The sequence below is a fragment of the Peribacillus glennii genome (assembly GCF_003429105.1).
Classification (GTDB): domain Bacteria; phylum Bacillota; class Bacilli; order Bacillales; family DSM-1321; genus Peribacillus; species Peribacillus glennii.
The window spans coordinates 1-115343 of the sequence record NZ_QVTD01000005.1; the positions used below are offsets into that span (position 1 = coordinate 1).

116 protein-coding genes, 1 tRNA gene and 3 pseudogenes (1 of these 120 running past the window's edge) are annotated in these 115343 nt (G+C 43.0%); 43 read left to right on the forward strand and 77 right to left on the reverse strand.

What is annotated here, in order from left to right; all coding sequences use genetic code 11:
* Positions 1 to 419: 419 nt before the first annotated feature.
* Positions 420 to 602 (forward strand): hypothetical protein, encoded by a 183-nt coding sequence (locus tag D0466_RS09485; protein WP_117322339.1) that lies wholly within the window; start codon positions 420 to 422, stop codon positions 600 to 602.
* Between the two features lie 114 nt (positions 603 to 716).
* Here the strand turns inward: D0466_RS09485 and D0466_RS09490 are convergent.
* The 3 genes and pseudogenes from D0466_RS09490 to D0466_RS09500 all read right to left on the reverse strand — a co-directional run.
* A pseudogene (locus tag D0466_RS09490) lies at positions 717 to 962 on the reverse strand (IS3 family transposase); the annotation flags it as partial.
* A 148-nt stretch (positions 963 to 1110) separates the two neighbouring features.
* Positions 1111 to 1449: a helix-turn-helix domain-containing protein gene (locus D0466_RS09495; protein ID WP_117322341.1), complete on the reverse strand. Its 339-nt coding sequence runs from the start codon at positions 1447 to 1449 to the stop codon at positions 1111 to 1113.
* A gap of 87 nt (positions 1450 to 1536) precedes the next feature.
* The gene (locus tag D0466_RS09500) at positions 1537 to 2457 is read right to left on the reverse strand and encodes a DMT family transporter (protein WP_117322342.1); all 921 of its coding nucleotides are present in this window, start codon (positions 2455 to 2457) and stop codon (positions 1537 to 1539) included.
* Positions 2458 to 2632: 175 nt separating this feature from the next.
* Between D0466_RS09500 and D0466_RS09505 the strand changes: the two genes are divergently transcribed.
* From D0466_RS09505 to D0466_RS22180, 4 genes are all read left to right on the forward strand, one after another.
* Positions 2633 to 3340: an MgtC/SapB family protein gene (locus D0466_RS09505; protein WP_117322628.1), complete on the forward strand. Its 708-nt coding sequence runs from the start codon at positions 2633 to 2635 to the stop codon at positions 3338 to 3340.
* A 93-nt stretch (positions 3341 to 3433) separates the two neighbouring features.
* A tRNA-Ala gene (locus D0466_RS09510) sits at positions 3434 to 3506 on the forward strand.
* 754 nt (positions 3507 to 4260) lie between these two features.
* Positions 4261 to 5049 (forward strand): enoyl-CoA hydratase/isomerase family protein, encoded by a 789-nt coding sequence (locus tag D0466_RS09515; protein ID WP_117322343.1) that lies wholly within the window; start codon positions 4261 to 4263, stop codon positions 5047 to 5049.
* 1327 nt (positions 5050 to 6376) lie between these two features.
* Positions 6377 to 6529 (forward strand): hypothetical protein, encoded by a 153-nt coding sequence (locus D0466_RS22180; protein ID WP_158555878.1) that lies wholly within the window; start codon positions 6377 to 6379, stop codon positions 6527 to 6529.
* Between the two features lie 296 nt (positions 6530 to 6825).
* On the opposite strand, the gene D0466_RS09525 is transcribed toward D0466_RS22180, so the two are convergent.
* Entirely contained in the window at positions 6826 to 7545 is a 720-nt protein-coding gene (locus D0466_RS09525) for a YebC/PmpR family DNA-binding transcriptional regulator (RefSeq protein WP_117322345.1), read from the reverse strand.
* Positions 7546 to 7775: 230 nt separating this feature from the next.
* Between D0466_RS09525 and D0466_RS09530 the strand changes: the two genes are divergently transcribed.
* The 3 genes from D0466_RS09530 (at position 7776) to D0466_RS09540 (ending at position 10718) form a co-directional block, all read left to right on the forward strand.
* Complete coding sequence (locus D0466_RS09530; RefSeq protein ID WP_117322346.1) at positions 7776 to 8810, forward strand: fatty acid desaturase; 1035 nt, start codon at positions 7776 to 7778, stop codon at positions 8808 to 8810.
* A gap of 175 nt (positions 8811 to 8985) precedes the next feature.
* Complete coding sequence (locus D0466_RS09535) at positions 8986 to 10122, forward strand: sensor histidine kinase (protein WP_117322347.1); 1137 nt, start codon at positions 8986 to 8988, stop codon at positions 10120 to 10122.
* On the forward strand, positions 10119 to 10718 hold the full coding sequence (locus D0466_RS09540) for a response regulator transcription factor (RefSeq protein ID WP_117322348.1): 600 nt from the start codon (positions 10119 to 10121) through the stop codon (positions 10716 to 10718). Before D0466_RS09535 ends, D0466_RS09540 begins: the two co-directional genes overlap by 4 nt.
* Positions 10719 to 10846: 128 nt before the next feature.
* On the opposite strand, the gene D0466_RS09545 is transcribed toward D0466_RS09540, so the two are convergent.
* The 6 genes from D0466_RS09545 to D0466_RS21890 all read right to left on the reverse strand — a co-directional run bounded on the left by D0466_RS09545 (position 10847) and on the right by D0466_RS21890 (position 15981).
* The gene (locus tag D0466_RS09545) at positions 10847 to 11587 is read right to left on the reverse strand and encodes a GGDEF domain-containing protein (protein ID WP_117322349.1); all 741 of its coding nucleotides are present in this window, start codon (positions 11585 to 11587) and stop codon (positions 10847 to 10849) included.
* A gap of 91 nt (positions 11588 to 11678) precedes the next feature.
* A complete protein-coding gene (locus tag D0466_RS09550; protein ID WP_117322350.1) occupies positions 11679 to 11882 on the reverse strand; it encodes a hypothetical protein in 204 nt (67 codons plus the stop codon).
* Positions 11883 to 12150: 268 nt separating this feature from the next.
* A complete protein-coding gene (locus D0466_RS09555) occupies positions 12151 to 13257 on the reverse strand; it encodes a Ger(x)C family spore germination protein (protein ID WP_117322351.1) in 1107 nt (368 codons plus the stop codon).
* Entirely contained in the window at positions 13254 to 14330 is a 1077-nt protein-coding gene (locus D0466_RS09560; RefSeq protein WP_117322352.1) for a GerAB/ArcD/ProY family transporter, read from the reverse strand. The genes D0466_RS09555 and D0466_RS09560 overlap by 4 nt, the downstream gene beginning before the upstream one ends.
* A gap of 9 nt (positions 14331 to 14339) precedes the next feature.
* Positions 14340 to 15695, reverse strand: coding sequence for a spore germination protein (locus tag D0466_RS09565; RefSeq protein ID WP_158555880.1), 1356 nt, complete (start codon positions 15693 to 15695; stop codon positions 14340 to 14342).
* A 103-nt stretch (positions 15696 to 15798) separates the two neighbouring features.
* Positions 15799 to 15981 carry a DUF945 domain-containing protein gene (locus D0466_RS21890; protein ID WP_142919919.1) on the reverse strand — a complete coding sequence of 61 codons (183 nt, stop codon included), beginning with the start codon at positions 15979 to 15981 and terminating at the stop codon, positions 15799 to 15801.
* 717 nt (positions 15982 to 16698) lie between these two features.
* Here D0466_RS21890 and D0466_RS09570 point away from each other — a divergent pair.
* The gene (locus tag D0466_RS09570; protein WP_267897386.1) at positions 16699 to 16926 is read left to right on the forward strand and encodes an SCO family protein; all 228 of its coding nucleotides are present in this window, start codon (positions 16699 to 16701) and stop codon (positions 16924 to 16926) included.
* Positions 16927 to 17092: 166 nt separating this feature from the next.
* Here the strand turns inward: D0466_RS09570 and D0466_RS09575 are convergent, their stop codons facing one another.
* The gene (locus D0466_RS09575; RefSeq protein ID WP_117322355.1) at positions 17093 to 19354 is read right to left on the reverse strand and encodes a hybrid sensor histidine kinase/response regulator; all 2262 of its coding nucleotides are present in this window, start codon (positions 19352 to 19354) and stop codon (positions 17093 to 17095) included.
* Positions 19355 to 19543: 189 nt separating this feature from the next.
* The gene (locus D0466_RS09580; protein ID WP_117322356.1) at positions 19544 to 19972 is read right to left on the reverse strand and encodes a cell wall hydrolase; all 429 of its coding nucleotides are present in this window, start codon (positions 19970 to 19972) and stop codon (positions 19544 to 19546) included.
* A gap of 251 nt (positions 19973 to 20223) precedes the next feature.
* On the opposite strand from D0466_RS09580, the gene D0466_RS09585 reads away from it, so the two are divergent.
* On the forward strand, positions 20224 to 21594 hold the full coding sequence (locus tag D0466_RS09585) for an amino acid permease (RefSeq protein ID WP_117322357.1): 1371 nt from the start codon (positions 20224 to 20226) through the stop codon (positions 21592 to 21594).
* 110 nt (positions 21595 to 21704) lie between these two features.
* Here the strand turns inward: D0466_RS09585 and D0466_RS09590 are convergent, their stop codons facing one another.
* From D0466_RS09590 to D0466_RS09610, 5 genes are all read right to left on the reverse strand, one after another.
* Complete coding sequence (locus tag D0466_RS09590; protein WP_117322358.1) at positions 21705 to 22604, reverse strand: DUF4349 domain-containing protein; 900 nt, start codon at positions 22602 to 22604, stop codon at positions 21705 to 21707.
* A 216-nt stretch (positions 22605 to 22820) separates the two neighbouring features.
* Entirely contained in the window at positions 22821 to 26357 is a 3537-nt protein-coding gene (locus tag D0466_RS09595) for a bifunctional 2',3'-cyclic-nucleotide 2'-phosphodiesterase/3'-nucleotidase (protein ID WP_117322359.1), read from the reverse strand.
* 286 nt (positions 26358 to 26643) lie between these two features.
* A complete protein-coding gene (locus tag D0466_RS09600; protein WP_117322360.1) occupies positions 26644 to 27372 on the reverse strand; it encodes a ZIP family metal transporter in 729 nt (242 codons plus the stop codon).
* 144 nt (positions 27373 to 27516) lie between these two features.
* Positions 27517 to 29235: an assimilatory sulfite reductase (NADPH) hemoprotein subunit gene (cysI, locus tag D0466_RS09605; RefSeq protein ID WP_117322361.1), complete on the reverse strand. Its 1719-nt coding sequence runs from the start codon at positions 29233 to 29235 to the stop codon at positions 27517 to 27519.
* A 23-nt stretch (positions 29236 to 29258) separates the two neighbouring features.
* Positions 29259 to 31076, reverse strand: a complete 1818-nt coding sequence (locus tag D0466_RS09610) for an assimilatory sulfite reductase (NADPH) flavoprotein subunit (RefSeq protein ID WP_117322362.1) — start codon at positions 31074 to 31076, stop codon at positions 29259 to 29261.
* A 287-nt stretch (positions 31077 to 31363) separates the two neighbouring features.
* Between D0466_RS09610 and D0466_RS09615 the strand changes: the two genes are divergently transcribed.
* From D0466_RS09615 to D0466_RS09625, 3 genes are all read left to right on the forward strand, one after another.
* Positions 31364 to 32269 (forward strand): LysR family transcriptional regulator, encoded by a 906-nt coding sequence (locus D0466_RS09615; protein ID WP_117322363.1) that lies wholly within the window; start codon positions 31364 to 31366, stop codon positions 32267 to 32269.
* 53 nt (positions 32270 to 32322) lie between these two features.
* Positions 32323 to 32730, forward strand: coding sequence for an Rrf2 family transcriptional regulator (locus D0466_RS09620; RefSeq protein WP_117322364.1), 408 nt, complete (start codon positions 32323 to 32325; stop codon positions 32728 to 32730).
* 73 nt (positions 32731 to 32803) lie between these two features.
* Positions 32804 to 33442, forward strand: a complete 639-nt coding sequence (locus D0466_RS09625) for an NAD(P)-dependent oxidoreductase (RefSeq protein WP_117322365.1) — start codon at positions 32804 to 32806, stop codon at positions 33440 to 33442.
* A gap of 210 nt (positions 33443 to 33652) precedes the next feature.
* Here D0466_RS09625 and D0466_RS09630 read toward each other — a convergent pair whose 3' ends face one another.
* The 3 genes from D0466_RS09630 to D0466_RS09640 form a co-directional block, all read right to left on the reverse strand.
* Positions 33653 to 35479: a hypothetical protein gene (locus D0466_RS09630; protein ID WP_117322366.1), complete on the reverse strand. Its 1827-nt coding sequence runs from the start codon at positions 35477 to 35479 to the stop codon at positions 33653 to 33655.
* A gap of 438 nt (positions 35480 to 35917) precedes the next feature.
* Positions 35918 to 37885: a hypothetical protein gene (locus D0466_RS09635; protein ID WP_117322367.1), complete on the reverse strand. Its 1968-nt coding sequence runs from the start codon at positions 37883 to 37885 to the stop codon at positions 35918 to 35920.
* 15 nt (positions 37886 to 37900) lie between these two features.
* On the reverse strand, positions 37901 to 39130 hold the full coding sequence (locus D0466_RS09640; RefSeq protein WP_117322629.1) for an ATP-grasp domain-containing protein: 1230 nt from the start codon (positions 39128 to 39130) through the stop codon (positions 37901 to 37903).
* A gap of 165 nt (positions 39131 to 39295) precedes the next feature.
* On the opposite strand from D0466_RS09640, the gene D0466_RS09645 reads away from it, so the two are divergent.
* The 3 genes from D0466_RS09645 to D0466_RS22185 all read left to right on the forward strand — a co-directional run bounded on the left by D0466_RS09645 (position 39296) and on the right by D0466_RS22185 (position 40342).
* On the forward strand, positions 39296 to 39862 hold the full coding sequence (locus D0466_RS09645) for a GNAT family N-acetyltransferase (protein WP_117322368.1): 567 nt from the start codon (positions 39296 to 39298) through the stop codon (positions 39860 to 39862).
* Positions 39863 to 39960: 98 nt separating this feature from the next.
* Positions 39961 to 40179: a DUF3006 domain-containing protein gene (locus D0466_RS09650; protein WP_233522601.1), complete on the forward strand. Its 219-nt coding sequence runs from the start codon at positions 39961 to 39963 to the stop codon at positions 40177 to 40179.
* 1 nt (position 40180) lies between these two features.
* Positions 40181 to 40342: a hypothetical protein gene (locus D0466_RS22185; RefSeq protein WP_158555881.1), complete on the forward strand. Its 162-nt coding sequence runs from the start codon at positions 40181 to 40183 to the stop codon at positions 40340 to 40342.
* 44 nt (positions 40343 to 40386) lie between these two features.
* On the opposite strand, the gene D0466_RS09655 is transcribed toward D0466_RS22185, so the two are convergent.
* The 4 genes and pseudogenes from D0466_RS09655 to D0466_RS09670 form a co-directional block, all read right to left on the reverse strand.
* Positions 40387 to 41640: a methyl-accepting chemotaxis protein gene (locus D0466_RS09655; RefSeq protein WP_117322369.1), complete on the reverse strand. Its 1254-nt coding sequence runs from the start codon at positions 41638 to 41640 to the stop codon at positions 40387 to 40389.
* 249 nt (positions 41641 to 41889) lie between these two features.
* Positions 41890 to 42434 (reverse strand): annotated as a pseudogene (locus D0466_RS09660) (APC family permease); the annotation flags it as partial.
* A gap of 42 nt (positions 42435 to 42476) precedes the next feature.
* The gene (locus D0466_RS09665; RefSeq protein ID WP_117322631.1) at positions 42477 to 43862 is read right to left on the reverse strand and encodes an amino acid permease; all 1386 of its coding nucleotides are present in this window, start codon (positions 43860 to 43862) and stop codon (positions 42477 to 42479) included.
* Between the two features lie 307 nt (positions 43863 to 44169).
* The gene (locus D0466_RS09670) at positions 44170 to 45000 is read right to left on the reverse strand and encodes an undecaprenyl-diphosphate phosphatase (protein ID WP_325048710.1); all 831 of its coding nucleotides are present in this window, start codon (positions 44998 to 45000) and stop codon (positions 44170 to 44172) included.
* A 205-nt stretch (positions 45001 to 45205) separates the two neighbouring features.
* On the opposite strand from D0466_RS09670, the gene D0466_RS09675 reads away from it, so the two are divergent.
* Both D0466_RS09675 and D0466_RS09680 read left to right on the forward strand, forming a co-directional pair.
* Positions 45206 to 45916 carry a DUF421 domain-containing protein gene (locus D0466_RS09675; RefSeq protein WP_158555882.1) on the forward strand — a complete coding sequence of 237 codons (711 nt, stop codon included), beginning with the start codon at positions 45206 to 45208 and terminating at the stop codon, positions 45914 to 45916.
* A 300-nt stretch (positions 45917 to 46216) separates the two neighbouring features.
* A complete protein-coding gene (locus D0466_RS09680; RefSeq protein ID WP_117322372.1) occupies positions 46217 to 47503 on the forward strand; it encodes a LysM peptidoglycan-binding domain-containing protein in 1287 nt (428 codons plus the stop codon).
* A 233-nt stretch (positions 47504 to 47736) separates the two neighbouring features.
* On the opposite strand, the gene D0466_RS09685 is transcribed toward D0466_RS09680, so the two are convergent.
* The 3 genes from D0466_RS09685 to D0466_RS09695 all read right to left on the reverse strand — a co-directional run bounded on the left by D0466_RS09685 (position 47737) and on the right by D0466_RS09695 (position 51317).
* Positions 47737 to 48147, reverse strand: coding sequence for a YugN-like family protein (locus D0466_RS09685; protein ID WP_117322373.1), 411 nt, complete (start codon positions 48145 to 48147; stop codon positions 47737 to 47739).
* 425 nt (positions 48148 to 48572) lie between these two features.
* On the reverse strand, positions 48573 to 49925 hold the full coding sequence (locus tag D0466_RS09690) for a glucose-6-phosphate isomerase (RefSeq protein WP_117322374.1): 1353 nt from the start codon (positions 49923 to 49925) through the stop codon (positions 48573 to 48575).
* Positions 49926 to 50153: 228 nt separating this feature from the next.
* Complete coding sequence (locus D0466_RS09695) at positions 50154 to 51317, reverse strand: iron-containing alcohol dehydrogenase (protein ID WP_117322375.1); 1164 nt, start codon at positions 51315 to 51317, stop codon at positions 50154 to 50156.
* A 262-nt stretch (positions 51318 to 51579) separates the two neighbouring features.
* Between D0466_RS09695 and D0466_RS09700 the strand changes: the two genes are divergently transcribed.
* Entirely contained in the window at positions 51580 to 51813 is a 234-nt protein-coding gene (locus D0466_RS09700; RefSeq protein WP_117322376.1) for a DUF378 domain-containing protein, read from the forward strand.
* Between the two features lie 51 nt (positions 51814 to 51864).
* Here D0466_RS09700 and D0466_RS09705 read toward each other — a convergent pair whose 3' ends face one another.
* The 6 genes from D0466_RS09705 to D0466_RS09730 all read right to left on the reverse strand — a co-directional run bounded on the left by D0466_RS09705 (position 51865) and on the right by D0466_RS09730 (position 56555).
* A complete protein-coding gene (locus D0466_RS09705) occupies positions 51865 to 53064 on the reverse strand; it encodes an ornithine--oxo-acid transaminase (RefSeq protein ID WP_117322377.1) in 1200 nt (399 codons plus the stop codon).
* A gap of 240 nt (positions 53065 to 53304) precedes the next feature.
* Positions 53305 to 53520, reverse strand: coding sequence for an alpha/beta fold hydrolase (locus D0466_RS09710; protein ID WP_142919920.1), 216 nt, complete (start codon positions 53518 to 53520; stop codon positions 53305 to 53307).
* 134 nt (positions 53521 to 53654) lie between these two features.
* Positions 53655 to 54059, reverse strand: a complete 405-nt coding sequence (yugI, locus tag D0466_RS09715) for a S1 domain-containing post-transcriptional regulator GSP13 (RefSeq protein ID WP_117322379.1) — start codon at positions 54057 to 54059, stop codon at positions 53655 to 53657.
* A 225-nt stretch (positions 54060 to 54284) separates the two neighbouring features.
* A complete protein-coding gene (locus tag D0466_RS21895; RefSeq protein ID WP_142919921.1) occupies positions 54285 to 54503 on the reverse strand; it encodes a hypothetical protein in 219 nt (72 codons plus the stop codon).
* A gap of 394 nt (positions 54504 to 54897) precedes the next feature.
* Entirely contained in the window at positions 54898 to 56058 is a 1161-nt protein-coding gene (locus D0466_RS09725) for an aminotransferase (protein ID WP_117322381.1), read from the reverse strand.
* On the reverse strand, positions 56055 to 56555 hold the full coding sequence (locus D0466_RS09730; RefSeq protein WP_117322382.1) for an Lrp/AsnC family transcriptional regulator: 501 nt from the start codon (positions 56553 to 56555) through the stop codon (positions 56055 to 56057). Before D0466_RS09730 ends, D0466_RS09725 begins: the two co-directional genes overlap by 4 nt.
* Positions 56556 to 56756: 201 nt before the next feature.
* Here D0466_RS09730 and D0466_RS09735 point away from each other — a divergent pair, with 201 nt between their 5' ends.
* A complete protein-coding gene (locus D0466_RS09735; protein WP_233522602.1) occupies positions 56757 to 57659 on the forward strand; it encodes an alpha/beta fold hydrolase in 903 nt (300 codons plus the stop codon).
* A gap of 110 nt (positions 57660 to 57769) precedes the next feature.
* On the opposite strand, the gene D0466_RS09740 is transcribed toward D0466_RS09735, so the two are convergent.
* A complete protein-coding gene (locus D0466_RS09740) occupies positions 57770 to 58030 on the reverse strand; it encodes a DUF1871 family protein (protein WP_117322384.1) in 261 nt (86 codons plus the stop codon).
* Between the two features lie 88 nt (positions 58031 to 58118).
* On the opposite strand from D0466_RS09740, the gene D0466_RS09745 reads away from it, so the two are divergent.
* The gene (locus tag D0466_RS09745) at positions 58119 to 59288 is read left to right on the forward strand and encodes a MalY/PatB family protein (protein ID WP_117322385.1); all 1170 of its coding nucleotides are present in this window, start codon (positions 58119 to 58121) and stop codon (positions 59286 to 59288) included.
* Between the two features lie 141 nt (positions 59289 to 59429).
* On the opposite strand, the gene D0466_RS09750 is transcribed toward D0466_RS09745, so the two are convergent.
* Both D0466_RS09750 and D0466_RS09755 read right to left on the reverse strand, forming a co-directional pair.
* Positions 59430 to 60179, reverse strand: a complete 750-nt coding sequence (locus D0466_RS09750; protein WP_117322632.1) for a TraR/DksA C4-type zinc finger protein — start codon at positions 60177 to 60179, stop codon at positions 59430 to 59432.
* Between the two features lie 346 nt (positions 60180 to 60525).
* Positions 60526 to 61140 carry a PH domain-containing protein gene (locus D0466_RS09755; RefSeq protein WP_117322386.1) on the reverse strand — a complete coding sequence of 205 codons (615 nt, stop codon included), beginning with the start codon at positions 61138 to 61140 and terminating at the stop codon, positions 60526 to 60528.
* 226 nt (positions 61141 to 61366) lie between these two features.
* Between D0466_RS09755 and D0466_RS09760 the strand changes: the two are divergent.
* Positions 61367 to 61588, forward strand: a pseudogene (locus D0466_RS09760) (DUF817 family protein); the annotation flags it as partial.
* A 65-nt stretch (positions 61589 to 61653) separates the two neighbouring features.
* On the opposite strand, the gene D0466_RS09765 reads toward D0466_RS09760, so the two are convergent.
* Complete coding sequence (locus D0466_RS09765; RefSeq protein ID WP_117322387.1) at positions 61654 to 61884, reverse strand: hypothetical protein; 231 nt, start codon at positions 61882 to 61884, stop codon at positions 61654 to 61656.
* A 193-nt stretch (positions 61885 to 62077) separates the two neighbouring features.
* Positions 62078 to 62668, reverse strand: coding sequence for a peptidylprolyl isomerase (locus D0466_RS09770; RefSeq protein WP_117322388.1), 591 nt, complete (start codon positions 62666 to 62668; stop codon positions 62078 to 62080).
* Between the two features lie 223 nt (positions 62669 to 62891).
* On the opposite strand from D0466_RS09770, the gene D0466_RS09775 reads away from it, so the two are divergent.
* A complete protein-coding gene (locus D0466_RS09775) occupies positions 62892 to 63278 on the forward strand; it encodes a kinase-associated lipoprotein B (protein ID WP_117322389.1) in 387 nt (128 codons plus the stop codon).
* A gap of 44 nt (positions 63279 to 63322) precedes the next feature.
* Here the strand turns inward: D0466_RS09775 and kapD are convergent, their stop codons facing one another.
* Positions 63323 to 63946, reverse strand: coding sequence for a 3'-5' exonuclease KapD (kapD, locus tag D0466_RS09780; RefSeq protein WP_117322390.1), 624 nt, complete (start codon positions 63944 to 63946; stop codon positions 63323 to 63325).
* A gap of 293 nt (positions 63947 to 64239) precedes the next feature.
* On the opposite strand from kapD, the gene D0466_RS09785 reads away from it, so the two are divergent.
* Positions 64240 to 66090: a transglycosylase domain-containing protein gene (locus D0466_RS09785; protein WP_117322391.1), complete on the forward strand. Its 1851-nt coding sequence runs from the start codon at positions 64240 to 64242 to the stop codon at positions 66088 to 66090.
* 564 nt (positions 66091 to 66654) lie between these two features.
* Here D0466_RS09785 and D0466_RS09790 read toward each other — a convergent pair.
* The 7 genes from D0466_RS09790 to D0466_RS09820 all read right to left on the reverse strand — a co-directional run bounded on the left by D0466_RS09790 (position 66655) and on the right by D0466_RS09820 (position 71967).
* A complete protein-coding gene (locus D0466_RS09790; RefSeq protein WP_117322392.1) occupies positions 66655 to 67191 on the reverse strand; it encodes a PCYCGC motif-containing (lipo)protein in 537 nt (178 codons plus the stop codon).
* 128 nt (positions 67192 to 67319) lie between these two features.
* Entirely contained in the window at positions 67320 to 69161 is a 1842-nt protein-coding gene (locus D0466_RS09795) for a diguanylate cyclase (protein WP_117322393.1), read from the reverse strand.
* 28 nt (positions 69162 to 69189) lie between these two features.
* Positions 69190 to 69588 carry a hypothetical protein gene (locus D0466_RS09800; protein WP_117322394.1) on the reverse strand — a complete coding sequence of 133 codons (399 nt, stop codon included), beginning with the start codon at positions 69586 to 69588 and terminating at the stop codon, positions 69190 to 69192.
* 163 nt (positions 69589 to 69751) lie between these two features.
* Positions 69752 to 70093: a hypothetical protein gene (locus D0466_RS09805; protein WP_117322395.1), complete on the reverse strand. Its 342-nt coding sequence runs from the start codon at positions 70091 to 70093 to the stop codon at positions 69752 to 69754.
* A 183-nt stretch (positions 70094 to 70276) separates the two neighbouring features.
* Complete coding sequence (locus D0466_RS09810; protein WP_199484535.1) at positions 70277 to 70927, reverse strand: DUF421 domain-containing protein; 651 nt, start codon at positions 70925 to 70927, stop codon at positions 70277 to 70279.
* Positions 70928 to 71051: 124 nt separating this feature from the next.
* On the reverse strand, positions 71052 to 71609 hold the full coding sequence (locus D0466_RS09815; RefSeq protein ID WP_117322396.1) for a DUF5366 family protein: 558 nt from the start codon (positions 71607 to 71609) through the stop codon (positions 71052 to 71054).
* Between the two features lie 115 nt (positions 71610 to 71724).
* Positions 71725 to 71967: a hypothetical protein gene (locus D0466_RS09820; RefSeq protein WP_117322397.1), complete on the reverse strand. Its 243-nt coding sequence runs from the start codon at positions 71965 to 71967 to the stop codon at positions 71725 to 71727.
* A 325-nt stretch (positions 71968 to 72292) separates the two neighbouring features.
* Here D0466_RS09820 and D0466_RS09825 point away from each other — a divergent pair, with 325 nt between their 5' ends.
* The 7 genes from D0466_RS09825 to mnhG are packed head-to-tail and all read left to right on the forward strand — an operon-like array spanning position 72293 to position 78050.
* Positions 72293 to 74707, forward strand: coding sequence for a Na+/H+ antiporter subunit A (locus D0466_RS09825; protein ID WP_117322634.1), 2415 nt, complete (start codon positions 72293 to 72295; stop codon positions 74705 to 74707).
* Entirely contained in the window at positions 74694 to 75116 is a 423-nt protein-coding gene (locus D0466_RS09830) for a Na(+)/H(+) antiporter subunit B (protein WP_117322398.1), read from the forward strand. Before D0466_RS09825 ends, D0466_RS09830 begins: the two co-directional genes overlap by 14 nt.
* Positions 75116 to 75457, forward strand: coding sequence for a Na(+)/H(+) antiporter subunit C (locus D0466_RS09835; protein ID WP_117322399.1), 342 nt, complete (start codon positions 75116 to 75118; stop codon positions 75455 to 75457). The genes D0466_RS09830 and D0466_RS09835 overlap by 1 nt, the downstream gene beginning before the upstream one ends.
* A complete protein-coding gene (locus tag D0466_RS09840) occupies positions 75450 to 76931 on the forward strand; it encodes a Na+/H+ antiporter subunit D (RefSeq protein WP_117322400.1) in 1482 nt (493 codons plus the stop codon). Before D0466_RS09835 ends, D0466_RS09840 begins: the two co-directional genes overlap by 8 nt.
* 6 nt (positions 76932 to 76937) lie before the next feature.
* Positions 76938 to 77414: a Na+/H+ antiporter subunit E gene (locus D0466_RS09845; RefSeq protein WP_117322401.1), complete on the forward strand. Its 477-nt coding sequence runs from the start codon at positions 76938 to 76940 to the stop codon at positions 77412 to 77414.
* Between the two features lie 47 nt (positions 77415 to 77461).
* Positions 77462 to 77698 (forward strand): Na(+)/H(+) antiporter subunit F1, encoded by a 237-nt coding sequence (locus D0466_RS09850; RefSeq protein ID WP_407675630.1) that lies wholly within the window; start codon positions 77462 to 77464, stop codon positions 77696 to 77698.
* Complete coding sequence (gene mnhG, locus D0466_RS09855) at positions 77682 to 78050, forward strand: monovalent cation/H(+) antiporter subunit G (RefSeq protein WP_117322403.1); 369 nt, start codon at positions 77682 to 77684, stop codon at positions 78048 to 78050. Before D0466_RS09850 ends, mnhG begins: the two co-directional genes overlap by 17 nt.
* Positions 78051 to 78136: 86 nt before the next feature.
* Here mnhG and D0466_RS09860 read toward each other — a convergent pair whose 3' ends face one another.
* Both D0466_RS09860 and D0466_RS09865 read right to left on the reverse strand, forming a co-directional pair.
* The gene (locus tag D0466_RS09860) at positions 78137 to 78535 is read right to left on the reverse strand and encodes a hotdog fold thioesterase (RefSeq protein ID WP_117322404.1); all 399 of its coding nucleotides are present in this window, start codon (positions 78533 to 78535) and stop codon (positions 78137 to 78139) included.
* A 325-nt stretch (positions 78536 to 78860) separates the two neighbouring features.
* Positions 78861 to 80363, reverse strand: coding sequence for a leucyl aminopeptidase (locus tag D0466_RS09865; protein ID WP_117322405.1), 1503 nt, complete (start codon positions 80361 to 80363; stop codon positions 78861 to 78863).
* 269 nt (positions 80364 to 80632) lie between these two features.
* Between D0466_RS09865 and D0466_RS09870 the strand changes: the two genes are divergently transcribed.
* Together D0466_RS09870 and D0466_RS09875 are read left to right on the forward strand one after the other, a co-directional pair.
* Positions 80633 to 81109 carry a divergent PAP2 family protein gene (locus D0466_RS09870; RefSeq protein WP_117322406.1) on the forward strand — a complete coding sequence of 159 codons (477 nt, stop codon included), beginning with the start codon at positions 80633 to 80635 and terminating at the stop codon, positions 81107 to 81109.
* Between the two features lie 15 nt (positions 81110 to 81124).
* A complete protein-coding gene (locus D0466_RS09875; protein ID WP_117322635.1) occupies positions 81125 to 81928 on the forward strand; it encodes a cobalamin-binding protein in 804 nt (267 codons plus the stop codon).
* Between the two features lie 141 nt (positions 81929 to 82069).
* Here the strand turns inward: D0466_RS09875 and D0466_RS09880 are convergent, their stop codons facing one another.
* From D0466_RS09880 to D0466_RS09895, 5 genes are all read right to left on the reverse strand, one after another.
* Positions 82070 to 82759, reverse strand: coding sequence for a 3D domain-containing protein (locus D0466_RS09880; RefSeq protein WP_117322407.1), 690 nt, complete (start codon positions 82757 to 82759; stop codon positions 82070 to 82072).
* Between the two features lie 148 nt (positions 82760 to 82907).
* Positions 82908 to 83231: a YuiB family protein gene (locus D0466_RS09885; RefSeq protein WP_117322408.1), complete on the reverse strand. Its 324-nt coding sequence runs from the start codon at positions 83229 to 83231 to the stop codon at positions 82908 to 82910.
* 139 nt (positions 83232 to 83370) lie between these two features.
* Entirely contained in the window at positions 83371 to 83490 is a 120-nt protein-coding gene (locus D0466_RS22190; RefSeq protein ID WP_158555883.1) for a YuiA family protein, read from the reverse strand.
* 154 nt (positions 83491 to 83644) lie between these two features.
* The gene (locus D0466_RS09890; protein WP_117322409.1) at positions 83645 to 84130 is read right to left on the reverse strand and encodes an NUDIX domain-containing protein; all 486 of its coding nucleotides are present in this window, start codon (positions 84128 to 84130) and stop codon (positions 83645 to 83647) included.
* Positions 84131 to 84255: 125 nt separating this feature from the next.
* Positions 84256 to 85473: an NAD(P)/FAD-dependent oxidoreductase gene (locus D0466_RS09895; RefSeq protein ID WP_117322410.1), complete on the reverse strand. Its 1218-nt coding sequence runs from the start codon at positions 85471 to 85473 to the stop codon at positions 84256 to 84258.
* Between the two features lie 483 nt (positions 85474 to 85956).
* On the opposite strand from D0466_RS09895, the gene D0466_RS09900 reads away from it, so the two are divergent.
* Positions 85957 to 86952: an NAD(P)/FAD-dependent oxidoreductase gene (locus D0466_RS09900; protein ID WP_117322411.1), complete on the forward strand. Its 996-nt coding sequence runs from the start codon at positions 85957 to 85959 to the stop codon at positions 86950 to 86952.
* Positions 86953 to 87125: 173 nt separating this feature from the next.
* Positions 87126 to 87764 (forward strand): SDR family oxidoreductase, encoded by a 639-nt coding sequence (locus tag D0466_RS09905; protein WP_117322412.1) that lies wholly within the window; start codon positions 87126 to 87128, stop codon positions 87762 to 87764.
* Between the two features lie 55 nt (positions 87765 to 87819).
* On the opposite strand, the gene D0466_RS09910 is transcribed toward D0466_RS09905, so the two are convergent.
* A complete protein-coding gene (locus tag D0466_RS09910; RefSeq protein WP_117322413.1) occupies positions 87820 to 88182 on the reverse strand; it encodes a HesB/IscA family protein in 363 nt (120 codons plus the stop codon).
* 233 nt (positions 88183 to 88415) lie between these two features.
* On the opposite strand from D0466_RS09910, the gene D0466_RS09915 reads away from it, so the two are divergent.
* Entirely contained in the window at positions 88416 to 89102 is a 687-nt protein-coding gene (locus D0466_RS09915) for a DUF2225 domain-containing protein (protein WP_117322414.1), read from the forward strand.
* 102 nt (positions 89103 to 89204) lie between these two features.
* On the opposite strand, the gene D0466_RS09920 is transcribed toward D0466_RS09915, so the two are convergent.
* Positions 89205 to 89441 carry a YuzB family protein gene (locus D0466_RS09920; protein WP_117322415.1) on the reverse strand — a complete coding sequence of 79 codons (237 nt, stop codon included), beginning with the start codon at positions 89439 to 89441 and terminating at the stop codon, positions 89205 to 89207.
* A 312-nt stretch (positions 89442 to 89753) separates the two neighbouring features.
* Between D0466_RS09920 and D0466_RS09925 the strand changes: the two genes are divergently transcribed.
* The gene (locus D0466_RS09925) at positions 89754 to 90821 is read left to right on the forward strand and encodes an NAD(P)/FAD-dependent oxidoreductase (RefSeq protein ID WP_117322416.1); all 1068 of its coding nucleotides are present in this window, start codon (positions 89754 to 89756) and stop codon (positions 90819 to 90821) included.
* Between the two features lie 179 nt (positions 90822 to 91000).
* Here D0466_RS09925 and D0466_RS09930 read toward each other — a convergent pair whose 3' ends face one another.
* From D0466_RS09930 to D0466_RS09945, 4 genes are all read right to left on the reverse strand, one after another.
* Entirely contained in the window at positions 91001 to 92137 is a 1137-nt protein-coding gene (locus D0466_RS09930) for a zinc-dependent alcohol dehydrogenase (RefSeq protein ID WP_117322417.1), read from the reverse strand.
* An 18-nt stretch (positions 92138 to 92155) separates the two neighbouring features.
* Positions 92156 to 92524, reverse strand: coding sequence for a spore coat protein (locus D0466_RS09935; protein ID WP_117322418.1), 369 nt, complete (start codon positions 92522 to 92524; stop codon positions 92156 to 92158).
* On the reverse strand, positions 92521 to 92745 hold the full coding sequence (locus D0466_RS09940) for a spore coat protein (RefSeq protein ID WP_101633546.1): 225 nt from the start codon (positions 92743 to 92745) through the stop codon (positions 92521 to 92523). Before D0466_RS09940 ends, D0466_RS09935 begins: the two co-directional genes overlap by 4 nt.
* Before the next feature lie 656 nt (positions 92746 to 93401).
* Positions 93402 to 93740 (reverse strand): YuzD family protein, encoded by a 339-nt coding sequence (locus D0466_RS09945; protein WP_117322419.1) that lies wholly within the window; start codon positions 93738 to 93740, stop codon positions 93402 to 93404.
* 192 nt (positions 93741 to 93932) lie between these two features.
* On the opposite strand from D0466_RS09945, the gene D0466_RS09950 reads away from it, so the two are divergent.
* The gene (locus D0466_RS09950) at positions 93933 to 94169 is read left to right on the forward strand and encodes a NifU family protein (protein WP_101633544.1); all 237 of its coding nucleotides are present in this window, start codon (positions 93933 to 93935) and stop codon (positions 94167 to 94169) included.
* A gap of 84 nt (positions 94170 to 94253) precedes the next feature.
* Here the strand turns inward: D0466_RS09950 and thrB are convergent, their stop codons facing one another.
* The 6 genes from thrB to yutH form a co-directional block, all read right to left on the reverse strand.
* Positions 94254 to 95189: a homoserine kinase gene (gene thrB / locus D0466_RS09955; RefSeq protein WP_117322636.1), complete on the reverse strand. Its 936-nt coding sequence runs from the start codon at positions 95187 to 95189 to the stop codon at positions 94254 to 94256.
* Positions 95189 to 96250 carry a threonine synthase gene (gene thrC, locus D0466_RS09960; protein WP_117322420.1) on the reverse strand — a complete coding sequence of 354 codons (1062 nt, stop codon included), beginning with the start codon at positions 96248 to 96250 and terminating at the stop codon, positions 95189 to 95191. Before thrC ends, thrB begins: the two co-directional genes overlap by 1 nt.
* On the reverse strand, positions 96247 to 97545 hold the full coding sequence (locus D0466_RS09965; protein WP_117322421.1) for a homoserine dehydrogenase: 1299 nt from the start codon (positions 97543 to 97545) through the stop codon (positions 96247 to 96249). The genes thrC and D0466_RS09965 overlap by 4 nt, the downstream gene beginning before the upstream one ends.
* Positions 97546 to 97983: 438 nt before the next feature.
* The gene (locus D0466_RS22890) at positions 97984 to 98901 is read right to left on the reverse strand and encodes a L,D-transpeptidase family protein (RefSeq protein WP_233522603.1); all 918 of its coding nucleotides are present in this window, start codon (positions 98899 to 98901) and stop codon (positions 97984 to 97986) included.
* A gap of 28 nt (positions 98902 to 98929) precedes the next feature.
* Positions 98930 to 99919 carry a 2-hydroxyacid dehydrogenase gene (locus tag D0466_RS09975; RefSeq protein WP_117322422.1) on the reverse strand — a complete coding sequence of 330 codons (990 nt, stop codon included), beginning with the start codon at positions 99917 to 99919 and terminating at the stop codon, positions 98930 to 98932.
* Between the two features lie 123 nt (positions 99920 to 100042).
* On the reverse strand, positions 100043 to 101044 hold the full coding sequence (gene yutH, locus D0466_RS09980) for a spore coat putative kinase YutH (protein WP_117322423.1): 1002 nt from the start codon (positions 101042 to 101044) through the stop codon (positions 100043 to 100045).
* A gap of 193 nt (positions 101045 to 101237) precedes the next feature.
* On the opposite strand from yutH, the gene D0466_RS09985 reads away from it, so the two are divergent.
* Positions 101238 to 101735 carry a phosphatidylglycerophosphatase A family protein gene (locus D0466_RS09985; protein ID WP_117322424.1) on the forward strand — a complete coding sequence of 166 codons (498 nt, stop codon included), beginning with the start codon at positions 101238 to 101240 and terminating at the stop codon, positions 101733 to 101735.
* Positions 101736 to 101813: 78 nt separating this feature from the next.
* Here D0466_RS09985 and D0466_RS09990 read toward each other — a convergent pair whose 3' ends face one another.
* Together D0466_RS09990 and D0466_RS09995 are read right to left on the reverse strand one after the other, a co-directional pair.
* Positions 101814 to 102581, reverse strand: coding sequence for a TIGR01457 family HAD-type hydrolase (locus D0466_RS09990; protein ID WP_117322425.1), 768 nt, complete (start codon positions 102579 to 102581; stop codon positions 101814 to 101816).
* A 48-nt stretch (positions 102582 to 102629) separates the two neighbouring features.
* Complete coding sequence (locus D0466_RS09995; RefSeq protein WP_117322638.1) at positions 102630 to 103067, reverse strand: DUF86 domain-containing protein; 438 nt, start codon at positions 103065 to 103067, stop codon at positions 102630 to 102632.
* A 246-nt stretch (positions 103068 to 103313) separates the two neighbouring features.
* Between D0466_RS09995 and D0466_RS10000 the strand changes: the two genes are divergently transcribed.
* Together D0466_RS10000 and D0466_RS10005 are read left to right on the forward strand one after the other, a co-directional pair.
* Positions 103314 to 103580, forward strand: coding sequence for a DUF3055 domain-containing protein (locus tag D0466_RS10000; RefSeq protein ID WP_117322426.1), 267 nt, complete (start codon positions 103314 to 103316; stop codon positions 103578 to 103580).
* Between the two features lie 68 nt (positions 103581 to 103648).
* Complete coding sequence (locus D0466_RS10005) at positions 103649 to 103942, forward strand: cytosolic protein (protein WP_117322427.1); 294 nt, start codon at positions 103649 to 103651, stop codon at positions 103940 to 103942.
* A 33-nt stretch (positions 103943 to 103975) separates the two neighbouring features.
* On the opposite strand, the gene D0466_RS10010 is transcribed toward D0466_RS10005, so the two are convergent.
* Positions 103976 to 104251, reverse strand: coding sequence for a YutD family protein (locus tag D0466_RS10010; RefSeq protein WP_117322428.1), 276 nt, complete (start codon positions 104249 to 104251; stop codon positions 103976 to 103978).
* Positions 104252 to 104366: 115 nt separating this feature from the next.
* Here D0466_RS10010 and D0466_RS10015 point away from each other — a divergent pair, with 115 nt between their 5' ends.
* A complete protein-coding gene (locus D0466_RS10015; protein ID WP_233522604.1) occupies positions 104367 to 104981 on the forward strand; it encodes a YhcN/YlaJ family sporulation lipoprotein in 615 nt (204 codons plus the stop codon).
* A gap of 116 nt (positions 104982 to 105097) precedes the next feature.
* On the opposite strand, the gene lipA is transcribed toward D0466_RS10015, so the two are convergent.
* On the reverse strand, positions 105098 to 106015 hold the full coding sequence (gene lipA / locus D0466_RS10020; protein ID WP_117322430.1) for a lipoyl synthase: 918 nt from the start codon (positions 106013 to 106015) through the stop codon (positions 105098 to 105100).
* A 243-nt stretch (positions 106016 to 106258) separates the two neighbouring features.
* Here lipA and D0466_RS10025 point away from each other — a divergent pair, with 243 nt between their 5' ends.
* On the forward strand, positions 106259 to 107209 hold the full coding sequence (locus D0466_RS10025) for a M23 family metallopeptidase (protein WP_233522617.1): 951 nt from the start codon (positions 106259 to 106261) through the stop codon (positions 107207 to 107209).
* A gap of 67 nt (positions 107210 to 107276) precedes the next feature.
* Here D0466_RS10025 and yunB read toward each other — a convergent pair whose 3' ends face one another.
* From yunB to D0466_RS10065, 8 genes are all read right to left on the reverse strand, one after another.
* Positions 107277 to 108035, reverse strand: a complete 759-nt coding sequence (gene yunB / locus D0466_RS10030; protein ID WP_233522605.1) for a sporulation protein YunB — start codon at positions 108033 to 108035, stop codon at positions 107277 to 107279.
* Between the two features lie 93 nt (positions 108036 to 108128).
* Complete coding sequence (locus D0466_RS10035; RefSeq protein ID WP_117322432.1) at positions 108129 to 109232, reverse strand: HD-GYP domain-containing protein; 1104 nt, start codon at positions 109230 to 109232, stop codon at positions 108129 to 108131.
* Positions 109233 to 109392: 160 nt separating this feature from the next.
* Positions 109393 to 109698, reverse strand: a complete 306-nt coding sequence (locus D0466_RS10040) for a YunC family protein (protein ID WP_117322433.1) — start codon at positions 109696 to 109698, stop codon at positions 109393 to 109395.
* A 64-nt stretch (positions 109699 to 109762) separates the two neighbouring features.
* Positions 109763 to 111142 carry a bifunctional metallophosphatase/5'-nucleotidase gene (locus D0466_RS10045; RefSeq protein WP_117322434.1) on the reverse strand — a complete coding sequence of 460 codons (1380 nt, stop codon included), beginning with the start codon at positions 111140 to 111142 and terminating at the stop codon, positions 109763 to 109765.
* A 66-nt stretch (positions 111143 to 111208) separates the two neighbouring features.
* Positions 111209 to 112054: a DUF72 domain-containing protein gene (locus tag D0466_RS10050; protein WP_117322435.1), complete on the reverse strand. Its 846-nt coding sequence runs from the start codon at positions 112052 to 112054 to the stop codon at positions 111209 to 111211.
* 241 nt (positions 112055 to 112295) lie between these two features.
* A complete protein-coding gene (gene sufB, locus D0466_RS10055; protein ID WP_117322436.1) occupies positions 112296 to 113693 on the reverse strand; it encodes a Fe-S cluster assembly protein SufB in 1398 nt (465 codons plus the stop codon).
* A 60-nt stretch (positions 113694 to 113753) separates the two neighbouring features.
* The gene (gene sufU, locus D0466_RS10060; protein WP_117322437.1) at positions 113754 to 114191 is read right to left on the reverse strand and encodes a Fe-S cluster assembly sulfur transfer protein SufU; all 438 of its coding nucleotides are present in this window, start codon (positions 114189 to 114191) and stop codon (positions 113754 to 113756) included.
* Positions 114181 to 115343, reverse strand: the 3' portion of a protein-coding gene (locus D0466_RS10065) for a cysteine desulfurase (protein WP_117322438.1). 67 nt of this gene lie beyond the right edge of the window; only the last 1163 of its 1230 coding nucleotides appear in the window; the start codon falls outside the window, past its right edge — the gene reads right to left on this strand; its stop codon occupies positions 114181 to 114183. The genes sufU and D0466_RS10065 overlap by 11 nt, the downstream gene beginning before the upstream one ends.

Here is a 115343-nt window from a genome sequence, read left to right on the forward strand (position 1 = left end):
ATCAAACTCTCCGAAGAAATGTTTGAATAGCTCATTTTTGCTTTTAATGTCTGTGCTGACTAAAAAAACGTTGGCGCTTTGTTTTGTTCAGTTTTCAAAGAGCAATTTCTTTGTCGTTTCTCTCAGAAGCGACTTTATCATCATAACACCACTCACTCACTATGTCAACATCCAGTTTTAAATGTTTATTAAGTATGTTGTGAAGCGTGTAAGCTTTCGTCTTAGCGACAATAAATAATATATCATGCTGAAAATACTTTTGCAATATATTTTTTCAACATCAATAAGTTTTATTACACACGGGTTTTCTTTTTTATTTTCACTAAAAGTGCATAAAGGTTTTTCTCTATTGTCTTTACCGCATAATTGTGAAGGAAAGCGAATATTATTATTTATACATTAAATACTGGGGGGAAGCAATGGACTTGGTACTAGTCGGACTAATCGTTTCGTTTATTATGTGTTTATATTTGTTTAGCATTGCATTTTTGGAAGCAATGAAAATCAGCAATCAAGAGGGAAAAGTCAGAGGCTCAACATTAATTATGAGCGTGTCAATGGCGTTCATCTTTACTCGCTTTATATATGTTTTTTATGAATAAAAGCAGTAAGTTGAATTTCAGGCTGAAGTGACCCCAAAAAGTTAGAGTTTTATATTAAGGAGCTGATTGGCAGGTATGGATACGGTATTGAACCGGGCTCATGCCTGCCAATTTTTACTTGATACGCTTGTTATAATAATAATAGATATATTTTTCAATTCTCTTCTTTAATTCCTCCAATGAGTACAGTGCTTCTCCATAATACATTTCTTGTTTCAGTAACCCGAAAAAGTTCTCCATCGGTGAATTATCTAAATAGTTCCCTTTTCCCGACATACTCTGCAACACCTTATATTCCTTGAGTGTCTTTCCCCATCTATTATGTTGATAATGACTCCCCTTGATTAGAATGTACAGTAGTTCTGTACTTTGAATCTTTTACAATTTTGGGGTTTCCGTTAGAGGTGTGAGGGCTAATTCTAAGGGTGGGCGCATACTTATCCCATACGAAAAAAATTTACTTTTTCTGTTCTTATCTTTATCAGACATGGATGGGCGTCCTTTAGGTTTATTTTAGGACTTCAACACCCCTTTCATGAAAAGCTTTCTTCCATAAAGCTATCCTAGGAGGATCTGTTAAACCAAAATGAAGGGCTGTTTCCGTTTCTGAACAACCTGTTCTCTTCATAAAGCTAAATACTTCGACCTTGAATTGAACAGAATAGGTTACCCTGTTTTTCTTCCTTCTTAATCCTTTCTCTCCGAATTTCTCATATATTTCTACCCATCTCAAAATTGGAGCACTGTCTTTCATACCATACTTTTTAGCTAGTTGGTTATATGACAATTTCCCTTCTTGATACTCTTTAACTAACAGTAATTTAAATTGTTCACTAAATTCAGCCATAAAAATACACCCCAAAAGTTAGCGTTCACTCTAACTTTTGGGGTGCAGTACCGGCTTACTGCTTTTCCCATCCCCAAGCATTTTCTTTTAAATGTCGTTTTTGTTTTGCCCGCTAACCGCATCGTTCGCCGCTCTCATTTTGTTTTCATTTTTCAGATACATAATAAGACCAGCGATAATGACAAAGCCTCCCAGGCCTTGAGTCCAGACTATCTTCTCTCCTAATAGAAGGTAGGCCAGGATTGAAGCGCCAATCGGTTCCATTAAAATTGCCATGGAAATCGTTGTGGTGCTCAACCACTTTAATGACCAATTAAAAAGGGAGTGTCCCAATAAATTTGGAAATACCGCAAGCAGGACAAAATAAATCCAATCAGCCGCAGGGTATGGTGCCAGTGATTCTCCTGTTAAGATTACATACAACAATAAAGTTACAGTGCTTACCGTGTACACAACAAATGTATAGGTTACCGATGATATCCTTTTTCTTACCGACTGTCCGAATAATAAATACCCAGTGACAAGTGCACAAGCAATTAGCGCAAGAACATCGCCCCAAAGAGCAAGGCCGCTTATTTGAAGGTCACCCCATCCGATCACGATACTTCCGCCAATCGCAATGATCCCACTTAAAATGGTCCGAATCGAAACGCGGTCTTTAAAAAACAAAAAAGCTCCTACAAAAGCAAATAACGGCTGAAGGGTTACTAACACGGTAGAACTGGCAACTGATGTGTAATCCAATGATTCAAACCACAGTATGAAATGAAAAGCCAAAAAAACGCCCGCAAGAATGGAGAAACAAAAATCCTTTTTTCCAAGCTTCAATAATTCATGTATGTTTCTGCTGGATAAAAAAGGGATCGTCAAGCACACTGAGAAAAGTAAGCGGTAGAAAGCTATAACGGCGGAGGGGGCCGTAGAAAATTTAACTAAAATGGCTGAAGCAGAAACGGATGCCACCCCGATGGCCAGCGCTAAATATGGATTGAACATTGGTTCTTGCATTTATATTTCCTTTCTATAATAATGTTTTAATTAAACCTGTTATCCATTGTAATCTTTAATTTTCATGGCAACAATTTATATTTTCATAGATTTAAGTATGTTAATTTTGGGTATAAGGAAAAATTAATCAGCAGGAAATTTCACTAATGGAGGATGGACGGTGTAGCATATGGCAATGGAATGGATATTTGACCCTGAATTAGAAATTCAAATATTGATAAAGCTCGGAATTTCGGCAGTATTGGGTTTAATAATTGGTATCGAGCGAGAGATGAAAAGAAAACCTGTTGGCTTAAAAACCACATTGGTCATTTCAATAATAAGCTGTTTGCTCACAGTTGTCTCAATTGAATCTGCCTACATGTTTCCCGGGAGTGATGATCTAAATGTTACGATGGACCCTTTGCGTCTAGCTGCACAAATTGTTTCCGGCATCGGTTTTTTGGGAGCGGGTGTAATTCTTCGCCGTGACAATAACAGCATTTCGGGATTAACGACAGCTGCCATCATCTGGGGAGCAGCAGGAATTGGAATAGGAGTAGGCGCAGGTTTTTATATCGAATCAATTGCCGGAGTTATTTTATTAATTATCAGCGTAGAGATCATTCCCGCTACACTAAAGGTAATCGGACCGAAACAGCTGAGAGAGAAAGAAATCATGCTAAAGCTTATCATCCATGAAAAAGAGGATATTGCCAAGGTGATGGAAATGATACAAGAGAATAAGATTTCAGTGAAAAATATCCGTATTAAGGACCTTGATGAGAACCGGCATTCGGTTCAACTCAGAATTACAGTCGACCAAAAACTAAAAACGACAGACGTGTATTATACGGTCTCCAATATTGAGGAAATAGCCAAGGTTGAAATTGAAAACCTTTAACTGCCGTTGCATTTTGCATAGCTTTAATTTTTTTTATAAAACTATCTTGACTTTTCCCCAGCACATAGCTAAAATAAATCTTGTGACTTACACGGGGCATTAGCTCAGCTGGGAGAGCGCTACGCTGGCAGCGTAGAGGTCAGCGGTTCGAGCCCGCTATGCTCCATTCCAAAAACCCTTGAGAAATCAAGGGTTTTTTCTTATGTAACTAGAGATCTGCAATATTTAAAGTTCAGCATTACGGTTCCAATAAAAAGTTCTTGCTGTTTTCTTTCTTCCTATGGTGGTACAACAAACAGATATAGTCACATGTATGTCCGGTCACAACAAACTGGACGTAAATGATACAATTCATGACGGCAAAATTTTATCCTTCTCCTGTACCTCACTTATTTATATTCAAAGGCCCCATTATTGCTATATTATTTGCTCTTGTCAAGATTGCTTTATTATATAAATATTACAACCAGTGACTTGAAGATTCGGCTGCCATACTGGCAGCCTTTTTCTGTTGCACTAAATGCAAGGTTACTACATAGAAGGGAATTTTTCCTTTCTTATCGAAATAACAAAAGGAGTAAAATACCCTGTCAAATAGGAGTTGATGAGCGATCTAAAAAATCATTCAGCATTCTATAAATCAGATATTTCATTTACTAAAGAACTTGAGGCAAGAGAAGATCTACTCTGAGTGGGGAATTTCATGTCAAAATGCAAGGGACTTACATAAGGCCTGGAGATCTAATTAAAGCATGTCATGGAGGCAGCCTCTCATAACGCAATTCGGCATGCATTGAACAATCAATCCGCTTGCAATCTTTTGAAGTTTGAGGAGCAGAAAAGCTGGCACCATAGTCAGGCATCGGCAGTTCAGAATGCATTATCGTAATGCAAAATTGATATTTTGAGGAGGAATATAAATGGAGCATATTATCGTGGATACACAGAATGGAGTTCGCACCTTGACACTAAACAGGCCAGAGTGCCTCAATGCCGTCAATGATAAACTTAGTAATGAGATTATCCAGGCTATTGCGGAGGCATCGGCTGACGACGAAGTTCGTGTCATTGTTATAACCGGGAGTGGTAGAGGTTTTTGTGCAGGTCTTGACCTGTCTGATTATGCGAAGAGAGATACATCCATCTATTCCCGTCATAAAAAATTAGATGACTTGGGCTGGGTTGGTCATCAAGCGTTAGGTATCGTTCAATGTGATAAACCGGTCATTGCTGCGATTAATGGGATAGCTGCGGGCGCAGGACTCGCCCTGGCTCTTGCATGCGACATGCGCTTTATGTCTGCTGGCGCAAGGGTAACAGCCGGGTACATACGACGTGGTCTTAGCCCCGATGCGGGAATGACCTATTTTTTACCTCGTTTGGTAGGAACCGCCAAAGCTGCGGAATTGATATATACAGGGCGGGACATCTATCCCGAAGAAGCCGAGCGGATCGGTTTGGTAAACGGAATATTCCCTGATGAAGAATTTCAAGATAGAATTATGAGTTTTGCGAGGGAATTAGCGGAAGGTCCACCCGTTGCGATGACATTTTCCAAAAGATTGCTTGCGGCAAGCCCTGATTTGGATCTTACGACTATTTTAAAACAAGAGTACGCTTCCATCAAAGTTTGTTTCGGAACAAAAGACGTCAATGAAGGGGTTAAAGCCTTTGCCGAGAAAAGGAAACCCGTTTTCCGGGGCGAGTAAATATATATCAAATAGTCGGCACACAAAATTCAGAGCTTAATTAGTGCAAGATAATCGGGAGTGAAAACGATTTGTACTTGAACTTATGGGTCCTTTAGTTTAGTTACAGGCTGCCGTTTTGGCGGCTTTTCCTTGTTATATTGAACTGGGCAGGTAATTAAATAAGGGCTAAAAGGTGATAAACAATTTCATGATTTTATTTTTTGTTAAAAGGGAATGTAAATAATAAAAGGGTAAAAGTGTGGACCCCATAATATTTGTAGCTATTGGTACTATTCTTTCTGTAGCATCGAATGTGAACAAGAGGAAATATTTTAGGATGAAAACGGCTTACTGGACTGTATTGAACCAGGACAGTATAATAATGGTAGCAAAGTAAGGTTTTGCCCCACATTATAGATCCTACGAAAAGGAGTGATCGATATGACCCGCATAACCGAAAATGTAAACGCATACAAATTTCTTACACCTTTGCTTATATCCGGATTTTTCTTCTTCCTAAGTTTTTATTTACGCATTTTAAACGTCTACATTTATGTCTTCACACTTCCATTCTATGCCCTATTCTTATTCATCTCTTTGTATCTTTTTTATCAAACGGACAAAAAAATGAAAAACCATGGCGAAAAAAATTGGAGCCGCTATTCCTTTTATCACAATTGCGTCGGCATTTATTTTGTCTTATCCGTCGTTTTATTCTTCGTTTCAGTTTTTTATATCCCTTTCTACAATGATGGCGGACAACTATTCATCTGGTACTGTGCTCCCATGAGTCTCCTATGTCTAATGAGTTTAATTAATTCCAGGAAGCGGTTAAAAGACAACACCATCGACCCGCCTGCGAAAACAGGTACATGAATTTTGGGAATCCCATTCACTCCATTAATGTCAACAGATAAAAAGACTGGGAAGCCAGCTCAGTCTTTTTATCTCTGTAATATAGTATTTTCTGGCAGCATAGAGGTCACAGGATGAGCCGCTACACTCCATCATTAAACTCTTAAAGCAGTATTGGTTCTAGGAGTTTTTAGTGTCCGGAATGACAGCAAAACAATCACCGCCTGCGATTATCATCGAACTTTAAATTGCCCCGCAATTATATTTTACAAACCTCAACTATGCCGGCATTATTTCAATCAATTTTCACCCACTTCCGCTTTGGACGCCGCTTCCCCAATAAACCCATTAAACACTTAACAATCCGAAAATCAAAAACCTGCCATAAAGTTGCACACCATAGTAAACAGATATTGCTAGCATAATTCACCATGGAATTTCTAATCATAATCAGGAATCAGTTTTTATACAAAAGGAGGTAATGGGATAAATGAGCAAAGACAATCAGAGTCATATGATACATTCGCAATATGTTGATAAAAAGATTGATCAACTTGAGTCACAACAAAAAAATCAGAAAAATAAAACAAGCACTACAAATGAGATTCAGCCAATGGCAACTGAGGATGGGTTGACACAATAACGACCCTCACAAGCCCTGCTGGCGCATATATGCTGGCAGGGTTTCGTCTAACCTCTGTTAGAGCTATCACAAGAAGTATGTTAGCCTTGGGAATCATCCGGATATCTCCACTTTCTAGGGTTCAAGATGTTTATTCCTCAATAGATTCGAACCATCCAAGCTTTATCAATTACTCCCCCATTTGATCAGGCCTTCCTTTTTTCCGCTTCCCACCCTTATGCAGATTGCACCCCGGCCACTTTCGCATGAAAAAAAAGCGGATCTTTGTCACAAAACAAAGGCCCGCTTTTTTATAATTAGTCACCTAAATCTACGTTGTGGTATACTTGCCGCACATCTTCCAAATCTTCCAATGCATCAATCATTTTTTCAAATTGTGCTTGTGCGTCCTCAGGAAGCGTTATATCACTTTGTGCAAGCATGGTTAGCTCTGCAACTGTAAAATCAGTAGTGCCGGCATTTTTGAACGCTTCTTGCACGGCATGGAACTGATCAGGCTCCGCATAAACGATCACCGTGTCGTCTTCTTCTATAATGTCACGTACATCCACATCTGCTTCCATCAAAAGTTCAAGGGCCTCTTCTGCTGTTTTGCCTTCAATGCCGATGACAGCTGTGGCATCAAACATATAGGCTACAGATCCGCTTACCCCCATATTACCGCCATTTTTGCCAAATGCAGCGCGCACATCCGATGCAGTGCGGTTCACATTATTAGTCAGTGCATCTACAATAACCATTGATCCATTTGGCCCAAAGCCTTCATAGCGAAGTTCGTCAAAGTTTTCTTCCGAACCGCCTTTTGCTTTTTCAATCGCACGGTCAATGATCGTTTTCGGTACATTGTAGGTTTTTGCACGCTCGAGTACGACCCTCAATGCCTGGTTGGTTTCCGGATCCGGTTCACCCTGCCTCGCAGCCACATAAATCTCGCGGCCAAACTTTGCATATACACGGCTTGTATTTGCATCCTTTGACGCTTTCTTTTCTTTAATATTGTTCCACTTACGGCCCATCGTGTTCACTCTCTTTCAACTTTAGATCTACTTTTATTAATTATTATGAATAAAGCGGCTGGTTCAACAGATTATATTATACATGATTCTTTATACCATTTACATTACAACCTGTTCTCTATATGACATTTGTCATGTATTATACATGACGCATGCTACTACAAAGCTTATGTTTAGCTGTATATAATAAGTGATAATGATATAGAAATGAAGAAAGGAAATAGATGCAAATGACCAATCAAAACACAAAGACGTTAAGGAAATTTGTCGCCCCTTTTGAAAAATCTGAAACCAACAAGAGTATCAGGCAGATCTTCAACACTATCGTGCCATTTTTCTTGCTATGGTTTCTGGCTTATCAAAGCCTGTCCATTTCTTATTTCCTGACACTTGGATTGGCTGTGGTTGCAGCCGGATTTCTGGTCCGGGTGTTCATTATTTTCCATGATTGCTGCCATTACTCATTCTTTAAAAACCGGAATGCCAACAAAGTCCTCGGAACGATAACGGGAATTATGACATTATTCCCCTACAGCCAATGGCAGCACGACCATGCAGTGCATCATGCTTCAAGCGGTAATCTGGATAAGCGTGGGACGGGAGATATTTGGGTGCTGACAGTGGATGAATATCGGGCTGCACCATTTTGGACACGTTTAGGATATCGATTGTATCGAAATCCTCTTATCATGTTCGGATTAGGACCGATTTATGTTTTCCTTATTACCAACAGGTTTAACAGAAAAGGTGCAAGGAGAAATGAACGCCTTAACACCTACCTTACTAACGTTGCAATCGTTATCCTGGTTGCTTTATTGTGCTTGACTCTCGGCTGGAAGTCCTTCCTGCTGGTACAAGTACCGATCTTTTGGATTTCAGGCGCAGCCGGTATCTGGCTTTTTTATGTGCAGCACACATTCGAGGATTCTTATTTCGAAGAAGACGAACACTGGGAATACGTAAAAGCAGCTGTGGAGGGTAGTTCATTTTATAAACTTCCGAAGTTGCTGCAATGGCTGACAGGAAATATCGGATACCACCATGTCCATCATTTAAGCCCAAGAGTGCCTAACTATAAGCTTGAAGCTGTACACGTCAATACACTTCCTCTACAGAATGTGCCGACGGTCTCGTTAGCCACCAGCTTAACTTCTATAAAATTCCGCTTATGGGATGAAGAAAGCAAAAAATTTGTTGGATTTAAAGACGTAAAGTCAGCATCAAAGGTAAAAAATGTCATGGCCCAGACAAAAACTGATTTATAGAGTAAAACTTCCTCCCCGTGTATGCAAGGACTTTTCATTATCCCGCATATTATGGGGATTTTTACTATCCCTATAGCCACCGTGATTAATAACTCAGGTCAAAGACTTTCCGTTTGACTATGTGATATGATAACAGCGTAATCAACATTTAAACCCCAAAAAGAGGTTCGCAAACATGTTAAAAAGGTATATGCTATCCCTAAAAAGCACTGGGATTTCTCCTTATATATGGACTATCCTTGGTATCTTGCCATTCTATTTTATCTTCCAGTCGACGTCCACGGTCGAAATTATCGTTGGGATTTTTTTAACGATTTTATTCTTTATCTTCTACCGGGCCGCATATATTTCAAGAGGTTGGACTGTTTATCTTTGGACTTGCATTCTCATCGGTTTTTCCATTACGACAACCATCCTTTACAGCTATGTTTATTTCGCTTTTTTTATCGCCTACTTGATTGGTAATATCAGGGGCCGCATCACTTTCCTCACCTTATACGTGATTCACTTAGTCGGTACGACCATATCGATCAACCTTACTTTCTTTTTACAAGAAAAGCTGTTCTTAAAGCAGTTGCCATTTGTTATCATCATTTGGATCAGCGTCATTCTTCTTCCTTTCAGCATCCGCAATAAAAAAGAGCTGGGACAGCTGGAGGAAAAGCTGGAAGACGCCAACAAACGCATTTCTGAACTTGGTAAACTGGAAGAGCGTCAGCGGATTGCCCGCGACCTTCATGATACACTCGGACAAAAGCTATCGCTCATTGGATTGAAGAGTGATTTGGCAAGGAAATTGATCTACAAAGATCCGGAACAAGCTCGGATTGAGTTAAAAGACGTTCAACAGACAGCCCGCACCGCCTTGAATGAAGTCAGGAAAATGGTATCGCAAATGCGCGGCGTCCGGCTGAATGAGGAAATGTTCCATGTAAAACAAATACTGAAAGCAGCCGGCATTAAAATGGAGAAAGAGCCGGATACATCCCTGGCGAATGTTTCCCTGTTCACTGAAAATATATTGAGCATGTGCCTTAAAGAAGCGGTAACCAATGTTGTAAAACACAGCGGAGCAACACACTGCCATATCTCCATTGAACAATCATGGGATGAGATTTCCATTACCGTACAGGACAATGGAAAAGGCACCTTATCTCAAAGAGATTTTGTAAAAGGCCATGGGCTGATAGGTATGAGGGAACGCCTTGAATTTGTAAACGGCAGCCTGGAAATCAAGGCACAAGAAGGAACAACGCTTATCATCACAGTGCCAATCGACGTGAAGCAGGCCGAAAAGGAGGAACTAAAATGATCCGGATCGTCATTGCTGAAGACCAGCGAATGCTATTAGGGGCCTTAGGTTCCCTGCTTAATCTGGAAGAAGATATGGAAGTGGTCGGGCAAGCGGGTAACGGAGAAGAAGCGATTAATCTCGTCCAGCGTTATCAGCCTGATGTTTGCATTATGGATATTGAAATGCCAGGAAAAACCGGGCTCGAGGCAGCTGAAGAAATAAAAGAACTGGGATGTAAAGTCATTATATTGACAACATTTGCCCGTTCTGGTTATTTTCAACGGGCTTTAAAAGCAGGAGTACGCGGATATTTATTAAAGGATAGTCCGAGCGATGAACTGGCAAGCTCCATCCGCAGTGTAATGGCTGGCAGGAGGATTTATGCACCTGAACTGATGGACGATGTGTACAGTGAGGAAAATCCGCTTACTGAACGGGAAAAAGAAGTATTGGTGCTGGTTGCAGACGGAAAAAACACAAAAGAAATTGCCGAAGAACTAAGAATCAAAACGGGCACCGTCCGAAACTATATATCGATGATAATGGATAAGCTCGAGGTGAAAAACCGCATTGAGGCCATCAAACAATCCCGGGAAAAAGGCTGGTTTAAATAAGCTGATTTGTGTTCCTCCGTATTATTGTATAACCGTCAAATGTTGATAATCATGACAATTTCTTTATTGAAAACGCCACGAAGCTGGCCCCTTTGCCTGCTGGGTAGCCCCGCGCCCAGAATTGCGGATTATAAACTCTGTACCTGGTTTCTCCCGTTTTCTTTCGCTTGATAAAGGGCAGCATCCGCGCGGGTTAGCAAAGAATGCTTGTCATCACCTTGCGTGTAAGTGGTCGCACCAAAGCTTGCGGTTACCAATTCTACTCCTGTAAATGAATGGGAGCCGATCATCAATCTGATTCTCTCGGCCTCCTCTTCAGGTTTATAATCCCCTGTCAGTATCAGGATAAATTCTTCCCCGCCCCACCGGCCAAAAAAATAGGTTTCTTGTTTATATTTCTTTAATAAAGATGAAATTTCTTTTAAAACGTTATCACCAACATCATGCCCATGGGTATCATTTATCGATTTAAAATGATCGATATCGAGTAAGATGATGGAAAAAGCGCCCGGAATTGCATCCTCGAACTGTTTCGTCAGAATGTCATCTATTTTCCTTCTATTGGGCAGGCTTGTTAAATGGTCTGTACTTGCAATTTGCTCGAGTTCCTGATTTATCAAATATACTTTAAACAGTTCTTGGATATAAAATAAGGCAAAAATAAAAACATATTGGGAAATAAAGAAGTTCAGCAGAATCCTTGTGATATCTTCCTGATAATCAAAATGAATAAATGCAAATACTGCGGTGGCTGCACTGACTGTGTGAATGACAAGCGAGAATGGTAAAGCCTTTTTCTTATCCAGCGATAAGAAGATTGAAATATACAGAAGCGGTATCCAAAACAGGAACCCCCCTGAATCATGCATATATCCCCGGGGAATTTCCACAAAGAGAATATGTTGAAAATAAAGTAGAAGTACAAATGCGACTACAGACAAAGTTACAATTTCAATGGCTCTAAACCATGCTTTTCTTACCAGCAATAAAACCAAGCCAGTCAAAAACCATGCAAAAAGGAGGATAATCCTTCAGAAAATCCTCGAAATGCAATGCTGAATGGGTAATTTTATAAAAGACCTGATTGATTACAAGTGAGAAGCCAAAAAAGGGGAATGCGACTAAATAGATCTTCCTTTTTAATTCTTCAAACTGTTGCAGCAAAATTAGCCCCTCCTTTCCCCTGACTTACCCAAATATTGGTACGGACTATCCTGCTATTCTAGTTTCCTTCATAAAAATCAGTATGTCTATAGGATTTTCTTTTTTTCGCCACAAATTTCGACCCGTATAGCATACGAACACCTGATACAAATGAAACATATGTTACTGTAGACTATAAAAGCAGAAGGTAATAGATGGTGCCGTTAAAGCGAGCATGCCACTCCACAATACCCCATTCAAAGAATGGGGTTTCAGCAGTGATTTTGCTTTAATACATCGTTCCCGTGCCTTTTATCTTAAGATCTGTATGGACCCGTATATCCATATTTGGGTAAATTCTTTCCCAATCTTTGGTCTGCTGTTCGGTTGCCCCCATTTTTGCCTGATATCTCAATCCCAGGCCAAGCGGATCCGCTTCCATTTTTTGAATGGTTTTTAATACGCGTTTGACCCGTTTGCTTATCGTTGCACCGGCAATTTTCTCATAACGCTTTAATTCTTGATCGGTTGCCAATTTCTCTCCAGATCCTTCGATGAAACCCTTGATGTCCAAGTGTACATCAATGTAGGGCTTTTCCCCTTTCGGGAGCATTACCTGAATCCCCGATTTTAAATCATCAACATTGACGAACAACTGGTTCCCTCCAGAAGCGACATTAATCTGTCCCCTCCTGTCTGTACTCATTAATTCATTCAATATCCGTGTCTCATCCCTGGTCAAGTCAGCTTTGAGGGTACCCTTCGCAAATAATGCAACCTTGCTGATATTATAAGAACCTTTTATAGGTTCAATGATCGGCAGATACGGATCAATGCCATCCTCCCGAACTCTCATATAAAAGTCATTAAGCATTGATGTCATTATGTAAGGCGATGTATTGGTAGTCGGGTCGAAAGAAAGAATGAGAGCATTTCCAGGCAATCGCTCGGATTGGACCCTGGCTTTCAATACATCCCTTGCAGACGGCTTTCCAATTCCGAGATAAGTGATCCCTTGGATGTCACGCCTTCTTAAAAACCAGTTTATCGTAAAGCCCTGATTCTTCCTGATGGTCTTTTCATCAAAAACAACCATCCTGCAATGGCCAAAATCAAACTCTTTATCGACCTTTGACTTCATCACCCGTACCGCCTCAGGAATAGAGTCCGCCTTTTCGGAAATAATCTGAAAATTGGCCTTGCCAGGCCTTATCTCTGGGGAAGGTATCGCGAGTTTTAACGTAACGTCGTATGGCCTTTTTTCATCATTTGACTTATCTATACCCATTGCGACCACGAAGAAGCGCTTGTCTATATCCCTGAATGCGCAGCCTGCAAGTATGGTACACAAAAACAACAGCTCACATAACAGGAAAATAAAGCACGCCCTCTTCATACATTCTGCCTCCTTAAGGAAAATAAATAAACCATTATAACCAAAAGCACTTCGACAGGAAAACGGAAGTTAAACCAATATTTTACAATACTAGAAAATTCCCTGTGATTAACCTGAAGCTGAAAGATGATCGTCAAGATCCCTACAATCAATAAAAAAGACCGTCCCCATGTTTTCTTTTTCATGCTTTGTACGGCGCCCTTTAAAAGTTCCAAACCGATATGCCAGGTTACCATCCCAAACAGGAAAGTCATCAATACGTAAAAAAAGATTAATAAAAAGACTGTTCGCTCAATGAAGCCAAATTGCATCCTCAATGAATCCGCTGACATCAACCAGGGCAGAATGATATCGCCTATCGCATTAATCCCAAAGAAACCAATTGGGACGAAAAAGCTGCTTAGCAATATTCCGGTTCCAAGAATCGGGACGGTCCAAAACCATCTCAACGCTTTTTTTGAGTCAATATACCTATTGAATATAGCCAGGTTGATATATCCTATAAAGAGATATGTAGCTGCAGCAACGGAACTATAGTTGGGCAACTCCCATGTAAAATGAATCATTCTCACAATGTGCACGTAATTGAACAGGTCACTTCTCATTGCTTTAAAAATAATGAATAACACGACAGGAAATGCAATTACCATCGTGATTTCAGCTTTATATAATAAAGATGCCGTTTGCCGGACGGCTCCATAGATATATACGAATACAAAAAGTCCGGAAATTAACTCCAAACTCGCTTCAGGCATAATGTAGGTCTTTATCAAATAACTGAAAGAAATCAAAGCAAAGCTGCCGCTTGCTATCCACATTAATGAGAGGAAAACCAAAAAAGGCTTGTATACATACTTTGGCAAATTGTTTTCAAGGATTGTCGGAAGATCCATTTTTGGGAATCTGCTCATACCCTTTGTGAACAGGTAAGCCAATAAGCTTCCAATGGGGATGGATAGCAGAATGGACATAATGGAGCCGTTAAAACGGTTTTCAACCAACACCATTGGAACATTGAGAATAATATTTAATGTCATATTCATAAGGATGATAAAAAAGTAATAACGGGCCAATTCTGTGTGTCACTCCTTCCTGCTCTCCCTGACCTTGCTCATTTTGTCAGTTGTTCCCCAATACATTTTCAGGTATGGTTTTCCAAAGCTTCTTAAATCACTCAGATGGCAAAGCAGGAGAATGAGGCCTGCCACTACACCAACAATCCCAAAAAAACTGGCAAATACAATCAATGGGTATCTTGCACAACGGACAGCAAAGCTCATCGCATTAATAGGTATAGTGAAATTGGAGATTGCCACAAATGCCGTGATGATGATCATGATCGAGCTGACAAGCTGGGCCTGCTGGGCGGCCTGGCCGAGGATTAATCCACCGACAGTAGTGGCCGTAGGGCCTATCGTCTTTGGCAGCCTGAGGCTTGATTCCACCAACAACTCAACAGCGAACATCATAAACAAGACTTCAAAAAAAGACGGATAAGGCACGCCTGCCCTGCTTCCTGCAATCGTCAAGGCCAGCTGTGATCTTACTATTTCCGGATTGTACGATGTGATGGCAATATATAAAGATGGTAAAATAATCGTGATGAGCAATCCCACATACCTTAGCAGAATCAACAATCTGGTAACCCAGTATGGAAGGGTTTTATCATCCATTGAGGAAAGAAAATCGAAAAAAACGGCAGGAGCAACCAGCCCGAACGGTGTCCCATTCATCAAAATGACGACTTTTCCCTGTGAAAGGTTCAACGCAAGCCGGTCCGGCCGTTCTGTGATCATCATCGTTGGAAAAATCCTGTACTTCTCTTTTGTCATGTAATTATGGAGCTGGCCGGCAGCCTGAATGATGTCCGCTTTTAAACCAGATATTTTCTTTTTCACCTCATCCAGCACGTCCTCCTGGACATAATCGACATCATACAGAATGGCGATTCGGGTTTTTGAAAGCGTCCCCACGGTCTGCTGTTCAATTTTAAGCTGTTTAGATGGGTACCGGTTTCTTACTAAAGTCATATTCATTGTTAAATCTTCACTTAAACCCTTTTGCGCGCCCTGGACCGTTTGCTCAACGGTTGCATCAAGAGGCTGGTCGTTGGTTGGCTTCCTTACATCCACCGAATAAATCTCTCCGGAGAGGGCAATAAGGGCATTGCCCTGAAGCAGCAGTTTTTCCACATCGTCTGAAGCGTTTATGTGCTGGCAAGATGGCATGGATAATAAATGTAATAAATATTTACCTTGCTTTTCGCAGAGTAAAAGTGGTTCTATGATATCTTTTTTTATTTGTGCCTCGTTGCAAAGGCTTTTCATATAAATCAGTGCTATTTTTTTTTCGAAATATTCAAAGCGGTGGACCTTGAAATCGGGATTGTTATCATATTTCTCTTTTACACAATTAATTTCTTTTTGCAGCTCTTCCACGCAGCTCTCACACCCTCTGACATGACATTTTTTACAAAAGCTGTTCCGCAAATCCCGGTTTACGCATAAGAACCAATTAAATTTCTGTACACTTAAATAGTCTTTAGCCTTTAGAATCTTTCAAGCTTTTAATCCCAAATAGGATGCATGTCACTGTTGGAATCGTAACGATTAGTAATGATTCACTTCTGACCCCGCTTAAGATATCTTTCGTGAAAATTTTATATACGGTCCAGCCTATTCCCAGAGCTACAATGCCAAATAGTATAAGGATTAATTTTTTCATGGCAATTCGTTGTACCTTTCTATGTGAGCAATATATGGGTATCATGCGGAGTTTTACAGCAGTTTATGTAAGTATGGACTAAATTTGTCCTGGCCAGTGTGTCTCCTGCGGGAAATGCTAAGGGCTATCGATATTACATCAATAGCCGTGTTTTGTTCAGATTTGTCTTCAAATAAATCTTAGACTAATACGAATAAGACATATTGAGTCAACATGCTGGATTGATATTAGTCTGGTAAAAGGGATGAAAAACACATACTCCTTCACTTGCAGGATCACAAAATTCCTTTCAGTATCCACCAGATACCCAAAAATATGCTCTTCCTCATCATTGCATTCAATTCTCACTTTTACCCGTTATTGCTTTAATTTTCTGATACTGAGCTGAAGGGGGGCCTCGGATTATTTTTGTCTCTCCAGGTTGAACTAGATTAAAATCAGAACAGGGAACTTTTTTTGAGTTCCCTTTTTTCACTGATTTGTGATCCAATCATCCTTATAAAGGTGTGAAGCTAAATGAGAAACGGTTGGACCAGTGTTTTTCTATTCATCTGTTTGGCTGGATTTGCCGCAGTCTATTGGCTATGGCCCCGCAGCAGCGGAAAATTGCCAGTGCTGGATGAAATTTAAGGCTTTGAGTTGGAGAATGTCCACGGCAAGATTATCAAACCAATAATAAAAAGCTAAAACTGGTGGCGATTTTTTATACGCCCGGATATTTGCCCGAGGACGATGAAAGATTTTGCGTCATTGCAATCCATGCTTAAAAAAGATGGGTTATTTGGAAAAAGAGTGGAGCTGGTTTCCATATTTCTCGATCCCGAAAATGACACCAAGAAAGCCATACAAACCTACGGGCTTCTTTTGGAGCCGATCCTCCGGATTGAAATGGTTAAGGGGTCGAAAGAAACGAAACAAGTCGCGGATGCTTTTCAAGAAGTATAAAAAGCTGGATGAGGATTTCCTTACCCATTCCACTACGATGTATCTACTGGATGAAAAAAAATATCCGGCTCTCTATGATATGCAAATTCAAAAAACCCGGCTGTTAGAGACCAGGTCCTGAAAGACATTCACCATTTGGCAGAAGATTAAGCAAGCGCTGACAGCTCTAGCTGCCGAGCTTGGTACAAATTTTCTCTGTAAACTCCTTAATATTAATCGGTTTTGTTAAGTAGTCATCGAATCCTTTATCCAAGGCGAACTTAATATCCTTTTCCATCGCATTTGCGCTTAATGCTATGATCGGTATGTCATTCGTCAAATCGTTCTCCTTTAGTCTATCGAAAACCTGGTATCCATCCGTATCATGAAGGTTAATATCCAGGAGGATTAAATCGGCTTTATGCCTTGTTGCCAATTTTATGCCGTCTTCACCTGTATTTGCAGCTAACAGATTAACACCTACTGAAGCCAATACTTTATTTACCAGGTGGAGGTTGGACTCATTGTCTTCTATATAGAGCACTGTATAGTTCGTCAAAGCCGGTTTCACAATATTTGTATTCACTTCTTTTTCAGATGCACCCTCGGTCCCGCGGTCATATACTGGGAAACTTATGGAGAAAACACTGCCTATTCCGACACTGCTCTGAACCCCAATCTTTCCTCCCATGAGATTAACCAGCTGCTTTACTAAAGCCAATCCTATACCCGCACCTTGTTGTTTTCTATGAGTAATCCTGTAAAAAGGGTGGAATATTTTTTCGCATTCGTCGTTTGAAAAACCCCATCCTGTATCAATGATGTGAATAACCAGGTTGTTCCCTTCCATTATGGAAGAAATGGTGACCTGACCACTTTTCCGGTTATATTTTATGGCATTATCCAGAAGATTAAGCAGGATTTGTTTTAGCCTGACAGGGTCGACAAAAAGGGTGATGTCCTCACAGTGCTCGATTTGTTTGTGGAATGTAATGTTCTTGCTGATAGCCATTGGCTGAAGAGTATTGATACATTCATTAGCGATTTCCACAAAATTGGTTTTATCACAGAATACCTTTAATTTACCCGTCTCTATCCTGGACAAATCAAGCATTTCATTAATCAGATTAAGCAGATGGCGCCCACTGTTCAAAATCTCCTGCACAAAGTCAAGGTGTTTATCCTGCAGGGTCCGGTCCATTTCAAGCAATTGGGCAAAACCGAGTATTCCGTTCAGTGGTGTCCGCAATTCATGGCTCATTTTAGAAAGGAAATCCGATTTGGCAAAATTCGCTTTTTCCGCTTCTTCCTTAGACAAAAGGATAGATCTTTCCATGATCTTCCTTTCTGTAATATCCTGAAGCTCCCACAAATTTGCTATGGCATTTTTGTTCGTCCGGAAAGGGAAGTAATTACATTGAATAATCCTCCCCGCTAATGTTTCAATTTGTATGGAAGCCTTTTCTCGTTTTTTTACCACTTCTACTGTAGAGGCCGCAGAAAAAAAACTATGTAGATATGTAATGTGTTTTCCGATATAGAATTCAACATCTTCCTTTAGCCCAAACATCTCATGGGCCCTCTGATTCATCAAGGTTATATTTCTGTTCCTGTCAGAGGCAATGATGCCATTGTCCAGAATATCCAATAAGTTTTTTTGAAAGGAATGGGATTCCAGCAAGCGGGTTTCCTGTTCCTTTTGCAGGGTGATGTCTTTGATGGAAATAAGTGCAGCAGTTTCTTGATCCAGTGTGATGGGCAGAGGAGTTGCATTGACAGAAATCCACTTGATATTTAGATTCTTTTCTTTCACCCCAAGGACAACATCACTAAAAGAAATCCCTTTTTCGTAAGTTTCAACGCCAGGTAACTGGTCATAAGAAAGAGGTTTGCCGTCCTCTGTTACAAACTCAACGCCATATCTCTCCTTAAGGGTGGGTTGGTCATAAATGCCGGATAAATTCACGCCCAAAATCCTTCCCACATTTTCATTTAACGTCTCTACCCTCTTGTCCTTGCCCATGATAAAAATACCTTCTGACATTGTATTCAAAACGGATCCATACAAGTTTTCCTTCTGGCGGTTTTCCGCGAGCAGGTTTTTCTTGTCCGATATATCGATACAGGATGCCATCACTTCGATCACGGAACCATTTTGTACAACAGGCATTAAAGAGGCCACATAATTCACCTCATTAATTGTGCTCTCGTACTGGACATTCTTCCCTGCCCACGCTTGTTGGTAGAAAACCAGCTTTTGTTTAGCTACGCTTTTTTCCTCAAAATCATCCAATACGCGGCCTAAAATATCAGCTGGAGTGAATCCCATTTTAGATAGCAGCCCACCTTCACAAAAGGTATGGATGAATCTTTCACCTTCCTTTACAAATTTAAATACCAAGCCAATATCTGAAGGGTCGAGCTGTTTAACGTCTCCATATCTTCTCATCTTCTTTTTCTCCTAAAAATTAATGCCAAACATTAATCATTTATATTGTAAAGTATCCCGTTACCTGAACAATTCCCTTTTTTCAGACTATAGTATATATTTTATAGCAATTATTTTTGCTTTTATATATAAACTAAAAAAAGAGTCCGCTTTTTAAGGACTCTTCCTATTTTTCGTATTTTATAATTCTTAGAATGTATTATATACATTTTCACATTCTTCGCCTGTCGGCTGATAAAAGCAATGGAGCTTAAAACGTGCTACCAGCGGCTGATTATACCATGTCGCAGGGCAATTTCCCGCCGGCCTGAAATACCATAAAGCATATTTCGACGGCCAGATCCTCTCTCCATTCACCGCCCTGCGCGCCAATCTCCTTTCTCTTTCTCTAGGACTTTGATAAAAGTATCCCTTTTGCACAGCTTCAAAAGCGTGTTCCTGATAAACCATTTGGGGGATGGTTCTTAATCCCCTAAAATCGGAGCAATTCGCCCGGATGCGGTTAATCCCAACGTTGCCGACCATCAGCATCCCTTGAATGCCCTCGCCTTCAGCTTCCGCCCTAAGCAATCTTGCCAATAAATCGATATCTTGCTGCCTGGCTTTTACAACTGCCATTCCTCCACCACCTAAGGAATTATTCCCTTTATCATATTCCAGCCCACCGGAATGATGACCTCTTATTTGTAAAATTTGCCCATAGAAAGAAGGACATCAAGCCTATTTCTTGTCCATATTCTTTACAATCCCTGTATTAACCCATATGATTTCTTTTGGATGCTTGCCAACGAATTTTATTTTATTGGTATAATAAATAAGTGAAAACATTATCTTGACTACGCCACTTATTACCAGCAAAGGAGAAACATATGCAAAACAAGGGCGAAGATTCACAATTACATAGGGGATTGGAACAAAGGCACATCACATTAATGTCACTCGGTGCAGCAATTGGCGTTGGTTTATTTCTCGGTTCGGCAAATGCAATCAAACTGGCGGGCCCGGGGATTTTATTAGCCTATGCCGTAGGGGGCCTTGTGATTTTCTTAATTATGAGGGCCCTTGGTGAAATGGCGATCAAAAATCCGGTTGCAGGCTCCTTCAGCCGTTACGCGAGGAATTATATCGGACCGCTTGCCGGCTTCATCACCGGGTGGAATTATTGGTTTTTATGGATTGTAACTTGTATGGCGGAAATCACGGCAGTGGGAATATATATGCAGTATTGGTTCCCGGGAACACCTCAATGGGCCTGGGCCCTGGGCGCCCTCATCATCATGGCGTCTGTCAATTTCCTCGCAGTTAAAGCCTATGGCGAATTGGAGTTTTGGTTTGCCTTGATAAAAATTATCACGATTGTCTTAATGATCGTCTTTGGACTCGGGACGATACTTTTCGGAATTGGCAACGGCGGGGTTGCAACCGGGTTTAGCAATCTGTATACACATGGAGGATTCTTGCCGAACGGACTATCCGGGGTACTGCTTTCCTTGCAGATGGTCATGTTCGCTTATCTTGGAGTGGAAATGCTCGGAGTTACGGCGGGTGAAGTCAAAAATCCAAAGAAGGCATTGGCCCGTGCCATTGATTCTGTCTTCTGGCGCATCCTCGTCTTCTATGTACTATCGTTGACTGTCATTATGTCCATATATCCTTGGGATGAAATCAGCCCAAAGAATAGCCCATTCGTTATGACCTTTGAACAGATCGGGATCAGGGGGGCTGCTGGATTCATTAACTTTGTTGTCCTTACCGCTGCCTTGTCATCTTGTAACAGCGGCATTTTCAGCACAGCGAGAATGCTGTTTAATCTCGCGCAGCAAAAGGAAGCGCCAAAAAGCTTCGAGCGTACAACGAAAAGTGGTGTTCCCGGCCTCGCGGTAGTTGTCTCGGCAATCGTTCTATTGATTGGTGTCTACTTGAACTATATTGTATCCGAAAAGGTATTCAACTGGGTTACGAGCATTGCAACGTTCGGTGCAATTTGGACATGGGGGACAATATTGATTTCACAGCTTCGATTCAGAAAAAGGATCGATGCGAAGGAAAAGGACAAGCTGGAATACAGGATGCCCTGGTATCCATTCAGTTCGTATTTCGCACTGGCCTTTTTACTTTTGGTAGTCGTGCTTATGGGCTTTTCTGAAAATACCGCGGTCGCCCTGATTGTCGGTCCGATTTGGATCCTGCTTCTCGTAGCATGCTACTTCGGTTTTGGATTGAATAAGAAAAAAGGCTGACATACAAGGGGTCTTCACCCATAAAACTTCTATATTTAAATCTCAAAGCAAGGTTCAGATCTAAATGTAGAGTTGTGGGGTCTGACCCCTTTGCTTCCTGCGTCATCCTCTTACATGGAATCTTTTTTATTGCCCCTTTTCTTTATCGCCCGGTACACAATCCATATAGCCCCCAGCATAATTATAATCACTGGCAAATTGCCCAGGATAAAAACGCAAATCGCAGAAAGGGTCGCCAGCAAGAAATTGATGCTTCCCGCGAACTGTTTTTTCGTTTTTTCCCAAGTATTTAAGTCTTCCTTATCAATATTAGGGACAATGACTTTCTCTTCAAAAGTATTGATCGTTACCGTTGAGTAAGAAACCTGATTATTGAGGAACTTCATCCTGCCCATGATCGTTTCTATTTCTTCCTGCACCTTTCCCAGATCTGTTGAAATTTGCAGGAGATCTTCTGTCCTTTCTGCTTCTTTCAAAAATTCCAGCAGCCGGGCTTCAACTGTCCTTTTCGATTTCAACCGTGATTCCAGGTCTACATATTCTTCGGTCACATCTTCGCCCTTTACTGAGCGTTCAATTACCTTTGCCGCTGCTCCTTCTGCTTCACCAAGGAACTTCTGAAAGCTCTTTTCGGGAATTCGTGCTACCATGGTTCCACTTAAAAACCCTTCGCTTTCAGAATATACATTCGACTGTACAATATACCCTCCATAACTCTGCACTTTTTCTTCAAGTTTCAGATGGGTCTTTTCAAGGTTTTTCACCTCAAGCTGGAGATCGGCATTATGGATGATCATCCTGTCAGCTTTGGGTTCCGTTTGTTCCGATTCGCCGGAATTCCCCCCCTTTTCGTTGGCTGATTTCGATTCCGAGGTCTGATTCATATCCGCAGCCTGCTTTCCACCTGAGGCTGCCTTGTCACTTGTACTGGATTCATTATTTTCTGAACATCCTGCAAGCATGAACAATAAAAGAAAAATATAAATGGCAGTGGCCTTCTTCCATTTCATCGTCTATTCCCCCTTCTTTATATGAGGAGACGAAATGGGGTAAAAGTTAGTTACAGCTTTTAGCAGAATTATTAGAAAACTTGCCGATTGGCTTGCCTGTAAAGTCGAACACTAAGGACGTGGCACTTAGCTGTGATCTGATTTATACAGATAAGAAATTTATACTCTCTTATCTGCAAAAAAAACCTTGCTGCTAACGCAGCAAGGTTTTCTTATTTATCTTTTATTGGTGATGCGCCCTTCTACTGCTGCCCTAATTTTGCCGCCGTTGAACGTTTCCTTCACATAATTTACGAAGGCATCAAGGTCAACAGAGCCATATGTTCTTTCTTTTCCTTTCAGGACAAGATAGCTATCTCCGCCGTTTGCCATAAAGTCATTCACCACAGCAGTATACTCCTGGTCATCTTCAATTGGTGTGCCATCGGTTTTTGTTAATTCAACCACACGATCTGCTACCGGCTGGCTGAAGTCAGCAGTATATTTCAAGCCTGATATTTGCAGTGTTTTTGGGGACCCTTCAATGGCCCATTGCTGCTGCAGCAATGTTTTTATTTCCGCACCGGTCAGTGTGAGCTTGACAAGCACGTTTCCAAACGGCTGGATTTTCGCAAAATCGGCATATGTGACAGTTCCTTGAGGAATATCTGCACGGATTCCCCCTGGATTCATGAATGCGAAATCAGAGTTCAGATCGGCTTTCATGGAATCGGCAATCAGGTTTCCTAGCGCGGACTCTTCATTATAAGCATTTGCTTTTGTAATCGGAGCATCCGTTGTACCAAGCGGTTCCTTTAACTCCGGGAACATATCAAGATATTTGTTAATCAATGCAGTCGTTTCTGCATCCGGTGTAACGCCATCTTGAACCACTGTGACAATTTCAGCTGACTTTTTCACAATATCATTTGTTGTTGGATCAACTTCAAGATCGACATCTTCAAATGCCGTTCCATAGGAATATGCCTGGACAATTAGCTTGTTATCAATGATGTTATTCAGCTTAGCATGGTTGTCGCCTGCAAATATGACATCGACTTCATCATCAACCGTATTCGCAAGATCCACTGCCTCTCCCGTAACAACACCATTTCTGTCGCTGCCGGGATCATGGGAAATCACCACAATGGATTCAACGCCTTTTTGCTTTAGTTCGCCCACCGCTTTGTTCACAGCCGTTGCTTGATCAATAAACTCTATCTTCTCAATTCCGGCAGGATTTACTTTCGACGGTGTTGCGTTTGTTACGACACCGATAAACCCGATGTCAATACCGCCGACTTTCTTGACAGTATAAGGATCCAAGATTGGTTTTTTCGTATCTTTATAGACTACATTTGCGACAACGTAAGGAAAATTTAATTTATCAAACACTACATCAGAGGTAGGTGATTTTCCGCCATTGATTTGGGCCATTAATGTATCAAGGCCCCTATCAAATTCATGGTTTCCTACCGTACCGACGTCAAAGCCCATATTATTCAAGAATTCCAATGTCGGTTTGTCCTGCAGCTTGGATGAAACCGGCGCGCTTGCACCGACAGCATCACCTGCGGATATCAACAATGTATGTTCTGGATTCTGTGCTTCCCTTTGTTTCAGATGTGTTGCCAGGTAATCCGCACGTCCTTGTTTAACCCCGCCAAATTCGGATGTTGTATCCAATTGGCCATGCAGGTCATTGATTCCTAACAGTTGAACTTTTACGTTTTCAGGCTTCTCGCCTTGAAGATCAAACTTGAAGGTACCGAACCCTTTTTCGTCCGTTTTTCCTGTGTAAGAAATTTTGCTGTCGGCCGGTAAATATTCTGCACCTTTTGGTGATGAGCTGAATGTAACATTTACATCGCCATAAATCGGAGCAATTGACCAGTTGTTATCTGCAGTTGGATTGATTTCTTTTTTCTCGGTGATGTAATCCATTAAAATCTGGCGGTTTTCATCTGGAGAATCGACCACATATTCGCTTCCTTTAACTCCCGGGAAGTTTCCGCCGCCCCCAGCCCGGTAGTTATTTGTAACGACGATAAAGTCCTGTACAGGGTCAACTGGCTGTCCATTATAGGTTAGGTTTTTGATGCGGCTCGAATCTGAAATTTTATTGCCTTTTATATCATAACGGGCAGGCTTTGTAACGTCGATTTGGTACTGTACCCCATCGATAATATCAAAGTTATAAACCTGGAAGCTATCATTCAACAGCTTTTGTTCTTCTGTTTTGGCAGGGTCGATTGTGTTGAATTTACCCGCTGACATTTCAAGCCATTCTTTAACAACCGAGCCTTTTACTTTAATCGCTTTAAGCGTGTTGTCGTAAAGGTACAGGTCACCGGCGCTTCTGATAGTCAAATCGCCTGTCTTGATCTCAGTGTACTCTTCCACACCATTGCGTCCCGCTTTGAAAGGAGCTCCGACTGAAAGGATAGGAAGATCTTTGTATTGTGGCTTGTTAGCCGCGACATACTTTTCTACATACCACTTTTGTGCATTCGTCACTACTTGGACAGAAGGGTCATCCTGTACAAGAGCGAAGAAGCTGTGAATCGGTGCGCTAGTTTTGCCAATCGGTGTGTTCACATATTTAATGGTTGCTTCGTGGTCGGCTTTCACGGCTGCCACTACACGCTTGTCTTCCTCTGTCTTTTGGTTTGTTGCTTTGTCAAAGACAGTCCGGTTGGAAGACTGGGAATCTACGACTTTCCACTTCCCTTTCACACGATGCACTTTAAGGTCGATAATTCCCAGGTTGCCTCCGCCGTATCCAGCCTGTACAGCAGGCACTCCATTAATTGTTCCTTTTGTATTGTCAACTCCAGGCAATACTTTGCCAATGCTGTCTTTAAAAAGGGCATCCAGCGTCTGTTCCGTGGCAGCAGGGAACACTTTATGAGTATGCGAAAAGGTAATCGCATCGATTCCCGGAACCTTGCTCAATGAATAAACGGCATCTTCCGTATTTCCAGTATCGCCGCTAAAGCCGGAATGGGTGAGGGCAATGATGATATCCGCGCCTTTTTTCTTCATTTCCGGAATATATTTTTTTGCTGTTTCCACAATGCCTTTTGTTATGACTTTCCCTTCGAGGTGCGCCTTGTCCCAATCCATGATTTGCGGAGGGACGAAGCCTATATAGCCAATATCAACTTCTAACTCTTTACCATTCTTGGCCCTTACTTCCTTTTCAACGATTCTATAAGGGCGGAATTTATTTTTATCATTGTTGGGATTCTTATCATGATCATCGATATAAACATTTGCATTCACATATGGGAATCTGGCATCATTCACAGCTTCTTCCAAATAGTTCAGCCCATAGTTAAATTCATGGTTCCCGAATGTTGCCATGTCATATCCCAATTGATTCATAGCTTTATAGGCAGGATGTACTTCCCGCTTTTCGAGCGGGTCTACTTTTGCTTTATAAGTCCCCAATGGCGTCCCCTGGATTAAATCACCATTATCAACCAGAACACTGTTTTTCACTTCTTTTCTTGCCTGTTTAATCAGGGTGGCCGTACGTGATAGCCCGATAGAATCGGATGGCGCGTCCTTGAAATAATCATATCCTACCAGGTTTGTGTGGACATCGGTCGTTTCCATGATTCTTAGTGAAAACTCCGAGCTATGGCGAGGCTTTTTTTTATCGTGTCCGTGGGTCTTATCAGCAAAAGAAGGAATAGCAAATTGAGTTGTGGCTAATCCAATGGCAACTGACGAGGCTATCCATTTTTTCAATCGATGCTTCATTAACATGTTCCTCACATTCCTCCCGGAAAAGTATAAAATCCTAGACCAATATACCACGGTTATATTGATGCAGGATAAAAATTTTATATATTTAAAAAATTCAGTTAAAAAGGACTATCAGTGTGATCTTTTTAGATAAACACTTGTCCGTCCGATAGTTCTTAATCCCTGTTTTTTTGAAAATCTGTTATTTTCACGAAAAAAAGGCGGCCCCTTTTAATGGGCGCCAGGTTTTTCGCTGAATTTATCCTTGCATTAAACATCTTAGTTAACTTGGGCAGACGTCATGCATTTAAATAGAATCCAATAGTAATGATACGAGCAAGCCGAGGGAAGCAAAAATGCCAGTTATCGTTCCCCCGTCTTCATATGCTTCGGGCATCATGGTCGAAGAAATCATAGCAATAATCCCTCCTCCAGCAAAAGATGCCAGACACGCTAGTACAGTCTCGGAAGCCTGGTCCAGGAATAAAAAGCCTCCAAGTGAAGAAAGTGCAGAAATCACCAGTACAGAACTCCATAAAATAAAAATCTTTCTTTTAGAATAATGGCTTTTGAGCAAGCCCGTAGTGCTGGAGAGCCCCTCTGGAATATTGCTCAGAAAAATGGCAACGACGAGCAGCCAGCTGACTGATCCTTCTTTTACTAAACTTACGCCGATCATTAAAGATTCCGGTATTGCATCCATTACCGTTCCAATGAAGATTGCCACCCCCGTCCCGGTTGAAGCAGCCTTTGTACTGGAACGCTTCCTCTCATTTGCACCCTTCCTTGAAACCAATAAATCCAATATGGTAAATATAATTGCCCCTGCCAAAAAACCGATTGACGTGGCCATGATGCCTCCATCATGTGCAGAATGACCAAGTAATTCGTAAGCCGCTGCGCCAATCAAAACTCCTGTTCCAAAAGCCATGATATAGCCAATAAAATTTTTCTTGATTGGAATCAAAATTGCAGCCAGGGCACCTAGCAAAACGGATGCTCCTGAAACCCCGCCCCAAAAAAATGCCTGCAGCATAGACTCATCTCCCGTCTTCCTTTTTCTTCTTATCCCCAAGGTTTGGATTAATAAACCGGGAAGGGTAGGATTAGAATCACTTTTTTTATTAACCTTGTTATAAAAAAAGAGACAGGGATGGTCCCTGTCTCTACCGCAAATTGATTATTCATGGAAATTGGTGCCGTCTGTCGTTGCTTCGATGATGCCGGCTCGGACGACATAGTCACCGAAGTGCTCGCCTTCCTGGCGTTCTTTTGCATAACGGGGAAGAAGCATACTCAGTTCGTTTAGAATTTCTTCTTCTCCGATGTTTTCGCGGTACATCTTGCTAAGGCGGCTGCCGTCAAAAGCCGCACCGAGATACATGTTGTATTTGCCCGGCGCCTTTCCGATAAAGCCTATTTCACCAAGTGCATGGCGTGCACAACCATTCGGGCAGCCGGTCATACGGATCGTAATTTCTTCATTCCGCAAGCCGTTTTCATCAACAATCGCCTCAATCTTATCAATCAGCTTAGGCAAATAGCGTTCTGCTTCCGCCATTGCCAATCCGCACGTAGGAAGAGCAACACAAGCCATCGAGCTCCGGCGGAGTGCTGAATGATGCGCGCCATCTGTCAAGCCGTATTGTGCCATGAGCTCGCTGATCTTTTTCTTCTTTTGGCTTGATACATTGCCAATGATCAGGTTTTGGTTTGCCGTCAGGCGGAAATCACCGGTATGGATCTTGGCGATTTCACGCAAACCTGTCTTCAGTTTGTATCCATCGTAGTCTGCGATACGTCCGCCTTCAACGAACAAGGTAAAATGCCATTTGCCTTGGACGCCCTTCACCCAGCCATAACGGTCTCCGTTATGGTCAAAGTGGTACGGCTTCGCTTCATCCAGCTTCCAGCCAAGGCGGTTTTCCAGTTCAGCCTTTACTGTTTCCAGGCCGAGACGGTCAACCGTGTATTTGAACCGGGCATTTTTACGAACGGAACGATTTCCGTAGTCGCGCTGAATCGTAATAACTTTTTCCGCTACATCATAGATTTGGTTAGGCGAACAGAAGCCGATCACTTTGGCTAGCTGAGGGTATGTTGCTTTATCCCCATGGCTCATTCCCATACCGCCCCCGATGGCGACGTTAAAACCAATCAGCTTGTCATTTTCCACAACCGCAATGAAACCCAGGTCCTGTGAAAAGACATCAATATCATTTGATGGAGGAACAGCAATCCCGATTTTAAACTTGCGCGGCAAATAAAGCGGACCGTACATCGGTTCGATTTCTTCCACCTCAGGAGTGCCGGCCACCTTTTCTTCATCAAGCCAAATCTCATGGTAGGCTCTTGTGCGCGGCAGTAAATCATCACTCAATTTCTTCGCCCATTCATATACTTCTGCATGGATTTCAGACTGAAAAGGATTAGATGTGCACATAACGTTCCGGTTCACATCACCGCACGCAGCGATCGTGTCCAAAAGGGCCCCGTGGATTTCCTGAATCGTTTTTTTCATATTCCATTTTAAAATCCCATGCATTTGAAACGTTTCCCGCGTAGTCAATTTCAATGTGCCGTTGCCATATTTTTCGGCAAGGTCATCCATGACAAGCCATTGGGATGATGACGCCACACCGCCCGGAAGACGGACGCGCAGCATAAACTGGTACGCTGGTTCCAGTTTTTGCTTTTGACGCTCATTGCGCAAATCCCGGTCATCCTGCAGGTAGCTGCCGTGGTGTTTCATCAAGCGATTGTCATCATCAGGAATTCCCGCGCTGATCCGGTCCAGCATTACTTCCTTGAGAGAGCCGCGCAAATAATTACTTCTTTCTTTTATTTCCTCAACATCACTTGGCGGGCCATCCGGCGCTTTTAAAATTGGGTTCACCATGACTAAAAACTCCTTTCGATAAATCAGTATACATCACGCTGATAACGTTTTTGCTGTTGCATATCGGCAAGATATTCTTCCGCACTATCACGGCTCATGCCGCCTTCTTTTTCGATAATATCAATGAGCGTATTATGGACATCATGCGCCATACTTTTCTCGTCTCCGCAAATATATAGGACCGCTCCTTCTTGAAGCCACTGGAACAATTCCTTGCTATTTTCCAGCATGCGATGCTGCACATATACTTTTTCCTCCGTGTCACGGGAAAACGCAACATCCATTTTGGTCAGCACACCGTCTTTCAGCCACTTTTGCCATTCAGTCTGGTAAAGGAAATCGGTAACGAAATGCTGGTCCCCGAAGAACAACCAGGATTTCCCTTCCGCGCCGTTTTCTTCACGCTCCTGCATGAAAGAACGGAACGGTGCCACACCTGTGCCTGGTCCAACCATGATGATCGGTGTCTCCGGATTATTTGGCAGCTTAAAGTTTTGATTATGCTGAATGTAAACCGGCAGCATATCTCCTGGATTCAAACGTTCTGCACACAAAATGGAACAAACGCCATTTCGTTCACGTCCATGGGTTTCGTAGCGGACGGCACCGATTGTCAAATGCACTTCTTCCGGATTTGCGGATAAACTGCTTGCGATTGAATAAAGGCGTGCCGGCATTTTCCTTAGAATGGAAATAAAGTCTTGTGCCGACCCGGTCCATGGAGCAAAATCACGCACCAAATCAAGCAAATCGCGACCTTCAAGATAAGACTTCACGTTTTCTTCATTCCCCGGTGTTAGGAGCTCCCGTAAGTCATCACTAGCTGAAAGCTCAGCCGCTTTCTGAAGAAGGGGCTTTGTCAAAACGGTTATCTCGAATTGGGAAGTCAGTGCTTCTTTAAGCGGGCGAACTTCTCCTTGTTTACCTACCGCTACCATTTCTTCCGGATTCCAGTCCATTTGCTCAAGAAGCAGGTTCACCAGACCAGGATCGTTTTCCGGATATATACCAAGGCTGTCTCCCGGTTCAAAGGTAAGACCGGACCCTTCAAGCGATAGTTCCAAATGGCGTGTTTCTTTGTTAGAACCGCGGCCGTTTAAATTTAAATTTTCCAATACTTCCGCTTTAAAAGGATTCGTTCTGGAATAAGACGTTTCAACAGCTTTTGGGGCATCGGCTAAAGCAGGTGCAGCATTTCCCCCCTGCACTTCACTTAAGCTAGCAACCACGCCTTCCAGCCACTCGGCCGCTGGCTCATCATAATCAAGGTCGCAATCTACACGCGGATAAAGCCGTGTCGCGCCCAGCTCTTCCAGCCGGGCATCAAATTCTTTACCCGTCTGGCAGAAAAACTCATATGAGGTGTCTCCAAGTGCCAGAACAGAAAAGTGGAGATCCTCAAGCTTTGGTGCCCTTCTGCCATGAAGAAACTCATGGAACGTCAGCGCGCTGTCCGGCGGGTCCCCTTCCCCGTGTGTGCTCACGATAATAAGCAGGTTCTGAACTTTCTTCAGATTGTTCGGTTTAAAATCACTCATGGACGATACAGTAACCTGAAAGCCCCTCCCCTCGAGTGTCTTTCCCGCATTCTCCGCAAGCCCTTGCGCGTTGCCCGTTTGTGATCCATAAAGAACGGTCACTTCTTTTGATACCGATTGGGTGGTTCCAGCTGGAAGCTGTTCCGCCTGCGCTTCTGGAGTTAAAAGTTCAGAAACAGACTGGGTTGCGGCCAGATAGCCGCTCAGCCAGACCTTTTGTGACTGTGTTAAAGTCGGCAGAAGGCGGTTAAGGAGCTCTGCCTGCTCCTGATTAAATGGACTGTTCATTACCTGAAGTTGCAACGATTTCCACCTCACAAAGGAATATAAACTAATCATCATTAATAATGACTGGTTTCGACAATTCTTGCAATTCACTTTTCATCGATAATATAATAAATTTTTACCATAATTGTATTATCCCTATCAACTAAGTAGGTTTTATGACATAAGAAACACTTTATATGCTGACATGATCCCAGACAATTTTATAAAAACCCTACTTTAACTTTACCGGAAGAGTCAAGATTAGTAAAATACATATAAATTATCGTTACTATTAGGAATACTAATAATAAGGAGGGTTTCTTTTGTACTATGATGAGTTAAAGACATTTGTTACTCTGGCCGAAGTGAAAAACTTTACAAAAACGGCCGAAACGCTTCTCATGTCTCAACCAAGTGTAAGTCTCCATATAAAAAATTTAGAAAAAGAATTCCAAACCCAATTATTTTTACGTTCACCAAAATATTTAAAAATAACTCCAACTGGCCAGATATTATATGACCGCGCAAAGCAAATGATCACCATATATGAACAGACCAGGCAGGATATTCTAGAACATCATAACACAATTAAAGGAGAATTGAAGATTGGCGCAAGTTTTACAATCGGGGAGTATATATTGCCTTCGCTGCTATTTGACCTTCAAAAAGACTATCCGGAACTTGAGCTTCAAGTGATAATTGGAAACACAGAAGAAATTGTTGAATTTGTGCGGTTGTATCAAGTGGATATCGGTCTAATTGAAGGCCAGACAAATGAGAAAGAGGTTTCCGTTCACCCTTTTATGGAGGATGAACTATTCATCGTTTCTGCGACCAATCATAAGCTCGCTTCTAAAGATGAAGTGACTGTAGCTGACCTTCAGAATCAAGCATGGGTATCCAGAGAAGTTGGATCAGGTACACGTGAATATCTGAACCACGTCATCCGTTCGAATGGCTTAAAAGTTAAATCTCTTCTTACAATTAGCAGCAATCAAGGCATTAAAGAAACAATCATAAACGGCTTGGGGTTGTCACTGCTGTCCCGAAGTGTCATTGAAAGAGACGTACAGCATGGGAATCTCTCCGTTATTAAGTTGAAAAATCAGTCCTTTATCAGAACGCTTTCCTACGTTTATTCCCCTATTATGCAAGATAAAAAGAATGTTAAGACGTTTACAGGTGCGTTGAAGAAAAAATGGCCCAATAGCGGATATAAAGTAAAATAATTGACAAAAAATAATCATGTAACTACAATTGTTACACATGGTGGTGTAAAAAATTGATTAATAGCCGGTTTTCTGTAGCGATCCACACTTTATCTTTGATTGCTTCATTTCCGCGTGGACAAATTACTTCCGAGGCAATTGCCAACAGTGTCAATACGAATCCTGTGGTGATCCGCCGATTGATCAGCCAGTTAAAAAAAGCAGGAATTTTGGCCACTCAGCCAGGGGTGGCGGGAGCATCCTTAACAAAAAAAACTTCAGAAATTTCCCTATTGGATATTTATAAGGCTATCCTCAATAAAGATGAGTTATTTGCAATCCATGAAAATCCAAATGTAAACTGTCCTGTGGGAAAGAAAATCCAGTCCACACTTAATTGTACATTTCATACTGTCCAAAAAGCGATGGAGGACGAATTGGCTAACAAAACACTCAAAGATGTAATAGAACATCTCTTTTAAAAATGAAGAGATGTCCTTGTACCGCCAACATGTAACTTTTTTTGTTACAACAATTAATTAGGAGGCATTTCGTATGAAAATTGGGATTATAGGTGCTGCTGGTAAAGCAGGAAGCCTGATTATGAAAGAGGCGCTTGACAGAGGGCATGAAGTTACAGCAATCGTGAGAAATGCTTCAAAAGTGGCTGGAACAAATGCTGCAGTCCTTGAGAAAGACTTGTTTAATCTTACCGGGGATCACCTCAAATCTTTTGATGTAGTTGTAAACGCATTTAGTGCGCCAATGGGGGAAGAACATCTATATGTAGACGCTGGGAGATCCCTTATCGATGCCCTTAATGGGGCCCCTGACACAAAATTAGTTGTGGTAGGCGGTGCAGGAAGCCTCTTCGTTGATGAGGCAAAAACAACCAGGCTTATGGACACACCGGAATTTCCTGACTTTGTGTATCCAACGGCATCAAATGCAGGAAAAAATCTGGAGGATTTGCAAAATGCAGATTCAATCACATGGACCTATATCAGCCCGGCTGGATTATTTGACGCAGAAGGGAAGAGAACAGGATCTTACCAAAATGGAAAAGATCATGTGATCCTGAACAGTAAAGGACAAAGTTATGTCAGCTATGCGGACTATGCGATAGCTGTAGTGGATGAGATTGAAAATCCTCAACATGTGAATGAGCGGTTCACTGTTATTTCTGAAAATTAAAAAGGAGCTGGCCCGCTCACACGGGTCAGCCTCTTGTGTGTTTTGAGGTACCAACTGGGTTTTTAGTGTAAAGCTGTTGACCCATGTATTTGGGTTCCTTCAAGTGATACGTGGGTTTTCACATCCTATCAGCAAAGCGGAAAGGTGGCTCCAATTCAAGGAGGCGGGAAAAAGTGGTTGGTGCTTAAACGAGCCGTTCTTTCGTTCAACTTAGTTCGGAAAATGGAACGCATATAAACAGTGCAAGAATTCATCGAAAAGCAATGAACTTTCCCCTTCCAGCTCTCCTTTTCCCGCAACGCTCGTTTTAATGGTTTTCCCCCATGTCTGGCTGCTGTCATTGTTGGGGTTATAGAAATAGACACGGACTTCGCCTGACGGATCCTTGCCGATCCTCTGAATCAAGATGGCATGCGCGCCCAAAGCTGAATCATCTTGGCTATAAATGATGATGCCTGCCGGCTGGGGAAGGTGTCCGCTGATCTTGATATTGGAGAAATCCGGATGATAGTAGCGGTAAAACAGAGAAGAAAAATCCCCGTTATGATATTTGTCTGCAAAACCTGATAGTACCCCTTGGCGATGGAATTCAGGATTGATCACTTTATGGATATCTCCTCCTCTGAATCCTGCTCTTTTGATCATGTTTCCATAAATTGCATCCAACAATGGCACTAAAACTGCCGAAACCGGATCCATCGGGATGGTGAAATCAAGATCTCTTACAGGGAGAAAGGAAGAATCGATTAAATGCCCTTCAAAAGGAAATATAATATTTTCTCTCTTTACAGCTTCTAAAATCAGTTCCAATAAAAAAACCGGATTTTTCTGTGCCCAATAGCTCAACGCTCTTGTGGATTGGCAGCACGGATTGAATCCCTGCCCGATACCCAGAGGCTGCCCCAGTACACTTACCGTTCCCGCAAGAAGATAAGTTTCGGCTGGTATTCCGCTATCGCCATATACTGCTATTAGTTTCCTTTCCACCGCCTGGCACGGTTCTGTGTTAAGCAATTCCTCCAATATTTCAACGAAATTTCCCGTAAAGATATCCCTTTCAAGAAGCCGTGACAGGCTATACACAGTCTGTTTCGTTTCCGGTTTTATCGCCGTTTCTATGATTTTCTTTACTAGTTCAGCATGCTTATCAAGCCGCTTGAACCCTTCCTTGCTTAATCCCAGCAGCTTCCTTACTAAATCCAGTTTATAACTTGCTGCTGCAAAGACAATAAGGTTTACATGAAACATGGAAACAATTCCGGTTTCCTTCATGGAACGGCACAATTGTTCCGCTTCCTTATAAAGTGCATTTTCCGGGCTGCGCGCAAGTGCTTCCATATAATTTTTCCCATACTGTTCAGCTAACTGCGATGGAGCCATCAATGCCTTTTCGAAGCTGTGAAACTTTGTGTTTTCCCTCTGGTTCTTAGATGTCGAAGCGATTCCTGAGGCGATCAGTTTTTCAATTTTGTCGGTAATGATTGGCCGTTGAACAGAAAGCTTCTCAATCTCATCCGTTAAAAAAGCGAGGATGTCAGGAGATGAATGCCGCTCAGCAATAAATTCAAATAAAAGCCTAATTTCCTTAGGAACCAGACTTCCTTTAATCCTGGCTTCTTCCGTTTCAGGTACATATAAAACGTCAAGGTTCGCGGCAATCACTTCATCCAGATAGCCCTTTGCTAATTCCTTTGGGATGGACGGCGCATAATAATTTTCGTTTGCCACGGCCAGCATCCTTAGATTGCTTATTGCCTCGGCTGCTGCCATATCGCCGCCTGCCATCAGCGTACCGCGGACCAGGCGAGGCTGCAGTTTATCCGCTTTTTCCCATGGGCCGCCAACAAAAAATCCATACTGATCAAGAATGGGCGCATAATGCAATAAGCACTCCAAGCCAATTTTATCCACTAATAGCTTTTGAGCTTCACCAATCAGGCTTTCTTTTATTCCCCCCCTATTCTTGCTGCTATCCTGTACATATAATTCAACGAGGTGTGAAAACCGGTTATCTTCTGATTGCCATAAAAGGCCCATTGTACCCTTTCCCTTCGTTCAAAAGGTTTACTACATTATAGACAATTATTGGCATATGTCTACATCTTATCTAACGTATGCCATCAAATGAGAAGCAGGGACGAGCCCGTTTTTATCAGCTTGTTTCGATCAGTTTAGTGTCTGATTGGAACGTTTTACGTTTAATGAAGGAAAAAAAGGACTATCGTAGAATTTTAATGGTGTAAAAATCCCGTACCGTCCTATAAAAATAGTAGATTCGGTAAAAGCACCTGAAAATGGGGGATAAAATCCGGTGTTAGGTTTAGATAACCAAGTTCTTTCCAGAACAGAATCGTTAAAAAAGGCATGGAGATAAGCCAAACACTACATAGACCACCAAAGGAGTTAGATAAATGCCGAAAAAGAGCACATTTTTTTCTGTGCTCTTTTTCGGCTGGCTCCTTCACTTATATAAAATTATTCCGCCCAGGTATAGGATTCCCCCCAGCTTTCTCGTGCAATTCCTTCGACCTTTTGCACATATTCATCATCCACCATATAGGTATCTCCCTGTTCGTATGGATTGTAGTGGAATGCGTACATGCGTGACACGAATTCATGGAAAGGAAGTGAAGATTCGCCTTCCCCTTCGCCATTTCCGGTAACACTTGGCTCGATGCCCTGGCCCCAGTTTTGCCCGCTGTCATTGTTCGGATTATAAAAGTAAACACGATATTCGCCGTTTTGGTCCTCTGCAATGCGTTGAATCGAAACTGCATGAAGCCCAAGAAGCTTTCCATGGACATTTGTAATGAAAATGCCTACCGGATTCGGATAAATTAGTTCATAGCCTTCGTTAAATTCCGGATGATGGGTTGCATAGAAAAGGCGGACAAATGCAGGATAATCTGTAACATAGCCGGTTAATTGATCAATGGCATTTATAAAGCCGCGTGGAATCCATTCCCCGTAAAATTCCGGATTTACCCATTTATGTCCGTCTTCGCCCCGCAGAAGTGTTTTTTTCATCATTTCATTATAAATTTTGTCCAAATGCGGCACTAGAACGATCGAAACCGGATCGAGCTCCTGGTGGATCTCGCCTCCTGCAACGCCGCCTTCCAATTCGCTTGAATGGATGACTTCCCCTTCAAACGTCATATCAATATCATGATCCCTTGCAGCGCGGGCAATGTATTCCAATAGCTGGCCGATTCCATGCTGTGCCCAAAGGCTGATAGCCCTCGCGGATTGGCAGGTCGGGTTAAGCCCCTGGCCAACCCCCAGGGGCTGCCCTAACACGCTGATGGTTCCTGCCACGAGGACACCGTTAGCCGTAATACCGTTTCTTTTATATTCAGGCTTTAACAAGGCCCGTTTCACATTCGGATGAATATCCAGCTCGAACAAACGGCGGATTGCGGGCAGGATTGGTTCCTGAGTCAACACACCTCTGTCAAGCATTCTGCCAAGGCCGTAAATGGCCTGGCAAAGCTGGGGATGGATCGCCAGCTGAATCATATCGTGGACCAGCTCTTTATTGGCATTGAAACTTGCTGTTCCTGTTTCAGACAGGTCTAGGGCAACCGGAAGTATGTCTTGGCTTGTCCGATTCAAATATCGGATGAAGGTAGCATGATGTGGAGATATAAGCCCTGTAGCCTTTACAGATTCAGCAAACGCGGTAGCTTCCTCCAATAGCTCCGGTTCATCCAGCTCTTTTAAATGGTTTTGATACTGGCGCAAGTCACCGTACCGTTCACTTACAGGCGTCGGTTTTTCAATGGCTTTTTCGAAGCTGATCAAGGATTTCTTTGCCTTTTCATCTATATCGGCATACACCATTTGCTTCGCCATTTGAATCATTTTAATGATCCGTTCCACCTTGATCGGCCTTTGAACCATCAGCCTCTCGATTTCATTCACAATTTTTCCGGCAATCGCGTTAAAGGATAGTTCATCACCTAAAAACCGAAACAACCTTTCCGCCCGTTCGATGTGTTCCCCTGACTCAACTCTAGCGGCCTCTGTTTCCGGCGGGAACAACAAATCAAGGTTCAAGGCAAGCACTTCATTTAAAAATGATATTGCTTCCTCCCCGCTTACCTTTCCATGCTGATAATCTTCTTTTGCTATTGCCAGCATCCTCATTTCACTAAAAAGCTCAATGATGGAATTAACCCCTTTTAATTTCAGCGAACCGCCCACCAGAGGCGGCTGCAGCTTGGAAGCATCTTCCCAGGGGCCACCCAAAAAAACGCCGGCTTGATCAAATTCAGCCGCATTTTCATAAAGGGCCTTCAGCCCTTCTTTAGTACGTGCAAGCTCCATTCCCAATTGAAAGACATCCGTTTGGTACATGCTTTTTGCAAAAGGCTTAGCATCCCCCAGAATTTTCAACGCCTGTTCAAATTTATCCCTGATTGTAGCTGTATCAGTGCCCATTTTTTTCACCGCCCGCTATAAATAAAAATCATATTTCTCATACTCGTTCATAAGGCTTCTCATCCGCTCGCTGTCTTCTCCGAAAAAGAAAATGGTGCCATAGTGATTTCCGAATCCCACCCTTTCAGCAACCTTTGACGTGGTTGGGATGAACATATCATGCTTTTCGAAATACGGATCATTTTTCAATTCTTCAGGAACGTTCAATTTTTCGATCAATTTCACCCGCGGATAGACCATCAAGCTTCCTGCATATCCTTTTGCAGCTGCTACTTCTTCTGGAAAAAAGGCTTCCAGCTCTTCCTCAGTAGTATCCGGGTCGCTGCAGATAATCTGTGCCTGAAACGCACTAAAACCATACGCCCTTTCTATAAGCTCAAAAATATGTCCGCCAGGCACACGAGCCGCCACCTCGCCGAAATTAAGAGAGCCGTCCGGTGAAATGAAAAATTCCGGATGGATCACACCGTATTTCACTTCAAAAGCATCAACCAGCTTTTTGATTTCTTTTTCGATCTGCGGCCTCCATTCCTCCAGCGCCCGTGAAGCAGGGACAAAGTTGGAGTGGCCAAGCTTTACATATTCGGTAATATTCAGGAAACGGACCTTGCCATCATGGATAAATGCCTCACACGAAAATTCCTGCCCGTCAAGGTGGCTCTCCATCAGGCACGGAAACTCCTGGTCGCTCATGAGATCAATATCCTGTGGATCACGGATCAAACGGTGGCCCACCGTACCTGCCTTATTTAAAGGTTTCACATGAATCGGGTCGTTCGGGTCGCCGTCAAGCTTTATGAGCGCCTCGTTCACCCTTTTTAGGAACCTGTAAACATCCTCCTTTGAGTAGGCCTCTTCAAACACGCCGACCTTCATTCCTGCCATCTGAGCTTTTCTTTTCATCAACCCTTTATCGCGCAAAAGCAGGGAACGGTTGAAAATGCGCGGATCATTATTGATTCTGGCATTAATGGCCCCGGCCCACTCTACCGTTTCCTCATAAATCGGAACCGCCAGTTTCACATTCAAATCTGCCAGTTTTTCATATAGTTCATTGGATCGTTCATTCAACCGCTCAAACTGCCAGTCCACGAATTGTATGCCATTCCTTCCTGCAAACTCGCGGAACTCGGGAGGGCCCACTACCACATACGGCCTGTCCAGTTTATCTATTGCTTCAATGGCCTTTAAACTCCATCCAAGCAATGCGGTTACTTTCGTGTGCATGGTTTCATTGTTCTCCATCCCCATTCCCTGCCTTCTTATAAATTAAAAGACTATTAACGAAATATATATTTCCTAAACTGCCATTTTTTAAACTTATTTATCTACAAAAATGGTTTATTTTTCCCTCGCGGTTGGTATGTAAGATAACGGAGTGATAAAACCCTATAAGGAGAGGGCGTTTCGATGACCGAATGGTATAACAAACTTACCGAATATTTCCCTGCAAGAGAAATGAAATCAAAGGACCATATGCAAGCGTTATTTATGGAAAAAGGACTGATATACAAAAGGGAAGAAGGGCCTGCGCATATTGTTGTGTATCTGGAAAAAGAAGACTTTATCTTTATAGATTATATCCTTGTAAGCGGCAAATACCGCGGCAACGGGATGGGCAGCACGCTGATCAACCGCCTCAAGAAAAAGGGCAAACCGATCATTCTAGAAGTGGAACCCATTACTCCTGCTGATCCAGACACAAAAAAAAGAGTCATATTCTACGAGAAAAACAGCTTTAGGAAAGCCACATCCATTACTTATAAAAGACTGCATATCGTTACTAATGAGCTAAATGAAATGGACATATATTATTGGTCTCCCACCCCGAAAACTACAGAATGGGTTTTTGAAAAAATGAAGGGAATTTATAGAGAGGTCCATGCCTATCGTGCTGCCGACTTTTACGGCAAACCCGCACAGGAAGTCTCAGACGTTTTATCCTATGACGATAACAGGTACAGAGCTGCTAAATAGATTTTCCCTATACTGATTTCAATGGTTAGTTTAAGATTGGGTCAAAAAAGGAATACCATAGTTACGATTCTAAAAAACTACTATAGGAGCAGATAACTATGGGCGATATATCAAAAGGAATCATCGAACGTTTTGAAGGGGAATATGGATTGATAACGGTAGACGGCGAGACCGAGGGCTTTCCAATCAATCTCTTCCCATCCGAGGCAAAGCCTGGGGACGTTGTGGAAATTGTCGGCACAATGATTACAGTAGTCGAAGATGAAACCGAAAAGCTGAAGATTGAAATGGAAGAAATAATGGATGATGTTTTATAGCATGGAACTCTATCAGAAGAGGATGGACGGTATGGATAAGGATAAAAAAGATAACGAGGCTGAAAATATGACGGATTTGGTCAAGATTATCAATTCAAATAATAACAGTCGAAAGATTAACAAAATTCTCGAGGAAAATGAAACGCTCCCTGAAGATAAGTGAAAACAGGAAAGATGCGGTGTCAGGCCGCATCTTTTTCTTTCAGATCAAATTTTAAATGTATTTACCAATGATTCCATTTCTCGTGCAAGCTTCGTCAGTGAGTTGGAAAATGCGCTGAACTCCTGCATGGAAGCAACCTGTTGCTCCGTGGCCGCCAATACGCTTTGTGTAGCGGCTGCAGATTCTGCCGCCACGTTCGAGATGTTTTCCATTGTACTTACGGCAAGTGTCGTACCGGCATTCATTTCCTGGATCGCAGCGGTTACTTGTTCAATCTGATCTGAAACAGAATTGACGGAAAGCTGGATCTGTGTAAATGAACTACCCGCAGTCCCCATCACTTCAATCCCTTCCGATACCTCATGTTTTACCGTTCCCATCGTTTCGACAACCTGCTGCGTTTCTTTCTGAATTTGAGTAATGATTTCACTTATTTGCTGGGTCGCATTGCCAGATTGCTCCGCAAGCTTCCGGACTTCATTGGCCACAACCGCAAAACCTTTGCCCTGTTCACCCGCCCGAGCTGCTTCAATCGCTGCATTCAACGCGAGCAAATTTGTCTGTGCGGCAATTCCTGTTATCACATCAACAATATTGCCAATTTCATTCGAGCGGTCTCCCAGGCCTTTCACAACCCTTGAGAGCTCGTTGACATTGGAATGGATCGACTCCATTTGTTCACCGGCCATCCGAATGGACTCTGAGCCTGAGTCAGCCTTGGCAAGAGATTCATTTACGCTCTCGGTGACAGTGGCGGCACTTGAAGCCACCTGCGAAAGACCTGCAGACATTTGATGTATTAAATGGGAAGTTTGGCTTACTCCATGAACCTGGGTGTCGGCTCCCTGTGCCACGTCTTCGATGGTATTTGAAATATGTTCGGTCGCCTTTGTCGTTTGATCTGCCCCCTGTGTGAGCTGCGCTGAATAATGAGTAATTTCATTGGATGCCTTTTGGACATTGGCAAGGACATTTCCCCATGAATCCACTGTATGATTTATGCTTCTTGCAACCGATTTCAATTCTCCCAGTTTTTCTCCGTCAAGCCTGTCTAGCATATGCCCGCCTGCTAATTTTTCTAAAAACTCATTGATCTTGCCAATTGGTTTGATAAATCGAGTATGATTTAAGATGGAAGACAGCACGCCCACAAGAAAGCCAAAAAGAGTAGTGAAGACGATGTTCATCCAAAACCGTGTCCCGTCTATATCATTGTATAGGTTTACAAACAAGCCGATTAATGCAGTGAAGGGTATTACCACAATACTTGTCCTAATGATATACTGTGCCAGACTCATTATCGATTCCCCTTTACCTGAAAAATTCTATATTTCTATAATTATCACATTATTAATAAAATTAATAGTTCTATCTACTCATTTAGCGGCAATATTTTTATATTTGGAAAATTTAAATAAAAAAAAACTCCCTTCAGTAATAGAGTACGGGAGCAGAACCGAATTAACAGGCCTTTGGTATTTTTTCACTTTCTATTTTTCTCATTATAAGCCAGTATGCAGGAATAGATGATTGTGATCCCGGACATTATACACCGATCCCAGAATAGCTACAATCGGAGTAAGGGGATATAGCGGCACCTTATACGTATTTTCTTCCTGCTTTTGTTTTCGTAAAACAAACACCGCGAAGAAAGCCAACCCTTAAAAAGAAAATACCGCAAAAATGGCAATGTTGGATAACCTGTCTGGATTGCCGGCAAGCATCATTAAAACCGCAATGGCGAGCTGAAGCAATGTCGCGTTCAAAGGTGTCTTAAAGGTTGGATGGACACTTGAAAACTTCTTTGCGGCCGGAAGCAATCCGCTTTCTGCCATCGCGAATGGAATCTGGGAAAATGTCAGGATTTTTCCATTAAGGCAGCCGAAGATTGAAATCAGGATGCCAATCGTAATCAGCTTGTCGCTGCCACGTTCGCTGCATTCGGGCCCAATTCTACAATCTCGCATGCAGCATCGCGATGTTAACGGAAAGATAAGCAATGATCACTACTAAAATCTGTTATGATTGCCCGGGGCATCGTTTTTGCCAGATTTTTCATTTCGCCAGCCATGTAGCCGACATTCATCCAGCCAAAAGCGGCCCTAAGGAAATAAATCCTTAGAGCCGCGGTTAATCAATGATTAAGATTACTGTGCTTTCGAGAATAAACCATATAGACGACGAAGCCTATAGCCAGCCAAATTATGAACGAAATCCAAGTGATCCCTGGCAAGCTCAATGTTAAATAAATGCAGAGGAGTGCTGAAATTGCCGGCAGGACCGGTACAAACGGCACCCGGAAGGATGCTTTTAATTCCGGATGTTTCCTGCGCAACACAATGATTGCCAGTGAAATCAATGTGAATGCAGCCAGTGTTCCCATATTCACCAGATGGGCCAGTGTCGTTAAATCCACGAACCCTGCGATTCCTGCTGCCACGAACCCTGTCAGCCAGGTATTGAAAAATGGCGTTTTATACTTTTTGTGCACATTTGCCATTTTTTTCGGCAAAAGCCCGTCACGGCTCATGGAGTAGGTCAAACGGACCTGGGCATAAATCAATGCGAGCAGGACTGTGGTAATTCCCGCTACAGCTCCCACAGAAATGATTCCCGCAATCGAATCCTGACCGACCACCCTTAGCGCAAATGCTACAGGATCTCCGACATTCAGTTGACGGTACGGAACCATGCCGGTAAGCACAAGAGCGACAAGTATATATAACCCGGTACAAAGGGCAAGGGAAGAAATAATCCCTATCGGCATATTCCGTTTCGGATTTTTAACTTCTTCAGAAGCAGTGGCAATGACATCAAAGCCAATATAAGCAAAGAACACTGTAGCAGCTGCAGTGATAATTCCGCTGAAACCGAACGGGGCAAAAGGTGTCCAGTTTTCAGGCTTTACATAACCCATACCCGCCACGATGAACAATATAATAATCCCCAGCTTTAGGAACACCATAACATTATTAAAGCGTGTGCTTTCTTTAACCCCGCGGCTCACCAAGGCGGTAATTAGAAGGATAATAACCATGGCAGGCAGGTCAACCATGCCGCCTTTGCCGGTCCCCGGTGCCGATGACATACTTTCTGGCACATGCAGGCCAAAACCAGCGATCAATGACTGGAAGTAAGAGGACCATCCCGTAGCCACTGCCGATATGGCCAACACATACTCAAGCATTAAATCCCAGCCGATCAAAAAGGCAAAAATTTCGCCCAGGGTAGCATATGAGTACGTATATACACTGCCTGCAACAGGCACTGCCGACGAAAACTCAGCATAACAAAATGCTGCCAGCGCACAGGCAATTCCGGCAATAATAAACGAAATAGTAAGCGCTGGTCCGGCGCTTTCCGCAGCCACGACACCGGTAATTACAAAAATTCCTGTACCGATGACGCAACCGACTCCAAGGAAAATAAGGTCGAGCAGGTTTAATGATCTGCTCAGTTCTTTTCCCTGGCTGTTGGCCATTAGCGCACTCACTGATTTTTTACGAAAAATATCCATTATGTTTAAACCTCCAGGCTGACTGATCAATGAAGTTTTCTAAATATTCATGTTTTGTAGTATATTGTCGAATTCTGTTTCAGTCAAGACTTTTATTTTATTTCAATAAACTTTCTCGAAGGGATTTTTCATAGAAACATTTTTAAATGCAGGTTGAAGGTCCTTTATATAAGTATCATTCCCAATTGTGTACAACTTTTTTAAAAGTTTTCCAAAATAATTTTTTATGATTAACATACTCTTATCCGCCAAATAAAAAAACTCCCTTCTCTTTCATCAAGATCCGGGAGTCGACTCATTCAATTTCTGATTACAAAGCGAGCAAAAACAAAAGCAAAGCCAACCCGATTCGGTAATAAGCGAATGGTTTTAACTTAATTTTATTGATGAGTTTTAAGAAGAAACGGATGAAAACTAATGAAAATATAAACGCACTGATAAATCCGGCGATAAAAAATGGAAGAACATCCAGTGAAAAATAATCCCAATATTTCACTACCTTAATCAAGCTCGCACCTGCCATGATCGGAACGGCCATAATGAAGGTAAAATCAGATGCCGAACGATGGCTCATCCCTAGCAAGACCCCTCCAGAGATTGTCGAACCTGATCGTGAAAAACCGGGCCAGAGCGCCAGACACTGGATTAATCCGACACCTAATGCCTGCTTATATGTAATCTGGTCCACGGATTCCGCTTTGAGCACCTTCGGCTGAAACTTATCGGCTGCAAGCATTAAAAAAGCGCCAAGCAATAAGCCTACCGCAACTGTATTTGTTGAAAAAAGGTATTCATCGATATAATCTTCGAATAAAACACCCAGCACACCTGCAGGCAACAGCCCAACGATGATTTGCAGAAGGTTTAATTTCTGTGCGGGATCGCCTGATTCAGTCCGGATTTTCCTGACCCCAAGCAAGTCCATGAAACGCCCCCAGAAAATGATCACGACAGCCAGTATAGAACCAAGCTGAATCACAACCTTAAAGGCATTTGCCACTTCATCGCCAAAGATTTCATTCGACTTAAACAGAAGATCATCCACGATAATCATATGTCCGGTCGACGATACCGGGGCAAATTCCGTCAGCCCTTCCACCAGTCCAAGAACAATTGCAACAAAGATTTCCCAGATATTAATATTGCCACCTCATTTAATCCTTATTCACAGATTAGATTGTACCCCCCATAACTGGAAATGTCTAATAAATGTTATGGCAGGCCTTATACACCATGTCCTCTATAATAAAGGGCACTGGATTAAAAAGAGAATATTTTTCTTAAAATGCAACATCATACTTCTATACTTAATATCAAGCTCCGGCGATATTTTAGAAGGAGACGGAATGATGTCAGGCACTGCTGAAATTATCATTAGAACCATTACAGCTTTCATATCGCTATGGATCTTTGTACAGATTCTGGGCAGACAAACCATCGCCCATCGAAGTTATCACTTGTACATCGCCTCCATTACAGTCGGTACTATTGCGGGAAACCTGGCTTTTAACATACGGATTAAATTTCATTATTTTATTGTGTCTTTAATCATCCTGAGCCTGACCATTTTCATGCTGAATGCAATCCTGATGAAACATCGGCTGTACAGGAAATGGATTTCGGGCGAGCCCGCAATTTTAATAGAAAAAGGCGCGATACAAGAAGCAAAAATGAAAAAAATCGGATTTACATTAGACATCTTAAACCAAGCACTGAGGGAAAAAGACATCTTTGATATCCATGAAGTGGATTACGCAATCCTCGAGACGAACGGAATTTTATCAGTTCTAAAAAAATCCCAATACCGAAATGTTACGAAGAGAGATTTACATATTGAGACGTCTTCGGATCGAATGTTCCCCGTCGAATTGGTCATAGAGGGGGAAATTATTCAGGCAAATGCCGGTCATAAGGAATATGGCGAGCATTGGTTAATGACCGAGTTACAAAAGCGAAAATTGGAGCTATCTGAGGTTTGCTACGCGGTAGTAGGTACTAACGGCCAATTATATCTTGATTTATACCAGGATACCCGAGGCGGATTGCATGATTCTTAATTTAAGCATCATCCTCATCCCCAATTCTTCTCTTATTTCTGCAGCGGTAGAACCCACCTATCAAAAATGGCATACCTATATTTATGGCGTCAGTTCCACTATGACAAGCGGCACCCGCCGATCATATGATAAAAAATGCCATTCATCGTCACTTACAATCGACCCTCATAAATCTTTAAGCGCTCTTTCGGTTTCCCTCCTCCTTTTTTATCATGTATCTGCATACATAAACATACAATTGTTGTAGCGTTTACTGTAATTCCGTTTATTCAGGCATTACCCGATAAGGAGGGAGAGCAGTTGCACATCCATGTCGTTAGGCAAAACGAGACGCTAGCCAGCATCGCGCAGTCATATAATGTCAGCGCAGATGAGATCAGAAGGGCCAATGAGCTGCCAAATCCAAACGATCTTGTTGTCGGGCAGGCGATGGTGATACCGATTTCAGGCAGCTATTATTATGTACAGCCCGGAGACACTCTCTGGTCCATCTCACAAAGGGTGGGTGTCCCCTACCAGGAGCTTGCAAGAGTTAACCGTATTTCGGCAGACCAGACCTTAACTGTCGGCTTCCGTCTTTATATACCGCCGCGTCCAAAAACCGATGCGGAGGTCAATGCATATGTGGAACCGAGGGGCACAAGTGTCAGTGCAAATCTTGTAACAAGCGCAAGGCGGGCGGCTCCATACCTTACGTACCTTGCTCCATTCAGTTTCCAGGCCCGCCGTGACGGGTCGTTAAAAGAGCCTCTTCTCAACGATTTTCCTGCAATTGCGAGACAAAATAATGTGGTGCTGATGATGGTAATCACCAATCAGGAGGAGGACCAGTTCAGTGATGAACTGGGACGGATTATTCTTACCAATACAAATATCCAGAACACATTCCTTGATAATATTGTCAGGACTGCCCGCAGATATGGGTTTAGGGATATTCATTTTGATTTTGAATATTTACGGCCGGAGGATCGGGAAGCATATAACCAATTTTTGCGCAAGGCAAAGGCTAGATTCAGAGAGCAAGGCTGGCTTTTGTCTACGGCCCTTGCCCCGAAGACCAGGGCCGATCAGCCAGGGCGCTGGTATGAAGCCCATGATTACAGGGCACATGGCGAAATAGTCGATTTTGTCGTCATCATGACCTACGAGTGGGGCTACAGCGGCGGGCCAGCCATGGCAGTGTCTCCGATTGGCCCTGTTCGTAGGGTATTGGAGTATGCGATTACAGAAATGCCATCTTCAAAAATCATGATGGGGCAAAATCTATACGGATATGATTGGACGCTTCCTTTTGTCCAGGGTTCCCAGGCAAGGGCGGTCAGTCCCCAGCAGGCTATACAGATTGCAGCCCGCTACAACGTGCCCATCTTATACGACACCAATGCCCAGGCCCCCCATTTCAACTATACTGATGGGCAGGGCAGAAGGCATGCAGTGTGGTTTGAAGATGCCCGGTCGATACAGGCAAAATTTGATTTGATCAAGGAGCTGAAGCTGCGGGGAATCAGCTATTGGAAGCTAGGTTTGTCGTTTCCGCAAAACTGGCTTCTCATTACGGACAATTTCAATGTTAGAAAAAGGGCATAGATATATGGGCAGGCTCCAAACACGGGGTCTGCTTTTTTGACGGGTGACGCGGATTTTTTTATGAGGGACATTCCTCAAGCCCATCCTTCCTCAGGCGGAATCACGTGATCAACCTTTTCCGAGAATGCTATTATCCGGAAGGTCGTATCAATTACGGGCATCAGAGAAGGCCAATGGTTATCGAAACCTTCTCTAGAAGTTACAACTCAATAAACATGACGGGTACCGGAGCATCAAGATTGATCGAGCAGCTTTTTCTCCAAATCATGGACGAGCGCTTTTCCCAGGCCGATATAGCTCTCAGGAAATTCGGCATCGGGATTCTTCGGTTCCTGAAATTGGTTGAAGGGTGCCGAAATATTGCCAATGATACCCTCATCATCTTTTTCATCCTGGTATTGGTGCGCAAGTAAAAATGGCTTTAGCAATTGCACGGTGGCCCCGTCTGAATCCAATTGGCCATCTACGGCGCGAAAGGGGATTCGGAGAAATTGATACCCGTCTGAATCATCTATTTTATAGTCAAAATAGCCATGATCGTATTCCCAGTTTCCAGAAATGGTGTAACCCATTGGCTTCATGTTCTCTTCAAGATCGAACAGCATGAAAGTTTTCCCTTCTAGCAACGAAGAAAGCTCAATCATCAGAAACCCCCCTTTATTCCTCTAATTTATCTTAACCGCACCGGCAGAAAATCATGCAGAGCTGGTGTTTTTCAACACATTCGAAGGAGTTATCAACACATCAAGGAAGGTTTTCAATATATTCTTGGAACGTATCAACAACTGGGGGCATATTTCTTAAAATTCCCGATTATCCCCAGAATTTGTGCACAATATTGAAGAAAACACCGAATTTTATCAACAAATCCACAGGCAGTTTTTGGAACAATTCGGCATTATCAACAATTAAATCTTATTTTTTTCGGATTTATTAGCAACAAACAAGACATTTCGCAATTTATCAACAAGTCAAAGTTGATTTAAAAATGTAGGATTGCCGGCAGGACTTTACCGTGTAAAAAAACCTTGCAGATAAGATTCAGCAAGGTTTCTTTGTCTATTATATTCTATTTTTCCAAACGCTTTTCAAGCTCTGCTTTCTTTTCTTCAAAGCCAGGCTTGCCTAAAAGCGCGAACATATTCACTTTATAGGCTTCCACACCAGGCTGGTCGAATGGATTCACTCCAAGTAAGTAGCCGCTCATCGCACATGCTTTTTCAAAGAAGTAGACAAGGTATCCAAACGTATAGGCATCCATTGCAGGAATGCTGACAATTAGGTTAGGCACCCCTCCATCGGTGTGTGCAAGCAACGTACCTTCAAAAGCTTTGTTATTCACAAAGTCGACTGTTTGCCCAGCAAGATAGTTCAGGCCGTCCAAATCATTGTTTTCCTCTTCAATCGTCAATGCATGGCGGGCATTTTCCACTTTAATGACCGTTTCAAAAAGATCGCGGCGCCCTTCCTGTACATACTGGCCCAATGAATGCAGATCGGTTGAGAAGTTTGCGGAAGAAGGATAAATGCCCTTTTGGTCCTTTCCTTCACTTTCGCCGAAAAGCTGCTTCCACCACTCGGCAAAATATTGAAGTCCCGGTTCATAATTAATCAGCATTTCTATTGTTTTGCCTTTATTGTAGAGTACATTTCTTACCGCGGCATATTGGTATGCCTGGTTTTCGGACAATTCCGATTTGCTGAAGTCCTCCCTGGCCGCAGCAGCGCCTTCCATCATTTTATCAATGTCAGCCCCGCTTGCTGCTATCGGCAATAAGCCTACAGCAGTCAATACTGAGTATCGTCCGCCTACATCATCCGGAATCACGAATGTTTCATAGCCTTCGTCCGAAGCAAGTGTCTTAAGTGCTCCCCTTGCTTTGTCTGTTGTTGCGTAAATGCGTGTGCGGGCTTCTTCCGCTCCATATTTCTCTTCAAGCAGCTTGCGGAAAATCCGGAAAGCAAGGGCGGGTTCCGTCGTAGTTCCCGATTTGGAAATCACATTGATGGAAAAGTCTTTTCCCTCCAATAAATCCATTAAATCCCTCATATATGTAGAACTGATATTGTTCCCCGCAAAAAGGACCTGAGGCGAGTTTCTTTTATCTTTTGGCAACACGTTATAAAAGCTGTGCTGAAGCATTTCAACTGCAGCACGTGCGCCCAGATAAGAGCCGCCGATGCCAATTACCAATAAAATATCAGAATCGTTCTGGATTTTCGCCGCGGCCTTTTTGATCCGTGAAAATTCTTCTTTATCATAATCGACAGGCAGGTCAATCCACCCTAAAAAGTCACTGCCAGCACCTGTTTGTTCATGTAAGGAGTGGTGCGCTACCTTAACCGCATCCTGCAAATATGTAATTTCATGCTCGCCGAAAAAAGACATTGCTTTTGAATAATCGAAACGTACATGTGTCATGTTAGTTCCTCCTCTTAAAGAATACCCTTTCACTTTAACGAAAGGCGGACAGATAATCAAGGTTTCCATCATATGTGAGCGTAATCAACCAATAAAGTTTGATTATATTTTTCGATTTCTCCGATTTTGATATTAATTTGTCCATTATAAACGTCATTTAGCCGAAGCCCATCCATTCAGCATAAAAACAGACTTGCCGTTATCCGGCAAGCCTTTTCCCATCCATGCTTATAGTGACGCCCGTAAAATCGCCAGCACATCTTCTCGATCTAGCTTTTTAAAGTTTCCGAATTCCCCGTTCACCATTGCCTTATCGGCCATTGTTTCAATTTGGGAATCATCGATATCATAATCGGAGAGGGTCGCCGGGGCACCCAGACTGCTCCAGAATTCACGGAGCTTTTCGATTCCTTCCAGTGCTGTTTCTTCATCCGTTTTTCCTTCCGGATTCACATTAAAGATTCTAACGGCCATTTGTTTAAAGCGGGCTGTGTCCTCTTTTAACACATGCTTCATCCAGTTCGGGAATAAAATAGCGAGTCCCCCGGCATGCGGAATATCATAAACAGCGGAAACGGAATGTTCAATGTTATGGGTTGCCCAATCGCCGCGGTAACCCATTTGCAAGTAACCGTTTAACGCAATCGTTCCTGAATAAAGAATCGTTTCCCGAAGGTCGTAATTCTCAAGGTCTTCCAGAAGCTTTGGAGCTGTCTCCATAACGGTGACCAACAACGATTCACAGAAGCGATCCTGCAATGGTGCATGTGTCCGCGGGTGGAAATATTGTTCAAATACATGGCACATCATATCAACAATTCCATACACCGTCTGGTTTTGTGGAACGGTAAATGTGTTAACTGGATCCAATATGGAGAATTGCGGGAATACAAGCGGGCTTCCCCATCCATATTTTTCCTTAGTTTCCCAATTGGTGATGACAGAGCCGGAATTCATTTCAGATCCTGTAGCTGCAAGCGTCAGGACAGTCCCAAACGGCAATGCTGCTTGAACGGAAGCTTTTTTGATAACAAGATCCCATGGATCCCCTTCATATTTAGCGCCTGCTGCTATGGCTTTCGTACAATCGATGACGCTGCCGCCGCCAACCGCGAGGATAAAATCTATGTTTTCAGATTTACAGATGTCCGCTCCCTTTCGAACGGTTGAAATCCTTGGGTTTGGTTCAACGCCAGGCAGTTCATGGACATCCACATCGATTTCCTTCAGCTGTGCAATGACTTGGTCATATAGACCGCTCTTTTTTATACTGCCCCCTCCATAGACAAGAAGCACCTTTTTTCCGTATTGCGGAATTTCCTTCTTAAGTTGTTCGACTTGCCCTTTGCCAAACATTAATTTGGTGGGATTTTTATATATAAAGTTTTGCATGATCTCTACCTCCTTTTTTTCATTATGACCTAATTCAGGGATTAATTTCAAAAAATGTGACTGCAGCTCTACAAGTTCAATTCAGGCTGGCCGCCAAAACTTTCGTTCATGTTTGAACATCTTTATCACACACTGCCCTTGGACAAATTATCAATGAATAATTCTTACATTCCATTAAAATAAATCGAACTATTTGTTCTGTATATTAATTGTGCAGCAAATGCAACCTATATATGAACCATTTATAAAGGAGGTAATGAAGGTGAGTGGCATTCAAAGAACAGCGCTTGTCCTTACTATTATCGGAGCCATCAACTGGGGCCTTGTCGGTTTTTTTCAATTTGATTTAGTCGCTGCCATCTTTGGCGGACAGGATTCCGCGCTTTCCCGGATCATTTACGGCCTTGTGGGGATTGCAGGATTAATAAACCTGGGCCTGCTATTCGTGCCAAGCGAAGCAAGAGACGAACAAACTCAGGCAAAGCCATCCCGTTAGTAGAAAACCAGCCGGAAAAAACTGCCGGCTGGTTTTTTTGGACGAATAAGTTTAAGCTAATACGTTTTGAATCCTTTCAATCGCCCAATCAATTTCTTCCTTTGTAATGATTAACGGCGGTGCGAAGCGAATCACTGTATCATGGGTTTCTTTACACAATAATCCTTCTTCCTTTAGCGCCTCACAATATTTTCTTGCCGGTTCCGATAATTCTATCCCGATAAATAAACCGCGGCCACGGACTTCCTTGATAGCCGGATTTTGGATTTGCTTCAATTTGCCGATAAAATACTCCCCAAGTTCAAGGGATCGGTCTGCAAGTTTTTCTTCGACCAGTACATCAAGGGAGGCAATCGATACCGCGCAAGCCATAGGATTTCCGCCGAAAGTTGAACCGTGCGACCCAGGGTTGAAGACACCCAGAATAGCCTTGTCGGCAACAACACAGGAAATCGGGAAAACTCCCCCGCCCAGCGCTTTTCCAAGAATATACATATCAGGGCTGAATCCTTCCCACTCACAGGCAAACATTTTTCCTGAGCGGCCGAGCCCTGCCTGAATCTCATCGGCAATGAAAAGGACATTGTTTTCCTTGCAATGCTCGAAGGCCGCTTTCAGGAAGCCCTCTTCCGGTATCAGGATGCCGGCTTCCCCCTGGATGGGCTCGATCAGGAAGGCTGCAGTGTTCGGAGTGATAGCACCTTTCAAGGCTTCCAGATCCCCGTAAGGGATCAGTTTAATGCCGGAAAGCATCGGTCCGAAGCCTCGCTTGTATTCTTCATCGGAAGAAAGCGAAACAGCTGCCATGGTCCTTCCATGGAAGTTGCCTGTACAAGCGATAATTTCAGCTTTATCAGCAGGAATTCCCTTCACATCATATGCCCAGCGGCGCGCTGTTTTAATCGCTGTTTCCACAGCCTCCGCACCGGTATTCATAGGCAATGCCATTTCTTTGCCCGCCATTTTGCAAATCTTTTCGTACCATGGCCCGAGCTGATCGTTATGAAAGGCTCTGGATGTCAGGGTAACCCGGTCAGCCTGGTCCTTTAAGGCCTGGATAATCTTCGGGTGTCGGTGCCCTTGATTCACGGCGGAATATGCGCTTAACATGTCCATGTATTTATTGCCTTCAGGATCTCTCACCCAAACTCCCTCAGCATCGGATATCACTATCGGCAACGGGTGATAGTTATTGGCTCCATAACGTTCAGACTGTTCAATCAGTTGTTCAGATTTGGTGTTGGCTGGCATAAGATTTCCTCCTGTTACGTTCTATCTTCATTATCCATTCTACAGGGAAAACCAGGAATTTAATACAGATTCAGAGAAATCTTGTGCACTCCAATCCAGTCCAAAACGAGAAGCAATTTTGGAAATCTTCATTTGACATCTCAGTATTCCGGCCATTACGTTAATTTTCACTTTATCTTGATCAATTTTGATTCACAAATTTGTCCAATCCATAAATCTCCTGCGTCATGCTACCGTATATTATTTATAATCCCCCTCATTTATCCCAACGAGTTTATTTTTATTAAAATGTTTATTTACGAATCGGCACACAGTGGCTGCTTCTTCAACATTAATGAAATGTCCTGCATCAGGTATTACATGGACTGTTGCTTGCGGAAAATCTTCTTCCTTGATTTTTATTCCAAATTCATGGGGGAAATGGAATATTTTAATATAATTCCATTCAACTAACAAGACAAGATTATTGATGGTAGCCTCAATTTTGATAAATAAAAAAGCCGGCTTATGGTGGTTAGAAGCGAACCCAAAGCAATCAACCATTACTTTTAGAGTTTCGCGGCAAAACCACTTTAGCCGACTATCCATTATTATTTTTTAATCAAGTCTTCACGCTGGGATTGGTCAATCCACTCTTGAAGCTTGTCTTTCAATGTGTTAAATCCTTCAGAACTATCGTTCATCGTCGTTTTTACAGCAGCCTGGCGCTTTTTAGGGGCCTTTTTAGCAGGCGCTTCGGTACGTTCCGGAGCTTCTTGTGTTGCACGGATGGACAAACCAATCTTCCCTGCCGCTTCATCTACGGAAAGAACTTTAACGTTTACTTCATCCCCGACTTTTAAATGTTCATTGATATCCTTCACATATCCGTGGGTAATTTCAGAAATATGCACTAAACCTTGTGTGGATTCATCCAGGGCAACGAACGCACCGTATGGCTGGATGCCTGTTACTTTACCAGTAACGACACTTCCAACTTCAAATTTTTCAGACATTGTAACACTCCTAATTAAATATTATTTTTCCTCTATACACGCAATAAAAAATTATATCATACTTCGACCGAATTATCAAAACCATTTTCCGCTACCGAATCCGTAATCTGCTCTTTCCTATAATGCCTCTTCCGTTTGTATTGCATCCCTAAAAGAAAAAGAGGAAACCAAGCCTTGTAGGTTTTGTTTCCTCTTTTCCAATCTTTTAAAACATATTCCGAACATTTACTCGACAAACGATGGGTAGGCTAATTTCCTATTTTCATAACCGTCCGGCAACTGGAACCCATTCTTCTTCAGCTTCTCATAATCTGCAAATACTTTCGTTGCTGTCTCCGTGTCAGGTCCGGATTCAATCAGGCTTTCCCAGCCGGGTCCTGGCCTGTAATTAGCTGAATGATCAGGAGCCCGGAAATGATGCCAACACCAAAATGCTGGCCGCATAGGAAAGGGGAACAAGCAGTAGGCGTTTCGGTTTGGCATCGCGGCCCACAGCATGAACTATTGACTTGGGTTTTATCTTTTAGGGCCCCATGTTTCTGGCACTCCTCAGCTTTCACAAATGCGGACTGTTTTTCTTTGGAAATTATGTATAAGAAGGGGGAGAAGTGGCTATAACAGGAATAAGACTTTCCAATAACCAGATTTCTGGTTGCCTGAAAAACAATCGTAATCCATTTTTTGATTGTTTTTCGAGTATTCCCCCTTTTTTGGACAGGATTTCTGTTAATGCAGCTAGCATACAATAAAGCTGCTGCTTTAAGGAATCCTGTTTTTTTATTTAGATAACCTCACAAATTGGCAATATTGTGCAGGCAAGTTAAAAAGCCGCGGATTCTTACCGTTCCAGAAACCGTCCAATCCTTGTAATGGCTTCCTGGAGCTGCTCCATGGAAGAAGCGTATGAACATCGGATGTGCCCTTCCCCGCTTTGTCCGAATACATCGCCCGGGACAACAGCGACCCGTTCATTAAGCAGCAATTGCTCTGCAAATTCCTGCGAACTTAGTCCTGTGTTCGCTATAGAAGGGAAAGCGTAGAAGGCTCCGCCGGGATTGTGGCAATCCAATCCGATTTCATTAAATGATTTTACGATGTAATTCCTTCTCCGCCTATAGCTTCTTCTCATTTCCTCAACATCTTCCATGCCATTTTTCAGCGCTTCCAATGCAGCGTATTGCGCCATGGTTGAAGCGCACATCATTGTATATTGGTGTATTTTCAGCATGGCCTCCGAGATTTCCTTCGGTGCACAAACAAAGCCAAGCCGCCATCCGGTCATCGCAAATCCTTTTGAAAAGCCGTTGATCAATATTGTTCTTTCCATCATGCCGGGGATCACGGCAATGGATGTGAATGCTTCGTCATAGGCGAGCTCTGCGTATATTTCATCGGCAATGACAAGCAGATCATGCTTCTTGATGATCTCCGAAAGCCTGGTCAAATCTTCCTTGCCAAGCTGGGTGCCGGTAGGATTGTTTGGCGAACAAATCATGATTGCCTTAGTTTTTGGGGTGATTGCCGCTTCAAGTACCTCAGGCAGTAATTTGAAATCATGCTCTTTATCGGTCTGGATTGTTATCGGCACACCGCCAGCCATGCTGACGAGGGGCGCATAGGATACAAAGCATGGCTCCACGACCAACACCTCTTCACCCGGATTTACGACCGCCCTGAGTGCAATATCAATCGCCTGGCTTGCGCCAACCGTTACGATAATTTGATTGTCAGGGTTATAGGACACGCGGAACTCTTTCTCCATATACCAGGATATTTCCCTTCTGAGCTCTATGATGCCGGCGTTGGCCGTATAGGACGTACGGCCTTCTTCTAAAGATGCAATGGCCGCTTCCCTTATAGACCAGGATGTCACAAAATCCGGTTCCCCCACTCCAAGAGAAACGACACCTTCCATATTCGCCGCAAGATCGAAAAAGCGGCGGATTCCGGATGGTTTAAGGTCAGCTACCGTTTTTGAAATATAGCTAGTTTTAATCATGGAGACACCACTATCCGCTTATCTTCTTCGACTTGTTCAAAAATGGTTCCATCATGCTTATACTTTTTCAGGATGAAATGGGTAGTGGTCGAAATCACAGAATCCAATGTGGACAGCTTTTCAGACACGAACCTGGCGACATCGTTCATCGAACGTCCTCGGACGACTACTGATAAATCGTAAACGCCGGACATAAGATAGACGGATTCCACTTCTTGAAACCTATAGATTCTTCGGGCGACTTCATCAAAGCCTACACCCCTTTTCGGTGTTACCTTAACATCAATCATCGCTGTGACACCTTCATAATCGTCAACCTTTGCCCAATTGATGATAGTCGAGTATCGTACGATCACTCTCATTTCTTCCAGCTTCTTCAGCGCTGTTTCAATGTCTTCTGTTGCCTGATCGGTCATTTTGGCCAGATTGCCCAGTTCGATTCTGCTATTCGTTTCAATGATTCTTAGAATTTCCAGCTCTTTTTCAGTCAACTGCATATATAAACCCTCCTAGTTTCCCAATGAACATTCTTGCGACCCTTCAAAACCCAGGCTATAAGCCTGCGAAATAAACATATGTAATTATAACAAATTTTCAGTAAACTCCTAATAAAAAAATGAGATTTTATTTAGAAGATAGGTGCATTAGACACCATTCTGACAGGGTAAAATAGGAAAAAACCTTCCTGAGGAGAGAAAATGATGAAAAAAGCTCTACGTAAAAAAGTTGTTCACATCAGGGGAAATGACATCTATTACGAGCGGCATTTCCATTCACGGACCGCCCCAACCCTGGTCCTGCTTCATGGCTTTTTATCGTCAACATTCAGCTATAGAACTCTAGTTCCCTTGCTCAGCAAAGATTTCAATGTGATTTCGGTAGATTTCCCTCCTTTTGGCCAAAGCGGGAAATCACGCCGATTCCAATATTCTTACGAAAACATTTCATTAACCCTTCTGGCTTTTCTGGATGCGCTTGGTATCAGGAAGTGCGTTCTTGTCGGTCATTCGATGGGAGGGCAAATTTGCCTGTACATGCTAAAAAACCGCCCTGAGCTTGCGGACAAAGCCATTTTGCTTTGCAGCTCGGGCTATCTGCCAAAGTCCGGACGCCTCTTGAGATATGCAAGCCTTATCCCTTACTTTCCAAAGTTCGTCAAACGGCGGCTGGAGAAATCTGGAGTTGAGGCGAATCTTCAAAATGTTGTGTACAACAGGCAGCTGATTGATGATGAAATGAGGGATGGCTATCTGCGGCCTTTTTTGAATGATGATATATTTAAAGCCTTGGCAAGGATGGTGCGCGACCGTGAAGGCGATTTATCTGCGAAAGATTTACACGCGTTGGAAACGAAATGCCTGTTACTATGGGGCAAACATGACCGTGTCGTCCCTTTGGCAGTGGGAAGACGGCTGCATGGGGACCTGAAAAATTCCGAATTGGTCGTACTGGACGATGCAGGCCATCTAATTCCTGAAGAAAAACCGGAACTCGTCTACAGCTACATCAAAAAATTTGTTCAAAACGAACAACCGCTCCTGCAGGTTTCGAAACCTGTCAAGATCGGAGCAGGGTCAAACATGCAGCAGCTTCAGAGTTGATCTTTTATAAAACCTTATAGCATAGCGCTGGACAAGCATTGTAATTGGCAAATGAAAAGAGATTGTGCCATAAGGGGTCTGCCTCCCTAAGACACAATCTCTTTTTGCTATTAAAACGAACAGCTCGCATTGTTTTTAATTGACAGTAGCTTTTGGGAAACAGCCAGGCATTCTTTCATGTCTATTTTTTGCTCAAAGGAGAATTCATAGATACCTTGAATTTTTTGGGCCAGGAGTTTTACGTCATCGATATCGCTGACAGCCATTATACAATCCGCTATCTCGGTTTCATACGCGTCTTCTCCCCAACCAAATGGATCCCATTCCTGCAATACTTCCACAAGCTCTAAATTCATCTGCTGTCTATCCATGTTCACATCACCTGCATAACTTATTTCCATTAACCATGTTATCATAATTATAGTATCATTATCTAAAAAATAAAATGGCGGTGATCATATGGTCAGCAATTTATTCGAAACACTGATCGAAAGAAAAAACACGGGGGCGGTCAAATGGGACTACACCGGGGAGATATTTGGCGAAAAAGATCTTTTGCCTATGTGGGTGGCAGATATGGATTTCCCTTCCCCGGAACCGGTCCAGAAAGCTTTGACCGAAAGAATTCAGCACCCTGTGTTTGGATATACTGGGCCGCCGGCGGGGATCTACGATTCCTTTACAGGCTGGATGAAAAAATGGCATGGCTGGGATGTCATGAAGCAATGGATCCTGTTCAGTCCGGGGGTCGTTTCTTCACTGGCCACGGCCATACAGGCATTTACCGATCCTGGTGATAAAGTGTTGCTACAATCGCCGGTATATACTCCGTTTTTTGACATGATCACAAAAAATGGGAGGGAAGTGGTGAACTGCCCATTAACGCTTTCTGAAAATCGGTTCACAATCGACTTTACCGATTTCGAGGACAAATTGAAAAGCGGTGTCAAGCTGCTCCTTTTGTGCAATCCCCATAATCCAGGAGGCAGGATCTGGACCATAGCAGAGCTTACGCAAATAGGGGAGCTTTGCCATAAATATGGCGTCATCATTGTGTCAGATGAAATTCATGCCGACCTTTATATGCCGCCTTTCAAGCACGTCCCGATTGCTTCCATAGACGAGCGGTTCGCAAAGCTGACGGTAACTCTCTCGGCCCCAAGCAAAACGTTCAATATTGCAGGTTTGCAATCCTCGGTTATCATTACGGAAAATGAGGAATTCCGCAAAAAATTGAAAGCCGTGCAGGAGCGGAACGCATTCCACGGATTGAACCTTCTTGCCCTGACGGCGATGGATGCAGCTTACCGTGAAGGTGAGGAATGGCTGACCCAATTGCTCGCGTACATAAAAAACAATATTGAAATCACCCTTGATTTTATCAAAAGGGAATTACCTGACATTTCATGCATGTACCCGGAGGCTTCATATTTGATATGGCTGGACTGCCGAAAGCTGGGGATGTCAGATGACGAATTGAGGAAGGCCCTGATACAAAAAGGAAAACTCGCTCTTGAACCGGGGCCTAAATATGGACCGGGCGGCGAGGGACATGTACGAATGAATATCGGCTGCCCGCTCCCTGTGCTGATGGACGGTTTGCAAAGATTAAAGAAAGCATTCTCATAAGAAAATGCGGGGAAACTATGCACAGGGCATAGGTTTCTCCGCATTTTTTCTAAACTCACTAGTGAAGTTAAGTATTTTAATTAAAAAGAATAAGAAAACATCGACTTTGGGAATTATGGAAAAAAGCCGTATTTTTACCAATCATTCTTCTTCCTCTACATATGGATCATGCTCATAAGCGGGCAGGTCACCGAAAATCGTCATGATGCCTTCTTCATCCAGCATTTCTTCATATTGTTCATGCTTAGGATAAATTGTAATGTTTTTTCCTTCTATATCCACACCGATAAAATTCTCGTAGTCCTCCACATAACCGATGCTCTCTTCCCCCTCCTCATACCAATCGTTTGGATGGTCCCTCGGGGTTGGAAAATCGGAAGGGGAGCTTGAGGTGCCAAAGGTTGCCACCTCCTGCCATGTATCTTCCGCATCGGTAACCACATTTTCGTCATACTCATCCATGTCGAATTTCCCGAACGGAGGCATAAGGACTCCTTCCTCGACAGGGCGGTTATGGGAAGTATCCTGGGCAGGAGTATGGTTTATACAGTATAGAGTGGTGGGTAGGGCTTCCATACGTTCAGCAGGAATGTCAATACCGCATTTCTTGCATTTACCGTATGTTCCGACTTGAATGGCAGCAAGTGCCTCATTTATGTCCCTGATCTCGTTACGGTAATGTTCAAAAAGAGCAAGGTCCTTTTCCCTTTCAAATAATTCTGTGCCCTCATCACCCGGATGGTTATCATAAGCAGATAATTCAAATGATGAGTCACGCAGAATGCTCTGCTTTAAATTTAAATCATTGGACTCATGCAAACGACTTTTCAAGTCTTCACTGGATTGTTGCAATTGTTTTTTTATCTTTGATATTTGTTGGTCTGAAAGCATACGCTCCAATCCCTTCTGCGTTTCTTGATTATAGTATTTTCCATCATCCACTCAGGTATTTAGGTATTTTCTTCCCTCCTGTATTCCTCGTTTAAAACTGTTTATCCATAATTTATTAGTATAAAAAGCATTACCTGCAATAACATTAATGGAAAGGGCATTGGCCATAAAAAGGGGATCCGGATTCAAAGGCTTTCGTGCGAAAAAAAAGCAGTGTAAATCAATTCAGTTCAAAAACAACGTCCTAAGTTTGATGGCATGTATTTATAGACAGGGTTATAAATAAAAGCGGGAACTTCTTAAATAAGAAGAGGCTTTACCCAAATTACGGCAAAGCCTCTTCCCTTCAATTGTTAATATATTTCTCGAAAACAAATCCAAAGTCTTTCAGATGATACTTTTCCTGGCTTTCCATCAGCCAGTTGAAAGCTGCTTCATTTATGTGTTTAAAATTATCCACAAGCTGTGCTTCCGGGGAAGACACACGGCTTAACGTAGCGGAAGAAAGGTCCAGGCTCTTTTGGGCAAATTGAAGCGAATATTCATTTTCGTGGCAAATTTCCGCTATCCTGATCAATGCCTTGTATAAATCCTTAAGCTCTTCAATGAATTTCTTATGTACATCCACGGAAAACGGTACGGATCCTATGACAAATTTTATTTCAACATCCAGATCCACTGTACCAGCGGTTTCCAGTGTAACGTCCGAAATGGTGTGCTCGCTATAACTGTATCGGCGTAACGTGCGTTTTTTGCTCACCGCGCTCGTACCGTCAAGATGGATCAATGCTTTATTGGTGAAGCAGTACTCATCCGTTTTGGATTTAATCAGGAAAAAAATTTTTTCCCCATCCTCATGCATCACATAATCATCAGCATCGACCTTCTCATAATCGGCAGGCTTGATGACACTTCCTACATCGCTCAAACCAAGCATGTCAGCAGCTACTTTTTTAAACATTCAACCATCCTTTCCATAATTATTCAATTACCATTTTACCATTACATGGTAATGTGCAGATAAAGTTTGTAACATTTTAGCCCTTTCATTATTCTTACCGCTGGCTGTAGTGTAAAATCAACTTTATTAAGAAAATTGGTTAGGCGTGGTAAAGGGGAAGACAGAGGCGCAGCCCTGGCCCACAGGATTCGGGTCACACAGACGAAGTAAAAGGGCGTGGCGGACTTACTCTGTGTTCTGCTTTATTTATAAGCAAGCACAAATCTGGGTGGCCGAGAATATAGCTACGTTCTTTGGGGCCGGGGAATACCCAAACCAGCAGGGTGGCTGGCATTTGGTGCATATCAGTAAGATCAGCTCATGGCTGCTTCTGGTCATTGTCAGTTTTCTGGCAGTAGCAATCCTGAAGCATGTGAAAAATAAGGACACAAAAAAAATGCAGATGTAGTGAACACCTTGTCATGACACGGAAAAATCAGGAGATAGTAAAAAGCTGTGAATTCTCTAAGGAACTCACAGCTTTTTCATTTCATTGCCACGGGCCGCCTGGTTTCTCCTCGCCACTTCATCTTCCAGCTCCTTCGTTTTGAGAGCTTCCTTCCGGGAATATCTGATGATCATCCTCATGGTAAATAAAGCAGCGATTAAAAAGATGATGGAGGTGATTGCGGCAGGGATATATTCACTTTTATCTTCCGGAAAATACAGAAAAAGCCCTAGTATGCAATTGTTAAGAAAGTCCATCTGCTTACATCCTTTCTACTATACGCTGTTCCTGAAATTGATTATATCAGACAAGTAACTCTTTCCTCTAGCATACTCTCCATTTTTCCTGACGGTTAATCCGCCTGCCCCCAGAAAAACAAATACGTTTTAAAACTAAAACCTACCAAGTGTAAGCAAAAAAAGAAACGGAAGCTTATGCCTCCGCCCGTCGCTAAAGTATTTTTATTGATTTAATCAGGACATCTTGCACCGGTTTGTCTCCGTAGCCGGTTTCTAATTCAGCAATTTTATCCACAACATCCATTCCTTCGATGACCTGGCCGAAAACCGTGTGCTTATGGTCAAGCCAAGGTGTGCCACCCTTCTCCATATAAGCTGTTATGATCTCATCCGGATAGCCGGCTTGCTTCATCTGCTCGCCCATTCTGCTGTCCATTTGCTTAGCCTGTACAATGAAGAATTGGCTTCCGTTTGTTCCTGGACCGGCATTCGCCATGGATAGTGCGCCGCGAATGTTAAATGCATGCATCGAAAATTCATCTTCGAACGGGGCGCCCCAAATGCTTTCTCCCCCCATGCCAGTTCCCTGCGGGTCGCCGCCCTGGATCATGAAATCCTTTATGACACGGTGGAAAATAACACCTTCATAATAGCCATTTTTTGCATGGGTCACAAAATTCTCCACTGTTTTAGGTGCGATCTCAGGGAATAATTTTATTTTGATATCTCCCTGGTTCGTTTCCATAACGACTGCCTCTTCATTTTCACGGACTTCTGCCGTTAATTGAGGATAGTTCGACATATTGGATAACCTTCTTTCTTTTCCTGTTTATGTAAAGCTTTTTCATTTGGGACAGTTTCTCAGGTTTTTATCTAATTGTCCACTTTACACGATTATTTCCAAAAAATCATCTTTTTAGAAATTGGGATCTTACCGGAGGAGATTCAGGATCCTTCTTCCTGTTAAAAAATCAGTCAATTATGTATCATATAACTAATAACACGACTGAAAGGCGGATAATGGTATGGCAGAGGATATTTTTCAAGTAGGGGATAAAGTAACGGCCATTTATAAAACGGGAAAATACATCGGAGAGGTGACGGATATTCGACCGAACGCTTACCTTGTCAGAGTGCTCGCTGTAGCGAAGCATCCCATGCAGGGTGATCTGCATAACCCTAAGCAGACGGATGTTACCATCTTCCATCAACGGCGCGCCTTAGCTTTCAGGGAACAGGCCAACGTGCCGAAGAATATGGTCAAGCATTATGAGGATGAAATTCCCGAATACAAAGCCTCTTTGCAGGAAGCTGTTGGCACAATGAGGCGCAAGCTTGGCGAGGAAGATAAGGAATGGAACCAAAAGAGCCTGGAGATGCTTGAGGCACTTGAAGCTGATTATTTCAAATGAGCGATCATGCATAAAAGCCAAATCAATTTTCGATGATTTGGCTTTTATAATGCAAGGTTATCAAATACTTTTGACAAATCAATCCGGTCTCCAATCGTAGTGGGTTCGTGGCTTTTCATATAACTTTTATCTTTTTCCACAAGTTTAAAGATATTGAAAGTAGTGAGTGCATCATCCAGGGCCCGGTGGTGTTTTCCCGTTCCTTCCTTGCCGTACGCCTGCACCGCTTTCCACAGCCCGGTTTGGTTCTGGTCGCCAAAAAAGCGCTTATACTCCATGGATAAATCAATATTACTGCCCCTGAACGGAAATGCAATCCCGGCCTTTTGGCAGTTTTGGCCCAAAACCTTCATATCCATGTTTCCCCATGTTACCGTAGTGGTAGGATGCGTTTGATCGTATTTCTTCAATAACGCAACCAGGTCTTCAAAAGACATTCCGCTATCAACCTGGTCCTGTGAGATCGATAGAAAGTTTTTGCAGCGTTCGGAAAGCTGCTTGAATTTAACAGGAATGACAAATGAGGAATACTGGTCAATGATTTGGTCACCCATTACCGCCGCAAATCCCACTTCAATGATTTCCGGGTAAAACCCTTCAGGCCTTAATTTCCCCTCAGGCATGGTAAATTCAAAGTCGATAAACAAATATTGCTTCCCATCCTCCATTTTCGTACACCTCCTTTTCATATTATTCTATCTTACAGGCTTGCCCTGTTAAATATTTGCAACCGTGTCCAGCCCAATCTTTATTCCCACATTATAGCAGAAATTTTCGAATTATTTTTATCTTTTTTACATTTTTCCGTCAATTTCCTATCAGTCTTACTTATTGAATATTTTTCTTCCTAAACCCTTTCTTCCTTAAAGCCTTTGGATTATCATGGTGAAGGAAATGGATTCATGAGGCCAGCCCTCACACTGTGCCCGCTATAAGAATATATTAGATAGGAAGTTGGCCTATGCGCACGTTTCTTGGTTTTCTTTTTACCATAATGCTGGTCCCTTTGCTAATGGGTTTATTCCTTTTATTTTATCAAGAATGGAACAACGTCCATGCCTTTCACGAGGTACTGGACAAGAAAATACCGGGCGATCAAATAGAGCTGTCTCAAACAAGCTATATAAAATCCGGGAACGGGACAGTGATTACTGAAATCTCCGGCCCTCAAAAACGGGTATATATTGCTGACAAAGAAATCCCGCTGTTCCTTAAAGATCTGTTTGTCACCATCGAAGACAAACAGTTCTACCGGCATTCCGGAATTGACGCTGCAGCCATAAGCAGGGCCATGATCGCAAACTCCCGGACCAATTCGATCGAACAGGGAGGAAGCACAATCACCCAGCAGCTCGCGCGCAATGTTTTTCTTACCCATGAAAAAACCTACAACAGAAAACTGACGGAGCTTTTGTATTCCTATCAGCTGGAAAGGATCCACTCGAAAAAAGAAATATTAGAGCTTTATATCAATGTAATCTATTACCATAACGGGAATTATGGCATAGAAGCAGCATCGCGTTTTTACTTCAACAAGCGGACAAAGGAACTTTCAAAAGCACAGCTTGCTTTTCTCGCGGCAATCCCGAACAACCCGAATCTGTATAACCCATTGAAACATTTCCATGCGGCGAAGAAACGCCAGGAACGGATTCTCTCGCAAATGGTCCGGGCAAACAAGGTATCTGCCGAAGAGTATAAGAAAATCATCCGGGAACCGATTAGGTTGCACCCCAGAAAACAGCCTGATCTTTATCACGATTATACCGATTATGTGCAGAACGAACTGAGAGACCTGATTGCAGATGCTGAGGGATTCACAAAAAGGCTGGAAGACCCTGCTACACGCCCGAAAGCCTCCAAAGAGCTTGATAGAAAAGTAGCAAAGGTGCTGGAATCAGGAGTTACAATACATACCGCACTTGATGGCGGGCTGCAGCAGCAAGCTAAACAAGCGGTGAAAAACCGCCTTTCCGGCACCTCGATCGAGGGTGCCACAGTGGTTATACAGCATAATACGCACGAGCTTGTCTCTTTGATTGGGGGAAAGAATTATAAAAAAAATTCTTTCAACCGGGCCTATCAGGCATACCGGCAGCCTGGGTCGGCCATTAAGCCGCTATTGGTCTATGCTCCTTATATCGAAGAAACAAATGCCAGTATCCTTGAAAGGGTCAGCGGCCAACGATACTGCAAGAACGGCTACTGCCCAAGGAATTATGGCGGGGGCATTTACGGCATGGTAACAATCAAAAAGGCCTTTGCCAAATCATATAATACACCGGCTATCCGCCTCCTTGAAAAGACAGGCATCAAAAAAGGCTTCAGCTATTTGGACTCCTTCCATTTTGACAAGGTGACCGTTAAAGACCACCATCTGCCTTCTGCTGTTGGAGGATTTACAATAGGCGTCAGTCCCCTTGAATTAACGGATGCTTTCACCAGTTTTCATGACGGGACCTACCTCCCTGTGCATGCCATCCGAAAAGTAACAAACAGGGACGGGAAAACACTTTATAAATGGAATCAAAAACCAAAAAAGGTATGGACGCCCCAAACCGTTGCCAAAATGCGTCTGCTCCTCCATGAGGTAACCGTGAATGGCACGGCAAAGAGAGCATACTTTCCCGCTGGTTATATCGGCGGAAAAACCGGAACAACCAATAATGTGAAGGATATGTGGTTTGTAGGCCTGACCGATAAATATACAACGGGAGTTTGGATAGGCAAGGATCATCCTTCAAGCATCGAGTATATTCAGCAAGCCTATCCGAACCAGGCAATCTGGAAGGAAATCAATCAGCATAATTAATTATTGCTTGCTGTAGAGCCATAAATTACAATGATTTTTATGTATAGATAATATTCCAACCGCAGGTGCACTATGGCTAAAAAAAGATAGAGATTTAAAAGGAAAGTCATTTTCCGCTTATTATTATTTTTTATCGTGATGTTTTATATTTGGTTGCTAACACTCTTTTTGTTCTCTGGTTACAGTTTGGCTCGCCGCAACCGCTATGCATTGATGACTTACTAGCGAAGCTAACGTGCGATAGCTGCACCAGCAGGCAAGGGTACAAGTTTATCACAACATAAAAACCCCCCTGATTGCTGATCAGAAGGGTTCAATTTGTAATAACAATGATGCCATTACTTTACATAAAATTGTAGTTCTCGGTCGCGCTCGATATAAAACACTATTTACAGCTAACACTACCAGGCTTGGGACGAACGTGACATCATTAAGACACCTAATTTATGTTACTTATTACAGCATGTTCATGTTCGCACTAAGGAAATTCCGTTTTATTAACCGCGCTAATCGTCATGTAATGAATAAATAGCTTTGTAACGTAAGGCAGCTAAATGTATATGCTTAAACACCTGGAGTTGGCGTCGGTTTTGCAAATCCCTTTTCGTATTTCTTGTCAATTGCATCACGAATTTCTTTTACAGATTTACCGTTTTGTAAATCGATAACTGATTGGGCAGCTATTTGTAAGCAGACACCGCATTTTGTTCCGTGGTCGTCCCAAACAACTTTGCCATCTTTCTTGTTCTCAAATACAAAGCAGTCGTAATTATTCTTATGACCGGCTTCTTCCCCGCATCCACAGTAGCATGGGATCTTTTCGAGCAGGTCCCTGCTTTTAGCTGCTGCCAGGTAAATTGTCTTCATATCATCCTCTTTATCATTTAAAAACTTTGGCAAGATGTCAGCATTAGCAGTTTCTTCCCTAATATCGCCATGAGTGTGTGACTGTGTTTCTGCTGCGGCATTTTCTTTTGTATGTTCAGTGTGTCCTTCTTTATTAGCTTCTTTCTTGCTTGATTCAGCTGTTTCAGAAGGATTCGAACATGCGGTTAACAATGCGATTATCAGTGCAAGCAAAAATGTATATTTTAGTTTCATAAAAAAACCCTTCCTGTTTTTTTTGATAATACAAGTTTAGAATTCTTTTATCTTTAAAACAAGACGTGCCCATAAAGATTGCCAATGTTTAAGACAACGAAAACTTATTGGAATAACCTTGCTTACAATCATCCTGGCCGGGATAATTTTTCTATATCCTTGATTACTGACAGGAATTGGCCCACTACAACCGGATCAAATTGAGTTCCCTGCCCTTTTTTCAACTCCTCAATAGCCAGCTCTTCCGATAAAGCATTTTTTCGGTAAGGCCGTGCCGATGTCATCGAGTGAAACGCATCGGCCACGGCAATAATCCGGGCGCCCAGAGGAATGCCATCCGTCAGCCCATGCGGATAACCTTTCCCATCGGGCCTTTCATGATGGTACAGGACGTAAGGCAGGGTTTCCTTCAGCTCCTCGACTGAAGCAAGAATATGATAGCCTAATACAGGATGGGATTTCATGATTTCATATTCTTCATTTGTCAGGCGTCCTTCCTTATTCAAAATGCCATCCGGTATCCCGATTTTGCCTACATCATGCAATAAGCCGGCAATGGAAATGTTTTTAACCTCTTCGTCCGCCAATCCCATACTGCTTGCGACGGCTCCTGCATATTTTGACACCCTCTCTGAATGGTTGTGGGTATAGGGATCTTTCACCTCAACAGCTTTGGCCAGTGAGAGAATCGTATCAAGCAGCCATTTTTGATCGTCCACTTTCCGGACGTAATTTTGTTTCCTGAACGATTTCAATTCACTCGCTAAAACAACCCGGTTCTTTCCATGCCCTTTCGCTGTATACATTGCCTGGTCCGCAGTATGGACTAAATTTTCTTCTTCTGCATCGTCAGGAAAAACCGCTATGCCAATGCTGATCGTGATTGGCGTTAAGACGCTTTGATTCCCATGGATGGCCACCAGATGCCGAAGCTTCTCTGCCTTCGATTTGGCTGCAGGCCCATCCGTGTACGGCATAATTACAACAAATTCTTCACCGCCGTAACGGCAAACCGTATCATCGGGACCGACATTGGAAAGGATTAATTCGGATATCTGTTTTAGCACTTTATCACCGAATAAATGGCCCTCATGGTCATTCAGCTTTTTGAAATTATCAATATCACAGAATAGCAAGGCCATGGATTCGCCTGTTTCTTTTGCTTGTATCATACTTTCTGATAACTTTTGTTTGAAGTAAGCACTATTATAGGTGCCGGTAAGTGAATCTGTAATGCTCTTAACATAACGGTCTTCCAGGTTGTATACCATCTCGTTAAAAGCTGCTGCGAGTTCATTGATCTCCCGGCTTGCATTGAGCTGTACTTCTTCATAATCCTTTCCTTGTTGAATGGATACGGCCGCTTCACGAAGAGACATCAGCGGCAATACAAATAAACGCCTTATGATGTACCAAAGCAAAACGAATAGAATCACGCTGATGATAATACTGAAGATAGCCATAAATTCAATTCTCTGCTGGACCAGTGCTTCATCATCCGTCTCATCTATAAAGATTTCTATGGCACCGATTATCATGCCATCCTCCAATAGGGGAGCAATAAGCCTGACACTTTGTTTCTCCCCTTCCTTCAGATGGGATATCATCGTTTTTCCTGATTCAAGGGAAGGGGACAATGTATCAGGGGTAGCGCTTCCAATAATGCTTCGGTCAGAAGAGGCTAAGACGGTGCTGCGCTCTCCCTTTTTAACATGGAGATTTAAAGCCAAAACATTTTCTTCCTGCTGTTTAATGTAATCAAAAATCTGCTGCACATCCTGGATTGAACGGGATTCCTCGTAACGGCCATTGATTGTGGTCGTAATCCCTTTTAATTGGCTTACATATGTTTTTTTGACAGCATCGGAGATCGTATAAATATTAAAAATGATGCCAGCTGACATCGTCACAAAAATCATGGCAGAGAACAATAAGATAATTTTTGACTGCAGTCCCAGTTTTCTATACACGACTTTACTTCCCGCCTTTTATGTATGATCATTTCATCTCGAAATTAACCGTTCGAAATACGCCATAGGGAGTATGGTCATTATTGTGCAGCGAAACCCGAACCTCGTTCGATCCCTTTTTTACATCTTTCAGTTCGATGCGGAGCTGGGTCACTCCTTGCTTTTGCCCATTATTTACATACACATGGATATGGCCCTCTTTTTCTTTTTTCTCGCCGCCATACTTATCTTTTGAGATTCTGAGATCCGTATCGATAAATAAAATGGCCTTATGCCCCTCCACTTCTACTTTTACATCCAGCTTTGGTTTGTACTGTTTTTTCTTGGCGGCATTTTCTTCAATGACTTCAAGCCTTTCATGGGCGTGGGTATTGCAGGCAGTAATGAGCAATAGAACGGGCAATAAGATATAATAATATTTTCTCATTTTTTTATCCTCTAACACTATTGTTATAGTAAATATGCACTCCACATACTACCATAGAACCATGGATAGATAAACCAAAACCCATCTTCATAAAAAAACGACCTCCCCTTTACGGAAAGATCGCCGTCAGGCTTCGTTACTGCTCCTAACTCCTTTGTATGCCCTATGATTGAACCGAGACATACGGCTTTGCTTCTTCTTGCCCCTTTACCTTATCGATTTTATCCACAAACATCTGGAATACCTTTTTCTTTTCCTCCAAGTCCTTGATCTCTTCTTTAAGTTGGTTAAATCTTTGTTCAAATGGCTTATGGTAAAGCTCCCGGATGCTGCGGATGATCTCATCATTCACCGTTGACTGAACCACTTGTTTTGTAATCGAGAATTTATAGGAATATACTTGTAGCTCACGTTTGACCGATTCATATTCTTTGTCTATCTCTGCTAATAAATCACAGATTTCTTCCTTCCATTCCCCTAAAGACTTCTTGACATGCTCCTCCATGAGTCATTCTCCTTTTCCTTCTTCCTCATGTATCCAAGAAAAAGCTTTTCTTACCATTCTATCGGGCAAACTTTTCAATTCTTTGTCCATAGGGTTACATATCGACGAATTTAGATTAAAATGAGATAACAGCGTATGAAAACGATAGTCTTTTAGAAGGCATCCTAAATGATGTTTTGGAAGTCACAGGCAATGGTCGTATGTTTTTATATAAAACCCCGTCGGTTCTGACCACTCGGCATAATAAATATCCTTAAGCTTAATGCCATCCCTGTCAATGCTTTGCGTCAACCATTCTTTGTCCTTGCCAACTTCCCTAAGATTATCTTCATGAACCCGACCTTCATTAACAAGCAGAATAGAGGGCTCCTCAGGTTCGTCCAAATCGGGATATCTTAGCACACTGATTTCCCCGCTGGTTTCCAAAAATACATAATTTACTTCCTTTAACGAAAAAATGTTTTTCTGCCGGAGCATTCCCCTTAGTTGTTCCAGTTCCAGACTTGCTCGCTCCAATTCCCTGAGATTTACTTTCCCGCCTTTTATAAGTATCTGGCTTGTACCTTTTAACGGGGCCCTTAATTTATCGAATTTCATCGTAATCTTTTCAACCGTATAGATTAAAGCTCCCCAGGCAGCAATGGAAAATAGCATTTGCGGAATCGTATGGTCCTGGTGGTAGATTGTTTCTTCCACTGTCCCACCCAGTATCAATGCATATACAAAATCAAACGGGGTTACTTGCGACATTTGTTTTTTTCCTAATAGCCTGGTAACAATGACCAGCGATGCCAGCCCGATAACCAGCTTTAAAACAATAGTGACATAAATCATGGTCCATGCCCTCCTGGCTTTGAGTTCTAGATGATGGTCTATTCCCCATTTCAAGCAGGTAGAACCATATGGAGAAAATTATTCTTGCAAGCAAAAAGAACCCGGGTGAGGGTTCTTTTCGAGACTACAAGGGCAGACTTGCCATGATACTGTTATATAGCTTAATGGAAGAATAGGCTACAACTAAGACCATGGCGGACCAGATAAAAGTGTAAAAGAAGATAAATCCAATCAGGCCGGATGTTGTAAGGCTCGGGCTGATTTTATACACAAGTTGCACAAAAGCTATGATCGTTGTCCCCAAAAAAATGGCACCTAAACCAATGATGGAATTTACGCTGATTAACGAAACAGCACCGCCAACGAAAAAAATCATGGCTCCCAAACGGATGTTTTTCAAATCATTCCCTTCGGAATCCTTTGAAAAAAATAAAAGGGCAAGCAGGGTCACAGTATCCGAGATTAGTTTCAGGGCTGCGAACAGCATAAAGCAAACCAAAAACAACACGATCAATAAAGAAAGCTTGATTCCCGTTTCCGAAAAGAACTCCAGCATTCCATCGAATATTCCGATATTCTTAAGCAGCACCAGTGCCTGCATTTCCCCATATATCGCAAACGAAAGGCTAAAAAGCATGATTGAAATCAGAGGAAAATAGCCAAACAGATATGTATTTTTCATTCGAAGCTTCCCCATCTATGTTCAAGTTCTCTTCCATTATGCAGAATGTTGGGCGGTTCGACAATGGGGTTTTACAACAAGACCTTCCCGAGCAAGGAAAAAGAACTGAATTTCTTCAGTCCTGGTTTACTGCAGGTGTATAAACTTTGATATACTCCCGTGATCCAAATTTCCATTCTTCCGGCAGGGTTTCTGCTTGTGAATCCAAAAGGATTGGATCCTCTGTCATTACGTTTGAGGCAGGCCCATAAATTCCAGACCTTATATGTTCTCTGTTGACTCGTTGCTGCAGTGCCCAAGCCCCCAGTACTAATATCAAAAAAATCGCAAAAGAAATCAACGCTTTACGGTATAACATGTTTTCACCCTCCGATATTAGTATTGCACTATGAGTGAAAACATATTTAAAAATATTTTTTTACGTTATTTTTTCTTGGTTTCTACCTATTTAATAACACGGTTGGAATTATCGTCGGCTACAATGTCCGGTTAATGCATGAACCTGATAATTAGTCTATAATCTGATTACAAACAATTTTCTACTTTTAAAACTTCTTTTGCCATAACATATCAATTAGGGTAAATAGGAAACCCCACTTTTACATAAGATAATGGATATTTGAATGGCTGCTCCATATGGAAATGGAGGGCACTTTATATTGGAATTCAGGGAGGTTGAATATATGTCTTCACTTCATTGGGCCATTCTATCGCCCTTTTTTATTGCATGTTTTATACCGCTAGTGTACAAGCAATTCCACCGAGTACACACCGGTTGGTTTGTGCTGTTTCTGCCTATTGTTCTGTTTATTTATTTTACTGGTTTTATACATGAGGTTGGCGATGGAAGGCATCTATCGGCAAGCCTTGGCTGGATTCCTTCTTTAGGCATTAATTTTGATGTATATGCGGATGGGCTGAGCCTTTTGTTTTCCCTTCTGATTACGGGGATCGGAGCATTGGTGATCCTGTATTCCATCTATTATTTAGATAAGGATAAAGAAAAACTGCACACCTTTTATGTATACCTTCTCTTGTTCATGGGTTCCATGCTAGGTTTGGTATTATCGGATAACTTGATTGTGTTGTATATGTTTTGGGAGTTTACAAGCTTATCCTCTTTCCTTCTCATTGGTTATTGGTACCATCGGGAACGCTCACGGTATGGTGCGCAAAAATCATTGCTGATCACTGTTCTTGGCGGACTCAGCATGCTTGGCGGTTTTGTGCTGCTGTCGTTTATGGGGGACACATACAGTATCCGCGAACTAATGGGACAAACTGGGGAACTCGCCACTGATCCGTTATTTACCGCGTCTCTATTGCTCATATTGCTTGGCGCCTTTACAAAATCGGCTCAATTCCCTTTTCACATATGGCTGCCGGACGCAATGGAAGCACCCACTCCGGTCAGTGCATATCTTCATTCTGCCACAATGGTTAAAGCCGGTATTTACCTTGTAGCCAGATTAAGCCCCGTTTTCGCTGAATCATCGTTATGGTTCTGGCTGATTGCCTCTGCGGGTATTTTGACCTTAGTGTGGGGTTCATACTCGGCAGTAAAACAAACGGATTTAAAGGCGATACTTGCTTATTCAACCATTAGCCAGCTTGGGATGATCATGTCCCTTTTGGGGGCCGGGGCTGCCGCGCTCCATTATGAATCCATGGATAAAAATATTTATATGGCGGCAACAGTTGCAGCCGTTTTCCATCTTATTAACCATGCTACGTTTAAAGGGAGCCTTTTCATGGCGGCAGGAATTGTCGATCATGAAACCGGGACGCGCGATATCCGCAAGCTAGGCGGTTTGATGAACTTTATGCCCATCACCTTCACAATCACGATCATTGGTGCTTTTTCAATGGCGGGCCTGCCTCCTTTCAACGGATTTTTAAGTAAAGAAATGTTCTTTACCAGCATGGTCCGTGTAACGGAAATGGAAATTTTCAATATGGAAACATGGGGAGTCTTATTCCCTGTATTGGCCTGGGTGGGAAGCATATTCACTTTTGTTTATAGCATGATCATCGTCCTCAAGACCTTTACAGGAAAGTTTAAGCCTGAAAAACTTGAGAAAAAACCGCATGAAGCGCCGCTGGGGATGCTAATTCCGCCGGTTATCCTTGCTTCGCTGGTCATTATTTTCGGCTTCTTCCCGAATCTCTTGGCTTCTACAGTCATCGAACCTGCCGTCGCCGCCATTCAGCCCGGGTTGTCCCAGAAGCAATTTCAAATCCATATTAGCCATTGGCATGGCTTTACGATTGAGCTGTATATGACCCTGGGAGTAATCCTGCTGGGATCTCTTTTATACATAACATGGGATAAATGGAAGTGTGTATATCATATCATTCCCGGAAGGCTATCCTTAAACCGCATGTATGATGCCCTTCTTGCTGGAATGGAACGCGGATCGATCGGTGTTACAAAGTTGTTTATGACCGGTTATATCCGGACATATCTTGTTTATATTTTTCTATTTTTTATCGTTTCATTGGGAATCACGCTGTGGCGGGAGGATGCATTTGCTTTTGATGTGGGGAATACGGCTCCCGTAAGGCTTTATGAAGTAATCATTTCAGTGATTATTGCCACCTCCGCCATTGTCATACTGTTTGCAAAATCCAGGTTGACCTCGATCATAATCCTTGGTGCTATCGGTTATATGGTATCCCTATTTTTTGTTTTATTCCGGGCCCCCGACCTTGCACTTACCCAGCTGGTGATCGAAACGATATCGGTTGCCCTGTTTTTGCTTTGCTTCTACCATCTGCCAAAGCTTTCAAGCAGAAAAGAGGAACGGGTGGCATTCAGGCTGAATAACGCGTTAATTTCAATAGGTGTTGGCGTCATTGTTGCCTTAATCGCACTTTCCTCACACAGCAACAAGCTTTTTGAATCCATTTCAAACTATTATATTGAGAACGCCTATGAAGAAGCGGGAGGAAAGAATATTGTAAATGTGATTCTTGTTGATTTTCGTGGCCTTGATACGATGTTTGAAATAACTGTTTTAGGAATAGCGGCGCTTGGAATCTTTGCGTTGATCAAGTTACGGCTGGCAAGGGGGACGTTGAAGGATGAAAACGAATGATATTATACTTCAAACGGTTGCAAAAGTCGCCTCACTGGTAATCATCCTTTTTTCCATTTATATCTTTTTCGGGGGGCATTATTCCCCGGGCGGCGGGTTTGTGGGCGGCCTGCTGGCATCAGGTGCGATTGTCTTGCTGCTTTTGGCATACGATTTAAAAACAGTGGCGAACATGCTTCCGGTTGATTATAAGCTGGTCGTTGCCGCAGGCCTCTTGATTTCTTCCGCAACCGTGTCGGGGGCACTGTTTTTTGATGCCCCATTGATGACGCATGCTTATCAGTACTTTGAACTGCCGCTTTTAGGACATACCTCTTTACATACCGCCGTTCTTTTCGATTTAGGAGTTTATTTGGTGGTTATTGGCATAACGATGACCATTATTCAAACGATAGGAGAGAGTGAATAATGGAAATAGTAATGGCTGTTGTTATAGGAATTTTATTCATGAGTGCTACTTATCTGATGCTTTCGAAAAGCATTTTGCGAATCATTATCGGTACCGGGCTGTTGAGCCACGGAGCTCACTTGCTTATTTTAACGATGGGCGGCTTAAAGCGAGGGTCTGTTCCGCTGTTGGGTGAAAGCGCAGGACCCTATGTCGATCCATTGCCGCAGGCGCTTATATTGACGGCAATCGTAATCAGCTTTGGCGTTACCTCCCTTTTTCTCGTGGTGGCGTACAGGACATACCAGGAGCTCGGAACGGACAATATGGACAAATTGAGAGGGAAGGAATCCAATGAATAACCTTGTTTTTTTGCCTGTTCTGCTTCCGCTATTGACGGGCATCATTTTAATTTTCTTTTCAAAATATATCAAAATACAAAGATTTCTTTCCTTGGTTTCATCATCGCTAGGGATCATTCTTTCCTGTCTGCTTATAGGAAAGGTTCATGATCAAGGAATCCTGGCCCTTCAGGTGGGGAGCTGGGAAGCGCCATTTGGCATATCCATTGTCGCGGATATGCTTTCCAGCCTGCTTGTTCTGACAACGAATATCATCGGGTTTGCCGTTTTGATCTATTCTTTTTATTCAATCGGTACAGGAAGGGAAAAATTCTATTATTATTCGTTCGTCCAATTTCTCCTCGTTGGCGTGAACGGAGCTTTTTTGACCGGTGATATTTTTAACCTGTTTGTATTTTTCGAAGTCATGCTTATGTCTTCTTACGTACTGTTAGTATTAGGCGGAACAAAGGCCCAGCTTCGGGAATCCCTGAAGTATATTCTGGTCAATGTCATTTCATCTGCTCTTTTTGTCATCTCTGTTGCTTACCTTTATTCAGTGGTGGGAACCCTGAATATGGCGGACATAAGCAGAAGGATCGCCGAATCGGGACAGCCCGGGATCATCACCGTTATTGCTGTATCATTCTTAATCGTTTTCGGGCTGAAGGGAGCGATTTTCCCCTTGTTTTATTGGCTTCCAGGATCCTATTATGCTCCTCCCATCCCGGTCATTGCCTTATTTGGGGCTCTTTTGACCAAGGTTGGCGTTTATGCCATCCTGCGTACCTTCACCCTGCTTTTTTATCACGACCAGCAGTATACACACGAACTCCTGGGAATCCTGGCGATTTTTACGATTATCGTGGGTACTATCGGTGCGGTAGGCTACTGGGATATAAAAAAAATCATTATCTATAACATTGTCATTGCAGTTGGCATGATTACATTCGGGATTTCACTGATGAATGAACAAGGATTATCAGGTGCGATTTACTATACAATTCACGATATGATCATCAAGGCAGCCCTGTTTCTGCTCGTTGGGATCATGGCCATGATAACAGGGACCAGTGACTTGCGTAAAATGGGCGGGTTGATCCAAGCTTATCCATATGCGGCCTGGACATTTTTCATAGCCGCGATTTCTCTCGCGGGAATTCCTCCTTTCTCAGGGTTTGCCGGGAAGCTTCTGCTTCTTGAGGGCGCGGTTGAAGGAGAGGCGTATGTTGGGTTTGCGGTCATTCTAATTTCCAGCCTGCTGATGTTGTATTCAGTTATGAAAATATTTATCAACGGTTTTTGGGGCAAGCCCCGTGCGTACAAAGATGCTGATCTTGTACCAGTGTCACGGCTTGCAGTTCCGGCCGCTTTGCTGGTCATTGTTTCCATTGCGCTAGGACTGGGAACCGAGGCCATATATCCATACATCTCCCAGGCAATGGAACCGCTCATCGATCCAGCGATATATATTAATGCGGTGTTAAAGGAGTGATGTACGATGGCCTTTCAAATATTGCTGAACGTTTTCCTCGCATTTATTTGGATGTTTTTGAGAAATGAATACAACGGCAGTGCATTTTTGGTCGGCTATTTCTTTGGTTTGATGATCATCCTCGGTTTCAGAAGGTTTTTTGGGAGCAGATTTTATATGCTGCGCGTGTTTGCTGTATTCTCTTTGCTATGTATCTTTCTAAGGGAGCTCATTCTTTCCAATATTTCAGTATTGAGGGTGGTCCTTAAGCCCAAACTCAATATGAGGCCCGGTATTTTCGCTTTGGAAACAGAGCTAACAAAGGACTGGGAGATAACGATTCTGGCCAACTTGATCACATTGACCCCGGGGACACTTGTCGTCGATATTTCCCCTGATAATAAAACTCTCTACGTCCACGCGATGGATATAGCTGATGTCGATGAAGCGATCCGGGACATTAAAGGATCATTTGAAAAAGCGATTATGGAGGTGAGCAAATAATGTTTGCGACTGTGTTGAAAATTTCGCTGGTATGTGTATCTATCTCCATGCTCGGACTGATTTATCGGATGATCAAGGGGCCCTCAGTTGCGGACAGGGTAGTGGCCCTGGATGCAATCGGTATAAACCTGATCGCGATCATTGCGCTTGTATCCATGATCCTCGATACAAGTGCCTTCCTGGAGGCAATCCTCTTGCTTGGTATTCTTTCATTTATTGGGACAGTTGCGTTCTCCAAGTTTATTGAAAAAGGGGAGGTTATCGAAAATGGCCGAGATCTTTAAATTCATTGCCGGCTGCTTGATACTGATTGGGGCATTCTTATCGCTTGTGTCGGCATTCGGCATCATCAGGCTTCCTGACGTATATACCAGAAACCACGCAGCCTCGAAGAGTTCAACCTTGGGAATCATGTCAATTCTTATCGGTACATTCATTTATTTCTTCCTTGAACACGGACATTTCAATTCCCGTATATTGCTTGGCGTTGTTTTCATCTTTATAACAGCTCCTGTCGCCGGCCATATTATAAGCAGGGCTGCTTATAATACGGGTGTGAAATTATGGGATAAAAGTGTGCTGGATGATCTGAAGCAAGCACATGATCGTATTCCTTCGGAGCAAAAAGATCAATAATCCCAATCTCTATTCATTTTGGCCTGCTGTACTTTTTCAGTTAAGCAGAGTACATTTTCCTCTTTTAGCAAAAAAGATGCAGCCGCCTAAGCGTTTGCATCTTTTTTGGTTGATATCACAGCCAGTGTACAGCGAGATACACAAATCAAATTATCCTCTTCATCGCGGATTTTGATGTCCCATACCATCGTGGTTTTTCCCCTGTGGAGGATATTCCCTTCAGCTGTTACATAGCCGGTTCTCTTTCCGCGGATATGGTTTGCATTTATTTCTAGGCCGACAACCGCCTGCGTCTCTTTATCCACTATTTCAAAGCCTCCCACACTTGCGACTGTTTCTGCCAGTGCCACGGAAGCGCCGCCATGGAGCAGGCCGAACGGCTGCCATGTTCTTTCATCAACCGGCATCGTTGCGATTACCTTGCCTTCTCCCAGCTCTTTAATTTCTATTCCCAGGGAATTCATTAAGGTTTTTTCAAGTTTCATAGTGATTTCTCCTCATTTTCTTTCTTTTTTTACAATGTTCTTCATCTTTCTTAGAAAATCCTTCTTTTTTAAGATTTTTTCATTCAAACACCCTGATTTCCTCAAAAAAGAGGCTGTGTCCATAAGAGTTCTAACCCTTTCGCACAGCCTCTAAATTGTCTAGCTTATTCTGATGAAAAACATTCGACTTGCTGTTTCACGAATTTTGTCCTTCATATCCCTGATGAAAAAACCTTTAACTGCTGTTTCACGTGCTTTGTCCTTCATATCCCCAAATGAAATACATTTTACTAGCTAGTTCCTAGACTTTGTCGTTGATAGCTTTTCACTTTTCATTTGAAAATCTTTCAACCAATAGCGCAAGTGTTCTTGTCATGATACCTGTTGCCCCGGCGGTCCCTAAATCGGATGAACTGCTTGTTGTCGCGGTTCCCGCAATATCCAGATGGACCCAGGGCGTATTCTCTGCAAATTCACCAACGAAAGCGCCTCCCATGATGGCATGCCCCGCACTTCCCGGCGAGTTATTTAAATCGGCAATTTTGCTGCCGCGTACCCGTTCTTTGTCTTTTTCGGTGATCGGAAGGCGCCAAATAGGTTCTCCTGCTTCAAAAGATGCTTCAAGTACATGTTCGAACCATTGCTCATTGTTCGTCATTGCACCAGTCATATCGTTGCCCAACGCTGTAATGACACCGCCGGTCAAAGTCGCAACATCCACTAAATAGTCGGCCCCATGCTGTTTTGCATACGTTACGGCATCAGCAAGCACCAGGCGCCCTTCTGCATCCGTGTTCAATACTTCAATCGTTTTTCCGCTCATTGATGTTATGACATCATCCGGTTTAAAAGCATTTCCGCTGACCATATTATCTGTTGAAGGAATGACGGCCACCACATTTTGCTCCGGCCTTGTTTCACCAATGATCTCCATGGCCCCCAAAACAGCTGCTGCCCCGCCCATATCGGTCTTCATTCCGACAATGCCCGCTTTGGTTTTCAGTGAATAACCGCCTGTATCAAACGTAATCCCTTTTCCTACAAGACCGATTACATCCTTCCATTCATCCTTGCCCTGATATTTCAGGACAATCATTTTCGGCGCTTCCGTCGAGCCTTGATTGACTGCCAGCATTGCCCCCATGCCAAGCTTCAGCATGTCTTCCTTTTCCAGGATCTCCGCTTCAAAGTTGTACCGTTCGGCAAGCTGTGATGCATAATCAGCAAGATCGGAAGCAGTAAGCAGGTTTCCGGGAGTATTCACAAGATCCCTCGCCGAATTGGTAGCCATTCCGAAAACATGGCCTACCGTCAGGCTAGCCGAAATTTCCCCGGCCTCGTGTTCAGTATAAACTGTGATTTGCTCAATTTTCCTTTCGACTTCGTTGGATTTTTGCTTGTATCCCGCAAATTCGTATGTGGCCAGGGCGAATGCTTCCCCGAGAGCGTGGGACACATCAAGTGTGTTGATGTTTTCAGCCGTGAATGTATCGAGCGCTACGGACAGGCTTGTGAATTTCGCATTGTGCAAGGATTTAAATGCTTTTCCAAACGCTTCTCTTAGCGATTCAAAAGTTAGTTCTTTTTCCTTTCCCAACCCGACAAAAATCAAGCGTTTTATTCCCATCCGGCCCAGTGTATGTATCCGCGTTACTGCTTTCTTTCTTGAAGAAATATCGCCTTCCTTCGCCAATTCCGTCAGCTGTCCGTCCAGTTTGTTGTCAGCTGCCTCGGCTGCACCGGTGAACTTTATGGGTTTTTCAAAAACCCCCAGGATCATGCACTCCTCTTGCCGATCTAATCTGATTTCATTTTGAACAGTAAACATATGCGACCTCCCTGATATTCTCTAGACCTATTATAGCTGAGCCATTCCTTTATTTCGAATTTTCCATGCCTTATGTGAATACATATCCACAGAAAAGATTCTTGCACATATACGTTTAATTTCCTCTTGTTTCGTTTATAGACAATATATGAGGAGAACCTGTCTTTTCTGTTTTAAATAGCGTAATCACGTTATCTTAAGGAAAAACTAAAAGAACATGCATTCTTCCATTATGCAGCACAGAATACTGGAGAAAGAAGGTTGGTCCGATGGAAATGCTTTTTAATTTCCCTTTGGTAGCTTCACTGATTTCAATTTTTTTCGCTCAGTTTATTAAAGTGCCCATTCAATATATTGCCTTGAAAAAGCTGGATTGGTCACTTATTACGTCAACAGGGGGTATGCCAAGCTCACATTCAGCAGCCGTCACTGCCCTCGCGACAGGTGTGGGGTTAAAATCAGGCATGTCCTCGCCTGTTTTTGCAGTGGCTGTGATTTTTGCAGTGATCACCATGTTTGACGCTTCGGGAGTCAGGAGGCAGGCCGGGGAACAAGCTGCTGTTTTAAATAAACTTGTAGCAGACTTCAATACATTTGTCGCTGAAGCGAAGAAATGGCAAAATAAAGAAGAAGCCCAAAAACAAAGAAAATTAAAAGAACTGCTTGGCCACAAGCCGATTGAAGTATTCTTCGGAGGGCTGACGGGAATATTCGTTGCACTTTTTCTTCATTTTTATATTTTTTAAGGTTGGTGAATGTATGTGAAGATCATTTCTATTTGCCCGAGCAATACCGAGCTTTGCGCCTATCTCGGGATACAGGACAGGCTGATTGCCGTTGATGATTATTCAGATTGGCCCCAGTCGGTCGCTTCTTTGCCAAGAGTCGGGCCTGATCTTTCTATCAACATGGACATGGTCCAAGGTTTACAGCCTGATTTGGTGCTTGCCTCTTTAAGTGTTCCCGGAATGGAAAAGAACATTACTGAGCTGGAAAAACGAAACATCCCCCATATCGTGCTGAATCCGCAATCCTTAATGGATATAGCAAATGATTTAAGGACATTGGGAAGGGCTGTTGGGGAAGCAGCCCGTGGCGAAGATAAAGCCGCTGAATTTTTACAAATTATCGAACGGTTCCAGGCTATCTCGGACACGATCACCAATAAGCCATCCCTTTATTGGGAATGGTGGCCCAATCCGCTGTTTAGCCCGGGAGGTATTAACTGGCTGACTGAAATCAGCCGGCTTGCCGGTGCTTATAATCTTTTGGAAGATATCGAACTGGCAAGTGTGCAGGTAAAGCCTGAAGAAATCATTCAGCTTAATCCCGACTTTATTTGCCTGGCCTGGGTCGGAGTTCCCGAAGAAAAAATCAAGCCTGATTTAGTAAAAAAACGCAACGGCTGGGCTGAATTGGATGCTGTAAAAAAAGATAACATCCTGGTTCTCGAAGAACCCTTGTATTGCCGCCCGTCTCCCCGCCTCATCGAAGGATTGATCAAGCTCGCAAAGAACCTCCATCCGAAAGAATATATGGATCTGGAAATTCATATGTCTGCTTAATTAAAAAACACGCCGATTGGCGAGACTTTGTAACACCCACAGGATGTAGCGCACTTAGAGTGTGTCAGGTAATATACTTTCATACTACCTGACAAAAAAATCCTTGCCCGTAATCCGGGCAAGGATTTGTCTTATTATGTATTACTTCTTCGCCTTGCCTGTGAACTGCTGGCGGAACACCTGCAATTCTTTCGTTTCATTTAAAGAAGTTAACTGTTTTTCAGATAACTTGCCGTCACCTTTTTTCACTATGTATACATCCAATGTTTTTTTGCCCCAGTGAGCATAAACCTCATGTACCGTATCGTAATACAGATCCAATTCATTTCCGGTGATGGCTGCTCCTTTATCGGCAACTACCCCATATCCGTATCCCGGTATAAAGAGAATCGTCCCTACAGGAAATACGTTTAAATCCGCTGCAACGGTCGAATATAAGTCCCGTTTAACTTTTACTCCGGAAAAGGTAATCCCGTAAGATGGGCTTCCCGGTTGTTTTCCGGTGGATTCATACCCCGCAGTATAGCCGGTGGCGACTACCTTCCGCTTTGGATATTGGGAAAAATCAATGGTATCCTCGATCGTTTTTGAGGTCACGGCCGTATTGGCCGAAATGAACGTTTTCGTTCCCTTTGCCTCTATCAATGTTTTAAATCCGAGCTTCGTATACCTGTGTACATGGCCTGATTCCTGCCATTTTCCACACAATTCATCCTGGCTATTTGGTATACTGGCTGCCGCTCCGGTTATATGGACGAAAGTGGTATACAGTGCCAATATAAAAAGTAAAATGATCGCAACTCTTTTACATAGAGTTTTTATTTTTTTCATATTAGGGTTCCTCTCCTCTCACAAGAATATTTCTTTCCAAAAAACAGAAAAGTATTCTTCTGGAAGAACAGAATAATTTTTTATTAACAGGCTCAGGTCTAGGAAATGTAAAAAACAGGCATTCACAAAATGTGTCAGCCTGTTTTGATTAAAACATCCTGTATCCTTTTTTCCGAAGCATTTTTATTACGATTCCGGCCAAGAATGCACCCGCAAGCCCGCTTGACAAAATCACAATGTCGGCCGTATGCAGGCTTCCAAATCTTTCTCCCAGGTTCATAAACGAGTTTGCCGGATTCCTGAAATACTCGATTAATTTCACTTCATTTACGATTGAAATAGCAATTAAAGGAAATAATACTACCATGATCCAGGAAGACCGGAAAAGCATGTTCAACAAAAAGCCGATTCCAAAAAATAAAATAAAAAATAAAACCACCGATATGATTAAAATGGGTATAGACATCTGCATAGCAGCAAGCCCCTCCTCCGGAAGCATCACTATTAGTGTACTTAATGAGGGGAGGCTCGTCAATAAAGGAAATGATCCAGCATAGTATTACCGTTTTCGCCTGTTAAACCCGCAGATCAACCATTTTTGCATTCCATAATCAATCTTCTTCTTTTTGTCCGCCGCCGCAGCAGCATGAACATGTTTCCGAACCCCCTAAAAGCAACTGGAAATACCTATTGCCGGAACAATATTCACATTCTTTCGCACGTGTAATCACAGAAAATCAGCCTCCGATAAATTTTAAATTTTCTGATGATATATCAAATAAAGAAAGAAATGAAAACCAGCATTTTAGCTGTTGAAAGTTTATTTAAACGGATACAAACTTATTTTACTTTCTTTTGCTTTCATTTGATTAAAAATAGGGTACTTCACATAAATAGTTTATACGACGTATAGCCGAATTGGTTTCCTGGATTTATCCCATCCAAAATAGTTTGCATCCTTTCTTTTTTGAATGAAAGGAAGTGTTCCAGCATCATGGAACGGTTTGGCTCTTTCAATAAAGCCTCGGGAGCGAAGAACCTTGCTTCATATAATTCGTCCAGCTGGACAGTGAGCTCAAATCTGTCGGCTTTCAATAAGAAAATCAACATATTATCACTTATTTCGTCTTGGATAACGCCGCTCCGGACACCGATCAATCCTTCTATCTTCGCTGCGATACCCGTTTCTTCGCGGACTTCTCGGATTACCGCTTCATCAACGGTTTCATTTTTATTCACAAACCCGGCAGGAAGGGACCACATCCCTTTTAAGCCGCCATACTTTTTCTTAACGACCAGCCATTTGCCTTCATCTGAAATGACAAGACCTGCAACAGCCAGCCAGACGTCTTTGCAGCGCTCCTTCTTCATCTTATCCCCACCTTGGCCTTTTACTATATTTAACCATATTAATCGAACCAAAAAGAAATGAAAAGAACGCGGGTATATAAAAAACTGCCAGGAGAATAATCCTGACAGTTCAATGAAAATCGAAATTATAGAACGTTGAATTTTCCTTTTTTAACGACCATTGACGGACCACCGATCATGTAAAGGGCACGGTTATCGATCATTTTCTTCATGAAGGATGCGGTTTTCCCTGTCATTTTCTTTCCAAAAGCCACGCCGATTGCATCGTCCTCACCTAGTGAACATACTGTTCCTTTAATATCAGGAGTGAACGTTTCCAGGTTATCCTCGTTGCGCACCAGGGCAGTAATATTCTTAGCGCATGTTACGCCTTGCTGCATCGCAATTTGTGCTGTTGGCGGATATGGGCGATTGATTTCTTCATTAATGATCAAACTACAGTCACCAATTACGAAAATATCATCTTGGCCCGGAGCACGAAGGTCCGGATTTACTTTCACGCGTCCGCGCATAGCTTCAATTCCTGATGCTTCGATAATTGAGCTGCCGCGGACACCTGCTGCCCAAATGACTGTGGAAGCTTTGATTTCCTCCACTTCATTTTCACCTTTTGCAACAATGATGCCTTCAGGTGTACAGCCCTTGATCGCAGTGCCGATTTTGAATTCAACACCTTTTTTCTCAAGATACGCAACCGCATAGTTCACAAGCTCCGGATCAAAGCCGGGAAGAACTGTTGGAGCTGCCTCCACACATATTACACGCACTTTGTGGTAGTCTACATCATATTCTTTGCAAAGCTCAGGAATGCGGTTTGCCAATTCGCCAAGGAATTCGATCCCCGTGAAGCCGGCGCCTCCGACAACGATGGTCAAACGCTCATCCTTCCTGTCCGCTTCCGTATTATAAGTGGCGAATTGATATTCGATGTGTTCACGGATCTGGCGTGCAGAATTCAGGTTGGAGATGGAAAATGCATGCTCTTTCAAGCCCTGGATTCCAAAGGTTTCCGATTCAGCTCCGAGCGCGACAACCAGGTAATCATAAGCTAATTCGCCTTTTTCAAGCTTTACTGCCTTTCCGGCAGTGTTGATCTCTACCACAGTATCCTGAACGAAATCCACTTTATTTTTATCGATTACGCTGCGCACATCATAACGGACGCGGTCAGGCGCAAGCGTACCTGCGGATGCTTCATGCAGCCATGTTGTTTCATAATGGTAATCATTTTTGTTTACTAATACAATATCCGCCTCGTTTACACCTAAAGATTTTTGCAAACGGGTAGCAGTCATAAGACCACCGTAACCTGCTCCTAGGATGACGATTTTCGGCTTTCTCACGGTATCATTTCCACCTTTACAATGTTTTCTTGCGCTGCGCTTTCCATAATCCTATGGTTTCACATTTAGGCCAACTTCATTATAAAAAGCGACGATCCAAAGTTTGTGAATTACTTCACGAATGAATTCAAAAAAATACACACAAAAAGTCATAAAATCTTAACAAAATAATGTCTAAATAAATATTATTCTTTTTCATTGCGTTTTTCAAGCACAAATTCTTAGCAACTCAATGATTGCTGAGCTTGTTAAGGTACAGTGCCATTGCATTTTAATAGGGGATTTCCAAAACTGTCCTAATCCCATACTGAAACCCAATGTAAATTGCAATATAACAAAATCCATGGTGTCGTTAATAAAGATGTATGGATAAGGGGAGAATACCTCTAAAATCTTCCCCTTTCTGTTCACCTTTTCACGTTGCTCCATATAATTTATGCTACAATATTAATTATGACTTTACATTCAATGGGAGGGTTTAGATTGAAGGAGAACGAAAAAGTATATGATATTACCATTATTGGCGGCGGTCCTGCAGGATTATTCACAGCTTTCTACGGCGGTATGCGGCAGGCATCCGTGAAAATCATTGAAAGCCTCCCTCAGCTTGGCGGACAGCTGTCTGCACTCTATCCTGAAAAATACATCTATGATGTTGCCGGATTCCCAAAGATTCGAGCACAAGAGCTTGTTAACAACCTGAAAGAGCAAATGGCCAAATTTGAACAGACCATAGTCCTGGAACAAGCAGTTGAAAAAGTGGAAAAACAAGCAGACGGAGCATTTAAGCTTACTACTGATAAAGAGATACATTACTCTAAAACGATCATCATCACTGCAGGAAACGGCGCCTTCCAGCCGCGTCGCATGGAGCTTGAGAATGCCGCACAATACGAAGGGAAAAACCTGCATTATTTCATAGATGACCTGAATCAATTTGCAGGCAAACGGGTCGTTGTCTTTGGCGGAGGAGATTCAGCCGTGGACTGGGCGCTTATGCTTGAACCGATTGCCGATAAAGTGATGCTTGTCCACCGCCGGGATAAGTTCCGTGCACATGAACACAGCGTTGAAAATTTAAAAAAATCAAAAGTAGAGATCAAAACCCCTTACGTGCCTGCTGAAATCATAGGCGATGGCAATGAAGTAAAACAAGTCGTTTTAGAAGGCGTAAGCGGCGGGGAGAAAGAAGTGGTTGATGTTGATGCTGTCATTGTCAACTATGGTTTCGTTTCCTCCCTTGGTCCGATTAAAGAATGGGGCTTTGAAATCCAGAAAAATTCCATCGTCGTAAATACAAAAATGGAAACAAATATACCGGGCATTTATGCTGCCGGTGATATTTGCACGTACGAAGGGAAAGCTAAGCTAATTGCGACCGGCTTTGGCGAAGCGCCTACCGCGGTGAATAACGCGAAGCAGTATATCGACCCGAAAGCACGCGTCCAGCCGATGCACAGCTCCTCCATGTTCTCCTGATTACAATATTTTAGTGAACGGCACCTGAAAGATAGCCTTGGCTTCCTTTCAGGTGTTTTTTGTTTTGCTAAAAAAAAAGGGGGTACAATCACTATATATAAGTTGCAATGATGTTAAAACGCTAAAAACGTTTCAATATAACTTCCAAATCTAATCGCGAGAGGATGGAAACCATGAACATACTTATTGCAGGAGCAAACGGCAAAACAGGACGAATTCTCACCGGTCTCCTGGAAAAACAGGGACATTACGTAAAGGCAATGGTAAGAAAAGAGGAACAGTTTGCAGATATGAAAGAATTGGGGGCCGATCCAGTCTTGGCTGACCTGGAGAAAAACACAGACCACGCGTTTCAGGATATAGAAGTTGTCATTTTCGCAGCTGGATCTGGGTCTAAGACCGGTCCTGACAAAACAATTGACGTTGACAGAAATGGAGCGATAGCCCTTATTGATACTGCCAAGAAACATGGCATACAGCATTTTGTCATGCTTAGTTCGATGGGTGCCGACCATCCGGAGCAGGGCGCCATGGAAATGAAGCACTATTTCCAGGCAAAGCATGACGCTGATCAGCATCTGGTAAACAGCGGCCTGTCTTATACAATCGTTCGGCCAGGGCTTCTGACAGATGATGAGCCAACCGGGGAAATCATTGCCCAGTCTAAATTGGAAAACAATAAGGGCGCAATCACCAGGGCCGATGTGGCAGCTGTCCTGGCTTCTTCAGTTTCCAATGAATCGACGCGCAACCGCACCTTTGAAATCTTGGGCGGCAACGTACCGATTGAGGAAGCTCTCAATCATTTATAATGAAGAATTAACAAAAAGGCATCCTGCGATAAAACAGGATGCCTCGCTTTTCAAATTAACAATTCTCCGGTGTACCGGCATTCACTGCAGTGCGGAAGGATGATCCACAGCCGCAGGAAGCGATCGCATTAGGGTTGTCGATTGTGAATCCTCCCCCCATCATCGATTGCTTGTAATCGATCTTCAGCCCGTTCAAAATCGGTATATCCTGTTTATCCACCAGGATTTGGATGCCGAACTGTTCGAGCTTCTCATCCCGCTCTCCTGCTTCGTGTTCAAAGCCCATTCCATATGACAGCCCGCTGCATCCGCCGCCTTTTACCGCAACCCTTAAATAGGAGCCTTCCTCATTGTTGTGTTTCATCATTTCTTTTATCTGAAAAGCTGCTGCTTCTGTTAAGTTTACTACTTCACTCATGTTAACACCCTCCCTAAATTATAGTTTGAGAAAGTATACTTACATTCTAGAAATGCATTTGTTACTGCTAGTATATACTAAAAAAATTGCGTTGCTCAACTTTCCAACCTTGTAAAAGTGGTAAAGTGACAATTATCTTCTGTTAAACCATTACATCAAGCGTTATAATCATTTTATAGGCATAATTAACCAGGAATAAAGAATTAGATACATATTAACAAAGGGTGATGGAATTGGAAGAATTACAGCCGGCATTCGACCGTAATGTGGAGTGCATATACTGCAATCATAAATTTACAACTAAAAAGATCCGTTCCAGATTTATCAAAGTGACCGGATACGATAGCGATTTCCGGCCCCAATACACAAACAGCGGCACCAATGCCCTTTTTTATAATATCTCAGTTTGCGCCCAGTGTGGTTTCTCGTTTTCTGATGATTTCACCAAATATTTTGCACCCGGCACGAGAGAACTGATACAAGAAAGAATTACATCCAAATGGAATCCCACGGATTACAGCGGGGAAAGAACAGCTGAAGATGCCATAAAAGCCTACAAACTGGCAGGCTTCTGTGCCACGCTTAAAAAGGAAAAGCATATCACCATAGCAGGCATCTTCCTGCGTATTGCCTGGTTATACCGGGAAAAGGAAGATCACGAGCAGGAACAAAGATTCTTAAAACTCGCTCGCCATGAATACTTAGAATCCTATACAACCGACGATTTCAAAGGAACGCAGGTTTCAGAAGTCCGCCTCTTATATTTGGCAGGTGAACTCTCTACCCGTATCGGTGATATCCCGGCGGCAGTGAAATATTTTTCTATGGTCATTGAAAAACAAAAACAGACAGTAGAAACAAAACTGGTCGACATGGCGAAAGAACGCTGGCAGGAAATACGGGAGAAACAGAAACAGTAATAGGCAACTGATTAAAGCAAGAAAAATTGTAAGGCTGCCGGTGCTGCTGCAGCCTTACATAAGAGCCAGATTGGCCCCTATATATTGAAAAGAAAATTAACATTAAAACATTGGATTTTCATCAAGAAAATGATATATATTTTCAACAAGCTGTTCAGGGGTTTCGCCTGTAACAACTTCCCCATTTACAAGAGCATATAAGCTAGCCGCACACTTCCCGCAATAACCCAGGCAGCCGTATTCGATTATGTCGAAATTGGGATCCCTCTCTAATATCTCAAGAGCTTTTTGCGATCCGCTGGCAAGGTTGCTTATGCAAAATTCTATGATTGGGTACATGCTTTCACCCCTCCTATCATCAACAGAATATCCTACCTCTTTTTTGATGACTCGTCAATGAATCCGGCTTTGGAAAACGCTTTAAGTTTGATATAGTTATTGTGATTATGTGACAATTTCGTTATACTTTTTATGGATTTACTTTAATTCGCCAACAATAAAGCTTCACATGCAATCATTACTATCCTGAACAAATCCTGAGATACAACAGAAAGGATGCAGGGTTATCCAACATGGTTGATTGTATTTTGGATTATGGGGTAAGTGAAACATGTAACAAGTCATTCAGCAGAACACAAAGGGGAAATTCACATGAAGAACTTAGTCATACTTGGCGGCGGTTATGGAGGAATGAGAATTCTTCACAAATTGCTGCCGGATCATCTGCCTGACGATGTGACCATTACTTTGGTGGATCGAAATCCATACCACTGTTTGAAAACAGAATACTATGCCTTGGCAGCCGGTACAATTTCCGATCAGCACATTCGTGTGTCTTTTCCGGAGGATCCTCGTTTGAAAACTGTATACGGGGAAATCACTTCTATAAATCTAGCCGAGAAACAAGTCCTACTTAAGGGCAAGGAAGCTGTTGCTTATGATGATTTAGTGATCGGGCTTGGGTGTGAAGATAATTACCATCATGTTCCCGGCGCTGAAACATTTACTTACAGCATTCAGACAATTGATAAATCCCGACGTACCTACCAGGCGCTGAACAATCTTGGGGAGGGGGGAACGGTATCCATTGTCGGCGCTGGTCTAAGCGGCGTTGAGCTGGCAAGTGAATTGATTGAAAGCCGCTCTGATTTAAAAATTAAATTATTTGACCGCGGCGACCATATATTATCAGCATACCCTAAGCGCTTAAGTACATACGTAGAATCATGGTTCCGGGACCATCATGTAGAAATTGTATCTAACTCCAATATCACGGAAGTCCAGGAAAATGTTTTATATAACCATGGTGAGCCGATACCTAGCGATGTCATTGTGTGGACTGCCGGCATCCAGCCTAATAAAATTGTCAGGGATTTGGATATAGAAAAAGATAAACACGGCCGGGCCGTCTTGACGCCCCAGCATTTCCTTCCAAGCGATGACAGTGTCTTTGTTGTAGGAGACTGCGCAAGCCTGCCGCACGCTCCAAGTGCCCAGCTTGCTGAAGGACAGGCCGAGCAAATCGTGGAAGTCCTTTTGAAAAAATGGGCCAGCGAACCGCTGCCTGAGAGCTTCCCGACCATTAAACTAAAAGGTGTATTGGGATCACTTGGAAAAAAACACGGCTTTGGCCTTGTGGCCGACCGCGCCATCACAGGCAGGGTAGCCAGATTGTTGAAATCAGGGATCCTTTGGATGTATAAACATCATAATGGATAATATTTAAATTCCAGCCCTCGATGACTCCAAAAAGGAGTTGTCGAGGATACAAAAATGATTCAGTACTTCTTCTTGAAAGTCCCATCCTTACCATAGCAAAAACTGCACCTCCAACTATTATTTATAGCTAACAATTGGGATGCAGTTCAATCTCATGGTATATTTTTCGTGATTTCTTACTAAGGCTTTAAAACAACCTTAATGCAGTTATCTTGCCTCGTATCAAAAAGCTCATATCCTTTTTCCGCTTGATTCAAAGGAAGTACATGTGTAACTACATCGCCGATATCAACCTTGCCTGAAGAAACCAAATCATAGATATGCGGCATATAGTGAATCACCGGAGCCTGTCCAGACCTGATATTTACGTTTCGTTCAAAAATATCACCAAGCGGGAATCCATTATACCTGCCGCCATATACACCGGTAATTTGAATCGTACCGCCTTTACGGACTGCCTGGCTGGCAATAACAACGGCACTCATGGTTCCGCCTTGTAGTTTCAAACCAGATTCAAGATATTCCATCGGGGTCATTTTTCCATCCATACCTACAGCGTCTATAACAACATCCGCCCCGCCTTTGGTGATTTCTTTCAAGTATTCTCCAGTATTTTTATGTTGGTCAAGGTTTACGATTTCTACTTTGTTTGTTTCTTTGGCATGCTGCAAACGATAATCTATATAATCTACCGCAATTACCCTTTTTGCTCCTTTTAACCAGGCGTATTTCTGAGCAAGAAGCCCTACAGGTCCGCATCCAAGTATAACGACCGTATCCCCGTCTTTTACACCGGCGTTATCGACTGACCAAAATGCAGTTGATGCCGCATCTGCAAGTAGAACCAGACTTTCATCTTTTACTTCACTATCTTCGGGAATTTTAAATGGCGTGAAATTTGCGTATGGTACACGCAGGTATTCTGCTTGCCCTCCCGGGTAACCGCCTGTCAGGTCAGAATAGCCAAAAAATCCGCCCATATCTCCATTATCATTGGAGTTGTCACATTGGCTTTCCAAATGATTTTTACAATAAAAACATTCCCCGCAAGCAACGTTAAATGGGATAATAACCCGATCTCCTTTTTTCACTTTCGTCACATCGGAGCCGACTTCTTCCACAATTCCCATCGGTTCATGCCCAATAATATAATCTTCGGGAAAGTTTGGGATCATTCCATGTATTAAATGCAAATCGGATCCACAGATTGCTGAGGTAGTTATTTTAACAATAATATCATCTTTTTTCTCTATTTTTGGATCCGGAACGTCCTTGACCCTAACGTCCTTAATCCCTTGAAACGTAACTGCCTTCATTGTATCTCATTCCTCCTATTATTCGTCATCATCAATTTGGGCCATCATGCCCATGCGGGAAGTGTCACCAGGGAATAGATCCAACTTGCCGATCATCATGGCTCCTTTAGCGGATTTAAGATCCAATTGATATTGGTCATTTACGTTATAGGGATGCAGCCAACCCTTCTTCATCATGAAATTGGACACCTCTTCATGTAAAGCGAGTCCTTCCTCCAACTGCTCCCTGAAGGCAGCCCTTACTTCCGGAGTCCTGGATTCTGTCAAAGCATATGCTGCGTTCCTAACCCCAGTTTTAACGCTGAGTAAAAATTCTAATGCCAATGCTGAATCTGCCATCTCGGGCATGCCTTCAGCATTTTCAACCTCCATATAATCATTGATCATTGAATATCACCTTCATTCACTGGATTTGGAATTTTATAAATTTTTTGTAATTGTTCAACTGCTTTCATCGATTGTTCTACGTCTCTGACCATAAACGCTTTCAAATCTTGATCGAAAACCACGCCTGACATCATTTTTGACTTGATAATGCAAGTGGTTTTGAAATTAAGCATTTCATGGAGTTCCATTGTTTCATGGTAGGCTAGTCCTGTCTGTTCCATTTATATTCACCTCCAGTGTTATCTCAACAGTAGTATTGCCGGACAATTTATCTGTTATGTGACTAATAATTTGGTTAAATTAATTTACATTACATGACTTTGTATAACAATATAAAAAGAATTGTTAAAAGCTACTCAAAAATGTTCTGCCTGATCTGAGTCCTATAGGGTGTTTTAACAAAAAAACCCCACAGATTCTTCTGTGAGGTTCAGCCGTTACCTTTCAAGGGATGAAAGGTAATAATAATATACCGTCGAATGGTTAGTTTTATACATCTCATCTATTTTCCGGAAGCTACACAACTGGTGTTATTCTATTTTTCAGTTGTGTTCCAGGTTTCTTTTGAATCTTTACTCGGTCTTTCTTTCTTTACTCTTCTAGGGTCAAAATTTTCTGGATTCGCGTAACTGTGTGTACCCTTTCCATTTGGCATCCTTCATCACTCCCACTCTCATTTGGATAGTCATTCGCACTTTTATCTTGCAAATAAATCTTCTCGATTATAAGAGGAATAAAGAGGGAATGTTCAAATACCGCACCTAGGTGTTTTTTGAATGATGTAAAAGAACTTTTTTTTCTACGGAACAAACATTTTAGAACTCTGCTCGATAAGGGATTTTGTGCTCATATTAATGCTGCGTAATGGGCGACCCTTTTAATTTCCGTCCTTAAACAACCTGTACCCGAATTTCTCCATTTCCTTGACAATTGTTTTAAGCTGGGGATTTCCTTCTCCGACGATTTCACCTTCTATAACGACAACAGGATAGAAAAGGTCTTCATCAATGACTCTTTTGGAAAAGTCTTGCTTCATCTGATCTTCATGGGGATTGAATATATCAATATATGTAACTGTAAAAGGCTGTCCCGGAAATTTACGGGCAAGGGCCGCTTCAAGCCAATCAGAAGTTTCTTTTGAAGAAGGCAGATTTACACAGCTTGCACATATTTGTTCGGCTCCGTATACTTGTATTTCAATCTCTTTTCTATCCATGGTTCCCCTCCAAGTTTTTACTCTGATGGCAATGATAATACAGCTTCAGCCACGGCTATTCAATATATTTTCTACATATTATTGTAACTGATGATAAATGCGAGTGAAAGAAATTAAAATTATTATAAAGTTTGAGTTGGATTTTTTTTGGTTCTGGCTTTATAATATTAGATAAGAAAGGAGTCGATTGCAATGTCTGAACAGGCAATGTTTGAGGAAGTTCAAGAGGTACTGGATAAGCTTCGTCCGTTCCTACTTCGTGACGGCGGAGACTGCGAACTTGTAGATGTGGATGAAGGAATCGTTAAGCTTCGCCTGCTTGGTGCTTGCGGAAGCTGCCCAAGCTCTACAATTACGCTTAAGGCCGGGATTGAACGTGCCCTTCTTGAAGAAGTACCTGGCGTAGTAGAAGTGGAACAAGTATTCTGATAAGTACCCATAAATAAAGCTGACCAAGTGAAAAGCCTTTTAAAAGAGGCATTCACCAGTCAGCTTTTTTGTTTGTTAAAGGGGTCAAGCCTTTTCTATCGGGCTGATTTTCGAATTCTCCTGCTTCTCTACTTTGCTTCCATGATTATCAATCTCAATTTCTTTAATGAGAAAATCAGGAAAAGCGTCGGTTAGCCTTTGTTTTACTGTTCCTGCGTTCTCGCATAACGTAAAGCAAACTACCGTCGGTCCTGCTCCGCTCAATGCAGTTCCAAATGCCCCGGCTTGGGCGGCAATTTTTTCTGCCTGCGCCAAGTGCGGAACAAGATGGGACCGGAAAGGCTGGTGAAACCTGTCATTTTTCATCATTTGCCCAGCAAGGCTCCATTGCTGGGTAAGCAAAGCGGCAAGGAGTACATTAGAAACAGCACTGGCTTGTACCGCGTCAGAAAGCGGAAGGCTCTTCGGAAGGACATTTCGTGAATCCTCTGTCGGAAGTTCATAATCCGGGATTATGGCGACCACTTTCACATCCGCAAGCGGGAAAGAAAGCACATCCGTCTTATCCTCAATATGCCTTCCTACTACCAGTCCCCCAAATACAGACGCTCCGGCATTGTCCGGATGCCCCTCGAAGGTGGAAGCATGCCGGTTCTTTTCTTCCTTCGTCAATTGCAGCCCAGCCACCGCATCAGCCAATTCAATTCCGGCCACGATTGCGGAGGCGCTGCTGCCCAAGCCTCTCGTCAAAGGAATTTCACTTGATATATAGATGCGGCAGGGGTGGAGTTCCTTGCCATACCCGGCAGCAATTTTTCTAGCAATGGAAATGATATAGTTTTCCTCATTGGAAGGGAAAACAGCTAGCTCCTCAGAAAGTGGAATGACCTCCCACTGATCTGATAGTTGAAGGTCCAATTTCAAATAAAGTCCAAGGGCGAGGCCGATGGAGTCAAATCCGGGCCCCAAATTGGCAGTGCTGGCCGGCACAGTGATTGAGTACATCTCGCCTTCGTTTATCATGGCTTAGACACACCCTGCAAGTGATCAAGGATGATTTTCTCATCCATTGGAAGAAGGACGGGCTTGATTACACTTGTTTCCACTGCAGTTGTCGGGTCCTTTAACCCGTTTCCGGTCAATACTGCGACAACCCTGCTTCCCTTTTGGATTTCTCCGCTCTGCAGCTGTTTTTGTAATCCGGCGATAGAAGCACAAGATGCCGGTTCGGCGAAAATTCCTTCTTTTCTGGCAAGCATACGGTAGGCCGCCAAAATTTCTTCATCCGAAACCTCATCTATTTTGCCATTTGATTCAGCGGCTGCTTCAACGGCAAACCTCCAGCTTGCCGGATTTCCAATGCGGATGGCAGTGGCGATCGTCTCCGGGCTCTCAAAGACCCGGTCATGTACGATTGCCGCAGCCCCTTCTGCTTGAAACCCTCTCATTTCCGGCAGCCCTGTTTCTTTTTTCTCGTGGTATTCTTTAAAGCCTTTCCAATAGGCAGTTATATTTCCGGCATTCCCAACCGGGAGCACAAGTACGTCCGGGGCACCGCTAAGCACATCGCAAATCTCGAAAGCTGCCGTTTTCTGGCCCTCAATTCTGTATGGGTTGACAGAATTCACAAGAGTGATTGGAGACTCTTCGCTGATGTTGCGTACTATTTGAAGGGCGTTATCGAAATTCCCTTCAATGGAAATGATCTCGGCACCGTACATAACCGCTTGCGCAAGCTTTCCCATTGCAATCTTCCCCTCAGGAATGACAACGATGCAACGCAAGCCTGCCCGCGCGGCGTATGCGGCTGCCGCAGCGGATGTATTCCCGGTCGATGCGCATATGATAGCCTCGCTTCCCTCTTCAACCGCTTTTGCGACTGCCATTACCATACCGCGGTCCTTAAAGGAGCCTGTCGGATTGGCTCCTTCATATTTCACATATAGTTCTACACCCAATTGATCGGACAGCCTTTGGCAATTGACGAGCGGTGTATTTCCTTCCAGCAGTGTCAATGTAGGTGTTTGTTCCGTAACCGGCAGAAATGATCTGTATTCTTGTAAAAGCCCTTTCCAGCTCATATCGCTCCCTCTCCTTCAACCCTGTATGTACTTTTAATTTCCTTGACTCTTGGATTATCTATTAATTCCTGCATGATATTTTCAAAATTAAACAGCGAAGCTCTGTGAGTTACCAGGACAATTTCTGACGATTCCTTCTGTTTTAATGGCAGCTGAAGGATTTTATCAAAGCTCACGCCATGCTCTGAGAAGATGGATGTGATGTTCGCCAGCACGCCGACTTCATCACTCACATGCAGACGGATGAAGAATTTGGCATTAATATCTTCAGGGGCCTTCAGTGATTTCGGATATTGCGGCGCCACAGTGCTTCTGCCATTCACTCCAAGCCTCATGTTCTTTATGACCCCCACTAAATCGGAAACGACAGCTGTAGCCGTCGGCAGGCTTCCCGCACCGGGACCGTAGAACATTGTCTCGCCGACTGCTTCCCCATAAACATAAACCGCATTATATTCATCATTGACAGATGCAAGCGGGTGCGTTTCCGGAAGCAATGTCGGCTGAACGCTTACTTCAACCTTCTCTCCCTCACGTGAAGCAATTCCGATTAATTTCATGGTGTAGCCGAGCTTTTTGCTGTATTCCAGATCATCCTTGCTTATTTCTGTGATTCCATGCACCTTTACATCGTCCAGATCAATGGTCATCGAAAACCCGAGTGTAGCCAGAATTGCCATTTTACGGGCTGCATCCATCCCGCTCACATCCGAGGTGGGGTCAGCTTCCGCATAGCCCAATTCCTGCGCCTGTTTCAATACATCCTCATAGGCACTGCCATTTTTGCTCATTTTCGTTAGAATGAAATTGGTCGTTCCATTTACGATGCCCATCATCTTGGTGATCCGGTCTGATGCCAGGCCGTCCACAAGCCCTCGTAAAATCGGAATCCCGCCAGCCACGCTGGCTTCGTAAAACAAGTCACAGCCGTTTTCCGTTGCAGTTGACAGTAGTTCTGGCCCGTATAAGGCCATCAAATCCTTGTTCGCTGTCACAATGTGCTTTTTATTTTGGAGCGCTGTTAAAAGGAGGCTTCGGGTTTCATCAACGCCGCCCATCACTTCGATCACGACATCGATTTCCGGATCCTCCACTATATCTTCCACGCGCTCAGTAAGCAGGCTCGAGTCAACAGGCACCTGGCGTTCTTTTGATAAACTCTTCACTAGTATTTTCTTTATCGATACAGGGCAGCCGATTTGGTGCATTAATTTATCTTGATGGCTCTCAATGATTTTCACTACTCCTGTTCCAACTGTACCTAACCCTAATAATCCGATTGAGATAGCTTTCATACTGCTCCCCCTTGTTATTGTTTTCTCTAAAAAAACATTTGTATTTTCATAGTAGACATTATAAGTTTTATTTGCTTTTTTTTCAATAGTCAGAACTTGAAAGAAAAAGAATGAAAGCGTTTAAATGCCTGATACTATTGGAAATAATTTTTTGGGGTTCTTAAAGAAAACTCGCCTTTTGGCGAGTGTGAATTAGGCAATAATCGATCATATCGTTGCGCTTATACAAATTTATCAAATTGGCCACCTCGTGTATCCAGTGTTGAATGAAGATAATTAAACTTTTAAATATCCCCTGGATACTGTACGATTTTACACAGCAAAACCGAGCAGCCATTTAACCCGTAAAACACTCAGTTGATCTTTGGAAGTGATGCTCGTTGCTGCCTTTTTAAAATGGAAGCAAAAAGCTCTTCCTATACAGGAAAAGCATTTTTTTCACTTCATTTTTTTCACATAATCAACTGTTCCCATCACAATACGCGGATCGCTTTTCGGGTTCAGCCATTTTAAAATCCTGACGACGTTCTTTTCTTCCGTGGCAACGCATCCGGCTGTCGCGCTGTTTGAACCGCGCCATATATGGAGGAAGATCGCGCTACCCTTGCCCTTAACAATTGAGCTTGTATTGTAATTAATTACGGCACCATATTTATATAATGGCTGATACATTTTTTCATGGCTGACCGCAGGCTTTCGTGCTGATGTGTACCATTTGTTGTAATATTTTGATGATGGTGCATCAATCCAATAATCATTTGTCGTTGACTTTCTATATGTCCATGCCATGCCTGATGGCTTTGTAACGGTACCGAAAGCCGTCCCAAATGAATAGATTCCCATCGGTGATTTGCCGTCGCCTTCTTTTTTGCTTACTGCGAATCCGTTATAGCCGATGACCCCCTTCATTTGTGGAAATGCCCGTCTCCATTCACCGTAGACATATTCGAAGGCTCTGATTGTAACTTTCTTATCAGACAACTTCGAATTTGTGGCTGAAAGCACTTGTTTGACGTTCGTCCGGTTTTTAAACTTTGAAACAAGCAGCTTGTCCAGACCGCTAAATACTTCCTTTGTACTTGATGCTGCGATATATGCGGTTTTGCTTTTATAACAAAGCTTGTACCAGCCGCCTGCACGCGATATTACGCCATACGTTCTGTTTTTAGCAAGTGTGCCTATTGTTTTGGATTTGGTGGCAGGTGTTTGCTTTATATCAGTTTTTTGTTTCAGGACAACCTGAAAGCCGTTTTTCGGACAGCTTGTTGGCTGGCTGACCGCTGCCTCGGCTTTGCCAAACATAGTGCTTGTGAAAAGTAAAATCACAATAGCCGCGATTCCTGTCAGTTTCTTCAAATGTTATCTCTCCTGTGCTTATGCAGTTTCATGAGTTCTGGGAAAGCCATAATTTATTTACGAGTGTTTCCGGCTCACGCCCGTTAAGTATCAGCGTTATATTTTTCGCGCAAAGATTCATCATTCCGAGTCTTGTTTCAACGCTTGCGCTGCCAATGTGCGGCAGGGCAACGACATTTTTCAAGGTTAGCAGCGGATGGCTGGCGTCAATTGGCTCTTTTTCAAAAACATCAAGGCCAGCTCCAGCTATTTCCTTTTTGACTAACGCATCAAATAAGGCATTCTCATCAACGACAGCCCCCCGCGAGGCGTTGACAAAGATGGCTGAATTTTTCATTCTCCTGAACGCATCAGCATTAAAAATCCGGAATGTTTCATTGGATAATGGGATAAGGGAAACAACAAAATCGGACCGCTGCAACAGTTCGCCGAATTCACAATAAATCGCACCAAGCCCGTTTTCTGCTTCGGTCTTTCTGGACCTGTTATGATAAAGCACTTCCATGTCAAAGCCGGCTGCGCGTTTGGCAACTGCTTCCCCGATCTTGCCCATGCCGACAATGCCAATCGTTTTATGATGGATATCATGTCCCGCCAAGAAAAACGGGCTCCAGCTTTTCCATTCCCCATTTTTCACCGCTTCCGCTGATTCCACAATGCGGCGGGCCGCAGCAATCAATAATCCAAAGGTTAAGTCGGCAGTTGTATCCGTCAATACATCAGGTGTATTGCAAACGGCAACCCCTCTCTCAGAAGCGGCATTTACATCGACATTGTCGAATCCTACAGCCATGTTGGCGACAACTCTAAGGTTCTTGGCGCTTGAAAGGAGCTCCTCGTCAATCTTATCTGTCAGCATTGTCAAAAGCGCGTCCGCTCTCTTAGCTTCCTCAATAAGAATCTCCCTGGGAACAGGTTGGTCTTCATAGTCCCACATCTTTACTTCAAACTGTTCCCTCAATTTCTCTACGGTTTCAGGTGCAAGTTTTCTTGAAATAAACACATACTTTTTCGCCATTGCTTTTCCTCCTTCCTATCTATTCCTTGAAAGTTATAATTATCATAACATAGGAAAATAGAGGATTGAATGCACGAACAAGGAAATTAATTAAAAAGTTTCACTATTTACAAAAGAATACTTTTATAGCCAGGTCAGCAAAGGTAACTTCATCTTCTTTACCGGCATGCTGGCCATTTCGTAAAAGTGCCGCAGGAATTCTTCATAATGAACACTTTTTTCGGTATAGAGCGTTAATTGGTCTTCGAGCTGGAGCGAACGGGCTTCAGAAGGTTCGCTGTAATATTCTTCGACGGTTTCGAAATAGTGTATCGGAAAAATAAGCCGGGCATACAGCAGCCTGGAAGAAAAGGCGCTGAGCGGGTTGATGGTTTGATAGTCGTTTAAAAATTGCTGCAGTCCCGGCTGGTATGTATGAAGGTTGGTGAAGTAACTTTGCCTCGTCCACTCGGCTATGTCCCTGCTTCCGTGGTCAAAAATCCAATCGAATGGATTTTTAATGCAATATTTGCCGCTCCACGTATCATTTGTAAATCGTTCATAGCAGACGGTGCCTGCATCAATTGCTTCAGGGCTTGCATCAATTTCAGTATCCACCAAATATTGAATGGCATTTTCACCCAGCGCCATATAATAGGGGAATGTCTCCACAAAAAGCTTTTCAAAATGATTGTTCGGATGTGATTGAAGTTTCTCCCCCCACATTTTTTCGAGCTGGTCAATCCTTTGCTCCCAGAGGGTTTTCCAATTCCCCATCCGTGAGCATTGTTTGATTGGATGAGAGATGGAGCGGGCCCGGGCATGGAATTTTGCCAGTTTCCTTCCGAGAAGTTTATCTCTCCCTTTCGCAAGGACTGTGTTCGCAAGCAGAATAAACATTTGGCCATCCGCTTCAGAAATATAGCTTTGGTGATTTGCCAGGACAAATTCCGAAACGTAACGGTCCCCAGTCTGAATGAGATGCTCAGACATTTTTAGCCGCTCCACTAATTCTTCCTGTTCCAATTTTTCAAGCGGGATAATATTATATATTACATTCCCTGACAGAAAGGAAGGATAACGGCCAACCGGCTCTTCCCTCTCTACATGTACCCCGTAATTTTTAAGAATGATTTCTTCAATCATAACAAACACCTGCTTTCAAAAACGTGTAAAGTCCCTCTAATTGGATACTCTATCCTTATATATATGAAGAAAGCGTGAATTTCTGAATGAAAAATGATCCTTTGAATAAACATTTCATTACACGATTTATTCCTGCAGGTTTTTTAAGGATATGGCTTGTAAACCATAGAACTATATAGAAACGGGTGATCATATGGCAGAAAAAGAATTAAATCCCACCGAACAAACAGCCAGGAAATGGTTAGGGGAGAGAGGGGTGACAGTACAGGATATAGCAGATTTGGTTATGTACCTGCAAAAGAATTACCATGATGATTTGAAGATGGAGGACTGCATCCATAATGTAGAAAGGGTGTTATCCAAACGTGAGGTACAAAACGCAATCATCACAGGCATTCAGCTTGATATGCTGGCAGAAAAAAAGATGCTTGAAGAGCCTCTTCAAACGATCATTCAAGTTGATGAAGGATTATACGGAGTCGATGAAATCCTCGCCTTTTCAATCGTCAACGTTTACGGCTCGATCGGTTTTACCAATTATGGCTATATTGATAAACAAAAACCCGGTATCCTTAAATATTTAAATGATAAGAGTACAGGTATGGTGCATACATTTTTGGATGATATCGTAGGGGCCATTGCCGCGGCCGCATCAAGCAGGCTGGCGCACCGTGTGGAAAACGCAGAGTAATCATCCCCTTCGGAGTAACTTCCCGCAAAAAGACCATTCCCGCTGCTAAGTAAGCCTGCGGAAACGGTCTTTTTCATCTTATTCAAACCCCCAGAAATCCAAGGATTCGATTGTATAGGTGGGCTGTTCTTTATAAGTTTGAAGCAGCTCTCTTGTGGTCACTCCTGTATGAACCAACACCGTATCCATTCCTGCATTGATGCCTGCGAGGATATCCGTATCATAATTATCGCCGACCATGATCGTCTCCTCTTTCGGCACACCAAGGACTTTCAGGGCCTGTTCTACAATCACCGATTCCGGTTTACCAATGAAAATCGGCTGTACCTTCGTGGAAACGGCGACAACCGATGTCAATGAGCCATTTCCCGGGAGCAGCCCCCTTTCAGTAGGGATGGCGATATCTCCATTCGTTGAAATGAACACAGCCCCATTACGCACCGCAAGGCATGCCTTTGCGAATTTTTCATAATTCACGCTGCGGTCAATCCCAATCACTACAAAATCAGGGTTTTCATCATCAAAGGCCATACCCTTTTCCTCAAGTGCCTGGATAATCCCTTCTTCACCAATCACATAAACAGAAGCGTTTTGTTTCCGTTCAGCGATAAAATTGGCAGTCGCCATGCTTGTCGTAAATACCTGTTCATCCTCAGCCGGAATATCAAAGCTCCGCAGTTTTTCAGCTACCTGTGCGGGGGTTCTTGATGAATTGTTCGTCACAAAAAGATAGGGTATTCCCCTCTTTTTCAGCTCATGGACAAAGTCCCCGGCTTCTTCTATTTTTTCGGTTCCCCGATACATTGTGCCGTCTAAATCGATTAAATAACCTTTATACTGTTTCATTCTGTTCACTCCTAAATGCTGCATCAATTGAGTTTTCCAGCCACCTTTTTAGTTCTTAAACGCGGAAACGGGGCCTAATTCATTTGTTATATAACGACGTACCAAATCTGGATATGCCCTAAAGGCTTCCTGGATTTCAGTAAAAGTTCCCAGCAAGTCTTGATGTGATATGTTTATATATTCCTGCACAAGCATCTTTCGCAGTAACAAGGCCTGCTTGAACCCATCTGCGACAGACGCATCAATCACTTTTTCATCAAGCAGTATATCAACAATATCCTCGAAGCTTCCAGGATCGCGCATGATAAAACCATCGATCATCGCGTTGCCCACATCAAGCACTGCATCGATCGAGGTCTGGATAATTCTCTCCACTGCAGTCCTGGAAATTTCTGTATCCCAAGAAGTCGTGCTTTCAAAGAGGCTCATTTGCCGTTCAAGATAAACGAGAATATGCTCAATCTTTTGTCGGTCTACAAAATACATAATTCCCAGATCCTTTCTGTTTGACGCCTTTTTCATTTTTGAAGAATTGTTTTCCGGGTTCTGACAAACTCCCCCATATGTAAAAATCACAATATAATTCGATCATACCATAGTTTGCCCTGCACACTCAATTACACCTCAGTGCACAGGGCCGATCGAATTCTTTTTCCTGCCCCACCCCGTTTTTTGTTATGATGAAAGCAGGAAAAATCGAATAGTCTAAGTGTTTCGAAAGGGGACATTTCTTTGGAAGAACGATTTTTTTTGTATAATGATTTGATTGATTCAAAAACCCGGTTTGTAAGTTTTATGGGTGAGCAGTCGAGGTTCGACCTTGCTATCATTGCGACTGACCGTTTTTACGGAAAAAAGCTTGTGCTCGACATGCAAAGCAACCGTTTTGCAATCATCGGCCATGACGACCTCGAGGAAGAAGGCTATATCGAGCATGCCTTTCAGCTTGAAGAGGAGGAAGCCACCGAGCTGCGATCATTTTTATATGAAGTAGTGTAATTTCACTGCAGCTGGGAACCCTTTTAGAAAACGAACGCGACGGCCGTTCGAACAAAAGGGTGATAGCATTGGAAGGGAAAGACTCGTATTCCGATTTCGCGAATGTGGGAAAGCAGAGGGATTATATAATTCCGGAAGAATTCCCGGAGGGGCCTTACGGCACACCAAAAGGAGAAAATCGGGCGGTGGAAAATAAAAGCGGACCCTGGGAGAAAGGGCAAAGACAGTACACCGCTTTTAATTATGAAAATAAATCCCTGCATGAAGGTATGCCGCGGCAATACGATGGGGCACATCCGACACACGATGATCCGGACGCAGGCGGACAGCCTCCCTATACACAGACCGATAATCAAAGTTAAGCACAAAGGGCCGGGATGACAACCGGCTCTTTACTATTTCTTTATTTTTTTCACTACAAAATAAGGGCATCCAAAGTTGCAGTATTCATATAAATATTCATTAAGCGTGCTTATTTTTGTGTCAAAGGTGGCCTTTTGGTTCTGGTCATCAAAAAAACCCCGGAGCCTGAGCTGGCCATATCCCCAATCCCCGACTATATAATCGTATTTCGTTAAAATTTCACTGTACCGGGCACGAAATGCTTCTTCTTTAAAGCCTTCCCTGTAATCCTTTGCTACTTCATAGGAAATATTATTGATGCTTATCATTTTTTTCACCTCACAAAATGACAATAGGCTATCTTAAATTATAACTCATTCCCCATGAATTTCTAAGCCGGAATTTTTTTAAATGGTTCATCCTAGATAATGGGGGGTGTTTTATTTGCGAAAAGCTCTGTTGGCAGCAGGAATAGCATCATTAGTAATTCTAAACGGCTGTGGTGAGGACGGCGATGGACGGGGCACCGGGTTGCATGATAACGCCAATCCAAGCAGCATGGATTCTCCGACTCAATATTATGAAGAAGACTACCGCGGCCGGAATCATGACAGTGATGATTTCGGTTTTACCCGCGTGAATAATACGACAGGCGAGGATCAGAACGGGGACCACACTCCATCGATTGACAGGGAGCAGCTGGCCGATATAATTTCCCGCCTGAGCAACCAAATCCCGAACGTAAACGATGTTTCCACACTTGTCACAGATGAAGAAGTGTTAATCGTTTATAGTACGGATTCAAACAACCGAAATTACACTGCAGACCAGGTCAAAAGAACCGCCATGGCCACTGTACCTAGATATTATCATGTTTACGTCAGCGACAATATGGCCTTAAGGCAGAATATCGAAAACTATGCCACCTTGGATTCAAGAAGCCGGGACATCGAATACGCCCTTGATAAAACCATAAAGCAAATGCTGAAATCCCCTCAGGGAAGCAAGGTCAGCGATGAAGAAAACGCGAATGGCGAGAGTGTCGGTGAGCATAGGTGACGGGCTTATTCATGTTGATCTCAACCGGAAAACCAAAAAGCGCAGACGGAAAACAGCCTAGACGCGTGAACAGCAAGAAAGTGCCGTGAAAAACGGCACTTCCTTCATTGTTCCGGTTAATTCGCCTCAAGAACTTTTTCCCCTTGCTGGTGCAACTGCTTTGACGCTGCATTTACCTGCTCGTCCGCATGGTAGGAGGAACGGACCAGAGGCCCTGCTTCACAGTGGCTGAATCCTTTTGAAAGTGCGATTTCCTTAAGCTCGGCAAATTCTTCCGGACTGTAATATTTCTGTACTTTGAGGTGCTTTTTCGTCGGCTGCAGGTACTGCCCGATTGTCATGATATCGACCTTGTGCGCACGAAGGTCATCCATGGTTTCAATGATTTCTTCCTTCGTTTCACCAAGGCCGATCATAAGGCTCGATTTAGTAGGAATTTCAGGATACATTTCTTTTGCCCGTAATAATAACTCCAATGAACGGTTATATTTGGCTCTCGCGCGGACGCGGTCGGACAACCGCCTTACCGTTTCGATGTTATGGTTGAGAATATCCGGCTTCGCATCCATCAGCGTTTTAAGGTTTTCATATACTCCACCCATATCTGAAGGGAGTACTTCTATTGTAGTGAAAGGGTTCTTTCTGCGGATTGCCCTTACTGTTTCGGCAAAAACTGCAGACCCTCCGTCTTTTAGATCGTCACGGGCCACTGCTGTAATAACCGCATGCTTTAGATTCATGGTAAATACAGAGTCAGCAACCCGTTCAGGCTCAGCCAAGTCCAATTCACTAGGAAGGCCGGTCTTAACGGCACAGAAACGGCATGCCCTCGTACACACATCACCGAGGATCATGAAAGTAGCAGTTCTTCTTACAGCCCAGCATTCATGGATATTTGGGCATTTTGCTTCTTCACATACGGTATGTAAATTCTTCTCACGCATCATTTTTTTCAAGCCAGTGTAATTTTCGTTCGTATTTAATTTTATTTTTAACCATTCCGGTTTGCGCACATGCTCTTCTTTTGTACTCATGGAAGATATCACTCCATTTCTGTAATTTCATGTCGAGTTTGTTTTATGTATACGTAGTCACTTTATCATAATAAATTGTATCCCGACAAGTTTCAGGGCTTATTACCATTATTTAATTTCATTATTTTGTCTCTAATTTAGCAAACTAATTCCATGAAATAATGCAAGAAAGGAGGACCTCGCGTGTTGTCAAAATGGATCCTTTCATCGATGGTATTCTTTTTATTATGCGGCTCTTTCCAAATGGAAGCAGAAGCCGCGATTGGCCAACCGGAATTGACGGATGAAGAACGGGCAGCGAAAAGGATGCTGCTGTATAAAAATATTGAAGCAGCCATGCAAATTCCCTGGTACTATATGGCAGCCATTGACCAATATGAACATAGCCTTCGCGATGCGAGAAGGGATTTAGATAAAGCAAAGGGCGCTGTCGGGATTTATATTGAACCCGAAAAGTGGAGCGGCATCATGAACCCGGACAAAAATGATAATAATCCTCTGTCTATCACGTTTTTTGGTGGAATTGGCCAGGACGGCAACGGGGACGGAGTGGCAGACATCAGTAGTGATGAAGATCTGCTGTATACGCTTGCGAACCATATTTTAGCTTATGGGACGGATCAAGATAATTTCCGAATTGCTTTATGGAATTATTATAAGCGGGATAAAGCGGTCGGATTCATCATGGGGAATGCCGCACTCTTTAAAAAGTATGGCCGTATCGACCTGCAGGAGAAAGCCTTTCCGGTTCCGGTACGAACTCATTACAGCTATCGAAGTACCTGGGGTGCCGGTAGAGGATGGGGTGGAAGGCGGATCCATGAGGGAACCGATATTTTCGCTGATTATGGCTTGCCGGTCAGGTCCACATGCTTTGGGATCATTGAAATGAAAGGCTGGAATAAATATGGGGGGTGGAGAATCGGTATCCGCGATATCAATAATACCTACCATTATTTTGCACATTTAAGCGGGTTCAAAAGCGGCCTTAATGTTGGCCAGATTGTTGAACCGGGAATGGTAATCGGCGGTGTGGGCAGCACAGGATACGGGCCGCCTGGCACCTCTGGCAAATTCCCTCCTCATCTGCATTATGGAATGTATAAGGATAACGGCTTCATTGAATGGAGCTTTGACCCCACTCCGCATTTACGCATGTGGGAACGGAAAGATCTAGCCAAGAGACGCAAATGATGAAACTAATGCTGGAGAGCGAATTTATGTGATAAGGGGTGAGCCCCTTATCACACAATTCCTTTTCTTATTTTTTGTTTTTCGGCAATTCTATGGCCGGACTTGAATTTCCTCCATTATTATAATACTGAGGCACATCTCCAGGTATTAATGCCCCTCCAAGAGGAATATTGTGTTCCACCGTGGTCATCTTCGTTGCGATGGGGAGGATTACTTGTATATTCACCACGACATGGATATGGAAGTCAACCGTTGTATTGTTAATTCCCGAGGGTACCGTTTTCCATTTAACAGTTGCCTTGGCATCTCCCAATGCCTCAAATTTTACGGGTATTTTCGGGCCCACATTTCCCAGTAAGGCAATGTTTGTCGCCTGCCCCAATGGGACATGGAAGACCAAGCCGGATGATTCTGCCTTTTCATCCATTTCGACATCTATATCCGTCAATGATTCTAAACCAGAAAAGTTTCCTTTTTCCGCTTCTTTTAAATTCATTAAAATTAAATTTTGCGTTTCTCCCTGGATACGGTTGATCAATGCTGTATTCCAACCAAGAGAGGGCCTTCCGTTGCTATCACTTGTTGGGATCTCTTGAATCAATGCATTTGTATCTGTAGCATCAACGATTTTCTTATTGATCGCCTTATTGATAACAAGAACGGCTATTTTTCTTGATTGGGCTTCGGCATAACTCATTAAGGCCGGCTCTATTCCTTTATTGATAAAGAATAACCCGCCCGCTGTGGAAAAAATAAAGAACACAAACGTAAGCAGGAATACATAGCGTAGCGGCAAAGGGCCTTTCTTCATACGTTTCAGAACCAAAAAAAATCCCCCCTTACAAGCTATGTGTATGCTTGCCAGGGAGATCATCATTCTTATTTTCTCGGAAAGTCTATTGATTTAATTGTGTGCGATTCAATTATTGATTTTTGCTTGAGCAGTGTCACATCCGGCAATAACAAGATGATTATGGTTATTTAAATCCAGTTCATAGGGAGCTTCAAGTTGTTCACCGTTTTCTTCGAGTATCTCAATAACCGGCCTGTCACTGCAGCCAACATTCTGGCGCGAAACTATACCTTTGCGGCCATCATTCAACGTCACACCAAGCCCGTTCGGGTAAACGGCGACAGCCCGCCTGAACGCCTCAACCACTTTCATTTCGAATTGAACGCCTGAACCGGCATACAAAATTTCCAGCCCTTCATGTGGAAGCATGGCGGATCGGTATACCCTGTTTGATGTAACAGCATCAAATACATCTGCAACAGCGATGATTTTCCCAAAGAAATGGATATCATCACCTGTAAGCCCGCGTGGATAGCCTGAGCCGTCAATCCTCTCGTGGTGCTGATAAGCGCAGTGTGCCACCAACAGCGGAAGGGTCTGTACGTTCCTGATCAAATGAAAGCCTGTCTCGGAATGCTTTTTTATTTCCTCAAATTCTTCTTTTGTGAGCCGTCCCGGCTTCATCAGAATTTCAACAGGAACAAGCATCTTTCCTACATCATGGAGGATAGCGCCGAGGCCTAGCGTTTCCAATTGCTTTGAACTAAGCTTCAGCTCCATGCCAATAGCCAGGGAATATAGCGTAACATTCAATGAATGCGTGAAAATGTAATTATCATATGTATAGACATCAGCCAGCAATGTAAGCAGTTCGTCATTGCTGCGTATGTCATTCATAATATGGCGAATTAACCCCGAAAAACGCCGGTAAGCTTTCTCTATAACAAATGAACTTGAAAGCGAATCATTTTTCTGCAGGTCAGTGAAGGTATTTTCAATTGTGCTTATCGCTTCTCTTCTTAATGTTTCAGTAATGTTCTTTCCGGGCTTAATATGTTCTGTCCTTGGATCCTGTATATATACAAACGGGATTCCAAGCTCCTTCAACCGCCGAATCAGCTTCTCATTTAGTTCGATGCCTTCGTTTATTAGGATTTGCCCGCGTTCATTTCTAATACTTTTCCCAAGCCTCATCCCTTGTGTGAGTGATTCAGTAGTCCATAATCTCATGTTCGGCGCTCCTGTTTAACCTTGAATTGACTTTGTCGGGCATCTGCTACTGCGACACAGCCTTTATTGATTTTATCGGTTACAGGGTGTTAAGTATGAAGATAAATTTCTAAAATAGCAAAAAAAGATGGACAGCCATGGCTGTCCATCGGATATATCCTTATTCAAGCATTCTTAATAAAGCGGCTTTACCTTGCATGCCTATCGTAATTCCGACTCTTTCCGCCTCATGCGTGACGGACTCCAAAGGTGCTTCCATCAATTCATCCAACGTTTTAACCCCTACGGCCCTTCCAGCTATTATGTTCCGGTCTTTCAATCGATCGTTCAGGAGACCGACATCTAACGCTCCGCACATGATATAACCTTTTCCGGTCGTGATTGCGATTAAATTCGTTTTTGGCAGCAAAACGGAAATGCCAAGAACTGTTTTGCCCTCGATCACGATGGGGGTAACGTTTATCATTTGCACCGCTCCTTCCCTCTTCATTCCTATTTTATGAAATGAACAAAGGATGGGTGTCTGGATTTCAAGAATACGATTGCTTTAACTTCCAAGCCATGATATCCCTCAAAAACTCGGGCATGAAGTATTCCTTATCCTTGGAACGCTGGATTTGCGGGAAGAAGGAACCAAACGTATACATATCTGGAATAGCCAGTTTATAGAGTCTGCCCGGAATAAGTGCCTTCCCGTCCACCAGTACTTCCCGTATGATTCCATTTTCCGCTTTTTTGAACTCAACACGGTCATAGACAATAACTCCCATAATCTTTCCCCTAAAACCAAAGCCTTTCAGCTGGATATGCGGCCATTCTTCGTTCAATGATTGCAGCAGGATTTCCTTCAACTCGCTTCCGCTTAACTCAACAACACATGGATTAATAGGATGCGGGAGCATCTGATGGATGTCTCCTTTGGTTACTTCCCCTGCTTGCAGCCCTTCCAAAAGAAGCCCTGCATTCAAAAAGGCACAGTCCGCCCTGCACCATTCCCTTAAGGCTTCACATAACATATTTGACAGTCTTGAAGGCTTAAACCACTCAGATTCAAGGTTTTCAGGAAGCAAGACACATGGATCTTGCAATTGTTCACGGCCTTCGTGATACATGTTATCAATCCATGCCCTTTCATCGGGAGCCTCCTGTAATTCATTTGTGTCATATATGCGGGCAATTTTCCGTACCACATTCTTGCTGTCATCCACCGTAATCTCGACATGCCCGACATACATACCATATTTGCCCGCGCAGCATAGAAGAGTATTTCCTGACATACTGCCTTGATGAAGGATGTGGTGCGTATGCCCACCCAGGATAATATCGATTTCCGGAAAATCTTCTGCCATCCTTTCATCGTTGGGAAGTCCGAGATGGGAGAGGATGACAATCAGATCGCTCTTTTCTTTAAGGATGCCCATCTGCCTGCTTAGCTCCTCGAAAGGATCGGAAAGGCTCCACCCCAAACCCGAATAGAACTTTTGAAAAAATGCGGTTAACCCAATCAAGCCTATCTTCGTTCCAGCTTGTGTTGTATGTATCGCATAGGGAAGAGCCCATGGAGGCCTTTCTCCGCTAGTTTGGTAAACGTTGGCGGCAAGAACTTTGAAATCTGCTTCATTATATAAAGAATCCAGTCCCTCATGCGGCAGGGTGATGCCTTCATTATTTCCGATTGCCGCATATTGGTACCCTGCTTCATTGAGCAGATCCACATTCACTTTCCCAAGCGTCCCTTCTGTAAATGGATGCCAGCGGTCAACATGGTCGCCGATATCCAGGAAAATCGATTCCTCTCCAACTTCTTTGTGAAGCTTTTTCCTTTCACCAAGAAGCTGTTTGATCCGCGGCCAATTTTCAAAATGGCTGTGAAGGTCATTTGTATGATATAAATGGATAGTTTCTGACATAATTACTCCCTCTATTCACTAAAGCCCCGACCAAGACGATTACCTTGGCCGGGAATCACTTTTCAGTTAAAATAAACCAAGCTGCCTTGGGGCAAGCCCTTCATATTTTATATCAAGAAGGCGGATCATCTCCTTTGCATTAAGGCTCGCGTCCCCGCCTGAATTATTATTGAATAGAACATAAATATTTTTTGACTGCTTTTCCAGCTCCCTTAGCTTTTGGACCCACTCTTCAAGTTCTTTCCTGTTATACCTGTATAAATACCGAACTTCGCGCCAATTTCCCGCACCCGGCTTTTTCCACCCATTCACATTACGGCCGTGAAAACGGACTAGTGTTTTGTCAGGATCCGTTGCTTCAGGTACGATTGGAACGGATCCCTCGCCAGCTTGGGGTTCATCGCAAACTGTATGGATCCAGCCTTCTTTTTTGATAAACGCTAGTGTTTTATCATAGAACCTGGGTTGGTACCAGGTATTATTGCGAAACTCAATGGCAACTGGTGTATTCCCCATTTCCTGCTTGCACCAGCGGAGATACTCGACATTTTCTTTTTTACATTCAAACCATGGAGGAAACTGGAATAACACCATTGATAGTTTCCCGGCCTCTTTAAATGTTTGGAGAGAATCGGAAAAGGCAGCAAACATCTCTTGCTGATTTCCGAATGGGATTTCACCGCGCTGATGCCCTGTCATGCCTTGGTAAGCCTTGACAATGAAACGGAATGATGAAGGCGTGTCAGCAATCCATTTTTCCGCATTGCGTATCGGCTGTATCGCATAGAACGAAGCATCAAGTTCCACGATTGGAAAGTGGGAAGCGTATTCCTTTAATTTATCCCTCGATGAAATCTTGTCCGGGTACAAGCTATCATGGTCACCCCATCCTGTAACCCCGATATATATCATCCGTATCACATCTGCTTTCAAAAGTTTTATAACTTATCTTAACATATCAATCGAAATGGTCTGCTACTATTAGGTTTAGGCCCACAGGATTTGGGTCACACAGGGGAAGACATAAGTATGTGGCGTACTTAGCTGTATTCTGCTCAATGGGGATAGGATGTTTTATAGTTTGCTTATCTGCCTTGTAAAAAACCCGCTGAAGGAACTCTCCAGCGGGTTGGTGTAAGCATAAATTTTGTTGTTAACCAATAGAACCTTCCATTTCGAACTTGATCAAGCGGTTCATTTCAACCGCATATTCCATTGGCAACTCTTTCGTGAATGGCTCGATGAAGCCCATTACGATCATTTCAGTAGCTTCCTGCTCGGAAATTCCGCGGCTCATAAGGTAGAATAGCTGTTCCTCAGATACTTTGGATACCTTCGCTTCATGCTCTAACGAAATGTTATCATTCAGGATTTCATTATATGGGATTGTATCAGATGTAGACTGATTATCCATGATTAAGGTGTCACATTCGATATTGGCTCGTGCACCATCAGCTTTACGGCCGAAGTGGACGATTCCGCGATATGTTACTTTACCGCCGTGCTTGGAGATCGATTTAGACACGATCGTTGAAGACGTGTTCGGTGCAAGATGCGTCATTTTTGCCCCTGCATCCTGATGTTGGCCTTTGCCAGCGATCGCAATGGATAATGTCATACCGCGTGCGCCTTCACCCTTAAGGATAACAGCCGGGTATTTCATTGTCAGCTTGGAACCGATATTTCCGTCGATCCATTCCATTGTAGCGTTTGCGTCACAAACCGCACGCTTTGTAACCAGGTTGTATACATTGTTTGCCCAGTTTTGGATGGTTGTATAACGGCAATACGCATCTTTTTTGACAATGATCTCAACAACCGCACTATGAAGCGAGTTTGTTGTGTAGACCGGTGCTGTACAGCCCTCTACGTAGTGAACATGAGCGCCTTCATCCACAATGATCAGAGTCCGTTCGAATTGGCCCATGTTTTCTGAATTAATACGGAAATAGGCCTGAAGCGGAGTATCAACTTTTATACCTTTTGGCACATAGATGAATGAACCGCCGGACCAAACTGCAGAGTTTAAAGCAGCAAATTTGTTATCAGTAGGAGGAATCGTTTTCCCGAAATGTTCGCGGAAAATATCTTCATTTTCCTTTAGCGCCGAATCCGTATCCTTAAACACGATACCCATTTCTTCCAGGTCTTCCTTCATGTTGTGATAAACAACTTCAGATTCATACTGTGCAGAGACCCCGGCCAAGTACTTCTGTTCAGCCTCGGGAATGCCAAGTTTATCAAAAGTTTGTTTAATTTCTTCCGGCACTTCATCCCAAGAACGTTCCGATTTCTCAGAAGGTTTTACATAATAAGTGATTTCATCGAAGTTTAAACTGGCCAAATCCCCGCCCCATTGCGGCATTGGCATGTTATAGAAATGCTCAAGTGATTTCAGGCGGAAATCAAGCATCCATTGCGGTTCTTCTTTCATACGGGAAATTTCTTCGACGATTTCCCTGGTCAAGCCGCGCTTTGAACGGAAAATAGAAACATCTCTATCCGCAAAGCCATATTTATAATCACCGATTTCAGGCATTTTCTTTGCCATAGCTCGTTTCCTCCATTTCGTGAAAGCAGGCATAGCGGTCTCATGCGCCATTCTGCTTTCTTATTTATTCTCCTGCAGGCCCTTTTCCATCGCCTTCCATGCAAGTGTTGCACATTTAATGCGTGCAGGGAATTTAGATACCCCCTGAAGGGCTTCTATATCACCAAGGTCCATCCCATTGTCATTATAATCTTTGCCCTGTATCATATCGGAAAAGATCTTTGACAGCTTCATGGCTGTTTCTGTATCTTTCCCTTTAATCGCCTGTGTCATCATCGAAGCCGAGCTCATGGAGATTGAACAGCCTTCGCCATCGAACTTGGTATCGGTCACTTTCCCGTCTTCGACCTTCATCGTTAACCGTATCCGGTCACCGCAGGTAGGGTTGTTCATATCGACTACAAGGCTTCCGTCTTGCAAGGCACCCTTGTTGCGGGGATTTTTATAATGGTCCATAATCACTTGACGGTATAGTGCATCCAGATTATTAAAAGACATTACTGAAATACTCCTTTGTTTTGACAAGCCCTTCTACAAGCTTATCAATGTCTTCTTCCGTATTGTACAGGTAAAAGCTGGCTCTTGCCGTTGAAGAAACATCAAGCCATTTCATAAGGGGCTGCGCACAATGATGGCCTGCCCGCACGGCAATTCCCTCAGCATCCAATACGGTAGCTACATCATGCGGATGGACATCTTCTATATTGAATGTTACCACCCCTGCACGCTGGCTCGCATCCTTAGGGCCGTAAATGGTAAGGCCTTCAATCGCTGACATTTTTTCAAGTGCGTATGCCGCCAGTTTATGCTCATGGGCTTCAATATTCTCCAAACCGACCTCTTCCAGGAAGTCAATGGCCGCACCAAGTCCAATCGCACCTGCAATAATCGGCGTTCCGCCTTCGAATTTCCACGGCAGTTCTTTCCATGTAGATTCATACAAACCTACAAAGTCGATCATCTCTCCGCCGAATTCAATCGGCTCCATTTTTTCGAGATGCTCCTTCTTTCCATAAAGTACCCCTATGCCAGTCGGGCCAACCATTTTGTGGCCGGAAAACGCATAGAAATCACAATCTAAATCACGCACATCAATTTTTAGATGCGGTGCGCTTTGGGCACCGTCAACAACCATTACAGCTCCATTTTGGTGGGCAATCGCCGCGATTTCCTTAATCGGGTTAATTACGCCAAGAACATTTGAAACATGCATAATCGATACGATTTTCGTATGTTCTGTAACGGTCTCTTTCATATCATCAAGAGAAATGGTTCCATCCTGCTGAAGCGGTACGTATTTCAATGTGGCACCGGTTTCCCTGGCAATCTGCTGCCAGGGAATGATATTGCTGTGGTGCTCCATATAGGAGATGACGATTTCATCCCCTTCTGAAAGGTTGGCGCCGCCGTAGCTTCTTGCTACCGTGTTGATGGAGGTTGTGGTTCCTCTTGTGAATATAACTTCTTCCGTAGAAGCTGCGTTAATGAATTTTCTGGCTTTTTCACGTGCCCCTTCATACGCATCCGTAGCTTTCGTGCCAAGTGTATGCACCCCGCGATGCACATTTGAATTATAACCGCGGTAGTAATCCTCGACTGCCTTAATGACCGAAACGGGCTTTTGCGATGTTGCGGCGCTATCCAGATAAA

Bases quoted from the DNA above. Each gene is read 5' to 3' on its own strand.
- D0466_RS09485 (WP_117322339.1), top strand. From the start codon at position 420: ATGGACTTGGTACTAGTCGGACTAATCGTTTCGTTTATTATGTGTTTA.
- D0466_RS09495 (WP_117322341.1), bottom strand. From the start codon at position 1,449: ATGGCTGAATTTAGTGAACAATTTAAATTACTGTTAGTTAAAGAGTAT.
- D0466_RS09500 (WP_117322342.1), bottom strand. From the start codon at position 2,457: ATGCAAGAACCAATGTTCAATCCATATTTAGCGCTGGCCATCGGGGTG.
- D0466_RS09505 (WP_117322628.1), top strand. From the start codon at position 2,633: ATGGAATGGATATTTGACCCTGAATTAGAAATTCAAATATTGATAAAG.
- D0466_RS09515 (WP_117322343.1), top strand. From the start codon at position 4,261: ATGGAGCATATTATCGTGGATACACAGAATGGAGTTCGCACCTTGACA.
- D0466_RS22180 (WP_158555878.1), top strand. From the start codon at position 6,377: ATGAGCAAAGACAATCAGAGTCATATGATACATTCGCAATATGTTGAT.
- D0466_RS09525 (WP_117322345.1), bottom strand. From the start codon at position 7,545: ATGGGCCGTAAGTGGAACAATATTAAAGAAAAGAAAGCGTCAAAGGAT.
- D0466_RS09530 (WP_117322346.1), top strand. From the start codon at position 7,776: ATGACCAATCAAAACACAAAGACGTTAAGGAAATTTGTCGCCCCTTTT.
- D0466_RS09535 (WP_117322347.1), top strand. From the start codon at position 8,986: ATGTTAAAAAGGTATATGCTATCCCTAAAAAGCACTGGGATTTCTCCT.
- D0466_RS09540 (WP_117322348.1), top strand. From the start codon at position 10,119: ATGATCCGGATCGTCATTGCTGAAGACCAGCGAATGCTATTAGGGGCC.
- D0466_RS09545 (WP_117322349.1), bottom strand. From the start codon at position 11,587: ATGCATGATTCAGGGGGGTTCCTGTTTTGGATACCGCTTCTGTATATT.
- D0466_RS09555 (WP_117322351.1), bottom strand. From the start codon at position 13,257: ATGAAGAGGGCGTGCTTTATTTTCCTGTTATGTGAGCTGTTGTTTTTG.
- D0466_RS21890 (WP_142919919.1), bottom strand. From the start codon at position 15,981: ATGAAAAAATTAATCCTTATACTATTTGGCATTGTAGCTCTGGGAATA.
- D0466_RS09575 (WP_117322355.1), bottom strand. From the start codon at position 19,354: ATGAGAAGATATGGAGACGTTAAACAGCTCGACCCTTCAGATATTGGC.
- D0466_RS09580 (WP_117322356.1), bottom strand. From the start codon at position 19,972: ATGGCAGTTGTAAAAGCCAGGCAGCAAGATATCGATTTATTGGCAAGA.
- D0466_RS09585 (WP_117322357.1), top strand. From the start codon at position 20,224: ATGCAAAACAAGGGCGAAGATTCACAATTACATAGGGGATTGGAACAA.
- D0466_RS09590 (WP_117322358.1), bottom strand. From the start codon at position 22,604: ATGAAATGGAAGAAGGCCACTGCCATTTATATTTTTCTTTTATTGTTC.
- D0466_RS09595 (WP_117322359.1), bottom strand. From the start codon at position 26,357: ATGTTAATGAAGCATCGATTGAAAAAATGGATAGCCTCGTCAGTTGCC.
- D0466_RS09600 (WP_117322360.1), bottom strand. From the start codon at position 27,372: ATGCTGCAGGCATTTTTTTGGGGCGGGGTTTCAGGAGCATCCGTTTTG.
- cysI (WP_117322361.1), bottom strand. From the start codon at position 29,235: ATGGTGAACCCAATTTTAAAAGCGCCGGATGGCCCGCCAAGTGATGTT.
- D0466_RS09625 (WP_117322365.1), top strand. From the start codon at position 32,804: ATGAAAATTGGGATTATAGGTGCTGCTGGTAAAGCAGGAAGCCTGATT.
- D0466_RS09630 (WP_117322366.1), bottom strand. From the start codon at position 35,479: ATGGGCCTTTTATGGCAATCAGAAGATAACCGGTTTTCACACCTCGTT.
- D0466_RS09635 (WP_117322367.1), bottom strand. From the start codon at position 37,885: ATGGGCACTGATACAGCTACAATCAGGGATAAATTTGAACAGGCGTTG.
- D0466_RS09640 (WP_117322629.1), bottom strand. From the start codon at position 39,130: ATGGAGAACAATGAAACCATGCACACGAAAGTAACCGCATTGCTTGGA.
- D0466_RS09645 (WP_117322368.1), top strand. From the start codon at position 39,296: ATGACCGAATGGTATAACAAACTTACCGAATATTTCCCTGCAAGAGAA.
- D0466_RS09650 (WP_233522601.1), top strand. From the start codon at position 39,961: ATGGGCGATATATCAAAAGGAATCATCGAACGTTTTGAAGGGGAATAT.
- D0466_RS22185 (WP_158555881.1), top strand. From the start codon at position 40,181: ATGGAACTCTATCAGAAGAGGATGGACGGTATGGATAAGGATAAAAAA.
- D0466_RS09655 (WP_117322369.1), bottom strand. From the start codon at position 41,640: ATGAGTCTGGCACAGTATATCATTAGGACAAGTATTGTGGTAATACCC.
- D0466_RS09675 (WP_158555882.1), top strand. From the start codon at position 45,206: ATGATGTCAGGCACTGCTGAAATTATCATTAGAACCATTACAGCTTTC.
- D0466_RS09685 (WP_117322373.1), bottom strand. From the start codon at position 48,147: ATGATTGAGCTTTCTTCGTTGCTAGAAGGGAAAACTTTCATGCTGTTC.
- D0466_RS09690 (WP_117322374.1), bottom strand. From the start codon at position 49,925: ATGACACATGTACGTTTCGATTATTCAAAAGCAATGTCTTTTTTCGGC.
- D0466_RS09695 (WP_117322375.1), bottom strand. From the start codon at position 51,317: ATGCAAAACTTTATATATAAAAATCCCACCAAATTAATGTTTGGCAAA.
- D0466_RS09705 (WP_117322377.1), bottom strand. From the start codon at position 53,064: ATGCCAGCCAACACCAAATCTGAACAACTGATTGAACAGTCTGAACGT.
- yugI (WP_117322379.1), bottom strand. From the start codon at position 54,059: ATGTCTGAAAAATTTGAAGTTGGAAGTGTCGTTACTGGTAAAGTAACA.
- D0466_RS21895 (WP_142919921.1), bottom strand. From the start codon at position 54,503: ATGCGGCCAGCATTTTGGTGTTGGCATCATTTCCGGGCTCCTGATCAT.
- D0466_RS09725 (WP_117322381.1), bottom strand. From the start codon at position 56,058: ATGATTAAAACTAGCTATATTTCAAAAACGGTAGCTGACCTTAAACCA.
- D0466_RS09730 (WP_117322382.1), bottom strand. From the start codon at position 56,555: ATGCAGTTGACTGAAAAAGAGCTGGAAATTCTAAGAATCATTGAAACG.
- D0466_RS09735 (WP_233522602.1), top strand. From the start codon at position 56,757: ATGATGAAAAAAGCTCTACGTAAAAAAGTTGTTCACATCAGGGGAAAT.
- D0466_RS09740 (WP_117322384.1), bottom strand. From the start codon at position 58,030: ATGGATAGACAGCAGATGAATTTAGAGCTTGTGGAAGTATTGCAGGAA.
- D0466_RS09745 (WP_117322385.1), top strand. From the start codon at position 58,119: ATGGTCAGCAATTTATTCGAAACACTGATCGAAAGAAAAAACACGGGG.
- D0466_RS09750 (WP_117322632.1), bottom strand. From the start codon at position 60,179: ATGCTTTCAGACCAACAAATATCAAAGATAAAAAAACAATTGCAACAA.
- D0466_RS09755 (WP_117322386.1), bottom strand. From the start codon at position 61,140: ATGTTTAAAAAAGTAGCTGCTGACATGCTTGGTTTGAGCGATGTAGGA.
- D0466_RS09765 (WP_117322387.1), bottom strand. From the start codon at position 61,884: ATGGACTTTCTTAACAATTGCATACTAGGGCTTTTTCTGTATTTTCCG.
- D0466_RS09770 (WP_117322388.1), bottom strand. From the start codon at position 62,668: ATGTCGAACTATCCTCAATTAACGGCAGAAGTCCGTGAAAATGAAGAG.
- D0466_RS09775 (WP_117322389.1), top strand. From the start codon at position 62,892: ATGGCAGAGGATATTTTTCAAGTAGGGGATAAAGTAACGGCCATTTAT.
- kapD (WP_117322390.1), bottom strand. From the start codon at position 63,946: ATGGAGGATGGGAAGCAATATTTGTTTATCGACTTTGAATTTACCATG.
- D0466_RS09785 (WP_117322391.1), top strand. From the start codon at position 64,240: ATGCGCACGTTTCTTGGTTTTCTTTTTACCATAATGCTGGTCCCTTTG.
- D0466_RS09790 (WP_117322392.1), bottom strand. From the start codon at position 67,191: ATGAAACTAAAATATACATTTTTGCTTGCACTGATAATCGCATTGTTA.
- D0466_RS09800 (WP_117322394.1), bottom strand. From the start codon at position 69,588: ATGAGAAAATATTATTATATCTTATTGCCCGTTCTATTGCTCATTACT.
- D0466_RS09805 (WP_117322395.1), bottom strand. From the start codon at position 70,093: ATGGAGGAGCATGTCAAGAAGTCTTTAGGGGAATGGAAGGAAGAAATC.
- D0466_RS09810 (WP_199484535.1), bottom strand. From the start codon at position 70,927: ATGATTTATGTCACTATTGTTTTAAAGCTGGTTATCGGGCTGGCATCG.
- D0466_RS09815 (WP_117322396.1), bottom strand. From the start codon at position 71,609: ATGAAAAATACATATCTGTTTGGCTATTTTCCTCTGATTTCAATCATG.
- D0466_RS09820 (WP_117322397.1), bottom strand. From the start codon at position 71,967: ATGTTATACCGTAAAGCGTTGATTTCTTTTGCGATTTTTTTGATATTA.
- D0466_RS09825 (WP_117322634.1), top strand. From the start codon at position 72,293: ATGTCTTCACTTCATTGGGCCATTCTATCGCCCTTTTTTATTGCATGT.
- D0466_RS09830 (WP_117322398.1), top strand. From the start codon at position 74,694: ATGAAAACGAATGATATTATACTTCAAACGGTTGCAAAAGTCGCCTCA.
- D0466_RS09835 (WP_117322399.1), top strand. From the start codon at position 75,116: ATGGAAATAGTAATGGCTGTTGTTATAGGAATTTTATTCATGAGTGCT.
- D0466_RS09840 (WP_117322400.1), top strand. From the start codon at position 75,450: ATGAATAACCTTGTTTTTTTGCCTGTTCTGCTTCCGCTATTGACGGGC.
- D0466_RS09845 (WP_117322401.1), top strand. From the start codon at position 76,938: ATGGCCTTTCAAATATTGCTGAACGTTTTCCTCGCATTTATTTGGATG.
- D0466_RS09850 (WP_407675630.1), top strand. From the start codon at position 77,462: ATGCTCGGACTGATTTATCGGATGATCAAGGGGCCCTCAGTTGCGGAC.
- mnhG (WP_117322403.1), top strand. From the start codon at position 77,682: ATGGCCGAGATCTTTAAATTCATTGCCGGCTGCTTGATACTGATTGGG.
- D0466_RS09860 (WP_117322404.1), bottom strand. From the start codon at position 78,535: ATGAAACTTGAAAAAACCTTAATGAATTCCCTGGGAATAGAAATTAAA.
- D0466_RS09865 (WP_117322405.1), bottom strand. From the start codon at position 80,363: ATGTTTACTGTTCAAAATGAAATCAGATTAGATCGGCAAGAGGAGTGC.
- D0466_RS09870 (WP_117322406.1), top strand. From the start codon at position 80,633: ATGGAAATGCTTTTTAATTTCCCTTTGGTAGCTTCACTGATTTCAATT.
- D0466_RS09880 (WP_117322407.1), bottom strand. From the start codon at position 82,759: ATGAAAAAAATAAAAACTCTATGTAAAAGAGTTGCGATCATTTTACTT.
- D0466_RS09885 (WP_117322408.1), bottom strand. From the start codon at position 83,231: ATGCAGATGTCTATACCCATTTTAATCATATCGGTGGTTTTATTTTTT.
- D0466_RS09890 (WP_117322409.1), bottom strand. From the start codon at position 84,130: ATGAAGAAGGAGCGCTGCAAAGACGTCTGGCTGGCTGTTGCAGGTCTT.
- D0466_RS09905 (WP_117322412.1), top strand. From the start codon at position 87,126: ATGAACATACTTATTGCAGGAGCAAACGGCAAAACAGGACGAATTCTC.
- D0466_RS09910 (WP_117322413.1), bottom strand. From the start codon at position 88,182: ATGAGTGAAGTAGTAAACTTAACAGAAGCAGCAGCTTTTCAGATAAAA.
- D0466_RS09920 (WP_117322415.1), bottom strand. From the start codon at position 89,441: ATGTACCCAATCATAGAATTTTGCATAAGCAACCTTGCCAGCGGATCG.
- D0466_RS09925 (WP_117322416.1), top strand. From the start codon at position 89,754: ATGAAGAACTTAGTCATACTTGGCGGCGGTTATGGAGGAATGAGAATT.
- D0466_RS09930 (WP_117322417.1), bottom strand. From the start codon at position 92,137: ATGAAGGCAGTTACGTTTCAAGGGATTAAGGACGTTAGGGTCAAGGAC.
- D0466_RS09935 (WP_117322418.1), bottom strand. From the start codon at position 92,524: ATGATCAATGATTATATGGAGGTTGAAAATGCTGAAGGCATGCCCGAG.
- D0466_RS09940 (WP_101633546.1), bottom strand. From the start codon at position 92,745: ATGGAACAGACAGGACTAGCCTACCATGAAACAATGGAACTCCATGAA.
- D0466_RS09945 (WP_117322419.1), bottom strand. From the start codon at position 93,740: ATGGATAGAAAAGAGATTGAAATACAAGTATACGGAGCCGAACAAATA.
- D0466_RS09950 (WP_101633544.1), top strand. From the start codon at position 93,933: ATGTCTGAACAGGCAATGTTTGAGGAAGTTCAAGAGGTACTGGATAAG.
- thrC (WP_117322420.1), bottom strand. From the start codon at position 96,250: ATGAGCTGGAAAGGGCTTTTACAAGAATACAGATCATTTCTGCCGGTT.
- D0466_RS09965 (WP_117322421.1), bottom strand. From the start codon at position 97,545: ATGAAAGCTATCTCAATCGGATTATTAGGGTTAGGTACAGTTGGAACA.
- D0466_RS09975 (WP_117322422.1), bottom strand. From the start codon at position 99,919: ATGGCGAAAAAGTATGTGTTTATTTCAAGAAAACTTGCACCTGAAACC.
- yutH (WP_117322423.1), bottom strand. From the start codon at position 101,044: ATGATTGAAGAAATCATTCTTAAAAATTACGGGGTACATGTAGAGAGG.
- D0466_RS09985 (WP_117322424.1), top strand. From the start codon at position 101,238: ATGGCAGAAAAAGAATTAAATCCCACCGAACAAACAGCCAGGAAATGG.
- D0466_RS09990 (WP_117322425.1), bottom strand. From the start codon at position 102,581: ATGAAACAGTATAAAGGTTATTTAATCGATTTAGACGGCACAATGTAT.
- D0466_RS09995 (WP_117322638.1), bottom strand. From the start codon at position 103,067: ATGTATTTTGTAGACCGACAAAAGATTGAGCATATTCTCGTTTATCTT.
- D0466_RS10010 (WP_117322428.1), bottom strand. From the start codon at position 104,251: ATGATAAGCATCAATAATATTTCCTATGAAGTAGCAAAGGATTACAGG.
- lipA (WP_117322430.1), bottom strand. From the start codon at position 106,015: ATGAGTACAAAAGAAGAGCATGTGCGCAAACCGGAATGGTTAAAAATA.
- D0466_RS10025 (WP_233522617.1), top strand. From the start codon at position 106,259: ATGGAAGCAGAAGCCGCGATTGGCCAACCGGAATTGACGGATGAAGAA.
- D0466_RS10035 (WP_117322432.1), bottom strand. From the start codon at position 109,232: ATGAGATTATGGACTACTGAATCACTCACACAAGGGATGAGGCTTGGG.
- D0466_RS10040 (WP_117322433.1), bottom strand. From the start codon at position 109,698: ATGATAAACGTTACCCCCATCGTGATCGAGGGCAAAACAGTTCTTGGC.
- D0466_RS10045 (WP_117322434.1), bottom strand. From the start codon at position 111,142: ATGTCAGAAACTATCCATTTATATCATACAAATGACCTTCACAGCCAT.
- D0466_RS10050 (WP_117322435.1), bottom strand. From the start codon at position 112,054: ATGATATATATCGGGGTTACAGGATGGGGTGACCATGATAGCTTGTAC.
- sufB (WP_117322436.1), bottom strand. From the start codon at position 113,693: ATGGCAAAGAAAATGCCTGAAATCGGTGATTATAAATATGGCTTTGCG.
- sufU (WP_117322437.1), bottom strand. From the start codon at position 114,191: ATGTCTTTTAATAATCTGGATGCACTATACCGTCAAGTGATTATGGAC.